Annotated in this window: 114 protein-coding genes, 1 tRNA gene and 1 riboswitch (1 of these 116 only partly in view); of the genes, 42 read left to right on the forward strand and 73 right to left on the reverse strand. The window is 68.5% G+C overall.

Going from position 1 to position 111,456, the window contains the following annotated elements; all coding sequences use genetic code 11:
* Positions 1–146: 146 nt before the first annotated feature.
* Positions 147–1,022 carry a PHP domain-containing protein gene (locus AB0N61_RS08585; protein ID WP_363363192.1) on the reverse strand — a complete coding sequence of 292 codons (876 nt, stop codon included), beginning with the start codon at positions 1,020–1,022 and terminating at the stop codon, positions 147–149.
* Between the two features lie 88 nt (positions 1,023–1,110).
* Here AB0N61_RS08585 and AB0N61_RS08590 point away from each other — a divergent pair, with 88 nt between their 5' ends.
* Complete coding sequence (locus AB0N61_RS08590) at positions 1,111–2,130, forward strand: endonuclease/exonuclease/phosphatase family protein (RefSeq protein ID WP_363363194.1); 1,020 nt, start codon at positions 1,111–1,113, stop codon at positions 2,128–2,130.
* Between the two features lie 37 nt (positions 2,131–2,167).
* The gene (locus tag AB0N61_RS08595; protein ID WP_363363196.1) at positions 2,168–3,589 is read left to right on the forward strand and encodes an aminopeptidase P family protein; all 1,422 of its coding nucleotides are present in this window, start codon (positions 2,168–2,170) and stop codon (positions 3,587–3,589) included.
* 68 nt (positions 3,590–3,657) lie between these two features.
* Here the strand turns inward: AB0N61_RS08595 and AB0N61_RS08600 are convergent, their stop codons facing one another.
* From AB0N61_RS08600 to AB0N61_RS08615, 4 genes are all read right to left on the reverse strand, one after another.
* Positions 3,658–4,083 (reverse strand): VOC family protein, encoded by a 426-nt coding sequence (locus AB0N61_RS08600; RefSeq protein WP_363363198.1) that lies wholly within the window; start codon positions 4,081–4,083, stop codon positions 3,658–3,660.
* 68 nt (positions 4,084–4,151) lie between these two features.
* Entirely contained in the window at positions 4,152–4,802 is a 651-nt protein-coding gene (locus AB0N61_RS08605) for an alpha/beta family hydrolase (RefSeq protein ID WP_363363201.1), read from the reverse strand.
* Positions 4,802–5,473: a DUF4870 domain-containing protein gene (locus AB0N61_RS08610; protein WP_363363202.1), complete on the reverse strand. Its 672-nt coding sequence runs from the start codon at positions 5,471–5,473 to the stop codon at positions 4,802–4,804. Before AB0N61_RS08610 ends, AB0N61_RS08605 begins: the two co-directional genes overlap by 1 nt.
* Before the next feature lie 44 nt (positions 5,474–5,517).
* A complete protein-coding gene (locus AB0N61_RS08615) occupies positions 5,518–6,309 on the reverse strand; it encodes a general stress protein (protein WP_363363205.1) in 792 nt (263 codons plus the stop codon).
* Between the two features lie 100 nt (positions 6,310–6,409).
* On the opposite strand from AB0N61_RS08615, the gene AB0N61_RS08620 reads away from it, so the two are divergent.
* Genes AB0N61_RS08620 through AB0N61_RS08635 form a run of 4 tightly spaced genes read left to right on the forward strand, consistent with a single transcriptional unit; the run spans position 6,410 to position 9,818 of the window.
* Positions 6,410–7,675 carry a CBS domain-containing protein gene (locus tag AB0N61_RS08620; RefSeq protein ID WP_167946626.1) on the forward strand — a complete coding sequence of 422 codons (1,266 nt, stop codon included), beginning with the start codon at positions 6,410–6,412 and terminating at the stop codon, positions 7,673–7,675.
* Entirely contained in the window at positions 7,675–8,220 is a 546-nt protein-coding gene (locus AB0N61_RS08625; RefSeq protein ID WP_167946625.1) for a DUF1003 domain-containing protein, read from the forward strand. The genes AB0N61_RS08620 and AB0N61_RS08625 overlap by 1 nt, the downstream gene beginning before the upstream one ends.
* Positions 8,217–9,335 carry an Mrp/NBP35 family ATP-binding protein gene (locus AB0N61_RS08630; protein ID WP_363363208.1) on the forward strand — a complete coding sequence of 373 codons (1,119 nt, stop codon included), beginning with the start codon at positions 8,217–8,219 and terminating at the stop codon, positions 9,333–9,335. Before AB0N61_RS08625 ends, AB0N61_RS08630 begins: the two co-directional genes overlap by 4 nt.
* A gap of 9 nt (positions 9,336–9,344) precedes the next feature.
* Positions 9,345–9,818, forward strand: a complete 474-nt coding sequence (locus AB0N61_RS08635) for a YcxB family protein (RefSeq protein ID WP_363363210.1) — start codon at positions 9,345–9,347, stop codon at positions 9,816–9,818.
* A gap of 40 nt (positions 9,819–9,858) precedes the next feature.
* On the opposite strand, the gene AB0N61_RS08640 is transcribed toward AB0N61_RS08635, so the two are convergent.
* Positions 9,859–10,245, reverse strand: coding sequence for a Sec-independent protein translocase TatB (locus AB0N61_RS08640; protein ID WP_363363212.1), 387 nt, complete (start codon positions 10,243–10,245; stop codon positions 9,859–9,861).
* 89 nt (positions 10,246–10,334) lie between these two features.
* Between AB0N61_RS08640 and AB0N61_RS08645 the strand changes: the two genes are divergently transcribed.
* Entirely contained in the window at positions 10,335–10,970 is a 636-nt protein-coding gene (locus tag AB0N61_RS08645; protein WP_167946621.1) for a class I SAM-dependent methyltransferase, read from the forward strand.
* A gap of 91 nt (positions 10,971–11,061) precedes the next feature.
* Here the strand turns inward: AB0N61_RS08645 and AB0N61_RS08650 are convergent, their stop codons facing one another.
* The 3 genes from AB0N61_RS08650 to dapE all read right to left on the reverse strand — a co-directional run bounded on the left by AB0N61_RS08650 (position 11,062) and on the right by dapE (position 13,603).
* The gene (locus AB0N61_RS08650) at positions 11,062–11,235 is read right to left on the reverse strand and encodes a DUF3117 domain-containing protein (protein WP_017203323.1); all 174 of its coding nucleotides are present in this window, start codon (positions 11,233–11,235) and stop codon (positions 11,062–11,064) included.
* Between the two features lie 95 nt (positions 11,236–11,330).
* Complete coding sequence (locus AB0N61_RS08655; RefSeq protein ID WP_363363214.1) at positions 11,331–12,548, reverse strand: hypothetical protein; 1,218 nt, start codon at positions 12,546–12,548, stop codon at positions 11,331–11,333.
* Positions 12,530–13,603, reverse strand: a complete 1,074-nt coding sequence (dapE, locus tag AB0N61_RS08660; protein WP_363363215.1) for a succinyl-diaminopimelate desuccinylase — start codon at positions 13,601–13,603, stop codon at positions 12,530–12,532. Before dapE ends, AB0N61_RS08655 begins: the two co-directional genes overlap by 19 nt.
* Positions 13,604–13,668: 65 nt before the next feature.
* Here dapE and dapD point away from each other — a divergent pair, with 65 nt between their 5' ends.
* Entirely contained in the window at positions 13,669–14,622 is a 954-nt protein-coding gene (gene dapD / locus AB0N61_RS08665; protein ID WP_363363216.1) for a 2,3,4,5-tetrahydropyridine-2,6-dicarboxylate N-succinyltransferase, read from the forward strand.
* A gap of 227 nt (positions 14,623–14,849) precedes the next feature.
* A complete protein-coding gene (locus tag AB0N61_RS08670) occupies positions 14,850–16,247 on the forward strand; it encodes a DEAD/DEAH box helicase (RefSeq protein WP_363363217.1) in 1,398 nt (465 codons plus the stop codon).
* A 101-nt stretch (positions 16,248–16,348) separates the two neighbouring features.
* On the opposite strand, the gene AB0N61_RS08675 is transcribed toward AB0N61_RS08670, so the two are convergent.
* From AB0N61_RS08675 to AB0N61_RS08705, 7 genes are all read right to left on the reverse strand, one after another.
* Positions 16,349–16,819 (reverse strand): SRPBCC family protein, encoded by a 471-nt coding sequence (locus tag AB0N61_RS08675; protein ID WP_363363220.1) that lies wholly within the window; start codon positions 16,817–16,819, stop codon positions 16,349–16,351.
* Between the two features lie 12 nt (positions 16,820–16,831).
* Positions 16,832–18,127, reverse strand: a complete 1,296-nt coding sequence (locus tag AB0N61_RS08680) for a citrate synthase (protein ID WP_167946610.1) — start codon at positions 18,125–18,127, stop codon at positions 16,832–16,834.
* Positions 18,128–18,295: 168 nt separating this feature from the next.
* Positions 18,296–19,408: a succinyldiaminopimelate transaminase gene (gene dapC / locus AB0N61_RS08685; protein WP_363363222.1), complete on the reverse strand. Its 1,113-nt coding sequence runs from the start codon at positions 19,406–19,408 to the stop codon at positions 18,296–18,298.
* A 3-nt stretch (positions 19,409–19,411) separates the two neighbouring features.
* On the reverse strand, positions 19,412–19,732 hold the full coding sequence (fdxA, locus tag AB0N61_RS08690) for a ferredoxin (protein ID WP_042542002.1): 321 nt from the start codon (positions 19,730–19,732) through the stop codon (positions 19,412–19,414).
* Between the two features lie 9 nt (positions 19,733–19,741).
* Positions 19,742–20,212, reverse strand: a complete 471-nt coding sequence (locus AB0N61_RS08695) for a histidinol dehydrogenase (RefSeq protein ID WP_363363224.1) — start codon at positions 20,210–20,212, stop codon at positions 19,742–19,744.
* A gap of 35 nt (positions 20,213–20,247) precedes the next feature.
* The gene (locus AB0N61_RS08700) at positions 20,248–20,562 is read right to left on the reverse strand and encodes an AzlD domain-containing protein (RefSeq protein WP_167946606.1); all 315 of its coding nucleotides are present in this window, start codon (positions 20,560–20,562) and stop codon (positions 20,248–20,250) included.
* Positions 20,559–21,269 carry an AzlC family ABC transporter permease gene (locus AB0N61_RS08705; RefSeq protein WP_363364216.1) on the reverse strand — a complete coding sequence of 237 codons (711 nt, stop codon included), beginning with the start codon at positions 21,267–21,269 and terminating at the stop codon, positions 20,559–20,561. Before AB0N61_RS08705 ends, AB0N61_RS08700 begins: the two co-directional genes overlap by 4 nt.
* Before the next feature lie 111 nt (positions 21,270–21,380).
* On the opposite strand from AB0N61_RS08705, the gene AB0N61_RS08710 reads away from it, so the two are divergent.
* Positions 21,381–21,929, forward strand: a complete 549-nt coding sequence (locus AB0N61_RS08710; protein ID WP_363363226.1) for a helix-turn-helix domain-containing protein — start codon at positions 21,381–21,383, stop codon at positions 21,927–21,929.
* Between the two features lie 3 nt (positions 21,930–21,932).
* Here the strand turns inward: AB0N61_RS08710 and AB0N61_RS08715 are convergent, their stop codons facing one another.
* From AB0N61_RS08715 to typA, 4 genes are all read right to left on the reverse strand, one after another.
* Entirely contained in the window at positions 21,933–23,564 is a 1,632-nt protein-coding gene (locus AB0N61_RS08715) for an MFS transporter (protein ID WP_167946602.1), read from the reverse strand.
* 29 nt (positions 23,565–23,593) lie between these two features.
* Positions 23,594–24,601, reverse strand: a complete 1,008-nt coding sequence (gene glsA, locus AB0N61_RS08720) for a glutaminase A (RefSeq protein WP_363363229.1) — start codon at positions 24,599–24,601, stop codon at positions 23,594–23,596.
* 173 nt (positions 24,602–24,774) lie between these two features.
* On the reverse strand, positions 24,775–25,659 hold the full coding sequence (locus tag AB0N61_RS08725; RefSeq protein ID WP_167946598.1) for a phospholipase: 885 nt from the start codon (positions 25,657–25,659) through the stop codon (positions 24,775–24,777).
* A gap of 164 nt (positions 25,660–25,823) precedes the next feature.
* Positions 25,824–27,737, reverse strand: coding sequence for a translational GTPase TypA (gene typA / locus AB0N61_RS08730; RefSeq protein WP_363363231.1), 1,914 nt, complete (start codon positions 27,735–27,737; stop codon positions 25,824–25,826).
* Positions 27,738–27,837: 100 nt separating this feature from the next.
* Between typA and AB0N61_RS08735 the strand changes: the two genes are divergently transcribed.
* Entirely contained in the window at positions 27,838–28,623 is a 786-nt protein-coding gene (locus tag AB0N61_RS08735) for a CPBP family intramembrane glutamic endopeptidase (RefSeq protein WP_363363233.1), read from the forward strand.
* A gap of 12 nt (positions 28,624–28,635) precedes the next feature.
* Here AB0N61_RS08735 and AB0N61_RS08740 read toward each other — a convergent pair whose 3' ends face one another.
* From AB0N61_RS08740 to AB0N61_RS08800, 13 genes are all read right to left on the reverse strand, one after another.
* A complete protein-coding gene (locus AB0N61_RS08740) occupies positions 28,636–29,196 on the reverse strand; it encodes a PH domain-containing protein (RefSeq protein ID WP_363363235.1) in 561 nt (186 codons plus the stop codon).
* A 2-nt stretch (positions 29,197–29,198) separates the two neighbouring features.
* Positions 29,199–30,872, reverse strand: coding sequence for an ABC transporter ATP-binding protein (locus tag AB0N61_RS08745; RefSeq protein WP_363363237.1), 1,674 nt, complete (start codon positions 30,870–30,872; stop codon positions 29,199–29,201).
* A complete protein-coding gene (locus AB0N61_RS08750) occupies positions 30,869–31,813 on the reverse strand; it encodes an ABC transporter permease (RefSeq protein ID WP_167946590.1) in 945 nt (314 codons plus the stop codon). The genes AB0N61_RS08745 and AB0N61_RS08750 overlap by 4 nt, the downstream gene beginning before the upstream one ends.
* The gene (locus AB0N61_RS08755; RefSeq protein WP_167946588.1) at positions 31,806–32,732 is read right to left on the reverse strand and encodes an ABC transporter permease; all 927 of its coding nucleotides are present in this window, start codon (positions 32,730–32,732) and stop codon (positions 31,806–31,808) included. Before AB0N61_RS08755 ends, AB0N61_RS08750 begins: the two co-directional genes overlap by 8 nt.
* Before the next feature lie 101 nt (positions 32,733–32,833).
* Positions 32,834–34,471, reverse strand: a complete 1,638-nt coding sequence (locus AB0N61_RS08760; protein ID WP_185274875.1) for an ABC transporter substrate-binding protein — start codon at positions 34,469–34,471, stop codon at positions 32,834–32,836.
* 225 nt (positions 34,472–34,696) lie between these two features.
* Positions 34,697–37,582: an aminomethyl-transferring glycine dehydrogenase gene (gene gcvP / locus AB0N61_RS08765; RefSeq protein WP_363363239.1), complete on the reverse strand. Its 2,886-nt coding sequence runs from the start codon at positions 37,580–37,582 to the stop codon at positions 34,697–34,699.
* A 7-nt stretch (positions 37,583–37,589) separates the two neighbouring features.
* Positions 37,590–37,967 carry a glycine cleavage system protein GcvH gene (gene gcvH, locus AB0N61_RS08770; protein WP_363363241.1) on the reverse strand — a complete coding sequence of 126 codons (378 nt, stop codon included), beginning with the start codon at positions 37,965–37,967 and terminating at the stop codon, positions 37,590–37,592.
* Positions 37,964–39,148: a glycine cleavage system aminomethyltransferase GcvT gene (locus AB0N61_RS08775; protein ID WP_363363243.1), complete on the reverse strand. Its 1,185-nt coding sequence runs from the start codon at positions 39,146–39,148 to the stop codon at positions 37,964–37,966. The genes gcvH and AB0N61_RS08775 overlap by 4 nt, the downstream gene beginning before the upstream one ends.
* A gap of 155 nt (positions 39,149–39,303) precedes the next feature.
* A riboswitch (glycine riboswitch) is annotated at positions 39,304–39,398 on the reverse strand.
* Positions 39,399–39,559: 161 nt separating this feature from the next.
* A complete protein-coding gene (locus AB0N61_RS08780; RefSeq protein ID WP_363363245.1) occupies positions 39,560–40,396 on the reverse strand; it encodes an ATP-binding cassette domain-containing protein in 837 nt (278 codons plus the stop codon).
* Positions 40,393–41,253 carry an ABC transporter ATP-binding protein gene (locus tag AB0N61_RS08785; protein ID WP_363363246.1) on the reverse strand — a complete coding sequence of 287 codons (861 nt, stop codon included), beginning with the start codon at positions 41,251–41,253 and terminating at the stop codon, positions 40,393–40,395. The genes AB0N61_RS08780 and AB0N61_RS08785 overlap by 4 nt, the downstream gene beginning before the upstream one ends.
* Positions 41,250–42,185 carry an ABC transporter permease gene (locus AB0N61_RS08790; protein WP_363363248.1) on the reverse strand — a complete coding sequence of 312 codons (936 nt, stop codon included), beginning with the start codon at positions 42,183–42,185 and terminating at the stop codon, positions 41,250–41,252. The genes AB0N61_RS08785 and AB0N61_RS08790 overlap by 4 nt, the downstream gene beginning before the upstream one ends.
* Before the next feature lie 37 nt (positions 42,186–42,222).
* Positions 42,223–43,218, reverse strand: coding sequence for an ABC transporter permease (locus AB0N61_RS08795; protein ID WP_167946573.1), 996 nt, complete (start codon positions 43,216–43,218; stop codon positions 42,223–42,225).
* A gap of 38 nt (positions 43,219–43,256) precedes the next feature.
* Complete coding sequence (locus AB0N61_RS08800) at positions 43,257–44,948, reverse strand: ABC transporter substrate-binding protein (protein WP_363363250.1); 1,692 nt, start codon at positions 44,946–44,948, stop codon at positions 43,257–43,259.
* Positions 44,949–45,194: 246 nt separating this feature from the next.
* Between AB0N61_RS08800 and AB0N61_RS08805 the strand changes: the two genes are divergently transcribed.
* From AB0N61_RS08805 to AB0N61_RS08835, 7 genes are read left to right on the forward strand one after another with little or no spacing between them, the layout of a single operon-like run.
* On the forward strand, positions 45,195–45,911 hold the full coding sequence (locus AB0N61_RS08805; protein WP_363363252.1) for an NUDIX domain-containing protein: 717 nt from the start codon (positions 45,195–45,197) through the stop codon (positions 45,909–45,911).
* Positions 45,908–47,245, forward strand: a complete 1,338-nt coding sequence (gene nadA / locus AB0N61_RS08810; RefSeq protein ID WP_363363254.1) for a quinolinate synthase NadA — start codon at positions 45,908–45,910, stop codon at positions 47,243–47,245. The genes AB0N61_RS08805 and nadA overlap by 4 nt, the downstream gene beginning before the upstream one ends.
* Positions 47,242–48,753, forward strand: a complete 1,512-nt coding sequence (nadB, locus tag AB0N61_RS08815; RefSeq protein WP_363363256.1) for an L-aspartate oxidase — start codon at positions 47,242–47,244, stop codon at positions 48,751–48,753. The genes nadA and nadB overlap by 4 nt, the downstream gene beginning before the upstream one ends.
* Positions 48,753–49,604: a carboxylating nicotinate-nucleotide diphosphorylase gene (gene nadC / locus AB0N61_RS08820; protein ID WP_363363258.1), complete on the forward strand. Its 852-nt coding sequence runs from the start codon at positions 48,753–48,755 to the stop codon at positions 49,602–49,604. Before nadB ends, nadC begins: the two co-directional genes overlap by 1 nt.
* A 5-nt stretch (positions 49,605–49,609) precedes the next feature.
* Entirely contained in the window at positions 49,610–50,749 is a 1,140-nt protein-coding gene (locus AB0N61_RS08825) for a cysteine desulfurase family protein (protein WP_363363260.1), read from the forward strand.
* A 37-nt stretch (positions 50,750–50,786) separates the two neighbouring features.
* Positions 50,787–51,734: a glycosyltransferase family 2 protein gene (locus AB0N61_RS08830; protein WP_363363262.1), complete on the forward strand. Its 948-nt coding sequence runs from the start codon at positions 50,787–50,789 to the stop codon at positions 51,732–51,734.
* A gap of 20 nt (positions 51,735–51,754) precedes the next feature.
* Positions 51,755–52,528 (forward strand): SDR family oxidoreductase, encoded by a 774-nt coding sequence (locus tag AB0N61_RS08835; protein WP_363363264.1) that lies wholly within the window; start codon positions 51,755–51,757, stop codon positions 52,526–52,528.
* A gap of 7 nt (positions 52,529–52,535) precedes the next feature.
* On the opposite strand, the gene AB0N61_RS08840 is transcribed toward AB0N61_RS08835, so the two are convergent.
* The gene (locus AB0N61_RS08840; protein ID WP_363363265.1) at positions 52,536–54,584 is read right to left on the reverse strand and encodes an ABC transporter ATP-binding protein; all 2,049 of its coding nucleotides are present in this window, start codon (positions 54,582–54,584) and stop codon (positions 52,536–52,538) included.
* Between the two features lie 172 nt (positions 54,585–54,756).
* On the opposite strand from AB0N61_RS08840, the gene AB0N61_RS08845 reads away from it, so the two are divergent.
* The gene (locus tag AB0N61_RS08845) at positions 54,757–56,235 is read left to right on the forward strand and encodes a DHA2 family efflux MFS transporter permease subunit (RefSeq protein ID WP_167946553.1); all 1,479 of its coding nucleotides are present in this window, start codon (positions 54,757–54,759) and stop codon (positions 56,233–56,235) included.
* 28 nt (positions 56,236–56,263) lie between these two features.
* On the opposite strand, the gene AB0N61_RS08850 is transcribed toward AB0N61_RS08845, so the two are convergent.
* On the reverse strand, positions 56,264–56,407 hold the full coding sequence (locus AB0N61_RS08850) for a hypothetical protein (protein ID WP_363363268.1): 144 nt from the start codon (positions 56,405–56,407) through the stop codon (positions 56,264–56,266).
* Between the two features lie 94 nt (positions 56,408–56,501).
* On the opposite strand from AB0N61_RS08850, the gene AB0N61_RS08855 reads away from it, so the two are divergent.
* A complete protein-coding gene (locus tag AB0N61_RS08855; RefSeq protein ID WP_363363269.1) occupies positions 56,502–57,083 on the forward strand; it encodes a 1-acyl-sn-glycerol-3-phosphate acyltransferase in 582 nt (193 codons plus the stop codon).
* A 10-nt stretch (positions 57,084–57,093) separates the two neighbouring features.
* Here AB0N61_RS08855 and AB0N61_RS08860 read toward each other — a convergent pair whose 3' ends face one another.
* Positions 57,094–57,315: a hypothetical protein gene (locus AB0N61_RS08860; RefSeq protein WP_363363271.1), complete on the reverse strand. Its 222-nt coding sequence runs from the start codon at positions 57,313–57,315 to the stop codon at positions 57,094–57,096.
* A 69-nt stretch (positions 57,316–57,384) separates the two neighbouring features.
* Here AB0N61_RS08860 and AB0N61_RS08865 point away from each other — a divergent pair, with 69 nt between their 5' ends.
* Positions 57,385–57,918 (forward strand): DUF6328 family protein, encoded by a 534-nt coding sequence (locus tag AB0N61_RS08865; protein ID WP_167946545.1) that lies wholly within the window; start codon positions 57,385–57,387, stop codon positions 57,916–57,918.
* Positions 57,919–57,927: 9 nt separating this feature from the next.
* Here the strand turns inward: AB0N61_RS08865 and AB0N61_RS08870 are convergent, their stop codons facing one another.
* The gene (locus tag AB0N61_RS08870) at positions 57,928–58,482 is read right to left on the reverse strand and encodes a DNA starvation/stationary phase protection protein (protein WP_363363273.1); all 555 of its coding nucleotides are present in this window, start codon (positions 58,480–58,482) and stop codon (positions 57,928–57,930) included.
* 97 nt (positions 58,483–58,579) lie between these two features.
* On the opposite strand from AB0N61_RS08870, the gene AB0N61_RS08875 reads away from it, so the two are divergent.
* The 3 genes from AB0N61_RS08875 to AB0N61_RS08885 all read left to right on the forward strand — a co-directional run bounded on the left by AB0N61_RS08875 (position 58,580) and on the right by AB0N61_RS08885 (position 59,969).
* Positions 58,580–59,089, forward strand: a complete 510-nt coding sequence (locus tag AB0N61_RS08875; protein WP_363363275.1) for a GNAT family N-acetyltransferase — start codon at positions 58,580–58,582, stop codon at positions 59,087–59,089.
* A gap of 104 nt (positions 59,090–59,193) precedes the next feature.
* A complete protein-coding gene (locus AB0N61_RS08880; RefSeq protein WP_363363276.1) occupies positions 59,194–59,493 on the forward strand; it encodes a Fe-S cluster assembly protein HesB in 300 nt (99 codons plus the stop codon).
* A gap of 131 nt (positions 59,494–59,624) precedes the next feature.
* Positions 59,625–59,969, forward strand: a complete 345-nt coding sequence (locus AB0N61_RS08885) for a LysR family transcriptional regulator (RefSeq protein ID WP_363363277.1) — start codon at positions 59,625–59,627, stop codon at positions 59,967–59,969.
* A gap of 3 nt (positions 59,970–59,972) precedes the next feature.
* Here the strand turns inward: AB0N61_RS08885 and AB0N61_RS08890 are convergent, their stop codons facing one another.
* The 5 genes from AB0N61_RS08890 to AB0N61_RS08910 all read right to left on the reverse strand — a co-directional run bounded on the left by AB0N61_RS08890 (position 59,973) and on the right by AB0N61_RS08910 (position 64,868).
* Complete coding sequence (locus tag AB0N61_RS08890) at positions 59,973–61,637, reverse strand: ABC-F family ATP-binding cassette domain-containing protein (RefSeq protein ID WP_363363279.1); 1,665 nt, start codon at positions 61,635–61,637, stop codon at positions 59,973–59,975.
* A gap of 116 nt (positions 61,638–61,753) precedes the next feature.
* On the reverse strand, positions 61,754–62,290 hold the full coding sequence (locus AB0N61_RS08895) for an isochorismatase family protein (RefSeq protein WP_363363281.1): 537 nt from the start codon (positions 62,288–62,290) through the stop codon (positions 61,754–61,756).
* Positions 62,291–62,295: 5 nt separating this feature from the next.
* Positions 62,296–62,859: an alpha/beta hydrolase gene (locus tag AB0N61_RS08900; protein ID WP_167946533.1), complete on the reverse strand. Its 564-nt coding sequence runs from the start codon at positions 62,857–62,859 to the stop codon at positions 62,296–62,298.
* Positions 62,860–62,994: 135 nt separating this feature from the next.
* Positions 62,995–64,068, reverse strand: a complete 1,074-nt coding sequence (gene ychF, locus AB0N61_RS08905) for a redox-regulated ATPase YchF (protein WP_363363283.1) — start codon at positions 64,066–64,068, stop codon at positions 62,995–62,997.
* Positions 64,069–64,118: 50 nt separating this feature from the next.
* A complete protein-coding gene (locus tag AB0N61_RS08910) occupies positions 64,119–64,868 on the reverse strand; it encodes a class I SAM-dependent methyltransferase (RefSeq protein WP_363363285.1) in 750 nt (249 codons plus the stop codon).
* A gap of 59 nt (positions 64,869–64,927) precedes the next feature.
* Between AB0N61_RS08910 and AB0N61_RS08915 the strand changes: the two genes are divergently transcribed.
* Together AB0N61_RS08915 and AB0N61_RS08920 are read left to right on the forward strand one after the other, a co-directional pair.
* A complete protein-coding gene (locus AB0N61_RS08915) occupies positions 64,928–65,521 on the forward strand; it encodes an exonuclease domain-containing protein (protein WP_167946527.1) in 594 nt (197 codons plus the stop codon).
* A gap of 44 nt (positions 65,522–65,565) precedes the next feature.
* Positions 65,566–66,930 carry a DNA recombination protein RmuC gene (locus AB0N61_RS08920; protein ID WP_363364218.1) on the forward strand — a complete coding sequence of 455 codons (1,365 nt, stop codon included), beginning with the start codon at positions 65,566–65,568 and terminating at the stop codon, positions 66,928–66,930.
* Between the two features lie 2 nt (positions 66,931–66,932).
* Here the strand turns inward: AB0N61_RS08920 and AB0N61_RS08925 are convergent, their stop codons facing one another.
* Positions 66,933–67,229 (reverse strand): hypothetical protein, encoded by a 297-nt coding sequence (locus tag AB0N61_RS08925; RefSeq protein ID WP_167946523.1) that lies wholly within the window; start codon positions 67,227–67,229, stop codon positions 66,933–66,935.
* Positions 67,230–67,400: 171 nt separating this feature from the next.
* Positions 67,401–68,387, reverse strand: coding sequence for a class II fructose-bisphosphatase (gene glpX, locus AB0N61_RS08930; protein WP_363363288.1), 987 nt, complete (start codon positions 68,385–68,387; stop codon positions 67,401–67,403).
* Positions 68,388–68,570: 183 nt separating this feature from the next.
* On the opposite strand from glpX, the gene fbaA reads away from it, so the two are divergent.
* Entirely contained in the window at positions 68,571–69,599 is a 1,029-nt protein-coding gene (fbaA, locus tag AB0N61_RS08935) for a class II fructose-bisphosphate aldolase (protein ID WP_363363291.1), read from the forward strand.
* A 62-nt stretch (positions 69,600–69,661) separates the two neighbouring features.
* Here the strand turns inward: fbaA and AB0N61_RS08940 are convergent, their stop codons facing one another.
* From AB0N61_RS08940 to AB0N61_RS08950, 3 genes are all read right to left on the reverse strand, one after another.
* Positions 69,662–70,201, reverse strand: coding sequence for a DUF6264 family protein (locus AB0N61_RS08940; RefSeq protein ID WP_363363293.1), 540 nt, complete (start codon positions 70,199–70,201; stop codon positions 69,662–69,664).
* Between the two features lie 278 nt (positions 70,202–70,479).
* On the reverse strand, positions 70,480–71,271 hold the full coding sequence (locus AB0N61_RS08945) for an IclR family transcriptional regulator (protein WP_363363295.1): 792 nt from the start codon (positions 71,269–71,271) through the stop codon (positions 70,480–70,482).
* Between the two features lie 2 nt (positions 71,272–71,273).
* The gene (locus AB0N61_RS08950) at positions 71,274–72,353 is read right to left on the reverse strand and encodes a 4-hydroxy-3-methylbut-2-enyl diphosphate reductase (RefSeq protein ID WP_363363296.1); all 1,080 of its coding nucleotides are present in this window, start codon (positions 72,351–72,353) and stop codon (positions 71,274–71,276) included.
* Between the two features lie 54 nt (positions 72,354–72,407).
* Here AB0N61_RS08950 and xseA point away from each other — a divergent pair, with 54 nt between their 5' ends.
* Genes xseA through AB0N61_RS08975 form a run of 5 tightly spaced genes read left to right on the forward strand, consistent with a single transcriptional unit; the run spans position 72,408 to position 76,713 of the window.
* Positions 72,408–73,700, forward strand: coding sequence for an exodeoxyribonuclease VII large subunit (gene xseA, locus AB0N61_RS08955; protein ID WP_363363298.1), 1,293 nt, complete (start codon positions 72,408–72,410; stop codon positions 73,698–73,700).
* A 31-nt stretch (positions 73,701–73,731) separates the two neighbouring features.
* Entirely contained in the window at positions 73,732–73,971 is a 240-nt protein-coding gene (locus AB0N61_RS08960; protein ID WP_363363300.1) for an exodeoxyribonuclease VII small subunit, read from the forward strand.
* A complete protein-coding gene (locus tag AB0N61_RS08965) occupies positions 73,968–74,606 on the forward strand; it encodes a DUF4245 family protein (protein ID WP_363363302.1) in 639 nt (212 codons plus the stop codon). The genes AB0N61_RS08960 and AB0N61_RS08965 overlap by 4 nt, the downstream gene beginning before the upstream one ends.
* Before the next feature lie 5 nt (positions 74,607–74,611).
* Positions 74,612–75,301: a carbonic anhydrase gene (locus tag AB0N61_RS08970; RefSeq protein WP_167946509.1), complete on the forward strand. Its 690-nt coding sequence runs from the start codon at positions 74,612–74,614 to the stop codon at positions 75,299–75,301.
* Positions 75,298–76,713: a class II fumarate hydratase gene (locus AB0N61_RS08975; RefSeq protein ID WP_167946507.1), complete on the forward strand. Its 1,416-nt coding sequence runs from the start codon at positions 75,298–75,300 to the stop codon at positions 76,711–76,713. The genes AB0N61_RS08970 and AB0N61_RS08975 overlap by 4 nt, the downstream gene beginning before the upstream one ends.
* Before the next feature lie 69 nt (positions 76,714–76,782).
* Here AB0N61_RS08975 and AB0N61_RS08980 read toward each other — a convergent pair whose 3' ends face one another.
* The 4 genes from AB0N61_RS08980 to AB0N61_RS08995 form a co-directional block, all read right to left on the reverse strand.
* Positions 76,783–76,989 (reverse strand): YbdD/YjiX family protein, encoded by a 207-nt coding sequence (locus AB0N61_RS08980; protein ID WP_363363304.1) that lies wholly within the window; start codon positions 76,987–76,989, stop codon positions 76,783–76,785.
* The gene (locus AB0N61_RS08985) at positions 76,989–79,220 is read right to left on the reverse strand and encodes a carbon starvation CstA family protein (RefSeq protein WP_363363306.1); all 2,232 of its coding nucleotides are present in this window, start codon (positions 79,218–79,220) and stop codon (positions 76,989–76,991) included. The genes AB0N61_RS08980 and AB0N61_RS08985 overlap by 1 nt, the downstream gene beginning before the upstream one ends.
* A gap of 144 nt (positions 79,221–79,364) precedes the next feature.
* A complete protein-coding gene (locus AB0N61_RS08990) occupies positions 79,365–80,639 on the reverse strand; it encodes a PhoH family protein (RefSeq protein WP_363364221.1) in 1,275 nt (424 codons plus the stop codon).
* Positions 80,640–80,932: 293 nt separating this feature from the next.
* Positions 80,933–81,712 carry an isoprenyl transferase gene (locus AB0N61_RS08995; protein ID WP_363364223.1) on the reverse strand — a complete coding sequence of 260 codons (780 nt, stop codon included), beginning with the start codon at positions 81,710–81,712 and terminating at the stop codon, positions 80,933–80,935.
* Positions 81,713–81,808: 96 nt separating this feature from the next.
* Between AB0N61_RS08995 and AB0N61_RS09000 the strand changes: the two genes are divergently transcribed.
* The gene (locus AB0N61_RS09000; RefSeq protein WP_363363309.1) at positions 81,809–82,537 is read left to right on the forward strand and encodes a hemolysin III family protein; all 729 of its coding nucleotides are present in this window, start codon (positions 81,809–81,811) and stop codon (positions 82,535–82,537) included.
* A 15-nt stretch (positions 82,538–82,552) separates the two neighbouring features.
* On the opposite strand, the gene AB0N61_RS09005 is transcribed toward AB0N61_RS09000, so the two are convergent.
* Positions 82,553–82,837 (reverse strand): hypothetical protein, encoded by a 285-nt coding sequence (locus AB0N61_RS09005; protein WP_167946497.1) that lies wholly within the window; start codon positions 82,835–82,837, stop codon positions 82,553–82,555.
* Positions 82,838–82,906: 69 nt separating this feature from the next.
* Here AB0N61_RS09005 and AB0N61_RS09010 point away from each other — a divergent pair, with 69 nt between their 5' ends.
* Both AB0N61_RS09010 and greA read left to right on the forward strand, forming a co-directional pair.
* Positions 82,907–83,293, forward strand: coding sequence for a DUF4307 domain-containing protein (locus AB0N61_RS09010; RefSeq protein WP_167946495.1), 387 nt, complete (start codon positions 82,907–82,909; stop codon positions 83,291–83,293).
* Positions 83,294–83,389: 96 nt separating this feature from the next.
* Positions 83,390–83,878: a transcription elongation factor GreA gene (greA, locus tag AB0N61_RS09015; RefSeq protein ID WP_167946493.1), complete on the forward strand. Its 489-nt coding sequence runs from the start codon at positions 83,390–83,392 to the stop codon at positions 83,876–83,878.
* A gap of 82 nt (positions 83,879–83,960) precedes the next feature.
* On the opposite strand, the gene ilvA is transcribed toward greA, so the two are convergent.
* Together ilvA and AB0N61_RS09025 are read right to left on the reverse strand one after the other, a co-directional pair.
* On the reverse strand, positions 83,961–85,190 hold the full coding sequence (gene ilvA / locus AB0N61_RS09020; RefSeq protein ID WP_363363311.1) for a threonine ammonia-lyase: 1,230 nt from the start codon (positions 85,188–85,190) through the stop codon (positions 83,961–83,963).
* Positions 85,187–86,383, reverse strand: coding sequence for an AI-2E family transporter (locus AB0N61_RS09025; protein WP_363363312.1), 1,197 nt, complete (start codon positions 86,381–86,383; stop codon positions 85,187–85,189). Before AB0N61_RS09025 ends, ilvA begins: the two co-directional genes overlap by 4 nt.
* A 79-nt stretch (positions 86,384–86,462) precedes the next feature.
* Here AB0N61_RS09025 and AB0N61_RS09030 point away from each other — a divergent pair, with 79 nt between their 5' ends.
* Together AB0N61_RS09030 and AB0N61_RS09035 are read left to right on the forward strand one after the other, a co-directional pair.
* Positions 86,463–87,725 carry a crosslink repair DNA glycosylase YcaQ family protein gene (locus tag AB0N61_RS09030; protein ID WP_363363314.1) on the forward strand — a complete coding sequence of 421 codons (1,263 nt, stop codon included), beginning with the start codon at positions 86,463–86,465 and terminating at the stop codon, positions 87,723–87,725.
* The gene (locus AB0N61_RS09035; RefSeq protein WP_363363316.1) at positions 87,722–88,216 is read left to right on the forward strand and encodes a hypothetical protein; all 495 of its coding nucleotides are present in this window, start codon (positions 87,722–87,724) and stop codon (positions 88,214–88,216) included. The genes AB0N61_RS09030 and AB0N61_RS09035 overlap by 4 nt, the downstream gene beginning before the upstream one ends.
* A 91-nt stretch (positions 88,217–88,307) precedes the next feature.
* On the opposite strand, the gene AB0N61_RS09040 is transcribed toward AB0N61_RS09035, so the two are convergent.
* The 3 genes from AB0N61_RS09040 to AB0N61_RS09050 form a co-directional block, all read right to left on the reverse strand.
* Positions 88,308–88,874, reverse strand: coding sequence for a LemA family protein (locus AB0N61_RS09040; protein ID WP_363363318.1), 567 nt, complete (start codon positions 88,872–88,874; stop codon positions 88,308–88,310).
* An 87-nt stretch (positions 88,875–88,961) separates the two neighbouring features.
* Positions 88,962–90,275 (reverse strand): D-arabinono-1,4-lactone oxidase, encoded by a 1,314-nt coding sequence (locus tag AB0N61_RS09045; protein WP_363363320.1) that lies wholly within the window; start codon positions 90,273–90,275, stop codon positions 88,962–88,964.
* Positions 90,272–91,519, reverse strand: a complete 1,248-nt coding sequence (locus AB0N61_RS09050) for an amino acid deaminase/aldolase (protein WP_363363322.1) — start codon at positions 91,517–91,519, stop codon at positions 90,272–90,274. The genes AB0N61_RS09045 and AB0N61_RS09050 overlap by 4 nt, the downstream gene beginning before the upstream one ends.
* A gap of 330 nt (positions 91,520–91,849) precedes the next feature.
* Here AB0N61_RS09050 and AB0N61_RS09055 point away from each other — a divergent pair.
* Positions 91,850–91,922, forward strand: a tRNA-Leu gene (locus tag AB0N61_RS09055).
* A 13-nt stretch (positions 91,923–91,935) separates the two neighbouring features.
* On the opposite strand, the gene AB0N61_RS09060 is transcribed toward AB0N61_RS09055, so the two are convergent.
* The 11 genes from AB0N61_RS09060 to AB0N61_RS09110 all read right to left on the reverse strand — a co-directional run bounded on the left by AB0N61_RS09060 (position 91,936) and on the right by AB0N61_RS09110 (position 102,142).
* Complete coding sequence (locus AB0N61_RS09060) at positions 91,936–92,643, reverse strand: DedA family protein (RefSeq protein WP_363363324.1); 708 nt, start codon at positions 92,641–92,643, stop codon at positions 91,936–91,938.
* Positions 92,640–93,401 carry a cation-transporting ATPase gene (locus AB0N61_RS09065; RefSeq protein WP_363363326.1) on the reverse strand — a complete coding sequence of 254 codons (762 nt, stop codon included), beginning with the start codon at positions 93,399–93,401 and terminating at the stop codon, positions 92,640–92,642. Before AB0N61_RS09065 ends, AB0N61_RS09060 begins: the two co-directional genes overlap by 4 nt.
* A 285-nt stretch (positions 93,402–93,686) precedes the next feature.
* Positions 93,687–95,156 (reverse strand): FAD-dependent oxidoreductase, encoded by a 1,470-nt coding sequence (locus AB0N61_RS09070; protein WP_363363327.1) that lies wholly within the window; start codon positions 95,154–95,156, stop codon positions 93,687–93,689.
* A 39-nt stretch (positions 95,157–95,195) separates the two neighbouring features.
* Positions 95,196–96,473: a S8 family serine peptidase gene (locus AB0N61_RS09075; RefSeq protein WP_363363329.1), complete on the reverse strand. Its 1,278-nt coding sequence runs from the start codon at positions 96,471–96,473 to the stop codon at positions 95,196–95,198.
* Positions 96,474–96,484: 11 nt separating this feature from the next.
* Positions 96,485–97,027 (reverse strand): DUF501 domain-containing protein, encoded by a 543-nt coding sequence (locus AB0N61_RS09080; RefSeq protein WP_363363330.1) that lies wholly within the window; start codon positions 97,025–97,027, stop codon positions 96,485–96,487.
* Positions 97,028–97,095: 68 nt separating this feature from the next.
* Positions 97,096–97,653, reverse strand: coding sequence for a septum formation initiator family protein (locus tag AB0N61_RS09085; protein ID WP_363363331.1), 558 nt, complete (start codon positions 97,651–97,653; stop codon positions 97,096–97,098).
* 53 nt (positions 97,654–97,706) lie between these two features.
* Complete coding sequence (gene eno / locus AB0N61_RS09090; RefSeq protein WP_363363332.1) at positions 97,707–98,987, reverse strand: phosphopyruvate hydratase; 1,281 nt, start codon at positions 98,985–98,987, stop codon at positions 97,707–97,709.
* A 100-nt stretch (positions 98,988–99,087) separates the two neighbouring features.
* The gene (locus tag AB0N61_RS09095; RefSeq protein WP_363363334.1) at positions 99,088–99,747 is read right to left on the reverse strand and encodes an O-methyltransferase; all 660 of its coding nucleotides are present in this window, start codon (positions 99,745–99,747) and stop codon (positions 99,088–99,090) included.
* A 31-nt stretch (positions 99,748–99,778) separates the two neighbouring features.
* Positions 99,779–100,729, reverse strand: a complete 951-nt coding sequence (locus tag AB0N61_RS09100) for a CPBP family intramembrane glutamic endopeptidase (protein ID WP_363363336.1) — start codon at positions 100,727–100,729, stop codon at positions 99,779–99,781.
* Between the two features lie 46 nt (positions 100,730–100,775).
* The gene (locus tag AB0N61_RS09105; protein ID WP_363363337.1) at positions 100,776–101,795 is read right to left on the reverse strand and encodes a DUF1648 domain-containing protein; all 1,020 of its coding nucleotides are present in this window, start codon (positions 101,793–101,795) and stop codon (positions 100,776–100,778) included.
* A complete protein-coding gene (locus tag AB0N61_RS09110; protein ID WP_363363339.1) occupies positions 101,792–102,142 on the reverse strand; it encodes a GntR family transcriptional regulator in 351 nt (116 codons plus the stop codon). The genes AB0N61_RS09105 and AB0N61_RS09110 overlap by 4 nt, the downstream gene beginning before the upstream one ends.
* A 99-nt stretch (positions 102,143–102,241) precedes the next feature.
* Here AB0N61_RS09110 and AB0N61_RS09115 point away from each other — a divergent pair, with 99 nt between their 5' ends.
* Positions 102,242–102,712: a DUF4442 domain-containing protein gene (locus AB0N61_RS09115; RefSeq protein ID WP_363363341.1), complete on the forward strand. Its 471-nt coding sequence runs from the start codon at positions 102,242–102,244 to the stop codon at positions 102,710–102,712.
* Positions 102,713–102,760: 48 nt separating this feature from the next.
* Positions 102,761–103,987 (forward strand): amino acid permease, encoded by a 1,227-nt coding sequence (locus tag AB0N61_RS09120; protein WP_363363343.1) that lies wholly within the window; start codon positions 102,761–102,763, stop codon positions 103,985–103,987.
* On the opposite strand, the gene AB0N61_RS09125 is transcribed toward AB0N61_RS09120, so the two are convergent.
* The gene (locus AB0N61_RS09125) at positions 103,988–104,770 is read right to left on the reverse strand and encodes a helix-turn-helix domain-containing protein (protein ID WP_363363345.1); all 783 of its coding nucleotides are present in this window, start codon (positions 104,768–104,770) and stop codon (positions 103,988–103,990) included. It lies immediately after the preceding gene.
* 153 nt (positions 104,771–104,923) lie between these two features.
* On the opposite strand from AB0N61_RS09125, the gene AB0N61_RS09130 reads away from it, so the two are divergent.
* A complete protein-coding gene (locus tag AB0N61_RS09130) occupies positions 104,924–105,448 on the forward strand; it encodes a VOC family protein (RefSeq protein ID WP_363363346.1) in 525 nt (174 codons plus the stop codon).
* On the opposite strand, the gene AB0N61_RS09135 is transcribed toward AB0N61_RS09130, so the two are convergent.
* The 4 genes from AB0N61_RS09135 to nhaA all read right to left on the reverse strand — a co-directional run bounded on the left by AB0N61_RS09135 (position 105,417) and on the right by nhaA (position 109,484).
* Positions 105,417–106,229 carry an SGNH/GDSL hydrolase family protein gene (locus AB0N61_RS09135; RefSeq protein ID WP_363363348.1) on the reverse strand — a complete coding sequence of 271 codons (813 nt, stop codon included), beginning with the start codon at positions 106,227–106,229 and terminating at the stop codon, positions 105,417–105,419. The two genes, AB0N61_RS09130 and AB0N61_RS09135, sit on opposite strands and share 32 nt — an antisense overlap.
* 54 nt (positions 106,230–106,283) lie before the next feature.
* Positions 106,284–107,534: an ATP phosphoribosyltransferase regulatory subunit gene (locus AB0N61_RS09140; protein WP_363364225.1), complete on the reverse strand. Its 1,251-nt coding sequence runs from the start codon at positions 107,532–107,534 to the stop codon at positions 106,284–106,286.
* A 65-nt stretch (positions 107,535–107,599) separates the two neighbouring features.
* Positions 107,600–108,280 (reverse strand): MazG family protein, encoded by a 681-nt coding sequence (locus AB0N61_RS09145; RefSeq protein ID WP_363363349.1) that lies wholly within the window; start codon positions 108,278–108,280, stop codon positions 107,600–107,602.
* 37 nt (positions 108,281–108,317) lie between these two features.
* On the reverse strand, positions 108,318–109,484 hold the full coding sequence (nhaA, locus tag AB0N61_RS09150) for a Na+/H+ antiporter NhaA (protein WP_167946739.1): 1,167 nt from the start codon (positions 109,482–109,484) through the stop codon (positions 108,318–108,320).
* An 87-nt stretch (positions 109,485–109,571) separates the two neighbouring features.
* Here nhaA and AB0N61_RS09155 point away from each other — a divergent pair, with 87 nt between their 5' ends.
* Positions 109,572–111,456 carry the 5' portion of a phosphoenolpyruvate carboxylase gene (locus AB0N61_RS09155; RefSeq protein WP_167946449.1) on the forward strand. The gene runs 803 nt beyond the window's last position, so only the first 1,885 of its 2,688 coding nucleotides appear in the window; its start codon is at positions 109,572–109,574; its stop codon lies off the right edge, out of view.

The following is a 111,456-nucleotide window of genomic DNA, read 5'->3' on the forward strand; positions in this document are numbered from 1 at the left end:
CGGGGGGGGGCGCCGCCGCGCCCCGCGCCGACCTCACCCCACAGCTACTAACCACCCACTACCACGTCGGCCTGGTGGGCTATCCCCAACCCCCCGCCCCTCTGCTGTCGCCCACCGCGAGACTCTCCGGCGCTCGAGTCCCGATGTCAGGCGTAGCGCGGCGGAACACCGCTCGCGCGCTCGATGAGCCGCTCCACCATGTCGTCGGATGTCGTGTTCTCTCCCGGCAGGTTGGGCTTTCCGGTTCCGTGGTAGTCGCTCGATCCGGTGACGATCAGATCGTGCTTCGCGGCGATGGCGTGCAGTGTCTTCTTGCCCGCCGCGGTGTTCTCCCGGTGGTCGATCTCGAATCCGCCAAGGCCCGCAGCGATGAGCTGCTCGATGAACGGCACCGGCATCATCTGATCGCGCCCGATCGTCGCGGGGTGCGCGATGATCGCCACCCCTCCGGCGTCGGTGATGAGACGCACCGCCGTCAAGGGGTCAGGCGCGTAGTGGGGCTCGTAATAGCCCTCCCTCGGGTGCAGGATCCCGTCGAATGCCTCGGTGCGGTCGCGGACGATCCCCCGCGCGACGAGGGCATCGGCGATATGCGGACGACCGACTGTCGCATCGACGGTGGTCTGGGCGAGGACGTCATCCCAATCGAGGTCGTAGTCGCGACCGATGCTGCGCACGATCCTCTCGGCACGGCCGATCCGATCGCCCCTGATGCGATCGGTCTCGGCGCCGAGTGCGTCGTCGGACGGATCGAAGAGGTATCCGAGCACGTGGACGCTGCGCCATTGGTGCTTCGCCGAGAGCTCCATGCCGGGGATGAAGGTCATCCCGAGCTCGGCCGTCGCCGCGGCGGCCTCGTCCCATCCCGTGGTCCGGTCGTGATCGGTCAGCGCCATCGTGCGCACTCCGAACCGATGCGCCTGGCGCACGACCTCGCCGGGTGACTCCGTTCCGTCCGAGTGATTCGAGTGCATGTGCAGGTCGGACGGACCGACGAGACGGCGGGAACGAGCGGTGGCCATCCTCCGAGCGTACCGACGACCGTGGACGTCGGTCGCGCGCGCCTGTCGCTCTAGGGACTTCACAGAGAGGACTTCTAGGCTGAAGGGGATGTTTCGACTACTGGGGATCCTCGTCACCGTGCTGCTCGCGATCACGACGGCCGTCGTCGTGTGGCCGCAGTTCTTCCGTCTCGAGCAGACCTATCCGTTCGCGCAGATCGTGGCCGCCCGCGGCGTGGTCCTCGCGGCGTTCCTCGTCATCGCGGCTGTGTCGCTGCTGCTCCTGCTCGCGAAGCCGTTGCGCGGCTTCGCGGCATCCGTGCTGATCATCGCGTTGCTCGGCGCCGGCGCGACGGGAGCGATCGGCGTCGTGCGGGGGTTCGGGGCGGACACGCTCCCCGCCGCCACGGATTCGAGCGTCCGGGTGCTCACCTGGAACACAGCGGGCGACGCGGTGTCCGCTGAGGAGATCGCATCGCAGATCCTCGAGCGCGGCGCTGACATCGTCGCGCTGCCTGAGACCACGGAAGAGGTGGGCGAGCAGATCGCCGTGCTGCTGCGCGATCAGGAGCACCCGATGTGGGTGCACCACGTCCAGTTCAAGCCCGACGTGGTCGACGGCCCGAAGTCGTGGCACACGACCGTCCTCGTCTCCCCCGACCTCGGCGAGTACTCCGTGATCGAGTCGTCCGAGGACGGCTCGAACAACACCGGCTCGGTGCCCAGCGCGGTGCTGATGCCGGTCGACGGCGAGGGGCCGACGATCGTCGCCGTGCACGCCGTCGCACCCCGCATGGATGACATGGCCCAGTGGCAGAGCGACCTGCGCTGGATCGCCGACCAGTGTCCCGAGGGCAACTTCATCCTCGCCGGTGACTTCAACGCGACGGTGGATCATATGGCGGGGCTGGGCGTCGACGGCGGCGACATGGGCTACTGCCGAGATGCCGCGACTCGATCGGGCAACGGCTACAGCGGCACGTGGCCGAGCTCGCTGCCCGCCCTGCTCAGCACACCGATCGACCACGTGATGGCGTCGCCGAGTTGGTCACCGACGGGGTCCGTCGTGATCGGGGGCGCGGGAAGCGACCACCGCGGTCTCGTGGTGCAGCTCGAACCCGCAGGCTGACATGCCGTGACTGTCGCTCAGGTGACAGACTGGAGTGATGAGCACCGCTGAGCGCGACACGATCGCAGAGCCCACCACCGAGACTCCCGCCGAGACCACCACGACGAACCGGAAGCAGCCCTTCCCCCGCGGGTTCCTCGACACGATCTCGACCGGATGGGCGGAGCGCCCGGAGTCGATCCCCGCACCGCGAGCTCAGGCGCCGTTCGCTGCCGTGCGCCGCGCCGCCGTGTCCGCCGCCTTCCCCGGCAAGCGCCTCGTCATCCCCGCCGGCTCCCTCAAGCAGCGCAGCAATGACACGGACTACCCCTACCGGGCGCACTCGGCCTTCGCTCATCTCACGGGGTGGGCCTCGGATGCCGAGCCCGACTCGATCCTCGTGTTCGAGCCCACCGACGGCGGACATGACGTCACACTGTACTTCCGCGAGCGCGCCGACCGCACGACGACCGAGTTCTACGCGGACGCGACCGTGGGAGAGTTCTGGATCGGTCCTCGCCCGTCGCTCGCCGGCGTCGCCGCCGACCTCGGCATCGCGACCGATCACCTCGAGAGGTTCTCGACCGCCGAGGACGCGCTCGTGCTCGATGAGGACGACGATCTCACCCGGTTCGTCTCGGAGCTGCGGCTCGTCAAGGACGAGTACGAGATCGCCGAGATGCGCCGTGCGGTGGACATCACCGCGCAGGGATTCGACGACGTCATCCGTTCGCTGCCGGCTGCGATCGCCCACGCTCGCGGCGAGCGCGTCGTCGAGGGCGTCTTCCACCGCCGCGCGCGGGAGGACGGCAACGGCGAAGGCTACGACACCATCGCTGCATCCGGTCCCCATGCCTGCTACCTGCACTGGACCCGCAACGACGGCACCGTGGTTCCCGGAGATCTGATCCTCGTCGATGCCGGCGTCGAAGCGGACAGCCTCTACACGGCGGACATCACGCGCACGCTCCCCGTCTCGGGCACGTTCACCGAAGTCCAGCGCCGCGTCTACGAGACCGTGCGCGAGGCCGCGGATGCCGCGTTCGCCGCGGCTCGCGTCGGCGTGCGCTTCCGCGAGGTCCACGAGGCGGCCATGCGTGTGATCGCCGCCCGGGTCGCCGAGTGGGGTCTGCTCCCCGTGACCGCACAGGAGGCGCTCGACGCGGATGCCGGAGGACAGCACCGTCGCTACATGGTGCACGGGACCTCGCACCACCTGGGCATCGACGTGCACGACTGCGCCCAGGCGCGTCGGGAGATGTACTACGACGGCATCCTCGCGCCGGGAATGGTCTTCACGATCGAACCGGGGCTCTACTTCCAGATCGATGACCTGACGGTTCCCGAGGAGTACCGGGGCATCGGCGTGCGGATCGAAGACGACATCCTCATGACCGAGGACGGCCCCGTGAACCTCTCGGCGGACATCCCGCGCACCGCGGACGAGGTCGAGGCCTGGATCGCTCGAGTACAGGGCTGAACCCGCTGCATGCATGAGGGCGAGCTCGCACTCGCCCTCATGCATGTGGCGACGCGCGCGTCCGCCCTTCAGCTATCAGCTCTCAGATCCGCGGACGCCGGGGCAGACGGATCCGCGACGATCTCGACTTTGAACCCCTGCGCGTTCTCCACCCATCCCGCGTAGTGGTCGGGCCCGCCGGCGAACGGATACCGCTCCTGGTACAGCGGGTGCCATCCGTGTGCGTCCGCGTCAGCGAGCAGGGAGTCGACCTCGGCGCGCGTCCCACCCCAGAACGCGAGATGGTTGATGCCCGCGCGACGCCGATCGTGTGCGGTGGCGGACAGGTTCGGCGAGGTCGTGAGCGTCACGTAGGCGCTCCCGGAATCCCACGTGCGGCCGTCCGGCCACTCGCCCGTGAGGTCGAGGCCCAATCGCGTCAGCAGCCAGCCCCAGCTGCGCACCGCCTCATCGAGGTCGGGCACCCAGATCTCGACGTGGTGCAGTCCCTTCACGACTGACGGCCCCGGTAGACGGCGGTACGGAGCTCGACCGACCAGACTTCACTCATGCTGCCATGCTGTCAGGGTCCGACGAACTCTGCGACGATCGGCGCGAGCGACGCGCCGACCTCCGATGCCGGTCGCTTGCGCCCCTTCACCTCGAACGTGTGACCGCCGCCCTCGATCCAGACGACGCGGGCGTTCTGGCACGTGGACACGACGTCCTCGAATTGCTCGAGCGGCTGGATGAAGGGATCGTTCGTGCCCTCGATGAAGAGCTGCGCGACCGAGACGTCGGGCAGGTGCTCGGCCCTCGGCTTCTCCGGTCTGCCCGGAGCGTGCAGTGGGTACCCCAGATAGACGAGACCGTCGACCGCCAACCCCTCGGCCACGGCCATCGAGGCCATCCGACCACCGTAGGACTTGCCGGTGGCCCAGATGGTCGCTCGCGGATCCTGTCGGCGTGCGAAAGCCACCACTGCATTCCATGTCGCGATCGCATGCGACGCCGGCCCCGGCATCCTGCGACCCTGCTCGATGTAGGGGAAGTTGAATCGCAGCGTGGAGAACCCCCGCTCCACGAGCGCATCCGAGAATCCGGTGAGGAACGGATGATCCTTGCCTGCCCCCGCACCATGCGCGATGACGACCGTCGCACCTTTCTTCCCGGGTGCCCAGTCCGCTGAGACCACGGTCTGCCCGGACGGCAGCTCGACAGGGACCTCGATCATCAGGCGCGCAGATAAGGGATCGCGAACGGCACCCGCACGACCTTGCCGCTCGATGCACGCACCATGCCGACGACCACAAGGACGAGGTGCAGCACCGAGAGGGCGAAATAGAGCGTGATGGGGATGCCGAGCGGATAGAAGCCGGAGGCCGGCGAATCGGAGGTCAGCGCGAACAGCAGCACGAAGTGCGTGATCAGGAGAACGGTCGAGACCAGCAGGTAGGTGAGCCCCCAGTTCAGCGCCGCTCGGGCGTTCTCCCGCGCGACCCCTCCGTATCGGCGAGAGGTCCCGCCGCTGAGAGCCATGGCGAGCCCTGACGCGAGTCCGCCGACGAACGGGAACGGGATCAGGATCAGGAGGCCCAAGGCCCACGGAAGCAGACCGCGCGGTGGCACGGCGACCGGGTAGGCGCCGACGGGGTACCCCTGCGCGGGATACGCCGGTGGCGCATAGCCCGCAGGCTGCTGCGGTGCGTAGCCGGGCGCCTGCGGCGACGCGTAGCCGGGTGCCTGCGGCGGAGCATAGCCGGGTGCCTGCGGCGGAGCATAGCCGGGTGCCTGCGGCGGAGCGTAGGCGTCCGGCTCGGAGCCGCGTGCCGCAGGCGGGGGCGCGTAGGAGGTCGGCGGCGGAGCCGGTGCCGGGGACTCCTGTGCGTCCGGGAGAGGCGGCACGGGGGGCAGGGGCGGTGTGTACGGATCCCGCGGCGCGTCGGACATCACGCGGGCTCCACCGACTTCGGCGGAAGGCCTCCACCGGCGCCGGGACCGTCGGTCGACGGCGGCTCCGGATCCGCCGGTCGGGACGGCGGCTCGGGATCGGCGGGCCGCGGCGGCACCACAGGCTCTGCCGGCGGGGCCTCCCCGCCCCCGAGAGGCGGCGTCGGCTCGTTCCCCGGGGTCGGCTCTGCGCCGGGAGTCGGCTCCTCGGGGGTCGGCTGGGTCGTGGTGGTCGGCTGTCCGGTCGGCACGGGGGCTCCGGGCGCGATGCGCTCGCCGTACCTCGGCGGCTCGTCGAGGTCGACCGGCGCACGCGCCGGGGCGGGCTTGGCCGCACCCAGAGCGAGGCGCGCCTTCGCGAGTGAAGCGGCCTGGACTCGGACCTCGTAGTGGTCGGCGGCGAACTGCGTGACGCTCGCGAAGTCGCGGCGTCGGCGCACGATCGCATATGTGACAAGACTCAGGAGCATCCCGAGGGCGACGCCGATGAAGACGAACCCGACGAACAACTGCATCGGCACCTCGGGGTTGCCGATCACGAGGATCGCGGAGAGGAAGAGGCCGATGAGCACCCCGTTGATCGCTCCGGATCGCGCGGCGGCGGCGTAACCGAGGCGACCCGTGATGCGCTCGACCGTTCGGACGCTCTGTCCGATGATCGCGATGTCGCGGGCAGGCACCTCCTGCGCGATCAGTTTCGACACCGTCTTCTGGGCGCCTTCGTAATCGCGGGTGGAAGCGACGATCTCGCCCTCATCGCGGCTGTCAGCTGGACGGTTCAGCATGCTCATCCCGCCATTGTTCCATGTCGTGTGATGACAGGGCGGGGAGTGTGTCGTGCCGCGGTGCCGCCGGGGGCCGGCGACTGACCCCGGCGACTACGCTGGACGAGTGAGCACACAACGGGTATTCGCCGCGCGCCTTGCTGGCTGCGCCGTCTTCGACCCCGTGGGCGACCGGCTCGGCAAAGTCCGTGATGTCGTCATCGTGTACCGAAGTACGGGTGCTCCCCGTGTCATCGGCCTCGTCGTCGAGATCCCCGGACGCAGACAGGTCTTCCTCTCCATCGGACGCGTGACATCGATTCGCGCCGGCCAGGTGATCAGCACAGGCCTCATCAATGTGCGCCGATTCTCGCCCAGAGCGGGCGAGGTGCGCATCCTCGCCGAACTCCTCGGCCGTCGGGTGAGCCTCGTCGACGGCAGCGGCACCGCCGTGATCGAAGACGTCGCCATCGAGCCGAACCGCATCGGCGAATGGGCGATCAGTCAGCTCTTCCTCCGGCGGCCCAAGACCAGCGCCTCTCCCTTCGCGAAGGGACCGACCACATTCGCGGCCTGGAGCGAAGTCACCGAGCAGCACTCGCCCGGCGAGTCGCAGTCGGCCGAGCAGCTGGTCGCGTCATATTCGGAGCTCCACGCCGCCGACCTCGCGAACACGCTGCTCGACCTGCCTCAGCAGCGCATGATCGAGGTCGCCGAGGAGCTCTCGGACGATCGTCTCGCCGATGCTCTGGAAGAGATGCCCGAGGACGAGCAGGTGCACATCCTCGATCGCCTCGGCGACGAGCGCGCCGCCGACATCCTCGATCAGATGGAGCCGGATGACGCTGCGGACCTCCTCGCGCAGCTTCCGCCGAATCGACTCGAGCAGCTGCTCGAGCTGATGGAGCCGGAGGAGGCCGAAGACGTCAGGATGCTGCTCCGCTATGGGGCCGACACGGCCGGCGGGCTCATGACGCCGGAACCGATCATCCTGTCAGCCGATGCGACGGTGGCTGAAGCCCTGGCCCTCATCCGGCGCCACGAGCTGCACCCCGCGCTCGCGGCTGCGGTGTTCGTCACCCTGCCGCCGTTCGAGACGCCGACCGGACGACTGCTCGGCATGGTGCACTTCCAACGGATGCTGCGCTACCCGCCTCACGAGCGTCTCGGCGCGATCATGGATGACAGCCTCGACCCCGTGCGCGTCACCGCATCCGCCGCCGAGGTGGCCAGGATGCTGGCGAGCTACGACCTCGTCTCACTTCCGGTGATCGATTCGGCCCATCGTCTGGTCGGCGCGATCAGCATCGACGACGTCCTCGACTATCTGCTGCCCGACGACTGGCGCACGCACGACAGCGACGAGCCGACGGTCTCCAAGGAGGTGCGCTGATGCCCCGCTCCCGCTCCCGCTCGCCCCGGCTCGACGCCCCCTTGGGCCGCGGCACCTCTCGCCAGCGCTCGACATCGCGTGACCGGTTCGGCCGGTTCACCGAGTGGGTCGCGCGTGCCATGGGCACCCCCGCGTTCCTGCTCATCCTCACGCTGTTCTGCGTGCTCTGGATCTGCTGGAACACGCTGCTGCCCGAGCATCTGCGCTTCGACGACGCGGCGCTCGGCTTCACGGCTCTCACACTGATGCTCTCGCTGCAGGCGTCGTATGCGGCCCCCCTGATCCTTCTCGCGCAGAACCGTCAGGATGACCGCGACCGCGTGCAGATCGAGCAGGATCGCCAGCGGGCCGAGCGCAACCTCGCAGACACGGAGTACCTCGCCCGCGAGATCGTCGCGCTGCGGATGTCTCTCGAGGAGCGCAACAACCAGGTCGTGACTCGCGACGTTCTTCGGCAGGAGCTGAAGTCGCTGCTCGCGGAGCTCGGTGAGCACGACGACGACCAGGCCGAACGACGCGCTCGCGGCCGCACCGCGTCGTCATGAGCTCGACCGATTCCGTGCGCGCGGCCGTCGCGGCGGTCACAGATCCCGAGCTGCGCCGCCCGATCGGTGATCTCGACATGGTCAAGGAGATCGACGTCGAGGGATCACGCGCGCATGTCGGCATCGTCCTCACGATCGTCGGCTGTCCTGCGGCCGCTCGCATCGAGTCCGATGTCCGCGCCGCCGCCGCTTCGGTGCCGGGGATCACAGAGGTGGATGTGGAGGTCGGCGTCATGACGCCGACCGAGCGCAGAGCGCTCACCGAGAAGCTGCGCGATGGCCGACCGCCGCGTCAGATGCCCTTCGGTCCGGAGTCACTCACCCGGGTGATCCTCGTCTCCAGCGGCAAGGGCGGGGTCGGAAAGTCCACCGTGACGGCGAACCTCGCGGTCGCGCTCGCCTCCCAGGGGCTCGCCGTGGGCCTCGTCGACGCAGACGTGCACGGCTTCTCGATCCCCGGGCTCCTCGGCATCCCCGCAGGAACGCAGCCCACGCGCATCGACGACCTCATGCTCCCGCCCGTCGCCCACGGCGTGAAGGCCGTCTCGATCGGCATGTTCCTGCGCGACGGCGAGGCCGTGGTGGCCTGGCGAGGACCGATGCTGCACCGCACAGTGCAGCAGTTCCTGACCGACGTGTTCTTCGGCGACCTCGACATCCTGCTGATCGACATGCCTCCCGGCACCGGCGACATCGCGATCTCCATCGGGCAGCTGCTGCCGCACGCCGAGGTGCTGGTCGTCACGACGCCGCAGGCGGCCGCATCCGACGTGGCGATCCGCAGCGGGCTGGTGGCCCGGCAGACCGGGCAGCGGGTGATCGGCGTGATCGAGAACATGGGCGCGTTCACCCTGCCGGACGGCACCGTGATCGACCTGTTCGGCTCAGGCGGAGGCGCGGCGGTCGCACAGGCGCTGTCCGAGACGCAGTCCGTCCCTCTGCTCGCCTCGATTCCACTCAGTCCTGCCCTGCGCACCGGAGGCGACGAGGGTGTCCCGATCGTCCTCAGCGACGGCGCTGATCCCGCAGCGGCGGCGATTCGCGACCTCGCCCGCGCCCTCGCCGGCCAGGGACGCGGACTCGCCGGCCGTTCGCTCCCCATGACGCTCGGATAGGACGCCCTGATGACCGTCACCGTCGATGAGCGGCTGCTGCGAGGGATGGCCCGTGACGCAGCGGTCTATGCGCTCACCCGTCCTGCGGCGATCGTGATGTGGATCGCCCTCGTCGCCGCGCTCGCGTTGAGCATCCTGAACCTGAGCGCAGACAGGGGCGATCCGGGGCTGTCGGGACTGCTCCCCGTCGCGAGCATCGGTCTGATGGTCTATGCCGTGGTCATGACCATCGTCGGAGCACGACGCGCGGTGCGCTCGGCGACTCCGCCCGGAACCCTCGTCTGGGTGCGGCTCGGAGAGAGCGCCCTGCACATCGGCGCCGGGAGCCGCTCGTCGGACATCGACTACAGCACCTTCCAGAGCCTCCGTGTGGGCGCTGACGCCGTACTGCTGAAGCTGACCGGCACGTCAGCGATCACAGCGATCCCGCGGACGCTGTTGACAGACGACGATCTCGCGACCCTGCGCGCACGAATCGGCTGAGCCCGTCGACTCCCGTAGATCCGAGGTCGGGGCGTCGGTATCACGTCGCTTCGGGATCGTACGGTGGAGGGCTCGCGACCGAGAACTCGGGCCGCACCCTCGGCGTCCGCACCGGTTTCACTGCCGGCTCGGCCACGACTGCCTCCGCGCGGGCGGTGGCCGGCGCGGTGTCGTCTTCGAAGAGCGCGTCGCGGATGATGCGCCGGGGGTCGTACTGCCGTGGATCGAGCTTGCGCCAGTCGACATCGTCGATCTCGGGGCCCATCTCGTCGCGGACGCGCGATTTAGTGTCGCGAAGGAACTCGCCGGCACGCCGAGCGAGCTTGGCGACGCTCTCGGCGTAGCGGGGCAGCCGCTCCGGTCCGACGAGCAGCACAGCGATCAGACCGATGAGCAGCAGCTTCTCGAAGGTGATCCCGAACTGCATCTGTCCAGGCTACCGCCGCGCCTGCCGTTGTGCCGCGCGCCGAGCACATACCCTGGGAGAACACATATGTCAGTCGGGAGAATCAGGCAATGAGCGAGAACGATGCGAATGCACGTTTCATCCGCGAGTCCATCGCGGAGCCGTCGCCGATCGCCCGCGCTCGTGCGCACGCCATCGAGCTCGGCGCGTCGCCGATCAGCGCGGCCGTCGGCTCGCAGATCGCCGTCTTGGCGGCGGCGACCGGCGCCAAGTCGATCGTCGAGATCGGGACGGGCGCGGGAGTCTCGGGCCTCTGGCTGCTTCGGGGGGCGCCGCAGGCGGTGCTGACCTCGATCGACAACGAGCCCGAGCACCTCGCCGCCGCGCGCCAGGCGTTCCACGACGCACGCGTCCCCGCGACCAAGGCTCGTTTCATCACAGGTCGGGCAGCCGATGTGCTGCCGCGTATGAACGAGGCGTCGTATGACATCGTGCTGGTCGACGCCGATCCCGAGAACGTGATCGCCTACGTCGAACACGGGCTGCGCCTCGTGCGCAGAGGGGGAATGGTTCTCGTACCCCGCATCCTGGGGGGCGGCCGGGTCGCTGATCCGGTGCAGCGCGATGAGGTCACCGCCGCCTATCGCTCGCTCGTGCAGGAGACGCAGGAGTCATCCGCGGTGCTCGCGACCGTCTCGGCCTCCGGCGAAGGCCTGCTGCAGCTGATCAGCGTCGGCGAGATCTGACCCGGTCGCCGTCGCAGACACACGGAAGAGGGCGACGGATCGATGATCCGTCGCCCTCTTCGTGAATCCGCGTGCGCGGATCCGAGTTCGATCAGGCGGGCGCCACGACGGCTGCCAGCACGTCGTGAAGCTCCTTGGCCTCTGCGTCGTTCACGGAGACGACCAAACGGCCGCCGCCTTCGAGCGGGACGCGCACGATGATGAGTCGCCCTTCTTTCACGGCCTCCATGGGTCCGTCTCCGGTCCTCGGCTTCATCGCTGCCATCGTGGGCTCCTTTTCCTCCGGTGGTATGCGATCAGTTTATCGGGTGTTACCGGAACCTGGATGTCCCCTATGAAAAATGCATCAAGCCTTAACATTCACGGAACCTGCCAGAAGGTGTTGCCCAGGGCGTAGATGTTGTGGATCCAGAGCCACTGACCGATCAGGCACACAGCCAGCACGCCGGTCCGCCAGACGCGCGAGCGAGGTACGGCCAGCGCTCCCCACACCGGGCTCAACGGCAGCAGCAGCCGGAAGGTGCTCGACTGAGGGAAGAACACGGCGAGCAGATAGAGGAGATAGCTCGCGCTCCAGAGTCGAAGGTCAGGACCCAGCGCACGCACCTGCGGCACGTAGAGCAGGGCCGCGCCCGCCGCGACGACCAGGAGCGCGAGTGCGACCGGCCCCCATCCGCCGGGCAGACCCCACTGTCCGAACCAGAACTGGGATGCCTGGACCCATCCTTCGAACGGCACGAATCCGTCGACGCCACCGACGAGCCAGTTGCGACGCCACGACAGCTCGGTCGCCAGATACGCGCCGGGATCGCCGGTGACGATCCCCGCGATGACCTGCCACGAGAAGCCCGCGACCGTCGCGAGCGCGCCGAGCGCCACGATGTGCACGATCTCCCGCGGCATGAGCGGGTCCTCTTTGCGATACCACCACCGAAGGATGCCGTGCAGACCGAGATAGAGGGCGAACGCGAGTATGCCCGGCCTCGTGAACGCCATGACGGGGATGAGCAGATACAGCCATACGTAGTTCCGCCGCACCGTGGCATCGAGCGCCAGGAAGAGCAGCAGAAGGAACAGCGTCTCGGCGTATCCGACCTGGAACATCGCCGCGATCGGGCCGGAGGCGAAGAACACCACCGACCACATCGCGGCGCCCGCCCCGATTCGATCGCGGAGGAGTCGGTGCAGCGCGAGACACGCCAGATATCCGGCCACGAACGACAGCAGGAAGGCGCCCATCCCCCATGACCCGAACACGAACCCGATCGTCTTGGCGGCGAAGGCGAACACCGGCATGAACGCCCAGGCGTTCTCTGCGACCTCGCCGGAATCGGTCAGCGGCAGATCCGAGGGGTACCCCTCTTCGGCGACGAGCCAGTACCACTGCGCATCCCACCCGACGATGAAGTCGGCGAGGCTCGGCTCCGCGCCGAATCTCGACAGAGACGTCGACTGCGTCGCCGCCACGATCATCATCGCCGTCGTCACGGCCCGGGCGGCGAGGTAGATCAGTGCCACCCGCAGCGCCAGCGGAGCTGCCGCCCACCGACGAGTGGCGGTCAGCGCGAGCTGAGCCATGCGCGCAGCCCTCGCTCCACGGCGTCGATCTGCGCGAGCGGGACTCGCTCCTCGTCATGGTGCGCGAGGTGCGGATCTCCCGGTCCGTAGTTCACGGCGGGGATGCCGAGTGCGGAGAACCGCGCGACGTCGGTCCAGCCGTACTTCGGGCGCGGCTCGGCACCGACTGCAGCCACGAAGTCACGAGCGATCGGTGCGTCGAGGCCGGGCCGCGCACCTTCGGCAGCGTCCGTGATCTCGACGTCGAAGCCGGCGAGGAGGTTGCGGATATGCGCTTCCGCGTCCGCTGCGGACTTGCTCGGAGCGAACCGGTAGTTCACCTCGACCTCGCACGCATCGGGAATCACGTTGCCCGCGACGCCTCCGGTGATGCGCACGGCGCTCATGCTCTCCCGATAGAGCAGCCCGTCGACGGCTATCTCTCGTGCGCGGTACTCGGCAAGACGAGCAAGGATCGGCGCAGCCCGATGGATGGCGTTCTCACCGATCCAGGCCCGTGCCGCATGCGCGCGCACGCCGGTGGTGCGCACGATCGCGCGCATCGTGCCGTTGCAGCCCCCCTCGACCTCCCCGTTGGACGGCTCGCCGAGGATCGCGAAGTCCGCCTGGAAGAGATCGGGCCGCACCGCGGCGAGAAGGCCGAGTCCGTTCTTCGAGGCCTCCACCTCTTCGTTGTCGTACCACATCCACGTGATGTCGACCGAGGGCTCTGCCAGCTCGGCGGCGAGCTTCAGCTGCACCGCGGCGCCGCTCTTCATGTCCACTGTGCCTCGACCCCACAGATACGCGGCACCATCGATCTCGATGTCCCTGGTCGGCACGTTCTCATTGATCGGCACGGTGTCGATGTGTCCGGCGATCGCCACCCGCTGCGCTCGCCCGAGGTCGGTGCGCGCGACGATCGTGTTGCCATGGCGGATCACCTCGAGGTGCGGATACGCCGAGATCGCGTGCTCGATGGCATCCGCGAGTGCCGTCTCGTCGCCGGAGACGCTCGGGATGTCGCAGATCGCACGGGTCAGTTCGACGGAGGACGCGGTCAGATCGAGCATCATCCCCCCAGCCTACTTACCCTGACATCTGGACCATCCCCGGTCTTCGGTCGCGATAGCGTGGGGGTATGACTGAGGCGCGCACCGTGTGGGGTACTGGACTGTCGACGATCGCCGGCGACGGCACCGTGCTGGATGCCTGGTTCCCCGAGGTGACGGCCGTCGAGCCGAGCGAGGCCGACGCAGCAGCGGCAGCCTCCGCGCTCGAAGGCTTCGCCGTCGCCGACGAGCGCCGCAACGTCACGATCGAGGTCGTGCATCTGCACATCGATCTCGACGATGCGCCGACCTCGACCCCCGACGCCTATCTGCGACTGCACGCGCTGTCGCACCTCCTGGTGCGACCGAACGAGCTCAACCTCGACGGCATCTTCGCCCACCTGCCGAACGTGGCGTGGACGAACGCAGGTCCGATGCACCCCGGCGATGCCGAGCGGCTGCGCCCGGCGCTCCAGCGTGCAGGGATCCAGGTCCAGGGACTCGACAAGTTCCCCCGGCTCACCGACTACGTCCAGCCCGCCGGCGTGCGCATCGCAGATGCCTCCCGCGTTCGCCTCGGTGCGCACCTCTCCCCCGGCACGACGGTCATGCACGAGGGCTTCGTGAACTTCAACGCCGGCACGCTGGGCGCCTCGATGGTGGAGGGACGCATCTCTCAGGGCGTCGTCGTGGGCGACGGCAGCGACATCGGCGGCGGCTCGTCGATCATGGGCACGCTCTCCGGCGGCGGCTCCCACCGCGTCTCCATCGGAGCCCGCACCCTGCTGGGAGCCAATGCAGGCATCGGCATCTCACTCGGGGACGACTGCGTCGTCGAGGCCGGGCTCTATGTGACCGCCGGCACGAAGATCGTCCTCGCCGACGGCCCGGCGACCGCCGACGGCGGCAGGAAGACCGTCAAGGGTGCCGAGCTGTCGGGACGCGACGGACTGCTGATCCGCCGCAACTCTCTCAGCGGCGCGGTCGAAGCCGTGGAGCGCGCCGGTGTCGGCGTGACGCTCAACGACGCGCTCCACGCCTGACCCCGCGACTCGCGGAAGGCGCGCGCTCCCAGCCTCGTCCCGAACCCGCGTGATAGTGTCGACGTGACGCCACCCGCACAGCGAGACGTCTGCGTCGTCGACACACTCCCGCGCCACTTGCCTGGTTCTGGCCATTTCGAACGGCGAAACGATGCGCGATCCCGCGCCGTCGCCCACCTTCTGCACCCGGCCCCTGGGCTCGAGCGTGCATTTCCCGGAGATACCTCATGACTTCCTTCCTCGATCTCGGCGTGCCCGCCGACCTCGCCGCCGTCCTCGCGAAGGACGGCAAGACCGAGGCGTTCGCGATTCAGCGCGACACGCTTCCCGACTCCCTCGGCGGACGCGACCTCCTCGGCCGCGGCCGCACCGGCAGCGGCAAGACGATCGCGTTCGCGCTCCCCCTCGTCGCCCGCCTCGCCGCCTCGACGCGCAAGAGCCGCCCCGGACACCCCCGCGGACTCGTCCTCGCCCCGACCCGTGAGCTCGCGACCCAGATCGCCGCGACCATCGCTCCCCTGGCCGAGGCGACGGGCCTGCGCGTCACCACCGTGTTCGGCGGCGTCAGCCAGCGCCCCCAGGAGCAGGCCATGCGCAGCGGCGTCGACATCGTCGTCGCGTGCCCCGGCCGCCTCGAAGACCTGATGAAGCAGCGGGTCGTCCAGCTCGACTCCATCGAGGTGACCGTGCTCGACGAGGCCGATCACATGGCTGATCTCGGCTTCCTGCCCGGCGTCACCCGCATCCTCACCGCCACGCCGGCCGGCGGACAGCGCCTGCTGTTCAGCGCCACGCTGGACCGCGGCATCGACACCCTGGCCCGCCGCTTCCTCTCGAACGCCGTGAGCCATGAGGTCGACGAAGAGAGCGTGCCCGTCGGCGAGATGACGCACCGCGTGCTCGTCGTCGATTCGACCGACAACAAGACCACGCTCGTGCGCGACCTCGCGTCGGGAACCGGTCGCCGCATCCTCTTCACCCGCACCAAGCATCAGGCGAAGAAGCTCGCGAAGCAGCTGACGGCGGCGGGCATCCCTGCTGTCGATCTGCACGGGAACCTCTCGCAGAACGCGCGCGAGCGCAACCTCAGCGCATTCTCGTCCGACCCCGCCGACGGAGGCGTGCGCGTCCTCGTCGCGACCGACGTCGCGGCTCGTGGCGTGCACGTCGACAGCGTCGACCTCGTCGTGCATGTCGACCCGCCCATGGAGCACAAGGCATATCTTCACCGCTCCGGCCGTACCGCTCGCGCAGGAGCCGCCGGCACGGTCGTCACGGTCGTCCTCCCCGAGCAGCGGCGTGATGTGAAGGACCTCCTGCGCAAGGCGTCGATCACCGCCGCGCTCGAGCCGGTCACCTCGGACGCCGTGAGCGAGCTCGTGCCCGAGCGTGCACCGCACGTTCGTCCGGCTCCGGTTCAGCCGCAGCAGCAGCGTCAGCCGTCGAAGCAGCGCCCCGCCGGTGGCGAGCGCAACTCGGCCACCACCCCGCCCTCGCGGCGCAGCCGTCGTCCCCGCTCAGGCCAGGGTGGCCAGGGCGCGGCGGCCGGCAGCCGACAGGGCGGCCAGGGCGGATCTCGCTCCGGTGGACAGGGCGGCCGAGGTCGCGGGTCACAGGGCCGCTGACGTCATTCTGACAGGCGGGTGCGCCGATGCTCAGGCATCGGGCACCCGCCTCTGTCGTCCCGAGACCTAGCGGTCCGATCGAGGGGCGAATACGCGCGTCGTCACCGACGAACGGCTGCCAGCACCTGCGGGTCGGAGCACCCGCGCGCGAAGCCGGAGATCCGACGACGGATCTCGAATCCGAGAACCCGCACACCGACCCACTCGGCGATCGGTGCGAGCCAGGCCGGCCGGCACGAGAAGTTGTACTTCCACACAGCGAGGGTTCCCTCAGGCGCCTCGGTGAACCGCCATCCACCGCCGAGTTTGGTGAAGAACCATGGGCCGGTCTCCATGACCATGCCGACGTTGCGCGGCGGAGCGTACGACACGTAGCGGCTCACCATCGAGAACCCGAAGCGCTGGCGCGTGAACGTCCGCACGTCCTTCGCGGCGACGGCGGCGCCGTCAAGGAAATGCTGTTCGCTGATGAAGGGATCCCAGCGGCGTCGGATCGCTCCCGTCGTCTGCGAGACCGCGAATGCCGTCGCCGGATCGACCGGCACGATGGCCTCCGCACTCACGACAGGCATCGCGAGTCCGGCTCAGCGGGTCTGGAAGGTTCGCTCAGGAGATCCTGTGTAGAGCTGCTGCGGGCGACCGATCTTGGTCTGCGGGTCGAGCTGCAGCTCGCGCCACTGCGCGAGCCACCCCGGCAGACGGCCGATCGCGAACAGCACGGTGAACATGCGCGTGGGGAAGCCCATCGCCTTGTAGATCACGCCGGTGTAGAAGTCGACGTTCGGGTAGAGACGACGCTCCTTGAAGTAGTCGTCGGCGAGAGCGATCTCTTCGAGTTCCTGGGCGAGGTCGAGCAGCGGATCGGTGACGCCCAGCTCGGCGAGCACCTCGCCGGCCGCCTCCTTGACGAGCTTTGCACGGGGGTCGTAGTTCTTGTAGACCCGGTGCCCGAAGCCCATCAGCTTCACGCCCTCTTCCTTGTTCTTCACCCGCTCGACGAAGCGCGACACGCTCTGACCCGAATCACGGATCTGCCCGAGCATGGTGAGCACGGCCTCGTTCGCACCACCGTGCAGCGGGCCCGAGAGCGCCTGGATGCCCGCCGAGATCGAGGCGAACTGATTCGCGCCGGTCGAGCCGACCAGACGCACGGTCGACGTGGACGCGTTCTGCTCGTGGTCCTCGTGGAGGATCAGCAGCAGCTCGAGAGCCTTCGACATGACCGGATTGACCTCGTACTCCTCGGAGTGCACACCGAAGTTGAGCTTGAGGAAGTTCTCGACGAAGCCGAGGGAGTTGTCGGGGTAGAGGAACGCCTGGCCGATGCTCTTCTTGTGCGCGTATGCGGCGATGACCGGCAGCTTGGCGAGCATCCGGATCATGTTGAGCTCGACGTGCTCAGGGTTGTGCGGGTCGGTCTGGCCCTCGTAATACGTCGAGAGTGCCGCAACCGCAGACGACAGCACCGACATGGGGTGCGCGGTGTGCGGAAGAGCGGAGAAGAAGCGCTTGAGGTCTTCGTGCAGCAGGGTGTGACGACGGATCTTCTCGTCGAACTCGGCGAGCTCCGCGGCGGAGGGAAGCTCTCCGTAGATGAGGAGCCAGGCGACCTCGAGATAGCTCGTCGACCCGGCCAGCTGCTCGATCGGATACCCGCGGTAGCGCAGAATGCCCTTGTCGCCGTCGATGAACGTGATCGCGGACTTCGTCGACGCGGTGTTGACGAAGCCGTAGTCGAGCCCCGTGTAGCCCGTCTGACGCGTCAGCGTCGAGAAGTCGATGCTGTCGGCACCGGCCGTGCCGCGGACGAGTGGGAACTCAGCGGTCGTCTCGCCGATCGTCAGCTTCGCCGTCGGCTGCTGCTCTGCCGCTGCACTCACGCGGGCCTCCTCATGGATCTTCATCAAGTCGGATGTGGCGATGTCACGGCGCTGTGCACCAGGTCTGTTCGAGATCATCGATACACGACCGAATCGCCTTTACAGCCTAGTAGGCGCACAGGCCTACTGTGACAACCGACAAAAGAACTACCGATCTGAGGCCAGAACCTACACAGCCTGGTCGAGCAGGCGTCGCGCGCCCTCGGCGATCCTCTCGGAGGGCGCCGTCAGAGCCAGCCTCACGTGCTGCGTCGAGAAGTCGCCGTAGAACGGGCCGGGGCCTGCGAGGATGCCGAGGTCGGCGAGACGCTCGATGCTCGCCCAGGCATCCTGCCCCTCTGTCGCCCACAGGTAGAGCCCCGCTTCCGAGCCGTGGATCCGGAAACCCGCCGCCTCGAGCGCAGGCCGCAGCATCTCGCGCCGCGCGCGATAGAGCTCCTTCTGCGCGGCGACGTGCTCGTCGTCGCCCAGCGCCACGGCCATCGCGTGCTGCACAGGCTCGGGCGGCATCAGCCCCAGGTGCTTGCGGGCGGTGAGCAGCTCACCGACGATGCGCGCGCATCCCGCGACGAAGGCCGCGCGGTAGCCGGCGAGATTCGACTGCTTGCTCAGCGAGTACACGCTGAGCAGGTTCGCCCTGCTGCCGCCGGTCACTCGCGGGTCGAGGATCGAGGGGATCGGCTCAGTGGCCCAGCGTCCGTCCCAGCCCAGCTCGGCGTAGCACTCGTCGCTGGCGAGCACCGCCCCCAGCTCTCGAGCGCGCACGACCGCAGCCGCCAGTTCCTCGACCGTCCAGGTGCGGCCGTCCGGGTTCCCCGGCGTGTTGATCCAGATGAGCTTGGTGCCTTCCGGCCACTCCGCCGGATCATCGGCCGGCAGCGGGGTCGCGCCGACGACACGGGCGCCCACTTCATAGGTCGGATAGGCGATCCGGGGATGGACGACGATGTCGCCCTCGCCCAGACCGAGCAGCGTCGGCAGCAGGGCGACGAGCTCCTTCGAGCCGATCGTGGGCAGGACGTTGTCGACGGTCAGGTCGGCCACTCCCCTGCGGCGCGCGTACCAGGCCACGATCGCCTCGCGGAGGGCGGGAGTGCCGACGGTCTGCGGGTAGGCGTGCGCATCCGTCGCCTCCGACAGGGCTCGCCGGATCAGCTCGGGTGTCGGGTCGACGGGTGATCCGACCGACAGGTCGACGATCCCCTCTGGATGACGCGCGGCACGCTGGCGGTAGGGGAAGACCGCATCCCACGGATAGTCGGCGAGATCCCGAACACTCACGGGCTACTCGCCCTGGGGCGGGAGCGCGGCGATGATGGGGTGATCGTGAGCGATGACGCCGACCTTGGCCGCACCGCCCGGGGAGCCCACCTCGTCGAAGAACTCGACGTTGGCCTTGTAGTAGTCCTGCCACTCGTCGGGCAGGTCGTCTTCGTAGTAGATCGCCTCGACGGGGCACACCGGCTCGCAGGCACCGCAGTCGACGCACTCGTCGGGGTGGATGTACAGCGAGCGTTCGCCCTCGTAGATACAGTCAACGGGGCACTCGTCGATGCAGGCGCGATCCTTGACATCGACGCACGGGAGGGCGATCACATACGTCACCCCTCCAGTCTACGACTCGCGGCCGGTCCGCTCGCCCAGGACGGTCTCACGACGGGAGGACGACTCGTCGGCGACCGGTACCGCGCTCGGCGCATCCGACGACTTCGCCTCGGTGCGAGCAGGAACGCGCGAGAAGGACGGCCAGGCGACGACGAGGAGCACGAGTCCTGCGACGAGGTAGGTCCAGATACGACCACTGAGCGTGTCCTCCACCACCACTGAGCCGCCGGGCCCGACGCCGGAGATCAAGACCAGCATCCCGAGCATGCCCAGCCCCGCGGCGAGAGTGGCGCCGCGATCGTGGGTGAGTGCGCGGATCGCGACGAGGATCGCGCCGCACGCGATCCCTCCCACGATGAGCCCCACGGGCACCGGCCCCCACATCAGGCTGTGACCGATCGTCCCCGCGACGCCGAACACGCCGCCGACGAGGGCCGCGGCGATCCAGGAGAGCACCCGGGAGATCCATCCGATACGCACGAGTCGATCCTACGCGTGCCCCTGCGCCGGCGCGCTCAGGATGCGAGTCCGGACAGGCGCAGGAGCGCTGCGACGACGGCGGCCGCGACCACCACGACGAGGAACGACTGACGCAGCCAGAGGAGCCCCGCCGCGACGAGCAGCGCAGGAACCCGCGCATCGACGACCACGGCTTGCCCGTCTCCGAGAGCCTGCACGGCGACGAGCGCGGCGAGCAGCGCCACGGTGAGCAGGTCGGAGATGCGCGCAGGGCGCGGCGCCTCGAGCACCGCCGGCGGCACGAGGTATCCCGCGGCCTTCAACGCCAGACAGATCACCGCGGCGAGCAGGATCGCGCTCCAGATGCTCATCGCGCGCCCTCCCCACCGCCGGGAACGGAGTCATCGACCCGCCCGAGCCAGTTGAACCAGCCCACGAGGATCGCGACGAGGGCCGCCACCAGTACGGGCAGTCCCGGCATGATGAACGGCGTGAGTGCAGCCGCCACCACCGCAGCAGCCACACCGACCACTATCGCCTGACGCTCCTTCAGACGCGGCCACAGCAGCGCGAGGAACGCCGCCGCGGCCGCAGCGTCCAGCCCCCACGCCTTCGGGTCGCCGAGCACGTCGCCGACGAGCGCTCCGATCAGTGTCGTGATGTTCCAGCCGATGAAGATGCCGATCCCGGTGACCCAGAAGCCGACCCGCCTCAGGCGCGGATCCCGCTGCGAGATGGCCACGGCGGTCGACTCGTCGATCGTGAAGTGCGCTGCCGCGACCCGACGTCCGATGGTCGTTCCGACGACAGGCGACATGCGCATGCCGTACGCGACGTTGCGCACGCCCAGGAGCGCGGCCGACGCGATCGCCGACGGCAGTGCCGCCACTCCCCCAGCGGCGAACACGCCGACGAAGGCGAACTGGGACCCGCCCGTGAACATCAGAAGGCTCAGCACGCAGGTCTGCCAGACGTCGAGTCCGGATGCCACGGCGAGAGCGCCGAACGACACGCCGTAGGCGCTCGTCGCGAGGACGACCCCGAGTGCTTCCCGCCAGACCTCGCGCTCAGCGCTCACCTCGCGCTCAGCGCTCACCTCGCGCTCGTTCGCTGCAATGAACACATGATCATCATTCTGAACACGACCGGGAGGATAGTCAAGCGAACGATCGTTTGACATGATGAACACATGGAGGATCTCAAGACCCGCATCGCCCGCACCCTGCGCAAGGAGCGGGAACGTGTCGGCGTGTCCGTGTCGGAGCTCGCGCGTCAGGCGGGGATCTCGAAGGCGACGGTCTCTCAGCTCGAATCCGGGTCAGGGAACCCCAGCGTCGAGACCCTCTGGGCGCTCGGAGTCGCTCTCGGGGTGCCGTTCGCCGTCCTGGTCGATCAGCAGAGCAACGCACCGACCCTCATCCGCGCTGATGACCTCGCCGGAGTACCGTCGTCGGCGGCGGTATACAACGCCACCCTGCTGTCTGCCAGTCCGCCGGGCGCCCGTCGCGATGTCTACCTGATCCAGGCGGAACCCGGCGATCCTCGACGCTCGGACCCTCACCACACGGGGACCACCGAGCACGTGATCCTCATCTCCGGTCAGGCTCGGATCGGCCCGAACGACGCCCCCGTGCTGCTGAACCCCGGCGACTACCTGTCGTATGCGGGAGACGCGCCCCACGTGTTCGAGGCAACCGTCCCGGGGACCAGCGCCGTTCTCATATCCGAACTGCGCTGAGTCTCACTCCGGCGCGGACCCCGAGACCGGCGACGGGTCGGGAATCTCCTCCGGCTTGTACTTCGGCAGGCGGGACGCGGGCAGGATCGCCACGGCGCTGAGTCCCGCGAGCAGCAGCAGACCGAGCCGCAACGTTCCCAGGCGCGATTCCTCGTTGAGGGCTACGGCCGCGTCGATCTGCTCGGGGGTCGCATCCGTCTGCTCGAGGGCCGCGCGCAGGTCGTCGTTGCTGATGAAGTTCAGGTTGTCCATGTCGACCTGTGCGACGAGCGACGGCGGGAGCTCGGGGTGCTCGACGACCGCGCGGCCGATATTGAGCCCGAGGAGCGAGACGAGAAGGGCGCCGGCCAGAGCCGTCCCGACCGCGGAGGCGAGGTTCTGCGTGGTGCCGCGCAGCGAACCGACATCGCCGGCGAGCTCGGCGGGCGCCGCGGTGACGAGCACGTTGAACACAAGGGTCACGAGGGCGCCCTGGCCGATGCCGAACACGACCAGCCCGAGGATCGTCGGAAGCGTCTCCCAGTTGTTGTTGACGACGAAGGACAGCCAGACCAGCGCGACCGTGGTCAGGATGAATCCGAAGACTCCGATGACGCGGGGCGGATACCGCTTGTAGAACCGCACCACGAGTGTCGCGGTGATGAAGACCGTCAGGTTGAACGGCATCATCGCAAGCGACGTATCGAACGGTGTTCTCCCCTGAACGATCTGGATGTAGAGCGGGATCGTGAAGTTCACGCACGCCTCGAGCGCGACGACGATGAACATCGCATACACGGCCGCGCGCTCTTTCGACGAGTCCACGATGCGGAGATCGATCAGGGGCACCTTGCCCTCGGACATCCGCCGCCGGGTCCAGACGAAGAAGCACTGGCCGAGCACGATCCCGACGACGACGAAGACGGGCGCCGGTGAGAGCCCGAGGATGTTGAAGGGAGCGGCATCGGTCGCAGCCACCGCACCCCACCCGTTGAGGTTGTTGAAGCCGAGGGTGAGAAGCACGATGGCCGCGCCGATGAGGAGGGACGCCACGAGGTCGATACGGATCGACGCGTCACCACGATCACCACGCAGCGTGAAGCTGAACGCGAAGACGACCACGGCGATGCCGAACACGATGAAGAACATCGGCCGCCAGCCGACCAGGGTTCCCAGGGTGCCCCCGATGAGGAACGCCGTGACTCCCGAGATGGCTCGGGCGGAACCGATCGCCCCGATCGCCGTCGCTTGCTGGGCACCTCGATAGTTCTCGGCGATCAGCGCCACGATCGAGGGGACGATGATCGCCGCGGCCGCGCCGGCGACCGCCTGTCCCGCGATGGCCCAGCCCACGCTCGGGGAGACGATCATCAGCACCGACGACGCCGCGAACAGGCCGATCACGATCCGGAAGATGAGCACCCAGCCGATGCGCTGACCGAGCTTCGCGCCGGTCATCACGAGCGCGGCCACGGCGAGCCCGTACATCACGATGGTGGTGCTGGCCACCGTCGGCGGCACGCCGAAGTCGCTCACCATGCCACCGAGGGAGATCGGCAGAGCGGCCACGTTGAACGACATGAGCACCTGCGCGAGGAAGAGACTGACGAGCGGCATCCAGGAGGTCTTCGTGGACGCCGGGGCGGTGTGTGTCATGGCAGTGTCCTCTGAGCGGGGTGGGCGGGTCATTCCGTCGGTCGAGCGGCGGGGGCGGACGCGAACAGGTTCAGGCCGAGTGCACGCGAGAGGTGTCCGATCGCGAGCTGGGAGCGCACCGAGTTGCCCGCGGGGTCGAGACGCGGGGAGAATCCCGCGACGGCGCCCTTGCCGGGAGCGACCGCGACGATCCCGCCGGCCACGCCCGACTTCGCGGGCAGACCGATCTCGAACAGCCACTCCCCCGACGCCTCGTACAGGCCGGTCGACGCCACCACGGCGAGGGTGTCGCGGCAGACGTCCGCCGAGACGACACGCTCGCCCGTGATCGGATTGACACCGCCGTCGGCGAGCGTGGCTCCCATCACCGCCAGGTCGTGGGCTGTGACGCTGAGGGCGCACTGCCGGGTGTACACGTCCACGATCTCATCGGGGTCGCCGATCAGCCGTCCGTAGCTGCGGAGCAGCCAGCCCATCGCGCGGTTGCGCTCGTTCGTCGCGGCTTCGGAGGCGTACACCACGCCGTCGAGGCTCAGCGGGCGGCCGGCGAAGGCCGACAGCCCCTCGCGGACGCGCTCCCACTGCTCGACGGCCGTCTGGCCCGGCATCAGGGCCGTCGTCGCGATCGCACCGGCGTTGACCATCGGATTCATCGGGTGCCCGGCGTTCAGTTCGAGCGCCATCAGCGAGTTGAACGCGAGGCCGGTGTTGTTGACGCCGACGATGTCGCGCACCCGCTCGTGACCGTGCTCCTGGATCGCCAAGGCGTAGACGAACATCTTCGAGATCGATTGGATCGAGAACGGATGCTGCGCATCACCGGCGTCGTGCAGGCCGCCGTCGACCTCGATGACGGCGAGACCGAACAGCTCGGGGTCGACCTCGGCGAGCACCGGGATGTAGTCGGCGACCGCTCCGCTGCGGTCCTGCGCGTACAGGCGATGAGCGTCACGCACGAGCTGCTCGACCCGGTCCCAACCCGGCAGCCTTCCCGTCGAAACCTGCTGGGGTATGCCTGCAAGCGCCGCGACGTCCATGCGTTCTCCTCCGAGTCCACGACCCCCCAGCCGTCTTCGCTCACCGTAGTGCCAAGACGCACCCGGTGCCTAGAGCGTCCAGTGCCTGTTTCTGCACGCGTCTGACACACCGAGACCCACCCCCGCACGGTGCGGGGGTGGGTCTCGGGTGGGTGGCTCTGGAGTGCGCCGGCTCAGTACCAGTTCACCGACTGGGAGTGTCCCCACGCGCTGCAGGGCGTGCCGTACACCGATGAGATGTATCCGAGGCCCCAGCGGATCTGCGTCGCGGCGTTGGTCTGCCAGTCGGAGCCGGCCGACGCCATCTTGCTGCCGGGCAGTGCCTGCGGGATCCCCGTCGCGCCACCCGAGGCGTTGTACGCCTTGTAGTTCCACCCGGATTCCTTGGTCCACAGCGAGTTCAGGCAGGAGAACTGGTCCTCACCCCAGCCGTACTCGCTCGAGGCGATGTCGCGAGCCGCGGCCTTCGCCCCGTCCACGGTGTTCGTCTGAGCGAGCGCCGCGGCCTCTGCCGCCGCCTGCGCCGCAGCCGCGTCCGCCGCCGCCTTCGCCTCCTGGGCCGCAGCATAGGATGCCTGCAGCGCCGCCGTCTCTTCGACGATCTCGTCCGTTCCGGTGACGGCGTAGGCCGTCAGGCTCGTGAGCTCCCTGTTCGAGAAGTCGTCACGGTCGGCGAGCTGCCCCACCCACGCTGTCACGTCAGCGGTGTTCACCGCAGCGGGCGCGGGGCCGAGATCGAGGCCCGATGCCGCGACCTCTGCGTTCAGAGTCTCTGCCGCCGCTACGGCATCCTGCGCGGCGACCATCGTGAGTGCCGAATCGTCCGCGATCTTCGCCGGGGCATCGTTCTCGCCGGTGGCGAACGAGGTGACGCCTGCGACGGCGTCGGGCAGCTCGGCTCCGGCTGCAGGGGCAGACACGATGCCGGCGGTCAGGGCGAGGCCGAGCACGCCTCCGGTGATCGTTCCGAGAATCAGTTTCGGGCGGCGGGCGGTGATCGCGTTGCGTGCCGACGCCGCCGCGTGGGCGCGCCGAAGCGCACGGGTGGTGTGAAGCATGGGTTTCGACTTTCGGGTCGTCGTACGCCCGTATCGGGACACTCATCGGGAGATCGCCCCAGGCGCAAGGTAACGATTCTGCAACGGGTCGCCTGTGCGCTTCATGAGAAAAGGGCCCTGCACCGGCCATTTCGGCGGTGCAGGGCCCTTCTTTCAGTCGATTCTCAGGCGTTGGCGTCCTGGCGCTTCATGCGCGCGGTCTCGCGAGCCCGGGTGTTCGCATCGAGATTGACCTTGCGGATGCGGACGGCCTCGGGCGTGACCTCGACACATTCGTCGTCACGCGCGAACTCGAGGCTCTCCTCGAGGGTCAGCTGGCGCGGCGGCGTCATCGACTCGAAGGAATCGGAGCTCGCGGCACGCATGTTGGTGAGCTTCTTCTCCTTCGTGATGTTGACGTCCATGTCGTCGGCGCGCGAATTCTCGCCGATCACCATGCCCTCGTAGACCTCGGCGGTCGGCTGCACGAAGAACGACATGCGCTCCTGCAGGGCGATCATGGCGAACGGAGTCACCACACCCTGGCGGTCCGCGACGATCGAGCCGTTCTGGCGGGTGGTGATGGAACCTGCCCACGGCTCGTAGCCGTGGGAGATCGCGTTGGCGATCCCGGTGCCGCGGGTGGTCGTGAGGAATTCGCTGCGGAAGCCGATGAGACCGCGCGACGGGACGACGAACTCCATGCGCACCCAGCCGGTGCCGTGGTTCGTCATGTTCTCCATGCGGCCCTTGCGATTCGCAAGAAGCTGCGTGATCGCGCCGAGGTGCTCCTCCGGCGTGTCGATCGTCAGGTGCTCGAACGGCTCGTAGGTCTTGCCGTCGATCTTCTTGGTGACCACCTGCGGCTTGCCGACCGTGAGCTCGAAGCCTTCACGACGCATGTTCTCGACGAGGATCGCGAGAGCGAGCTCGCCGCGACCCTGCACCTCCCACGCATCCGGGCGTCCGATGTCGACGACCTTGAGCGAGACGTTTCCGATCAGCTCCTTGTCGAGACGGTCCTTGACCATGCGGGCCGTGAGCTTGTGACCCTTGACCTTGCCCATCAGCGGCGAGGTGTTCGTCCCGATCGTCATCGAGATGGCGGGGTCGTCGACCGTGATCGCGGGGAGCGGGCGAACGTCCTCGGGGTCGGCGATGGTCTCGCCGATCGTGATGTTCTCGAATCCGGCGATGGCGACGATGTCGCCGGGGCCCGCGGACTCGGCCGGGTAGCGCTCGAGAGCGCGTGTCTTGAGCAGCTCCGTGATGCGGGCGTTGCTGGTGGTGCCGTCGGCGCGCACCCAGGCGACCGTCTGCCCCTTCTTCAGCGTGCCGTTGAAGACGCGAAGCAGGGCGAGACGGCCGAGGAACGGGCTGGAGTCGAGGTTCGTGACCCAGGCCTGCAGCGGAGCCTCGTCGTCGTATGCCGGAGCCGGAACGTGCTCGAGGATCGCTCCGAAGAGCGGCTCGAGGTCGTCGTTGTCGGGCAGTGAGCCGTCGGCCGGACGGTTCAGCGATGCGGCGCCGGCGCGGCCGGACGCGTAGACGACGGGCACGTCGAGCAGCGCGTCGACGTCGAGGTCGGGCACGTCGTCGACGAGGTCGGACGCGAGTCCGAGCAGCAGGTCGTGCGCCTCTTCCTCGACCTCGGCGATACGAGCGTCGGGGCGATCGGTCTTGTTGACCAGGAGGATGACGGGGAGCTTGGCCTCGAGCGCCTTGCGCAGCACGAAGCGGGTCTGCGGGAGCGGACCCTCGCTCGCGTCGACGAGCAGCACGACGCCGTCGACCATCGACAGGCCACGCTCGACCTCGCCGCCGAAGTCGGCGTGACCGGGGGTGTCGATCACGTTGATCGTGATCTCCTGCCCCTGGGCGTGCTCACCCTTGTAGGTGATCGCCGTGTTCTTGGCGAGGATCGTGATGCCCTTCTCACGCTCGAGGTCGTTCGAGTCCATCGCGCGCTCATCGACGTGGGCGTGTTCGCCGAACGAGCCCGTCTGACGCAGCATGGCGTCGACGAGAGTGGTCTTGCCGTGGTCGACGTGCGCGACGATTGCGACGTTGCGGAGGTCAGAGCGAAGGGCGTGCGCCATGCAGATGTCCTAAAGAGTGTGGGGTTTTGCCGAGAAGCCGACGTTCCAGACTATCGTATTCGGGCGAGTCGTTCCTGAGCGCCGAAGTAGCATCGTGATCGTGACCGTTGCCGACCTGTCCCCCACTCCCTCGCGCAGTCGTCTCTGGTGGGAGATCGCGATCGTCCTCGCCCTCGGCCTCGGCCAGTCCGCGGTGTACGCGATCGTGCAGTTGGCCTACCGCCTCACGGATGAGACGCCCCTCGCCGATCAGACCGCGACCCTGAACCCCTCCCGCAGTGATCGCGAGATCTTCGACCTGATCTACCAGATCCTGTCGATCGGCTTCTCCCTCGTTCCCGTGCTGCTCGTGTGCTTCCTGCTCTGGCAGTCGTCGAAGCCGCACCTCGCGAGACTGGGTCTCGACGGCACCAGGGTCGGCCCGGACGTCGGTCGCGGGATCCTCCTGGTGGCGACCATCGGGATCCCGGGTATCGGTCTGTATCTCGCCGGGCGCGCACTCGGCCTCTTCGTCGCGGTCAATCCTGCGGGGCTCGATGCGCACTGGTGGACGATCCCGATCCTCCTCCTCGCAGCGGCGCGGGCATCGATCCAGGAGGAGTTCGTCGTGCTCGGATACCTCTTCGCCCGGCTGCGGCAGCTGGGCTGGGGGCCGTGGGCCATCATCATCGCCACGTCAGTGCTGCGGGCGAGCTACCACCTCTACCAGGGCCCCGGGGCGTTCGTCGGGAACCTGGCGATGGGACTGCTCTTCGGGTGGCTGTTCCAGCGGAGCGGACGGCTCATGCCGTTCCTCGTCGCGCACTTCCTGATCGATGCGACGGTGTTCGTGGGATACCCGTGGGTTGCGGCGACCTGGCCGGCTCTCTTTGGGCTGCCTGGCTGAGAGCGCGCGGGATCAGCCGTTCGCGACCAGGATCGAGACGACCGCCCAGAGCGCGATGACGCCGAGGGCGATGAGCGCGCTGGTGTCCCAGGTGCGCCGGATAGGCGCATCCGCGCCCGCGGGAGCGGCCTGCCAGCGGTCGCGGACGTCGGTGAGGTCGCGGAGCGCGACAGGGGCTTTGGCCTCGTCGTCGCCGGTCGGTCGTCGAACCGGTCGCGCTCGCGCCGGCCCTCCGTAGCTCGACAGATCCGTGCCGTCGTCGAGCGAGAACACCAGCTGCCAGCGCAGGTCGATGTCGCGCACGCGGCTCCAGCCGAACGAGGTGCGGCGCAGCATGTTCTGCACCATCGCTCCCGCGTGATCGATGCGCACCACCGATACGAAGGCGATCTCGTAGACGACCCAGAGACCGAGCAGCACCCACGGCGCGAGCAGGAGCATCTGTCCCCACCCCGCGCGCACGACGGCATCGCCGAGCAGGAAGAGCGCCAGCAGCGAGCACAGCACGAGGGAGACAGGCCCGGAGGCCGCACGGAATGTCCGTGCGGCCTCCGGTCGAGGTTCGATGCTCACTCTCAGTGACCGCCGAGGGTGATCGTCGCCCCGGGGATCGCCTTGAGCAGACGGTCGGTGTACTCCTGCTGCGGGTTGGCGAAGATCTCGTCGACAGTGCCCTGCTCGACGATCTTGCCCTTCTCCATCACGCACACGAGGTCGCTCGAGACTCGGACGACCGCAAGGTCGTGAGTGATGAACAGATACGTGAGCCCGAGCTCCGACTGGAGCTCGGCCAGCAGCTGCAGCACCTGGTCCTGCACCAGCACGTCGAGTGCCGACACCGCCTCGTCGAGGACGATGATGTCGGGCTTGAGCGCGAGAGCGCGAGCGATCGCGACACGCTGACGCTGACCGCCCGAGAGCTCGTTCGGGTAGCGGCTCGCGAGGACGCGCGGCAGCGAGACCTGGTCGAGCAGCTCCTCGACCCGTTCGCGCTGCGAGGCGCGGTCGCCCACGCCGTGGATCTGCATCGGCTCGGCGATCGTGTTGCCGATGTTGCGCAGCGGATCGAGCGAGCCGTACGGGTCCTGGAACACCGGCTGCATACGCCGACGAAGACCGAACGCCTGCGCGCTCGACAGTCTCGACACATCCTGCCCGTCGATCTCGATGGTTCCGCTGGTGGGCTCTTCGAGCTTCAGCACCATCTTGGCGACGGTGGACTTGCCGGAACCCGACTCGCCCACGAGTGCGAGCGTCTTTCCGCGCGGGATCTCGAACGACACGTCGTCGACCGCCCGGAACGCTTCGCTGCGGAAGTTCCCCTGACGGATGCGGTAGTCCTTCGTGAGCCCGGCCACACGCACCGTCGGCGGGATCGCGGCGAGGTCCTCGATCGTCTCGATCCCTCGGTCCTCCACGACCGCCTGGATGCGCTGGGACGCGACGCTCGGCGCCGCGGCGACCAGGCGCTTCGTGTACGGATGCTGCGGATTCTCGAGGATCTCGCGGCTGGGACCCGATTCGACGATGTTGCCGCCGTTCATGACGATGATCTTGTCCGCGCGCTCGGCTGCGAGGCCGAGGTCGTGGGTGATCAGCAGCACCGAGGTGCCCTTGTCACGAGTCAGCGACGCCATGTGGTCGAGGATCACACGCTGCACCGTCACATCGAGAGCCGAGGTCGGCTCGTCGGCGATGAGCAGCTTCGGGTCGGCCGCGAGGCCCATCCCGATCAGCGCACGCTGACGCATGCCCCCCGAGAACTGGTGCGGGAACTGGTGCAGACGCTTCTCGGCGTCGGAGAGCCCCGCCTGCTGGAGCACCTCCACGGTGCGTGCCTTGGCGGCGTCGCGCCCCTGAGCGATGCCGTTCGCACGGATCGCCTCCTTCACCTGGAAGCCGATGCTCCAGACGGGGTTGAGGTTCGACATCGGGTCCTGCGGCACGAAGCCGATGTCCCGACCGCGCACGGCCTCGATCTCGCGACGGTTGAGCGTCGTGAGCTCGCGCCCCTCCAGGGTGATGGATCCCCCGGTCACCTGACCGGTGCCGGGCAGCAGGTTCACGATGGCGGTCGCCGTGGTGGACTTGCCCGACCCGGACTCGCCCACGATCGCGACGGTCTCTCCGGGCATGACGTCGAAGCTCACGCCGTGGAGCACTTCGCGCAGGCCCTCCTGCGTCTTGAACGCGACGCGGAGGTCGCGGATGCTCAGCAGCGGGACCTGTTCGGTGATTCGCTCGCTCATCGGCGTGCCCTCGCCTTCGGGTCGAGGGCGTCTCTGATGAGCTCGCCCAGGGAGACGAACGCCAGCACCGCGAGGGTGAGGGCGATCGACGGATAGATGAGCGCCATCGGCGCGACGCGCAGTGACGCCTGAGCCTTCGCGATGTCATTGCCCCACGACATCACGTCGCTGCCGAGACCCACCCCGAGGAACGAGAGGGTCGCTTCGGCGACGATCGCGGCCGCGAGTCCGAGCGTCGACACCACGAGCAGCGGAGCGATGGCGTTCGGGACCACGTGGTTCAGGAGGATCTTGAACTTGGACTGACCGAGCGCCTGAGACGCCATGACGAAGTCCGCCTGGCGCACTCGGAGCACCTCGGCGCGCACGACGCGAGCGGTGGACGCCCACGCGAACGCGCCGATGGCGAACGCGAGCGTCCACACCGAACGGGAGTCCCGGAACACGGTCATCACGACGACGGCCGCGAGGATGTACGGGATGGCGAAGAAGATGTCACCGATGCGCGAGAGCACCGAATCGAGCCATCCGCCGTAGAAGCCGGCGAGGGCTCCCATGATCAGGCCGAGGATCGACGAGATCAGGGTCGCGATGAGGCCGACCGCCAACGAGGTCTGCGCTCCCCAGACGATGCGCGCATAGATGTCGCAGCCCTGGAAGGTGAATCCGAGCGGATGTCCTTCGGTGGGGCCGCCGTTGCTGTTCGCCAGCTGGCAGTCGTTGTTCGGCGGTGTCGAGGTGAACAGCGTCGGCCACAGTGCCATCACGAGGAAGAACAGCGCGAGGACGATCGAGAACCAGAACAACGGACGACGACGCAGGTCGAACCAGGCATCCCGCCAGAGGTTGCTGGGCTTGTCCGAGATCCGGACGGCGTCGACCGCGATCGACTCCGTCTCGATCGGAGCGACGTAGTGCTTCTGAGAGGTGGGATCAGGCATAGCGAATCCTCGGGTCGAGCAGACCGTAGAGCAGGTCGATGAAGAGGTTCACCAACACGTACAGGATGACGAACACGGTCACGAACGAGACGACCGTCGGTCCCTCGCCGCGCTGGATCGCCTGGAAGAGCGTGTTTCCCACGCCGGGGACGTTGAAGATGCCCTCGGTGACGGTGGCACCCACGAGCAGCACGCCGAAGTTGGTGGCGGAGTTCGTGATCACCGGGATGAGCGAGTTGCGCAGCACGTGCACGGGCAGCACGCGGTTGCGCGAGAGGCCCTTGCTGTACGCCGTGCGCACCCAGTCCTGGTTCACCGTCTCGATGACCGAGCTGCGCATCAGTCGCATGCTCACGGCATACAGGCTGAAGCCGAGCACGATGGCCGGGAGCCACAGTCCGCCCCAGTCGTTGTCCGCACCCACCGTGGGTTTGAACCAGCCGAGCTGGATCGCGAGGAAGTACTGGGCCAGGAACGCCACCACGAAGATCGGGATCGCGATCGCGATGAGCGCCACGACCAGGGAGACGTTGTCGAACAGCTTGCCCTTGCGCAGCGCCGAGATGGTGCCGATGACGATGGCGAGCGTGAACTCGATGCCGATCGCCATCACCGCGAGGCGGCCGGTGACCGGGAGCGTGGCGGCGAGGACGTCGGAGACCGGCCGTCCGGAATAGGTCGTGCCCAGGTCGCCCTGGAAGACGCCGGTGATGTAGTACCAGTACTGCACGAGGAACGGCTGATCCAGGTGGTACTCCGCGCGCAGCTGCTCGACGACCGCCGGGTTAGGGGTCTTGTCGCCGAACAGGGCGAGGATCGGATCGCCGGGCATGGCGAACACGAGGAAGTAAATGAGCAGGGTGGCTCCGAAGAAGACCGGGATCACCTGCAGAAGACGTCTCAGAATGTAACCGAGCATCCGCTTGTCCCTTCTTGAGGGGAAAGAAAGCTACGTGAACACAAGCCTGTGAGGCGGTGACGAAGAATCGTCACCGCCTCACAGGTGAAGTGCCGTCAGACTTACTCGCCGGCCTTCGTGATCTCGTAGTACAGCGGAACCGAGTTCCAGCCGAACGTGACGTTGTCGACGTTCTCGCTGAAGCCGCCGGTCACGTTGGAGTACCACAGCGGGATCGCGGGCAGGTCCTGGAACAGAACCTCCTGCGCCTTGGTGAAGTCCTCGATCTGCGCCTCGGCGTCGGGGTTGCTGATGCCGGCCGAGATGAGCTCGTCGAACTCGGGGTTCGTGTAGTCACCGTCGTTCGAGCCAGCGCCCGTGGCGTAGAGCGGTCCGAGGAAGTTGTACAGACCCGGGTAGTCGGCCTGCCAGCCCGAGCGCGCAGCCGTGGTGATGGTGCGGTCGTTGATCTTCGTGCGAAGGTCCTGGAAGGTCGGGTACGGGTCACCCGATGCCTCGATGCCGAGCGTGTTCTTGATGCTGTTGCTCACCGCGTCGACCCAGGCGTCGTGACCGCCGTCCGAGTTGTACGCGATCTTGAACTCGCCGTCCCAAGGCGCGATGGCGTCGGCCTCAGCCCACAGCTCCTTCGCCTTCTCAGGGTCGAAGTCGAGCACCTCGCTGCCCGGGACCGAGTCGGACCAGCCGTCGATGACCGGAGAGGTGAAGTCGGATGCCGGGGTGCGCGTGCCCGAGAAGATCGTCTCGGTGATCTCCTCGCGGTTGATCGCCATCGACAGCGCCTGACGACGCAGCTGGCCCTCTTCGCCGCTGAAGTGCGGGAGGAACTGGCCGATGGTGAACGACTGGAACACAGCGGAGGGCTGGTTCACGGCGCGGTCGCCGAGCTCGTCGGTGAAGACCGGGAGCGAGTTCGTCGGGATCGCGTCGATGACGTCGACCTCGTTCGACAGCAGGTCGGCGTACGCCGCTTCCTGCGTGGCGTAGAACTTGATGGTCAGACCGCCGTTGGCCGCCTTGCGACCACCGTCGTAGTCGTCATTGCGGACGAGGTCGATCTGCACGTCGTGCTGCCACGCGTCGTCGCCGTCGATCATGTACGGACCGTTGCCGATCGGGTTCTGACCGAAGGCGTCCATGTCCTCGAACGCGACGTCGGGGAGCGGGTAGAACGCCGAGTAGCCGAGACGCAGAGCGAAGTCGGAGGCCGGCTTGTTCAGCGCGATCGTGAAGGTGTAGTCGTCGACCTGCTTCAGACCGGTGAGCTCGGAGTCGGTCTCGTAGCTGAAGCCCTCGATGTCCTCGAAGAAGTAGCTCGACAGGTGACCGTTGGAGAGCTTCGCGCCCTCGTTCCATGCCTTGATGAAGTTGTCGGCGGTGACTTCTTCACCGTCGGTGAAGGTCAGGCCTTCCTTGATCTTGACGGTGATGTTCTGCGGGTCCTCGGTGGTGATCTCCTCAGCCACGTCGTTGACCGGCTTGCCGTCGGCGTCGTAATAGATCAGACCCGCGAAGATCTCGTCGAGGATCTTTCCGCCGCCCACCTCGTTGGTGTTGGTGGGGATCAGCGGGTTCTCGGGCTCCGAGCCGTTCGTGGTGATGATGGCATCGGCGTCGGCGCTCGCACCGGAACCGCCGTCGCCGTCATTGCCGTTTCCACCGCTCGCGCAGCCCGCGAGCGCCAGGGCGCCGATCGCGAACAGCGCAGTGCCCGCAAGGGCGATCTTGTTGCGCTTCACTTTGTGTCCTCCTGTGGACGGGTATTCATCAGACTGCGCGCTCATCGTCGAACGCGTAGGGATAGTCGACTGTAACCCGCGGTTTCGTGGACACCGCTCTCGGCTAATGAACCGTTACTGAGTGGTGATCAACCGAAACATCGCCGAAACACGCGGAAATGCACGGAAACGAGCGACGGCGTCGCGTCCGGATGGACACGACGCCGTCGCTCGGCAGGATTCGGTTCAGGCGAACGCCTCGATGGGCGGACACGCGCAGACGAGGTTGCGGTCGCCGTAGGCCTGATCGATCCGTCGCACGGGCGGCCAGTACTTGCCTGCCACCAGAGCATGCACCGGGTAGGCGGCGTCCTCTCGGCTGTAGGCGTGCTCCCACTCCCCCGCGATCAGCGAGACAGCGGTGTGCGGAGCATTCACCAGCGGGTTGTCATCCGCAGGCCAGCGTCCGGCGGCGACGGCATCCGCTTCGGCCTTGATCATGATCATCGCCTCGATGAACCGCTCGATCTCGCCGAGGTCCTCGGACTCCGTGGGCTCGACCATGAGCGTCCCGGCGACCGGGAACGACATGGTCGGCGCGTGGAAGCCGAAGTCGATGAGCCGCTTGGCCACATCGTCGACCGTGATTCCGGTCTCCTCGCGGAGCGGCCGCAGGTCGAGGATGCACTCGTGCGCCACCCGGCCGTCCTCGCCCGCGTACAGCACGGGGAAGTGCTCGCCCAGGCGAGCGGCGATGTAGTTCGCCGACAGCACCGCCGCCGCTGTCGCATGACGGAGGCCGTCGGCACCCATCATCCGCACGTACGACCAGGAGATCGGCAGGATGCCTGCCGATCCGTACGGCGCGGCGGACACGGCTCCCCCCTCGAAGACGAACCCGCCCGCGTGCTCGGCGCGCTGCGCCAGCGGGTGCGACGGAAGGTACGGCGCAAGATGCGCCTTCGCCGCAACGGGGCCGACACCGGGGCCGCCGCCGCCGTGCGGGATGGCGAATGTCTTGTGCAGGTTGAGGTGCGAGACGTCGCCGCCGAGATCGCCGAAGCGCGCATAGCCGAGCAGTGCATTGAGGTTCGCGCCGTCGACGTACACCTGGCCGCCGGCCTCGTGCACCGCGGTGGTGATCTCGACCACGTCCTGTTCGTAGACGCCGTGGGTCGACGGGTAGGTGATCATCAGCGCCGAGAGCTCGTCGGCGTGCGTCGCGATCTTCGCCCTCAGGTCGTCGAGGTCGACGTTGCCGAGCTCGTCGCACGCGACGACGACGACCTTCATACCGGCGAGCACGGCGGATGCCGCGTTGGTGCCGTGCGCGGACGACGGGATCAGGCACACGGTGCGCTGCGTGTCGCCGTTCGCGAGGTGGTATCCGCGGATGGCGAGGAGACCGGCCAGCTCGCCCTGCGAGCCGGCGTTCGGCTGCAGCGAGACGGCGTCGTACCCGGTGACCTCGGCGAGCCACGCCTCGAGCTGCGTGATCATGTCGAGGTAGCCGGCGACGTCGGAGGCCGGCGCGAACGGGTGGATGCCCGCGAACTCGGGCCACGTGATCGATGCCATCTCGGTCGCCGCGTTCAGCTTCATGGTGCAGGACCCGAGAGGGATCATGCCGCGGTCGAGGGCGTAGTCACGATCGGCCAGGCTCTTGAGGTACCGCATCATCGCCGTCTCGCTGCGGTGCGCATGGAAGACGGGGTGGGTGAGGTACTCGTCCTGACGGAGGAGCTCGGCGGGAAGACCGCCCTGAGAACCGGTGCCGTAGAAGCCGAAGGCGCGCTCCCGTGCGCCACCGAAGATCTGAGCGACCTGGTGGAGTTCGGCGACCGTGGTGGTCTCATCGATCGAGATGCCGATCGTGTCGGCGTCCGCGAGGTGCAGCAGGATGCCGGGACCCTGATGAGCCTGTTCCACGATGTCGGCGGCGCGTCCTGGGACCCGCACCTGGAGCGTGTCGAAGAACGAGTCGTGCACGACGTCCGCGCCGGCGTCGGCGAGCCAGTCGCGCAGCATCGCGGTCTTCGCCGCGACCTCGCGGGCGATCGCCTTCAGGCCGTCGGGCCCGTGGTAGACCGCGTACATCGATGCCATGACCGCGAGCAGCACCTGGGCTGTGCAGATGTTGCTCGTCGCCTTCTCGCGGCGGATGTGCTGCTCACGAGTCTGCAGCGACAGCCGATACGCGGGCTTGCCGTCGGCATCGACCGAGACGCCGACGAGGCGTCCCGGCAGCTGACGTTCGAGCCCCGCGCGCACAGCCATGTAGCCCGCGTGCGGGCCGCCGAAACCGATCGGCACGCCGAAGCGCTGGGTGGTGCCGACCGCGACGTCGGCGCCGAGCGAGCCCGGGGACGCGATGAGGGTGAGCGCGAGCAGATCGGCCGCGACGACGGCGAGCCCGCCCGCCAGATGCGCCGCGTCGATCACGGCTGCCGGGTCCCACACTCGCCCGGAGGCACCCGGATACTGCACGAAGACGCCGAACAGCTCGGAGGGCAGCTCCTCACCGGCCGCGAAATCGACGGACACGAGCTCGATGCCCACGGCCTCTGCCCTGGTCTCGAGCAGCGCCTTCGTCTGCGGGAATGCGTCCGCATCGACGGCGAACACATTCGACGCCTTCTTCGAGGCGCGGCGCGCCAGCAGCATCCCCTCGACCACGGCGGTCGACTCGTCGAGCATCGACGCGTTCGCGGTGGTCAAGCCGGTCAGTTCGGCGACCATCGTCTGGAAGTTGATCAGGGCTTCGAGGCGCCCCTGCGAGATCTCAGGCTGGTACGGCGTGTATGCCGTGTACCAGGACGGGTTCTCGAGCACGTTGCGCTGGATCACCTGAGGGGTGACCGTGCCGTAGTACCCGAGGCCGATCATCGGCCGGTTCACCGTGTTGCGCGACGCGAGCGCACGCAGTTCGGCGAGCGCTTCGGTCTCGGTCGCCGCGCGCGGGATCACGGATTCCGTGGATGCGGGGGTGAAGATCGACGCGGGCACGGCCTGACGCATCAGCGCCTCGACAGGGCTCCAGTCCTCGAGCTTCGACTCGACGCCCAGCGCGTCGAGCATCTGACGCTGGGCGGCGGCGGTGGTTCCGATGTGACGATCGGCGAAAGAGACCACTGGTCGATCAGCCCTCCGTGAGTGCGACGTAGGCGTCGCGGTCCATCAGCCCGTCGAGCGCACCCGCCGCGACCGAGACCTTGATGAGCCATCCGCCGGCGAACGGCTCGGCGTTGACCAGCGAGGGGTCGTCGACCACGGTGTCGTTGATCTCGACGACCGTGCCGCTGACGGGCGCGTAGAGCTCGCCGACCGACTTGGTCGACTCGATCTCGCCCACTACGGAGCCTGCCGTGAGCTCGGTGCCCACGGCGGGCAGCTCGACGAAGACGACATCGCCGAGCTTGTCGGCCGCGTAGTCGGTGATGCCGATGGTCACGGTGTCGCCGTCAGCGGCGATCCACTCGTGCTCATCGGTGTAGCTGAGGGCTTTGAGGTCGGTCATTTGGTCCTCCGGTAGAAAGGCAGAGCGGTCACGGTCGCGGGGATCCTGGTCCCCCGCACATCAAGGAATACTGCGGTTCCCTCCACAGCGGAAGACGGCGCGATGTAGGCCATCGCGATCGGGTGGCCGAGGGTCGGGCTCAGCGCGCCGCTCGTGATCTCGCCGAGCACGGCGCCGTCCTCGTCGACCACGGCGTAACCGGCGCGGCCGGCACGCTTGCCGTCGGCGACGAGCCCCACGAGCACGGGCGCATCTGCTGCGGCCTCCACCGCGCCCTTGCCGACGAAGCTCTCCTTGTCGGACACGACGACGCGGCCGAGCCCGGCCTGCGACGGCTTCGTCTCGGGCGAGAGCTCATGGCCGTAGAGAGGCATGCCCGCCTCGAGTCGGAGCGTGTCGCGCGCGGCGAGGCCGGCGGAGACGAGGCCGTGCGGCTGACCCGCCTCGATGAGCGCGTCCCAGAGCGCAGCGGCATCGGCGGCCCGCACGAGGAGCTCGAATCCGTCTTCCCCGGTGTATCCGGTGCGAGCGAGGAGCAGAGGACGTCCTCGGAACGACGCGTCGGCCCAGGCGTAGTACTTCTGCTCCGACCACGGAGCGCTGAGATCCGTGATGCCCGGGGTCGACGAGAGGATCGCCTCGGATGCGGGGCCCTGCACGGCGAGCAGTGCGTACTCGTCGGAGACGTCCTCGACATCGACGCCCCGGTCTCCGAGGAAGCCCTCGAAGGTGCGCACCTCGGCCTCGGCGAGGTCGGGCCGTTCCCGCTCGATCCGAGACGGGAAGGACCGGACGCGCGAGGCGAATGCCGCATCCACGAAGCCCCGGTTCCCCGCGTTCGCGATCACCAGGAAGCGGTCGTCGGCGAGCCGGTAGACGATGACGTCGTCGATGATCCCGCCGTCCTCCGCCAGCATCAGCGAGTACTTCGCCTTGCCCACCGGCATGGCGGAGAGCCGACCGGCGAGCGAGTAGTCGAGGAAGTCCGCCGCGAACTCTCCGGTGACCATGAACTCCGCCATGTGCGAGATGTCGAAGATGCCGGCAGCTTCACGCACGGCGCGGTGCTCGGCGAGATCCGAGGTGTATCGCACCGGCATCTGCCAGCCGCCGAAGTCGGTGAACGAGGCGCCGAGCGCCTCATGGCGATCGCGCAGCGGGGTGTAGCGAGGGTCGGACATGGAGTTCTCCCGGGCTGGGTCGGGCGGAGCAGCGACGCTGCTCCTGGGAACTCCCCCTCTGTCATGGGCCTGAGAGCTTCACCCAGAGTCTGGGCTTTCACCGTCGGCGGATCCGAGCAGACGCGTGGTCGCTCGGGATCGCTTTTCAGAGTGGCCGGAACCGCGCGGTACGCGTACCTGAGAGATTGGCGGGGAGGCTTGCTCCTTCGGTGCCCGGCTGCATTCGCCGGGGCTCTCCCGCGTGGGTCATTCGGCCTGTCTTCACTTGTGGCCTCAGTCTAGCGGGTCGATGTCGTCGGCACAGGCCGCCGAGCACTGCGCTCCCCCGACGCCGACACAAACGCCGACGCCGACACGGACGACGACGCGGACAGGTGTTGGCGTCGGGAGAGCCCGAGGTGCGGACGCGGGTCAGCGACCCGCCAGCTCGGCTCGGACCTCGTCACGCAGGCGCCCCAGGTTCTCGGGCTCGGGCGCGGCACCAAGCAGCGTCTTGGTGTACTCGTGCTGGGGATGCAGGATGACCTGGTCGGCGGGCCCGCGCTCGACGACATCGCCCTTGTAGAGCACCATGATCTCGTCGCTGAAGTGGCGTGCGGTGGCGAGATCGTGCGTGATGTACAGCACGCCGAGGTTCTCCTCCCTCTGCAGATCGGCCAGCAGGTTGAGCACCCCCAGCCGGATCGAGACGTCGAGCATCGACACAGGCTCATCCGCGACGATGAATCGCGCACCCGGGGCGAGCGCCCGGGCGATCGCCACGCGCTGTCGCTGGCCGCCGGACAGCTCATGCGGGCGACGATCGGCGAAGCTCTCGCCGGGCGACAGCCGCACACGCTCGAGCAGCTCGACCGCACGCGCACGCACCTCGGTGTTCGAGAGTCTCGGGTGGTGAAGCCGGATCGGCCGCTCGAGGTGATGGATGATCGTATGGAACGGGTTCAGTGAGGCGAACGGATCCTGGAAGACCATCTGCACCTGCGAGCGGTACTCCTCCACGGCGCGGCCGCGCATCCCCGCATCCTTGCCGTCGAGCAGGATCTGTCCGCTGGTCGGCGTCTCGAGCTTCATCAGCATCCGGGCGATGGTCGACTTGCCCGACCCGGACTCGCCGACCAGGGCGACCGTCTTGCCCGCCTCGATCGTGAACGAGACGTCCTTGACGGCGTGCAGGATCGACGTCTTGAGACCGGACCGCAGCGTGAAGTCCTTCACCAGGTTGCGGGCTTCGAGGGTGGGAGCACTCATCGGATCTCCTGACTGGGCTGGTTGCCGGTGCGGACGAAGTCTCCGCGCTCGCCGGTCAGACTCGGGAAGCTCGACAGCAGCCTCTTCGTGTACTCGTGCTGGGGCGAGCGGTAGATCTCCTCGGCGGTCCCCTCTTCGACGATCTGCCCCTGCAGCATGACGGCGATGCGGTCGCTGATCTCGATCAGCATCGGCAGGTCGTGGGTGATGAAGATCACCGCGAAACCGAGCCGCTCGCGCAGTCGCATGATCTCGCGGATGATCCCGCGCTGCACGACGACGTCGAGCGCCGTGGTCGGCTCGTCCATGATCATCACCTGCGGATCCAGCGCGAGCGCCATGGCGATCATCATGCGCTGGCGCATGCCACCGGACAGCTCGTGCGGAAAGCTCGTCAGCCTCGACGGATCGACCCCGACGAGTGTGAGCAGCTCCTCGGCCCTCGCCTGCTTGTCCTGTCGGGACATGCCGGGTCGGTGGGTGTCGAAGATGTCGAAGATCTGCGCCTTGACGCTGATGACCGGGTTGAGCGAGTTCATCGCCCCCTGGAACACCATCGAGATCTTGTCCCAGCGGAACGCCCGCAGCCCGTCGCCGTCGAGTGCGACGATGTCGATGTCGTGACCGTCGCGATCGTGGAACACGATCTCTCCGCTGGTCATGAGCGCCGGAGCTTTGAGCAGCCGGTTCATGCCGTAGGCGAGCGTCGTCTTGCCGCACCCCGACTCCCCCGCGAGGCCGAGGATCTCGCCCCGGTGGAGAGTGAGCGAGACGTCGCGGACCGCCTTGACGGGCGGGTCCACCTCATATTCGATCGACACGTTGCGTGCGGTCAGCACGGCATCCGGAGCGCTCATGCGGCGACCCCTTTCGTCTTTGCCGCCTTGCGCAGGCGCCGAGCGGCGTCGGGCGCGTTGCGCAGCTTGGGGTTGATGACCTCGTCGATCGCGAAGTTGATGAGCGAGAGGCCCGCGCCGAGCAGAGCGATCATCACTCCCGGCGGAACGAACCACCACCAGGCCCCTCGTCCCAGCGCCTGACCCGACTGCGCGTCGTTGAGGATCGTTCCCCAGGTGATGGACGAGTTCGGACCCAGGCCGAGGTACGACAGCCCCGCCTCGCCGAGGATCGCGAAGATGATCGCGAAGAGGAACTGCGCGGTGAGCAGCGGCAGCAGGTTCGGCATGATCTCGACCAGGATGACGCGGAAGGATCGCTCCCCGGCGACCTTCGACGCGTAGACGTAGTCGCGGGTGCGCAGGGACCTGGTCTGCAGACGGAGCACGTAGGCCGCTCCGGCCCACGACGTGATGCCGAGCACGAACGCGACGAGCTGCCAGCTGCGCTGCGGGACGAACGAGGAGATCACCATCACCAGCGGCAGGCCGGGGATCACGATCATCACGTTCGTCAACAGCGCCAGGGTGTCCTCGCGCCAGCCGCCGAGGTATCCCGCGAGGACTCCGAACAGAAGCGACAGGATGATGGCGATGCCGCCCGCGACGACACCGACCAGGAGCGAGCCCTGTGCACCCGTCGCGAGTTGGGCGAACATGTCGTTGCCCAGCTTCGTCGTGCCCAGCCAGTGTTCCGGCGACGGGGGAAGCAGTGCCGGGTTGTCGGTGCTCCGGGGGTCCTGCGCGAAGATCGGCGCGATGATCGCGAAGAGCACGATCGCGAGCACGATGCTCGCGCCGACGATGAACTTCGACGAGGAGGTCGGCAGCACGCGGCGACGCTTGCGGCCGCGCTGCGTCGCGAGCGAGATCGTGCTGGCGGGCTGGGTCATGGGCTGATCCTTCGTGATCAGCACTGCGTTCTCGGTGTCAGACATTCTGGCGAGCCCTCGGGTCGATGAAGCCATAGACGAGGTCCATGATGAAGTTGGCGGCGAGCACCGTGATGGTGATGACGAGGAACAGCCCCTGCATCAGCGCGTAATCGTTGTTCGTCACGGCCTGGAACATCAGCTTGCCGATGCCCGGGTAGGTGAACACCTGCTCCATCACGATCGACCCGGCGACCACGAATCCCAGGGTGATCGAGAAGCCCGCGATCGAGGGGATCGCCGCGTTGCGGGCGGCGTACGTGGTCATGATGCGACGCGGACGGAGCCCCTTGGCCTCGGCCGTGAGCACGTAGTCCTCCGACATGGTCTGCACCATCATGTTGCGCATGCCGAACATCCAGCCGCCCACCGACGAGATCACGATGGTCACGGCGGGAAGGATGGCGTGGTAGAGCGCGTCCATGAAGAACGCCCACGTCGGCTCCGGGCCGTCGGGGAATTCGAAGACGTCGTAGCCCCCGAAGATCGGGAACCAGCCGAGTCCGACCGCGAAGACCGAGACGAGCAGGAGCGCCATCCAGAAATACGGGATGGACTGCAGCACGGTGGTCGCGGGGATCAAGTGGTCGACCCAGGTGCCGCGCTTCCATCCGGCCCAGGCTCCGAGCACGACGCCGAGGATGAACGAGATCACGGTCACCGTGCCGACGAGGATCAGCGTCCAGGGAAGAGCCTGGCCGATGAGCTCGCTCACCGGTGTGGGGAACTTGGTGACGGACACTCCGAGGTCGCCCTGCAGCATGCGACCCCAGTACGCGATGTACTGCTCCCAGAGGGACGAGTCATCGCCGCCGAGCAGCAGCTTGATGTTGCGGATCGTGGTCTCGGAGACCTCGCCGCCCGCTCGCTGCATCTTGGCGATCATGATGTCCGCCGGGTTCCCCGGCATGAGCCGGGGAAGCAGGAAGTTGAGTGAGATCGCGGCCCACAGCGTAAACGCGTAGAACCCGATTCTTCGTGCATAGAACTTCATGTCACTGACCGTGCTTCCTGCTCCCCCGACTCCTGTGGTTACTTCGCCGGCTCGAGCTGCGTCAGGATGTAGCCTGCCGCGATCGCGCCCCAGGACGGCGGGAAGGCGTAGAGGTCCTCCTCCGTCGGCCAGCCCGTGAAGTCCTTCGTGTTGTAGAAGGTCTGGGTCGCGTTGATCACGAGCGGGATGTACGGCAGGTCACGAACGATCTCGGTCTGGATCGTGCCGTACAGCTCCTTCTTCTCCGCCTCGTCGTTCGTGCTGATCGCGGCCTGGACGGCCGTGTCGACGACGGGGTTGCTGTAGCGGCTGAAGTTCCAGCGACCGGCCGGCACCTCTGTGCCCACGGCCGCGGTCGACCCGACGGTCGTGCCGCCGAACCAGTCGCGGTAGATCTGGAACGGGTCGGCCACCGAGGTGCCGATGACGCCACCGACGATCAGCTGGAATTCTCCGCCCTGGCGGGCGTCCGAGAACTCCTGCCACTGCACGGTCGACGCCGTCACCTTGATGCCGGCCGCCTCGGCCTGCTCGGCGATCAGCTTGGCCGCATCGTTGTAGTCGGTCCAGCCGTCGACCGAGATCAGGCTGAGCTCGAGCGGCACGCCGTCCTTCGCGTAGTAGTCGCCGTCCTTCGCGTAGCCGGCTGCCTCGAGGATCTCGCCCGCTTCGGCGGCGTTCGCCTCCTGCGGGCTGACCTCGTTGGCCGGGTCCGCGACCCACTTCTCGTCACGAGGCAGCAGCGCGAACGTCGGAGAGATGTCGCCGGTCAGACCGACGAACGCCTTGTCCTTGATGGCGGCACGGTCGATCGCGACGTTGAGCGCCTGACGCACGGCGACATCCGTCTGCGGACCGGAGCAGCCGAGCTCGGCGTTCGAGCAGGTGTACAGCACGGTCGGGTCCTGCGGGGTGTTGATCCAGTCGATCGCTCCGTTGCCCGTGACGTCGTCCGGATTCGGGATGAACATGCCCGTCCAGTCGAGCTTGCCGGCGGCGAGCAGATCCTGTGCGGTCTGGTTGTTGTCGACGGCGATGTACTGGACCTTCTTGACTCCGAGCTCGTCCGCATCGCGGAAGTTCTCGTTGGCGACGAGCGTGTACGACTCGCTCGTCGTCTTGTCGACCACGTACGCGCCGGAGCCGACCGGCTCTTCGTTGGCGAAGTTCGCGAAGTCGGTGACGTCCGCCCACACGTGCTCGGGGAGGATGTAGGTGGAGCCGAGACGCTGGAACTCGGTCGTGTACTGCGCGGTCGTGTAGGTGAGGACGACGGTGGTGTCGTCGGTCGCCTCGGCCGAGACGAGACCGTTGCCCTCGGGGTTGTTCGCCTCATAGGTGAAGGAGAACGCGACATCGGCGGCGGTGAGGGGTTCGCCATCGCTCCATTTGAGGTCGGGCTTGATGGTGACCGTGATCACGGTGCCGTCCTCGTTGTACTCGTACGAGTCTCCGATCAGGCCGACGGGCTCGGAGTCCGCCGTCTTGTTGAAGAAGAACAGCGGTTCGTAGATCGGCCCGAGTGCGCCGTGGAGCACGGTCGGAGCGAACGGGTTGTAGTTCGCGGTGATGGGGGTCTGGCTGCCGGCCCAGACACGAAGAGCACGGTCGCCGTCGCCACCGCTCCCCTCATTGCCTCCGCCTGCGCCACATGCCGTCAGGCCCAGGGCGAGGACGGACGCCCCCGCCACAGCGGTGAGCGCGATCTTGCGCCTTCCGTTACGGATCATTCTGTATTTCCTCTCGGTGCTGCACTGCAGGAGGGATCTCCGGTGGGAGCCGAGCCCCGGGCGGGACTCGTGACAGATCCCCGCGAAAGGGATTTGTTAGGACAGTAACCTAACAAATAGCCAACGGGGCGACAAGACTCCGGAACGCTGGTATATAACGTTTCGGCCTCAGGGCCGGATGGCCGTCATAGTGCTGCACTAAGGGTCGCGGGGACACTATGATCGATCGCGGAGGTTAAGGTACAGATGACTCAAACACGTGGCATCGACGTCGCCGTGTCGACGGTGATCCTCACTCTGCGCCGCACAGAGGAAGGTCGGGCTGTGCTCGCGCTGCCACTCGTGCTGCGCACGCGCGAGCCGTTCGAGGGGCAGTGGGCGCTGCCGGGCGGCTGGCTCACCTCGGCCGAATCCCCGGTGGACGCGGCGGCGCGCACTCTGGCGGAGACCACCGGCCTCACCCCCAGCTACCTCGAGCAGCTCTACGCCTTCGGCGCCGTCGACCGCTCCCCCACCCGCGTCGTGTCGATCGTCTATTGGGCGCTGCTGCGGCAGGACGACGTCGACGCGCAGAGCGCCGCCCATCGCGCGTCCGGTCGGGCTCCCGAGAACGTGCGATGGGTCGACCTCGACGACCTGCCGACACTGGCCTTCGATCACACGAAGATCGTCGAGTACGCCCTGTGGCGTCTGCGCAGCAAGGTCGGCTACAGCCGCGTCGCCCACGGCTTCCTCCCCGCCGAGTTCACCCTGGCCGATCTCCGCGAGGCGTACGAGGCCATCCTCGGGAAGCACCTCGATCCGGCGAACTTCCGCCGTCAGGTCGAATCCGCCGGCAACCTCCTCCCCACCGACCGGTTCCGCACCGGAAACCACCGCCCCGCGCGCCTGTACCGCTACAACACCGATGTCGAGCTGGCCGATCGCGGTCCTCTCGGCCCCGAGGAGACGAGCACCCGATGAGCATCACCTTCGTGCCCACACCCGTCGTTCCGCCGATCGACCCGTCGGTCGCTCACGCGATCCAGTCGATCGTGTCCGGCGCATCGACCGATCCGACGTGCGCGACCGACCTCGCCGCCGGCCCCTGGGACTTCGATGCGAGACCCGGCTACGGGCCCGGGTCGTCCATGGGCGACGTCATCCCCACCGGCGCCCCGCGGCAGGGCGAGCTGCCCGCCGAATACCGCGAGGCGAGTGAGGCAGATCTCGACGAGCGCATCCGCGCCGCCAAGGCGACCCTCGGCGACCGCGCCGTCGTGCTCGGACACTTCTATCAGCGCGAAGAGGTGGTGCGGCACGCCGACTACGTCGGCGACTCGTTCCAGCTCGCGACTGCCGCGAAGGAGCGCGCGGATGCCGAGGCCATCGTGTTCTGCGGCGTGCACTTCATGGCGGAGACCGCCGACCTGCTCTCGGGCCCCGACCAGGCCGTGATCCTTCCCAACCTGGCAGCCGGGTGCTCGATGGCCGACATGGCCGACATCGATCAGGTCGAGGACTGCTGGGAGCAGCTCGCAGACGTGCTCGGCGATCTCGACGCGCCGGACGCGGACGGACGCGTGCCCGTGATTCCCGTCACGTACATGAACTCCTCCGCCGCGATCAAGGGCTTCGTCGGACGCCACGGAGGGATCGTGTGCACCTCCTCGAACGCGCAGACCGTGCTCGAGTGGGCGTTCGCGCGCGGTCAGCGAGTGCTCTTCTTCCCCGACCAGCACCTCGGCCGAAACACGGCGAAGGCGATGGGAGTGCCTCTCGACCGGATGCCGATGTGGAATCCGCGCCAGGCGCTCGGCGGCTCCTCCGCCGCGGAACTCGTCGACGCGCGAGTGATCCTCTGGCACGGATTCTGCTCCGTGCACCGCCGGTTCACGGTGGATCAGATCGACCAGGCGCGTGCCGAGCACCCGGGCGTCCGGGTGATCGTGCACCCGGAGTGCCCGATGGCGGTCGTGGACGCGGCGGACGACGCGGGCTCGACCGACTACATCCGTCGAGCGATCGCCGCCGCGACCGCGCCGACCACCTTCGCGATCGGCACCGAGATCAACCTCGTCCGCCGCCTCGCAGCGCAGTTCCCCCAGCATGAGATCTTCTGCCTGGACCCGGTGGTGTGCCCGTGTTCGACGATGTACCGCATCCACCCCGGCTACCTGGCCTGGGTGCTGGAAGAGCTCGTCGCAGGCCACACACCGAATCGGATAACGGTGACGGCGGACGTGGCCGACCCCGCTCGCGTCGCCCTCGAGCGGATGCTGGCGGCGAAGCCGCCCGTGGTGGCGAGCGCACGATGAACGTCGTCGTCGTCGGCTCGGGCATCGCCGGACTCACGACCGCCCTGCACGCGCACGAGGTCGGCCACGCGGTCACGATCGTGACGAAGGGCGCCGTGGGCGACGGGTGCACGGGCTACGCGCAGGGCGGTGTCGCAGGGATCTACGGCGTCGGAGATTCGGCGGCGCACCACGCCGCCGACACGATGGATGCGGGAGCGGGCCTCTCGGATGCTGCCGCCGTCGACGTTCTCGTGCGCGACGGTGCGACCAGGATCGCCGAGCTGATCTCTCGCGGCGTCGCGTTCGACCGCTCCCCCGACGGGGAGCTGCTGCTCGGACGAGAGGCCGCACATCGGCACGCGCGCATCGTCCATGCCGGCGGGGATGCCACGGGAGCGGCGATCGCCCGCGCTCTGGTGGCCGCCGTCCGCGACGTCGACATCACCGTCGTTGATCGCGCCTTCCTCGCCGACCTGATCGTCGAGAACGGCATCGTGCGCGGCATCCGTGTGGTCGTCGACGGTGTGACCTCGGAACTGTCCGCCGACGCCGTGGTGCTCGCCACGGGCGGTGCCGGGCACCTGTATGCGCACACGACCAACCCGCTGGGCACGACCGGCGACGGCATCGCCGCGGCTCTGCGGATCGGGGCAGCGGTCGCCGACCTCGAGTTCGTGCAGTTCCATCCGACGGTCCTGGCCGACGGCTCTGCATTCCTCGTCTCCGAGGCCGTCCGCGGCGAGGGCGCGACACTGATCGACGCCGACGGCCGACGATTCGTCTTCGACAGCCATCCGGACGGCGAGCTCGCCCCCCGCGATGTCGTCGCCCGGGCGATCGCCCGCCAGTCCGCGCGACAGGGCTCTTCCGTGCGTCTCGACGCGACCGCGATCGGGGAGAGCAGGCTCGCGGAGCGGTTCCCGACGATCGATCGCGTGACGCGGGAACGCGGGCTCGACTGGGCAGCGGAACCGGTGCCCGTGACACCCGCCGCCCACTATCTGATGGGAGGCATCGTCACCGACCTCGACGGGCGCACCTCGGTTCCCGGGCTGTTCGCCGTCGGTGAGGTGGCGCGCACCGGTGTGCACGGCGCGAACCGTCTCGCCTCCAATTCACTGCTCGAAGGGGCGGTCTTCGGCGCGCGCGCTGCAGCCGCGCTCGGCTCGCCGTGGCCGCAGTCCGGGGTGACCCTTCCCGCCCCTGCGCCTCTCGCGCCTCCGCTCGGTGAGTCGGATGCCGCCGGCGGAGGCGCTCTCGGCGCCGACTTCAGTCGGGCAGCTCTGCAGCGCCTGATGTGGGACCACGTCGGCCTGCTGCGCTCGGATGAGGGCCTGCGGCACGCCGCAGCCACGGTCGACCGCTGGCTCGCCGTGGCTCCCGAGCCCGCCACCGTCGCCGAGCGCGAAGACGCGAACCTCCTGCTGCTCGCCCGCGCGGCGGCCTCTGCCGCGCTCGCCCGCACCGATTCGGTCGGCGCACACTTCCGCGAAGCCGTCGCCTCACCACTCCTGGAGATCGTCTGATGCTCACCGCCGCCCACATCGCCCGCGTCGTCAGCGCGACCCTCGAGGAGGACGCCCCCTGGGGCGACCTGACGAGCGCGACCCTGCTTCCCGCGGACGCCACCGCCACTGCCGACCTGGTCGCTCGCGAGCCGGGCACCTTCAGCGGCGGCGAGGTGTTCACGGCCGCCTTCCGCCTGACCGATCCGTCGATCGAGGTCGACGTGCACGTGGGCGACGGGGACGCCTTCGAGGCCGGCGATGTGCTCGCCTCGGTATCGGGCTCCGCCCGCGGCATCCTCACCGCCGAGCGCATCGCTCTGAACTTCACTCAGCGGATGAGCGGTATCGCGACGGCCACCGCTGCGTATGTGCGCGCGATCGAGGGAACCTCGGCACGGATCGCCGACACGAGGAAGACGACCCCCGGCCTGCGTGCGGTCGAGCGGCACGCGGTGCTCTCGGGCGGCGGGCACAACCATCGGTTCTCGCTGTCCGATGCCGTGATGGCGAAGGACAACCATCTGGCGGTTCTGAAGCGCTCGGGCCTCGATCTCGCCTCGGCCCTGCGCGATGCTCTCGCTCGACTGCCGCATACGACGCACGTGGTCGTCGAGGTCGACCGGCTCGATCAGATCCCGGCCGTTCTCGACGGCGGGGCGCACACGGTGCTGCTCGACAACTTCTCACTCGACGACCTGCGCGCCGGAGTGGCCCTGATCGGCGATCGTGCGCAGGTCGAGGCGTCGGGCGGGGTCACTCTCGACACAGTCGGGGCGATCGCAGCGACCGGGGTGGATGTCATCTCGGTCGGCGCGCTGACGCACTCTGCACGAGCCCTCGATCTCGGTCTCGACGTGCGGATCGACTGACGGGGATGCTCTATCTCGATCACGCCGCGACAGCTCCGGTGCGCCCGGAGGTCGTCGAGGCCATGCGCCCGTTCCTGACCGGAGTCTTCGGCAACCCGTCGAGCCACCACACGTTCGGCGAGGCTGCGGCGAGCGCACTCGACGACGCGCGATCACGGGTCGCCCGCGCGCTCGGTATGCGTGCGAGCGATGTGATCTTCACGTCCGGCGGAACGGAATCGAACAACCTCGCGGTCAAGGGCATCGTGCTCGCCGCGCTCGCACGCGGACGCCGGCACCTGCTCGTCTCCCCGATCGAGCACGAGTCCATCCTCGAGTCAGCCGACCACCTGCGGCGCTTCCACGACGTCGAGGTGACACCGCTCCCTGTCGATGGCCTCGGCAGGATCGCCGTCTCGGCTCTCACGCAGGAGCTGCGCGATGACACCGCCCTGGTCGCTGTGGGGCACGCGAACAACGAGATCGGCACGGTGCAGGATGTGGCCGGCCTCGCGGCAGCGGCCAGAGAGGCGGGCGTTCCGCTGCATGTCGACGCCGTGCAGTCTGCCGGGTGGCTGCCGCTCAACGGCCTGGGAGCGGATGCGGTCGCGATCGCCGGGCACAAGATCGGGGCCCCGAAGGGGATCGGCGCCCTCGCCGTGCGGGGGCGCATCCCGCTCGAGCCGCTTCTGCACGGTGGCGGCCAAGAGCGAGGACGCCGGTCGGGCACCGAGAACGTCGTCGGCGCCGTGGCCCTTGCCACAGCGCTCGAGCTCGCCGAGGCCGATCGCGAGGAGGCGAGCTCCCGGGTCGCTGAAGCGACGGGCCGATTCATCGACGCGGTGCGCGCATTCGTGCCGCAGGCGGCGCTCACCGGCGACCCCCTGGCGCGGCTGCCCGGCACGGCCAGTTTCACCTTCGCCGGTGTCAGCGGCGAGGCGGTTCTGCTCGAGCTCGAGCGGCGGGGGGTCGTGTCGTCGAGCGGTTCGGCCTGCGCCGCCGGCAGCGACGAGCCCTCGCACGTGCTTCTCGCGTGCGGCGTGTCGCCGTCGGTCGCGCAGACCTCGGTGCGCTTCACCTTCGGGCGCGAGCCGCTCCCGCACGATCTGCCTGAACGTCTCGCCGAGCTGGTCGCCGAATCGGTGCGCGCGGTCGCCCGCTCCTGAGGGGCGAGCGCGACCAGACCGGCCATAGACTCGGCTCGTGACCGCCTCCGCCCCGATCGTGACCCTGATCGTCCCCGGCCGCGACATCGGCGCGCTCGCGCCGGCCGCAATCGAGTCCCTGCGCTCGCAGACCGAGACGCGATGGAACGCGATCCTCATCGACGACGGCTCTCAAGACGACACGGCGGAGATCTTCGCCGCTGCCGCCGCGGGGGATCCGCGGTTCCGGGCGGTGCGGCACGAGGCGTCCCGTGGCCTGGGCGCCGCGCGGAACGTCGGCATCGACCTCGTCGACACTCCCCTGATCGGCTTCCTCGACGGCGACGACGAACTCACCCCCTCGGCTCTCGAACGACTCATCGGAACGCTCACCGAGACCGGCAGCGACTTCGTCGCCGGCGCCTACGTGCGGTCGCGTTTCGACGGCGAACGCTACGTCGCGGGCCGCGTGCAGCCCTGGGTGTCGGCAGCGACGTCGCCTGTGCGGCTCCGCACGACGATCATGGACCACCCTCGCGCGAGTGGGAACATCGTGGCGTGGTCCAAGGTCAGCCGCACCGAGTTCTGGACCGACCTGAGGTTCCCCGAGGGCGTCGCCTACGAGGATCAGGTGGTGGCGCAGCTGATGTACACCCGGGCGCGCAGTTTCGACGTCATCCCCGACACCGTGGTGCGCTGGCGTCTGCGGGCGGACGGCACCTCGATCACGCAGGGGCGCGCGAGGCTCCCCGTGCTTCGCGACTATCTCTCGGCGCTGCGCGGAGGAATCCGCGTGCTGCACGAGGCCGGAGCACGCGCCGCCGTCACTGCCCGGCTCGAGCTGATCCTGGCCATGGATCTGCCCCCGCTGATCGAGATCGCGCGCACGCACTCGGACCCCGAGTACTCGGCCGAGGTCGACGCGTTCCTCGCCGAGATCGAAGCACTCCCGGAGTACTCCGCCGCGCGCCCCGATCCCGCACTCACCGCCGCGCTGGCGTGGTGACCCTCGCACCCTGGAGACCGATGAACCAGTATCTCGCCGACCTCTTCTCGCTCGAGGGGCGCACAGCGATCGTCACCGGAGGCAGTTCGGGCATCGGACGCGGCATTGCGACCGCACTCGCGAACGCGGGCGCCTCGACCGTGATCGTGGCGCGCGGCGAGGCACGAATCGCCGAGACCGTGGCAGAACTCACCCGCACCGGATGCCGGGCGGCCGGGGTCGTGGGAGACCTCGGCACGCGGGAAGGGATCCGAGCCGTCGCCGAAGCGGCCGTCGAGCCGTTCGGCGAGCCGGACATCCTGGTCAACTCCGCGGGGATCAACATCCGCCCGCCGTTCGCCCAGATCACCGAGGAGGACTGGGACGCGACCATGACCGTCAATGCGCTCGCCCCGTTCCTGCTCGGGCAGCGCTACGCCAGCGGCATGGCCGAACGGGGCTACGGGCGCCTGATCCACATCAGCTCCCAGCAGGCGCATCGCGCCTTCGTCGGCAGCGGCGTCTACGGCGCCTCGAAGGGGGCGGTGGAGTCGCTGATGCGCTCGGAGGCCGAAGCATGGGGAGGCACGGGAGTCACGAGCAACACCCTCGTTCCCGGGTTCGTGCTCACCCCGCTGAACGCTCGGCTGCAGGAGGACCCCGACCAGATCGCCGCGCTCGCCGCACGGACCATGATCGGACGCAACGGGCTGCCGTCGGATTTCGCAGCGGCAGCCGTGTTCCTCGCCGGTGCCGGCTCGAGCTATGTCACCGGGCAGTCGCTGTTCATCGACGGCGGCCTCTCGGTGCACTGAGCACGCCTCAGCCCTCGGCCGGGTAGACCCTCTGATCGGCGCGGGACACGTCGAGCAGCGGAACCGGAGCGGTGAGCGCGTCGACCGCATCCGCGCCGGCGGAATCCTCCGGCGCTCTGTCCGCCCGACGGTCGGCGAGAGCGGCGCGCACGCCGCCCGAGACAGCCGTCTCGACCGCCCTCTCCGTGTCGAGCACACGAGATGCCGCCACCTGCTGCGCGGCGAGCTCGGCATACAGACCGCCCCGCGCGAGGAGCTCAGCGTGGGTGCCGGACTCCACGATCAGACCGGCTTCGACGACGTGGATGACGTCGGCCCCCATGATCGTCGAGAGTCGGTGGGCGATCGTCAGCGTCGTGCGTCCCTTCGCCGCTTCGTCCAGCGCCTCCTGCACGACACGTTCCGACACCGTGTCGAGAGCGGAGGTCGCCTCGTCGAGCAGCAGCACCGGCGGGTCCTTCAGCAGCACCCGCGCGATCGCGATGCGCTGCTTCTCGCCGCCCGAGAGCCGGTATCCCCGCTCCCCGACCACGGTGTCATAGCCGTCTTCGAAGCCGCTGATGATGTGATGGATGTTCGCCGCGGTGCAGGCCGCCACCATCTCGTCTTCGGTCGCGTCGGGTCGGGCGTACAGCAGGTTCTCGCGGATCGTGGCGTGGAACAGGTACGTCTCCTGCGACACGATGCCGACCTGGTCGATGATCGACTCCTGCGTGAGGGTCTTCACGTCCGCTCCCGCGAACAGCACGGCGCCACCGTGCGCCTCATACAGTCGCGGCGCCAGATACAGCACCGTCGTCTTGCCCGCACCCGACGGACCGACGAATGCCACGTGCTGACCGGGCTCAGCCACGAACGAGACGCCCTGGAGGGTGGGACGAGCGTCGGGCGCAGCATCCGGGTAGCGGAAGACGACATCGGCGAACTCGATCCGGCCTCGCGGCCCCGGCGCGTCATCGACCCTGATCGCGTTCGGCGCGTCCTGGATCTCGGGCACCAGATCGAGGTATTCAAAGATGCGCGCGAACAGCGCCGACGACGTCTGCAGGTCGAGCGACACCCGCATGAGGCCCATGAGCGGCTGCAGCAGACGCGCCTGAACGGTGGTGAAAGCGACGACGGTTCCGGCGGTGATCGCACCGGTGCCGCCGGCGATCAGGTATCCCGACACGAGGTAGATGACCGCCGGCACGCTCGCCATCAGCACCTGGACGACGGCGAAGAACCCCTGCCCGCTCATCGCCCGGCGCACCTGCAGCCGCACCTGATTACGGTTCTCGGCCTGGTACCGCTGGGACTCGGTGCGCTGCCGGTTGAACGCCTTCGACAGGAGCATGCCCGAGACGCTCAGAGTCTCCTGCGTGATCGAGGTGAGCTCCGACAGCGACTCCTGGGTCTCGCCGGCGATGCGGGCCCGCACCTGCCCGACGCGACGCTGCACGATGACGAGGAACGGCATGAGCACGACCGCGATGAGCGTCAGCCGCCAATCGATGAGGATCATCGCGACGAGAGAGGCGATGACCGTCACGACATTGCCGAGGATGCTGGTGACGGTGTTGGTCAGGACGCCCGAGACGCCGCCGACGTCGTTCTGCAGTCGCGATTGGATCACGCCGGTCTTCGTCCGAGTGAAGAATCCGAGCTCCATGGCCTGCAGATGCTCGAAGAGACGCACCCGCAGATCCCCCGTGACGCTGTTGCCGACGGTCGAGGTGAGCCAGGTCTGAGCCACGCCGAGGACGGCGGACAGGAGGAAGAGCCCGACCATCGCCGAGACCAGCCAGATCAGGAGCTGCAGCTGGGGCCCGCCACCGTCGACCGGGAACAGCGCATCGTCGAAGATGCGCTGCACGATCAACGGCGGGACCACCGCGATCGCTGCGCCGATCACGACCAGAACGCCGGTCCAGAAGATGCGCCAGCGATAGGGACGGAACAGCGCGATGACACGGGATCCGAGCCCGCTGATGCGCGGCGCCTCGGCATTGAGCCGACGCTGTGCGCTCTCGTCCATGCCGCGGAATCCGCCGCGTCCTCCGCCACCCATGCTCATGTCGCCAGCGTAGTCAGCGCTCAGGACGCCCGGACGCGCTGCGCGTCCGGACGCATCCGCTGAGAGCGGATTCGGACGGATGCGGAATGAAATGTCCGAACCTGTGGTTACGCTGAATGGTCGCCGCGCACTTGCGCGATCTCCCCCGTTTCTTCAGTGCCTAGGAGGCCGTATGTCTGCCGTCGACACCGGGTCGATAACCACGCCCCCTACCGCGCCCAGCGGCGAGATCGCCCGCAGCGACATGCGCGTGATCTGGCTCCTGCTCGTCGCCGCGTTCGTCGCGATCCTCAACGAGACGACCATGGGCATCGCGATCCCGCATCTGAACGCCGACCTGGGCATCCCGCCCGAGCTGGGTCAGTGGCTGACGAGCGCGTTCATGCTGACGATGGCGGTCGTCATCCCGACCACGGGGTTCATCCTGCAGCGGTTCACGACCCGCCAGGTCTTCATCGCCGCCATGATCTCCTTCTCGCTCGGAACCCTGGTCGCCCTCGTGGCACCGGGCTTCGGGGTCCTCCTCACCGGCCGCGTCATCCAGGCCGCCGGCACGGGAATCATGATGCCTCTCCTCATGACGACGATCATGAACGTGGTCCCCGCTCAGTCGCGCGGACGCATGATGGGGCGCGTCGGCCTCGTCATCTCGCTGGCACCCGCCATCGGCCCGACCCTCGCCGGTGCGGTCCTCGAGACGCTCCACTGGCGCGCGCTGTTCGCGATCATCCTCCCCATCGCGCTGGTGTCGCTGCTCATCGGCGTCAAGTGGATGACGAACCTCGGCGAGACCCGCAAGGTCCCGCTCGACGTGCTGTCCATCCCGCTCGCGGCGCTCGGGTTCGGCGGCATCGTGTTCGGTCTCAGCCAGTTCGGCGGCGAAGGCGGCTCGGGCGAGACCGCCGGTGTCATCGCACTCGTCGTGGGAGCCGTCGCACTCGCGCTGTTCGTCTGGCGCCAGCTGGTGCTGCAGCGCGTCGACGACGCACTGCTCGATCTGCGCGTGTTCCGCTCGGTGAACTTCACCTTCTCGGTGATCATCATGACCATCCTCGCGCTGTCGATGTTCGGCACGCTGACCCTGCTGCCGCAGTACCTGCAGAACGTCGCAGGCCTCAACGCGCTCGAGTCGGGTCTCATCCTGCTTCCGGGCTCGGTGCTGATGGGACTGCTCGGCCCTGTCATGGGTCGCGTGTACGACGCACGCGGCACCCGCCCGCTGCTGATCCCGGGCACGATTCTCGTGTCGGCGGCGCTGTTCTACTACTCGACCGTCGGCGAGCACACGGTGTGGTGGGTCCTCATCATCGTGCAGGCGGCGATGTCGGTCGGACTCGCGATGTCGTTCACGCCGCTGTTCTCCGCCTCGCTCGGATCGCTGCAGCGCTCCCTGTACTCGCACGGCTCCGCAGTGCTGAACACTCTCCAGCAGGTCGGCGGCGCGGCAGGCGTGGCGGTGCTGACGGTGACCTACTCCGCCATCCTGCACGCCGGCGAGGCCGAGGGACTGCCCACCGCGGTCGCCGGTGCACCCGGTGCGCGCATGGCGTTCCTCATCGCCGCGATCATCTCGCTGGCGGCCGTGGCCCTGAGTCCGTTCGTACGCAAGCCCGCAGACGATGTCTCCGGCGGAGCGCACGGCGGGCACTGATCGACGCGCCCGCGGCGGCGTCCAACTGCTACTGCGTCTTCGGCGCGGGGGAGTGGCAGACGCCGCCGCTGCAGTACCCGGCCGCGTCGTCATCAAGCAGGTTCGGAGTTCCGGTCAGCGGCTGAAGCACGGTCGGTGCGTCCTGCTGTGCGGAGTCCTGTGTCTTGGCCATCCCTCGATCGTACGCCTGTGGCGACGGCATGGCGCGGAAAAGCCACTCGGTCGAGGGCGCGGGATCACCGGAGGTTCTGTCCTACGGTTGACGAGTGCTCAAACGACTCATCGCCCGCCTGTACTGGGCAGTCAGCCGCTGGACCCTGATCGCCGAGACGACACCTCAGCGACCCACCATCCTCATCGGTGCACCGCACACGTCGAACTGGGACTTCGTGCTCATGCTGGCGATCGCCTGGAGGCTGGGCATCGAAGTGCACTGGCTGGGCAAGAGCAGCCTGTTCCGGGGGTGGCGGGGACCGATCATGCGGCGTCTCGGCGGCATCCCCGTCGATCGCGCCGACCCCGCGCGCGTCGTCAACGACGTCGTGCGGCAGGTGCATTCAGGAAGCGTCTTCGGCCTCGTGATCACGCCCGACGGCACGCGCGGCGGAAACGCGTACTGGAAGTCCGGGTTCTATCGTATCGCGAGAGAGACCGGGATGCCGGTGACGCTCGGGTTCGTCGACCGCACCACGATGACCACGGGGCTGGGACCCACGATCGAGCTCACGGGCGACGTCGCCGCTGACATGGACAGAATCCGCGATTTCTACGCTGACAAGGCGGGTCTCCGTCCCGAACGCCGGACCGTTCCGCGTCTGCGCGAGGAGAGCAGCGACGGGCAGGCCTGACCGCGCCGTCTCAGGATGAGTCGTCCGCCGCGATCTCCGACCGCGCTTCCGACCGGGCGTACTCGAGATCGTCGTCGGACAGCGTCTCCGCCATGCCGACGACGGCCCCGGTGATCGTCCTGATCTCCTCGCGCGTCCGCTCGCCGAGGTGCGGTGCGGTGTCTCCGAGCACTTCGACGCGCGCCTCGAGCGACAACTCGGACCACCATTCGCGGAGCGGCGGAAGCGTCATTCGGTGCTCCCCGAGTGCGTTCGCGCAAGAGTCTGGACAGATTCCGAAGGCTGACGAGAAACTGACTCCATGGAACCCGAGCACCGAGGCGCGCCGTCTACCGAGCTGGACGATCGACGAGACGGACGCGACGAGACCAGGAACGAGCGCGCCGACCGCAACTGGGAGGAGCTCCTGCAGGAGCTGCGCGTGATGCAGACCGGAACGCAGATCCTGACCGGGTTCCTGCTGGCCGTCGCATTCACCCCCCGCTTCGAGGACATGGACGAGCTCCAGAGGGATCTGTACGTGGTGCTGGTGGCACTCGCCGCCCTCGCCACGATCCTCGCTCTGGCGCCGGTCGGCATGCACCGGGCGCTGTTCGGTCGTCGCCGCAAGCCCGAGCTCGTCCGCGTGGCAGCGCGGATCGTGAAGATCGACCTCGTCGCCATCTCCGCTCTGACCATCGGCGTCACGACGCTCATCATCGACTTCACGGTGGATCGCGCTGCCGGACTCATCGCGCTCGTCTCCTCACTGGTCGGCGTCCTCCTCCTCTGGCTCGTCCTCCCGCGCCTCGTCCGACGAGAGGCCGGCCGCACACGGGAGGACGAGCGAGAGTGAGACGACGGGTCAGCTGCCCGCGGGGGTACGGTTCTCGGCGCTGACCATCCACGCGAACTGCTCGAGGCTCTCGAGCACGGCGTGCAGGATGTCGGCCGACGTGGGGTCCTCTTCGTCGACCGCATCATGCACATCGCGGATCGTGCCGATCGTCGCCTCCAGACGCGCGGTGATGAGGTCGATCGTGTCAGTCGTCGAGACTTCGCCCATCGGGAAAGCCGGAAGCGATGTCGTTTCGGCGATCGTGTCGGTACGCCCATCCGGCACTGCATGCAGCGCCCGCATGCGCTCCGCGACCGTGTCGCTGAACGTGCGCGCGGCATCGATGATCTCGTCGAGCTGACGGTGGGTGTCCCGGAAGTTGCGTCCGACGACGTTCCAATGAGCCTGCTTGCCCTGCAGCGACAGTTCGATCAGGTCCACCAGCACGAGCTGCAGGTTCGCGGCGAGGGTGGGCGACGCCGAGAATCCCTTCTCGGCGTTCTGCCTTCTCGTCGTCTTCGCTCCGCGCTTGGGTGCGGTGCCCGCCTTGGACGCGCTCTTGGACGTGTTCTTCTCAGCCATGGAGTCCTCCTGGGGTTGGAAACTGCGACGTTAGCGCCGCTCGAGGCCCGTATCGAGGGGGTTGACAGTCCCCCCGGTCTCATCAGATCGTGGCGCAGTGACGAAATCAGAGAGAGCAGAATCCGAGATCGACGACCGCGCATCGGACGTGGTGATCGAACCGATCTCCGATACGGATGCCGGCGAGGTGCTCACCCTGCAGCGCGCGGCGTTCGTGTCGGAGGCGCAGATCTACGGCAGCGCCGACATGCCCCCGCTGACCCAGACGCTGTCCGAGGTGGAGGCCGAGTTGCGGTCCAGTGACGGACTCACGGCGCGGAAGGACGGGCGGCTCGTCGGCGTTATCCGATTCGTGGAGGACGACGGCGTGCTGCTGATCGGCAGGATCGCGATCGCGCCCGACGTGCAGGGAGAGGGCATCGGACGCACCCTGCTGGACGCCGCCGAACGCGCGTCGAGCGCGACCGTGGCCGAGCTCTTCACCGGCAGTCTGAGCGAGGCCAACATCCGGCTGTACGAGTCATGCGGATACGAGGAGGCCGAGCGCGTGCCCCAGGGCGACGGGACCGCGCAGGTGTTCCTGAGAAAACCTCTGCATCAGGTGTGAGACCCCTCTGAACGCGCGCGTCGGGTTGAATCGTCCCGCCGAGTGCGGAATCGTGGCCCGTCACGCCGCACCCGCGTCGTGACCGCAACCGGAAGGAGAGTCTCGTGCTCACCCTCACCGATAACGCCACCGCGATCGTGAACACCCTCGTCAGCCGTCAGACCGACGCCAGCGACGCGGGCCTTCGCATCCACTCCACGCCCTCTCCCGGACCGGACGGAGGCGCGCGGCTCGCTGTCCTCGTCACGCCGGATCCGGAGCCCGACGACCAGGTCGTCGAAGTGTCCGGAACCCGACTCTTCCTCGACGAGACCGCTGCAGCTGCGCTCGACGACAAGGTGCTCGACGCCGGCGTCGACGACGAAGGCTCGGTGTCCTTCGCCGTGCTCTCGCAGGTCGCCTGACGAGAACAACCACCGGATGCCGCGGCTCACCGAGCCGCGGCATCCGTGCGTCTCAGGGCTGCCGGGCATCCGCCTCGCGTAGGTTAGACGGAGATCCGTGATCGTCGCGGATCCAGAAGGATCTCCCCCGCATGAAGCTGGCATTGCTCCGTCGCTACGTCGTCCTCGCTGAGACGCTGCACTTCCCGCGGGCAGCCGCGCAGCTGGGCATTCCTCTGGCCTCTCTGTACACCTCTCTCGACAAGCTCGAGGAGGAGGTCGGGCACACCCTGATCAACCGCGAGGGCACGCCGCGATTGACGAGCGTGGGACAGCTGTTCCTCGCCGAAGCTCAGGCGACTGTGGCGGCAGCTCCCCCGCCCGCGCCGAAGACGCCCGGCCCGGCGGGCGGCAAAGCCAAGGCATCCAAGGGAAAGGGTCGCGCGCCGATCGTGAAGGGGCAGCCGAAGCCCTACAAGAAGCGCCAGGGACGCTGAACCTCAGCGTTCGGTCACCAGTCCGCTCTCGACGGCCCAGCGCCGGTTCGTCTGCACGGCTTCCAGCATCCGTCGGTCGTGCGTGACCAGCAGCAGAGTTCCGGTGTAGGAGTCCAACGCCTGCTCGAGCTGTTCGATCGCCGGAAGGTCGAGGTGGTTGGTCGGCTCATCGAGCACAAGCAGGTTGACACCGCGTGCCTGCAGCAGCGCCAACGCCGCTCGCGTGCGTTCGCCCGGCGACAGAGCGCCGACGGGGCGGGTGACATGGTCCGCCCGCAGACCGAACTTCGCCAGCAGCGTGCGGACCTCGGCCGATGACATCTCGGGCACGAGAGCCTCGAAGGCGTCTGCGAGTGGCGAATCGCCGATCAGCAGCGAGCGCGCCTGGTCGATCTCGCCGATCTGCACGCTGCTTCCGAGTGCGGCCACACCCTCAACAGGTGCCTGCCGTCCGAGGAGAGCGCGGAGCAGCGTCGATTTTCCGGCGCCGTTCGGACCGGTGATCCCGATGCGGTCGCCCACGTCGACCTGCAGAGAGAGCGGCCCCAAGGTGAACGCGCCCTGCCCGAACACCGCGCCGTTGAGGGTCGAGACCACGGTGCTCGATCGGGGTGCCGAGCCGATCGAGAACTCCAGCTGCCATTCCTTGCGCGGCTCCTCGACTTCCTCGAGTCTGGCGATCCGGCTCTCCATCTGTCGCACCTTCTGCGCCTGCTTCTCGCTCGACTCCATCGAGGCCTTGCGCTTGATCTTGTCGTTGTCCGGCGACTTCTTCATCGCGTTGCGAACGCCCTGGCTCGACCATTCACGCTGCGTGCGCGCCCGCGCCACGAGGTCGGCTTTCTTGTCTGCGAACTCGTCGTACCTCTCGCGCAGGTGCCGCCGCACGACGGCGCGTTCCTCGATGTAAGCGTCATACCCGCCTCCGTAGATGCGATGCGAGTTCTGCGCGAGGTCGAGTTCGAGCACACGGGTGACGCTGCGGGCCAGGAACTCGCGGTCATGGCTGACGAGCACGACGCCGCCACGAAGGCCGCCCACGAAAGCCTCGAGGCGATCCAGCCCATCGAGGTCGAGGTCGTTGGTCGGCTCATCGAGGAAGACGATGTCGAAACGCGAGAGCAACAGCGCCGCGAGTCCGACGCGAGCCGCCTGACCGCCCGACAGCCCGGTCATGAGTGCGTCTCCGGCGACGCCACTCGCACTCGGGAGTCCGAGATCCGCGAGCACCACAGGAATGCGCTCCTCGAGATCGGCGGCGCCGCTCGCGAGCCATCGATCCAGCGCCACAGAGTACGTGTCGGCGGGGTCAGTGCCCGCCGGTGCGAGTGACGGGTCGCCGAGCGCCGCCGCCGCGGCATCCATGTCCTTCGTCGCGGTCGCGCAGCCGGTGCGGCGTGCGATGTATCCGGCGACCGTCTCGCCGTCGACGCGCTCGTGCTCCTGTGGCAGCCAGCCGACGAACGCGTCAGTGGGGGCGAGCGAGATCGACCCGCCCATCGGCGCATCCACCCCGGCAAGCAGCCGGAGCAGAGTCGACTTTCCTGCGCCGTTCGCTCCCACGACGCCGATCACGTCGCCCGGAGCGACGGTCAGGTCCAGGCCCTCGAAGAGGATGCGATGACCGTAGCCACCGGTCAGATTCTGGGCGACGAGGGTGGCGGTCATCAGACCAGTCTGACAGGCTCGCGTCTGGTCGATGCTCGCCGCCGCGATGCCCGGCGCCCGTCAGGCCATCCCAGCGGCGTACCGGGTCACGAGATCAGGATAGGACGCGCCTTCCGTCAGAGCGCAACCTGATCATGCGTCCCGATCGCGAACTCCTGCCCCGGGTACCGAAGTCCCGAGAAGTACATGTTCGTGTGCGCGACGATCTGCTCGCCCGAGATCGGCACGCCGTCCCACTGCGCGTCGACGGTGGTGTGCGCGTCGCTCACGAGGGTGACGTCGTAGCCCTCCGCCGCCGCGCGCTGCGTCGTGGTGCGCACGCAGAAGTCGGACTGCGCGCCGGTGATCACCAGACGCGTCGCGCCGAGGTGGTCCAGAGTCTCGCGCAGCGTCGTGTCGGCGAACGAGTCGCGATAGCTCTTGCGCACCAGGGGCTCCCCCTCGTCGCGCCGCAGCGGTGCGGCGAGCTCCCACTCCGGTGTGCCGACTCCGACGGGGTCGTGATGCACCCAGACCACGGGCACCCCACCGTCTCGAGCGCGCTCGATGAGAGCCGCGGCACGCGCGAGGACCCCATGCTCGTCGAAGCATCCGGGCATCACGCCGGCCTGCATGTCTATCGCTACGACGACGGTGCGACCGGGCGACGGCATCCCGGTCAGTCCCAGTCCAGGTATTCCTCGATGATCACGCCGGTCTCGATCGGGTGATGCATCGGGAAGAGGTGGTCTCCGGCGATCGTCTTGATGCTGGAACGGTCGGGCATCGTCGCTTGCAGCGCCTCGGCGTTCGCCGCGGGGGTGTCGGTGTCTTCGGTTCCCTGCACGATGAGCACGGGGATCGCGGGAGCGACGTCGATGTCGACATCCTCGACGCCGAGCAGCAGCAGGCCGTTCGCGCGATCACTGTGAGCCGCGACCAGCGCACGAGCGATCGTCCCTCCGAAACCGTGACCGCCGACCCAGGTGTCTTCGATGCCGACATGGTCGATCACGGCGACGACGTCCTCCACGCGCTCGTCGAGCGTGGCCTCGGATCCTGCCCGGTGGCCGATTCGCAGCACGTGGAAGCCCGCCTCCTCGGCGAGGTAGTGCGCGGCGACGCCCAGAACGTCGGCAGCGAGCCCCTGCTCCTGGATCAGCACGAGCTTCACCGGGCCGTCGCCCTCATCCACGAACGGGATGGCGCGGCCCTCGGGCTCGAAGATCTGGGTGTCGGTCATGCGCGCGCGGCTCCTCGTTCAAGTGTCAGGGATCGACATCCACATTAGTCGAGCGCTTCCGCAGTGCTTCCGCACACGGCGCCGGGTGCCCGTCGCGACGACGCCGTTTCGGCACCATCGCCACATCGTCCCACCTCAGTTGTTGAAGCGGAACTCCACCACGTCGCCGTCCTGCATGACGTAGTCCTTGCCCTCGAGACGGGCCTTGCCCTTAGCGCGGGCTTCGACGACCGACCCGGTCTCGACGAGGTCGTCGAACGACACGATCTCGGCCTTGATGAAGCCCTTCTCGAAGTCGGTGTGGATGACGCCGGCGGCCTGAGGCGCCTTGGATCCCTTGGGGATCGTCCACGCCCGGGCCTCCTTGGGGCCCGCAGTGAGGTAGGTCTGCAAGCCCAGGGTGTCGAAGCCGATGCGGGCGAGCTGGTCGAGACCCGACTCGTCCTGCCCGGTCGACGCGAGCAGCTCTGCCGCGTCCTCCGGGTCGAGGTCGATCAACTCGGACTCGATCTTGGCGTCGAGGAAGATCGCTTTCGCCGGGGCGACCAGCGCGGCCAGCTCCGCCTTGCGGGCGTCGTCCGTGAGCACGCCCTCGTCGACGTTGAAGACGAAGATGACCGGCTTGGCCGTGAGGAGTCCGAGCTCGCGGATCGGCGTCAGATCGATGCCGGCGACCGACAGCAGCACACCGCGCTCGAGCGCGTCCTTCGCGGCGTTCGCGGTCTCGAGCACGACGGGCTCGATCTTCTTGCCGCGCACTTCCTTCTCGTACCGCGCGATGGCCCGATCGACCGTCTCGAGGTCGGCGAGCATCAGCTCGGCGTTGATGGTCTCCATGTCGGATGCCGGGTTGACGGCCCCGTCGACGTGCACCACGTCGTCGTCGGCGAAACCGCGGACGACCTGCGCGATGGCATCCGCCTCGCGGATGTTCGCGAGGAACTTGTTGCCGAGGCCTTCACCCTCGCTCGCGCCGCGCACGATACCAGCGATGTCGACGAACGACACCGCGGCCGGGAGGATGCGCTCACTGCCGAACATCTCGGCGAGCTTGTCGAGACGAGGGTCGGGCAGGTTCACCACCCCGACGTTCGGCTCGATCGTCGCGAACGGGTAGTTCGCCGCGAGCACGTCGTTCTTGGTCAGAGCATTGAAGAGGGTGGACTTGCCGACATTGGGCAGGCCGACGATTCCGATAGTGAGAGCCACGGGGGTCGAGTCTACCGGTCGCGGATGCGCGACCCCTGCGGATGTCGGTGTCAGGCGCGCACAGCGCGGAAGGCGTGCGTCACGTAGGGCAGATCGATGGTCGACTCCCCGACGAGACCGAGCTCGTCGAAGAGCTCATCCATCTGACGCATGATCTCCTCGCGTTCGTCGGCGGGGGCGGTGATCAGATAGCTGCGCGACAGCGCCATCTGGTGCAGCTGCATCCGACTCATCGCCCGAGTCCAGTCCCACTGGTGCTTCTCGATGCGGGTGAAAGGCGCGTCGATGCGGGGGCCGTCGGAGCCTGGTCCGTTGACCATTCTCTCCGCGGGGCTGCTGTGCATGATGTCGGTGAGGCGCCGCACCCATTCCGTGCGCTCGTCGCGGATGTTCCAGATCAGGCCGAGCACTCCCCCGGTGCGGACGACGCGTCCGAGCTCAAGGGACGCCGCCGCGGGATCCACCCAATGCCACGCCTGACCCAGCACGACGGCGTCGAGGCTGGCGTCGGGCAGCGGCATGCGCTCAGCTGTTCCCTGGAACGTGGGAACACCGGGGACGCTTTGCCGTAGGGTCGCGAGCATCGCGACATCCGGATCCACGGCGACGACCTCGGCATCGGGCGCCTGAGCGAGCACACGCGTGAGCTTTCCGGTGCCTGCTCCGACATCGGCGATGCGACGAGAGCCGTGCGGCATCGACTCGAGCATCCACGACACGGCCTCGAAGGGATAGTCCGGTCGCCCAGCCTCGTAGTTCGCCGCCTCGACGCCGAAGGATGTCGCTCTGTCGGTGCTCATGTCGCCAGCCTACGGCGAGTCATCCCGGAGCGCCTGGGATGCCGGGAGAGAGTGGGCATGTGCCACTGGACTTCACCGCCATCGACTTCGAGACGGCGAATTCCAGCCCCGCCTCCGCGTGCTCCGTCGGCCTCGTGCGGGTGCGTGACGGTCGGATCGTCGCGACCGCCGGATGGCTCATCCGCCCGCCCGCCGGTCACGACGAGTTCCAGGAGTGGAACACGAAGATCCACGGCATCCGTGCCCGCGACGTGATCGACGCAGCCACCTGGGCAGACCAGTTCGACCGTCTGTGCTCTTTCGCCGGCGCCGACGTGCTCGTGGCGCACAACGCGGGTTTCGATCTCAACGTGCTTCGCCGGGCGTCGGAGGCCACCGGGGGCGACTGCCCGCCGTACCGCTCGCTGTGCAGCCTGCAGGTGGCGCGCAAGACCTACGAGCTCGAGTCCTACCGCCTCCCGAAGGCCGCCGAGGCCGCGGGCTTCACGGGCTTCTCCCACCACGACGCGCTGGCCGACGCGCTGGCCTGCGCCCACATCATCATCGACGCCGCCCGCAGGAACGGCGCGTCCGACGTCTTCTCCCTGGCGGATGCGCTGTCGCTGCGGGTGACCGAGCCGGTCGCCGCCACTCCGGAGCGCGCCGTCGCCTGAGTCGCACCGGACGAATGTCCGTGGCCGAGCGCATGATGGAGCGCATGGATGCTCTCACCCTCGTTCTCCTCCTGGTCGCCCTCGCGGCCGGCGCCGCCGTGGGATGGCTCCTCCGCGGATCACGCGGAGCCGCAGACCTCGCTCGCGCCGAGGCAGAGCTCGCCGCGGCTCGAGACGATCGCGACCGACAGTACGACCTGTATCGGGATGCCGTCGAGCACGCGCGACTCGAGCAGCGCGCCGAGGCGCAGCGGGTGCAGCAGCAGAACGCCGTGCTCACCGCTCTCGCTCCGGTTCGCGAGAGCCTCCAGCAGATGCAGCAGAAGGTCTCGGCGATCGAGCAGGAGCGGCACGCGCAGTTCGGATCCCTCGCCGAGCAGCTCCGGCGCGCCCAGGAGTCCGACGAGGCTCTGCGATCGACGACCGAATCCCTCGCGGGAGCTCTGCGCTCGACCGCCACACGGGGTGTCTGGGGCGAGACGCAGCTGCGGCGCGTCGTCGAAGCCGCGGGGCTGATCCGTCACGTCGACTTCGACCTGCAGTCCACCATCTCGTCGGACAGAGGCCGGGGCCGCCCTGACATGGTGATCCGTCTGGCCGGGGGCACATCGATCGCGGTCGACGCCAAGGTCCCGCTCGACGCCTATCTCGAAGCGTCAGCGCTGCCGATCGGAGACGCGCACGAGACCCAGCGCCGCTCCCATATGCAGAAGCACGTCAGAGCCGTTCGCGCTCACGTCGACGCACTCGCGAAGAAGGCGTACTGGTCGGGTCTCGACGCGAGTCCCGAGTTCGTCATCTGCTTCCTGCCGAGCGAATCGCTTCTCGCCTCGGCGATCGACGAAGACCCGACGCTGCTGGACTACGCCTTCACCCAGAAGGTGGCGCTGGCGTCGCCCGTCAATCTGTGGGCCGTGCTCAAGACCGTCGCGTACAGCTGGACGCAGCAGGAGGTGTCGACCGAGGCGCGCACGCTCTTGACTCTCGGCACCCAGCTCTACGATCGACTCGGCGTGCTCGCCGGTCACGCGGATGATCTGCGTCGCTCGCTCGAGCGCACGGTCGACAGCTACAACAGATTCGCCGGTTCGCTCGAGAGTCGGGTGCTCGTGACGGCCAGACAGTTCCCCGGAATCAGCGCGTCGACGCTCGACTCCGCACCGCCGGCGATCACGGCGCAGACTCGACGCTTCACCTCAGCCGAGCTCATGAGCGACTCGGCGAACGCGAGCGAGAACGAGAACGAGGACGACTCCGAACCCGGCGTCCATGCCTTCGACGCATCCACTGCGCCGGTTGCGCCGATTCAGGCTGATGTCGGAGACCTCCGCGCCCGGGTGATCGCCACGGACTCGGCGAACTCGGATGCAGCATCCCTGCCGATCGATTCGGAGGAGACCCGCCGCTGAGGTCAGGCGACGCCCGGGACGCCGCTGAGCAGGAGGATGACGAGGCCGCTGGTCACGACGAAAGCGCCGATCATCCACCACGAGCTCAGTTCATGACCCTCATCGCGGCGCTTGCGGAACAGCACGTCCGCGCGTCGAGCGGGATCCGAGACAGTCGTCTTGACGACGGGTGCGGCTGGCACGCCCGTCGGGAGAGGCACTCCGGCCTCGTCGACGTTGATCCGCATGATCCGGCCGGTGGGCGTCGTCACGATCTTGGTCGACGCGGCGTGGGAACCACTCGTGTGCTGCGTTGTCATCGGTCTTGCCCTCCTGTGCCTGCGGTGCCTGGCGGCTCCGTCGACGGCGACAAATCCAGTGTCAATTGTCACACGAACGCACGAGAAAGCTCGGCTCGGCACCGCACAGGGCGGTACCGGGTCGGTAACGATGAGCGACCGGCGCGGATCCGGGAGCTCAGGATTCCGCGCTCAGAGCCACTTCGAGACGAGGTGCTCCGAGTTGATCCGGCGAAGGGTTCCCGAGGCACCGCGCAGCACGACGCTCTCGGTGTAGATGTACCCGCCCTCGCGTCGGACACCAGCCACGAGCTGTCCGTCCGTGACGCCGGTGGCGACGAAGATCGTGTTGTCGCCGCGCACCAGATCGTCGGCCTCATAGACCTTGTCCATGTCGAGGCCGGCGTCGATGCCGCGCTGGCGCTCATCGTCGTCGCGGGGCCAGAGCCGACCCTGGATGTGTCCGCCGAGCGCCTTGATCGCGCACGCCGTCACGATCCCCTCGGGGCTGCCCCCGATGCCGACGCACATGTCGGTGCGAGCGGCGTGACGCGCAGCGTTGATCCCACCGGCGACGTCGCCGTCGCTCATCAGTCGTGTTCCTGCACCGGCGTCCCGGATCTCCTGGATCAGCTTCTCGTGACGCGGGCGGTTCAACACCGAGACGACGATCTCGTCCACGGGCTTCTCGAGAGCCCCCGCGAGCTTGCGGATGTTCTCCCCGATGGGCAGGCGGATGTCGACCACGCCGACGCCGGCGGGGCCCGTCACGAGCTTGTCCATGTAGAAGACGCTCGACGCGTCGAGCATCGACCCGCGATCCGACACCGCGATGACGGAGAGCGCGTTCTGGCGTCCCGCCGCAGTCAGTGACGTGCCGTCGATCGGGTCGACCGCGATGTCGCATTCCGGCCCACTGCCGGTGCCGACCTCCTCGCCGTTGAAGAGCATCGGAGCGTTGTCCTTCTCTCCCTCTCCGATGACGACACGGCCCTGGAAGGCCACGGTCCCGAGGAAGGCTCGCATCGCATCGACGGCAGCGCCGTCCGCCGCCTCCTTCGCACCGCGACCGATGAAGGGAACAGCGCGGATGGCGGCTGCCTCAGTGGCCCGCACCAGCTCCATCGCGAGGTTCCGGTCGGGACGAAGAGGGCTGAGACCCGCTGTAAGACTAACCATGCGGTCAGCCTAGCCAGCATGGTCACGTGAAGCGGCGGTTTTCGGCCGTCCAGCCACGAAGGAATCCGCATTCTTAACACAGCAGCAGGAGGCCAGGGGTGACCGGCCGGCTCCGACAGCATCCGGCAGTCAGCCCCGATAGAGTGACTGCTGTCCCGGCTTCCCACAATCGCAGGAGTTCTCATGCCCGTCGCCACCCCGGATCAGTACGCCGACATGCTCGACCGCGCGAAGGCCGGCGGCTTCGCGTACCCGGCTTTCAACGTCTCGAGCTCGCAGACCATCAACTCGGTGCTCCAGGGCCTGACCGAGGCGGGTTCCGACGGAATCATCCAGGTCACCACCGGTGGCGCCGACTACTTCGCGGGCCACACGGTCAAGGCGCGTGCGACCGGCGCACTCGCCTTCGCCCGCTTCGCGACCGAAGTCGCGAAGAACTACCCCATCACCGTCGCGCTGCACACCGATCACTGCCCGAAGGATGCACTCGCGGGCTTCGTCGAGCCGCTGATCTCAGCCTCCGAGGACGAGGTCAAGGCAGGTCGCAACCCGATCTTCCAGTCGCACATGTGGGATGGCTCTGCCGTTCCCCTCGACGAGAACATCGAGATCGCGAAGGATCTCCTCCCCCGCATGAAGAACATCAACGCCATCCTCGAGGTCGAGATCGGCGTCGTCGGCGGCGAGGAAGACGGCGTCGCGCATGAGGGCTCGAACGATGCCCTGTACACCACCTTCGCCGACGTCGACCAGGCCGTGCAGGCTCTCGGTCTCGGCGAGCAGGGCCGCTACATCGCCGCCCTCACGTTCGGCAACGTCCACGGCGTCTACAAGCCGGGCGGAGTGAAGCTGCGTCCCGAGCTCCTCGGCGAGATCCAGCAGCAGGTCGCCGCGAAGTACAACACCGGCGCGAAGCCCCTCGACCTCGTCTTCCACGGCGGCTCTGGCTCGACCGACGAGGAGATCGCCCTCGCGGTGGCCAACGGCGTCATCAAGATGAACATCGACACCGACACGCAGTACGCGTACACGCGCGCGATCGCGGACTACATGTTCAAGAACTACGACGGCGTCCTCAAGGTCGACGGCGAGGTCGGCAACAAGAAGCAGTACGACCCGCGCGCCTGGGGCAAGATCGCGGAGACGGCCATGGCCGCTCGCGTCGTCGAGTCCACGCGCCAGCTCGGCTCGTACGGTCAGTCCCAGAGCTGATCCAGTCTGAGAACGACGATGCCCCCGGCCTGACGGCCGGGGGCATCTTTCATATCAGGCAGTCACTGTCCGGCCGTCTTGGCGACGAAGTCGATGAATGCCGGGTCGTTCATCAGCGGGATCGCGGCGCAGACGGAGGCGATGAGCAGCGTGACGGCGGCACCCGCCAGCGGCACCCACCACGAGACCTTGCCGGCTCGCAGGCGACGGATCGACAGGACAGCGGTGAGCGACCAGCCGATGGCGAGCACGATCGCCGCGATGGTGCCCCAGATCCTCCCCTCGGCGAAGTTGGTGAACTCCCCCTCCACGCCGAGAACACTCATCATCTGGTTCATCGCCGTGGAGAAGTCGAGATACGACAGCCCCGTCATCACGACGTTGATCAACCCATAGGCGAGCAGCGCGATCGTCACGAACCGATCGACGGGCCGCGGACGTGCGACGGCCGATGCGGACGGCGCTCCGGCACTCTGAGCGGGGCGACCCTCGGTCGGGGTCGCGAACGCAGCCGGCGCCTCGCCCAGCGGTGGAAGGCCTGCTGCCCTCCGCTGCTCTTCGAGGGTCGCGATTTCGCCGTACTGGGGCCGCTGATCGGTCATCCCGCCATGGTAGTCGCCGAGCATCTGGGCGGCTCCCAGTGTCCGGTCGCACAAAGAACGGCGGCCCCGAAGGAGTGGGGACTCCTCGGGGCCGCGGACTCGGAACGCTGGGGACGCTCGTCATCCAAGTGGGTGTGAGGAACGCTGGGGACGTGCCACCACCAGTAGCGCCGATTGCACAGACGACTACATCTCACATGTTAGGAAAGCGCGTGCCCGAGCACCAGAGGCAGTTCTTCAGATAGTGAAGTCGCGTCGGATCTGACATTCCGGTCGACTCAGACCGACGTCGCCAGACGGGCGGTCCCGCCTCCCAGAGCATCCGCCCCCAGCTGCACCGACAGCCGCCTCGCCACCGGCTTCAGCTTCTCGACGAGGCCGCGATCGAAGCACGGATGCCCCACGGGAAGCGAGACGGCGAGCGAGGCTGTGACGTTCGGGGCGATCACCGGAACGGCGACGCAGGTGGTGCCGACGGCGTACTCCTCGCGATCGACGGCGAATCCTCGCGGGTGGTCGAGCTCCGCGAGCAGAGCCCGCCGGTCACGGATCGTGCGAGACGTGAGTTCCTCCAGCGGATGCCGCGAGAGATAGTCGGCCCGCTCTTCACGGGTCAGGCCGCTGAGGATCTGCTTGCCGAGCGCTGTGGCGTGGGCGCTGGAGTCCGGACCGACCCGCAGATCGAGCCGAGGGCCGGCAGCCGCGTCGACGATGTCGACGAGGCGCACCTCACCGTCCTGAAAGCGGGACAGGTACGCGGAGGCGCCCACCACATCCGCTGTCTGACGCAGCGCCGCTCGAACATGGGCGAGAAACACGCCCCCGGCATCGGGCCGCATGCGGAATGCGGGGAAGTTCTCCCCGAGGACCAGGCCGTCGGGCTCGCTCACGAGGTAGCCTTCGTGGACCAGCGTCCGCACGAGGTTGTAGGTCGTGCCCGGCGTCAGGCCGGTACGGAGAGCGAGAGCCTTGACCGCGACAGGACGCGGGGAGTCGGCGACGATGTCGACCAGGCGGAGCGCACGCTGGACCGAACCGATCAGCGTCGGCGCCGCCTCCGCGGCGGCCACTGTCAGGCGTTCCCGCTGGAGGAACGACCTCCCAGTGCACGCGCGTCGCGCTGACCGGCGGCATCCTGACGCAGCTCCTTGGGCAGCGAGAACATGAGGTCCTCCTCCGCCGTCTTCACCTCTTCGACGTCGCGGTACCCGGCTCCGTCGAGCGCGTCGAGGACCTCGCGGACGAGCACCTCGGGCACAGAGGCGCCGCTGGTGACGCCGACGGTGGCCACACCGTCGAGCCACTCCTGCTTGACCTCTTCGGCGTAGTCCACGCGGTAGGCGGCCTTCGCGCCGTACTCGAGCGCCACCTCGACGAGGCGCACCGAGTTGGACGAGTTGGACGAACCGACGACGATCACGAGGTCGGCGTTCGCCGCGACCTTCTTGATGGCCACCTGGCGGTTCTGCGTCGCGTAGCAGATGTCGTCGGAGGGCGGATTGTGCATCTCAGGGAACCGGGCACGCAGTCGGTTCACCGTCTCCATGGTCTCGTCGACCGAGAGCGTGGTCTGCGAGAGCCAGACGACCTTCGACGGGTCCTTCACCTGCACGGTGTCGGCCTCGGCCGGCGAGTTCACGATGGTCACGTGCTCGGGAGCCTCACCCGCGGTGCCCTCGACCTCCTCGTGCCCCTCGTGGCCGATCAGCAAAATCTCGAAGTCGTCGCGTGCGAATCGGACGGCTTCGCGGTGCACCTTCGTGACGAGGGGGCAGGTCGCGTCGATCGCGTGCAGTCCTCGATCCGATGCCGCCTCGACGACGGCGGGCGAGACGCCGTGGGCGCTGAAGACGACATGAGCGCCCTCGGGAACCTCGTCGACCTCCTCGACGAAGATCGCACCCTTCTGCTCGAGCTCGGTCACGACGTGGATGTTGTGCACGATCTGCTTGCGCACGTAGACCGGTGCGCCGTAGCGCTCGAGCGCCTTCTCGACGGCGACGACGGCACGGTCGACGCCGGCGCAGTATCCGCGCGGAGCCGCGAGCAGAACGCGCTTGTTCCCGGCGACCGGGTTATCCTGAAGCCGCCCAGCCGCCCCACGTACTCGGGGGACGCGCGGCAGAGGCAGATGAACGGCAGTCGAGGTCACCCTTGAATTCTACCGTCGAGAACCTGAGCAGGAGCGGGAAGAGGCACTGAGCGAATGACGGTCTTCGAAGCGTCGACGCGTCCCGGCGAAACTCCGCCGGCGGATGCGGTCGCCCCGCGCGACTCCTCGGCAGACGCACCGACCTCGGTCGCGCGTCTGAATGCCACGATCCGCGACTTCGTGGCGCGCTGGAACACCGTATGGGTCGAGGGTGAGATCACCTCCTGGAACGTGCGCGGAGGGAACATCTTCGCTCGACTCAAGGACACCCGATCCGACGCGCAGATCTCCATCCGCATCTGGTCGAGCGTGCGGCCGCGGATTCCCGGAGATCTGGCCGTCGGCGACCATGTCGTCGCCGCAGTGAAAGCCGACTACTTCGTGAAGGCCGGCGATTTCAGCTTCGCGGTCTCGGCGATGAAGCACGTCGGCCTGGGCGACCAGCTCGAGAAGCTCGAGAAGCTGCGCCTGCAGCTGCGCCAGGAGGGCCTGTTCGACGCCTCCCGCAAGAAGCGCCTCCCCTTCCTCCCTCATGTGATCGGTCTGATCACGGGCGAGAAGTCCGATGCCGAGAAGGATGTGCACCGCAACGCGGAGCTGCGCTGGCCCCAGGTGCGCTTCCGCACGGACTACGCGGCGGTCCAGGGCGACCGGTGCGTGCCCGAGACCCTCGCGGCGCTGGCCCGCCTGGACGCCGACCCCGATGTCGACGTGATCGTCATCGCCCGAGGCGGCGGCGATCCGCAGACGCTCCTCGGGTTCAGCGACGAGCGTCTCATCCGAGCAGTGGCGGCGGCATCCACTCCCATCGTCAGCGCGATCGGCCACGAGAACGATCACCCGCTGCTCGACGACGTGGCCGACCTGCGGGCCTCGACTCCGACGGATGCGGCGAAGCGCGTCGTGCCCGACGTCAGCGAGCAGCGGGCGCTGATCGCGCAGCTGCGCTCCCGGGCCACGACTCGCCTGACGCAGCGCCTGTCGCACGACATCGCGCAGCTCGAGCAGCTGCGCTCACGCCCCTCGCTGCGCTCCCCCGACCCGATCATCGAATCGCGTTCTCAGGAAGTGTGGCTGCTGCTCTCACGCGGGCGCGACGCGATCACCCGTCAGCACGATGCGGCCTCCCGTGCGACCAGCGAACTGCGGGCCTCGCTGCGGGCGCTCTCGCCGGCCGCCACGCTGTCGCGCGGGTATGCGATCGCTCACCTCGACGGCGGAGTGATCCTTCGGGACGCCGCCGATGCTCCCGCCGGCAGCAGCCTGACCATCACCGTCGACCGTGGCTCCGTCGCGGCCCGTTCGGAAGGCGAGATCTCGGAGTCACCGGCACCCCGCTCCGGATGAGCGTGTCGTGGGCACCGCGTAGGATGGAGGGGTGAGTGCGCCGAACGACACCCCTGTGGACACGCTGTCATTCGAGGCCGCTCGCGATGAACTTGTGAGGGTCGTCTCGGAGCTCGAACAGGGCGCTCCGACTCTCGAGCAGTCGCTCGCCCTGTGGGAGCGCGGCGAGGCTCTGGCCGCCCGCTGCGAGGAATGGCTGCTGGGCGCCAAGCGTCGCCTCGAGGCTGCCCGCGCGACCTCGGCCGGCGCTGCCGATGGAGACGACTCATGAGCAAGCCCGCCCCGATCGTCGCCGAACTCGGACGCCCGGAGACCCCCGAAGAGACGGCCGCGCGCAAGGCCGCGTCGAGCAAGGCCTACCGCTCGAGCCAGACGGTGCGCAGCCTGGTCGCCGCTCTGATCGTCACACTGGCCATCGTCACGGTGATCGTGCTGGCGGTTCCCCGCGGCGAACCGGCGACAGCACAGAAGATCGATGTGGTCGGCGTCGCCGCTGACGTCGAGTCCACCATGGATCGCCCGGTGATCGTGCCCGACCTCGCCGACTTCTGGCGAGTGAACACGGCCGAGCTCACCAGTGGCGCGACGACGGTCTGGGACATCACCCTGGCTCCGTCGGCCGAGGATGAGCGCGGATTCATCAAGCTGGCGCAGGCGTTCGACGCAGAGGCGTCCTGGGCCCCACAGCGCCTCAACGGCACCGCGCCGACCGACACGACATCGATCGGCGGGCTCGAGTGGGACGTCTACGACCTCGGCGATGCGGGCGCCAAGCAGAACGTCACCTATGCGATCGGCACCCAGGCGGGAGATGACTACGTGCTGCTCTACGGCTCACGCACCGCCGACTCCACCGCCGAGCTCGCCGAGTCCCTCGTTCCCCAGATCCGCGACCTCTCGGAGTAGCCCTCATGACAGACACGCTCACGCCCGCCGCCGCCTGGAAGCAGATGCAGGAGGGCAACCGCCGATTCGTCGATGACGCCCCTCGGCACCCGAATCAGGACGTCGCTCGACGCAAGCACCTGGCCGAGGCGCAGCATCCTGTCGCCACCCTCTTCGGATGCTCCGACTCCCGGCTCGCCGCAGAGATCATCTTCGATCTCGGGCTCGGTGACCTCTTCGTCGTCCGCAATGCCGGTCAGGTGATCGGCGAGTCGATCGTCGCGAGCCTCGAGTACGCGGTGGCCGTGCTGAACGTCCCGCTCATCGTCGTGCTCGCCCACGACTCCTGTGGCGCCGTGCGCGCCGCCATCGACGGGACCGCCATCGATGCCGAGCCGCTCCCGCCGCACATCTGGAAGCTCATCGCGCCGATCGTGCCCGCTGCCCGCAAGGTGCTCGTCGAGAACGGCGGCACGACCGTCGACGAGATCGACGCCGACCTCGTCGGCCAGGAGCACCTGCGCAACACGGTCAGCGACCTGCTGCAGTCGTCCGAGGTGATCTCCAACGCCGTCGCCGAGGGCCGCCTGGGCATCGTCGGCGCCAACTACCGTCTGGCCGAGGGAACCGCGATTCCCGTCATCACGGTCGGACTCGACACAGACGGAAACGACACCGAGGGGCACAGCCCCGCAACCAAGGAGGGTTCGGAATGACCGACCAGCACAGCGGCGCGGACGCGCAGGGCTACCGCATCGAGCACGACACGATGGGCGAGGTGCGGGTTCCCGTGAACGCGCTCTACGGCGCGCAGACTCAGCGCGCCGTCGAGAACTTCCCGATCTCGGGCAAGGGCCTCGAGTCGACGCAGATCGCCGCTCTCGCACGCATCAAGAAGGCCGCCGCGCTCGCGAACAAGGAGCTGGGAACCCTGGACGGCGCGATCGCCGACGCGATCGCTCAGGCCGCCGACCAGGTCGCTTCGGGCATCCACGACGGCGAGTTCCCCGTCGACACCTACCAGACGGGTTCCGGCACGTCGTCGAACATGAACATGAACGAGGTGCTCGCGACCCTTGCGACGCGCATCCTCGGCGCCGACGTGCACCCCAACGACCACGTGAACGCCTCGCAGTCGTCGAACGACGTGTTCCCGACCTCCGTGCACATCGCCGTCACGCAGGCGCTCATCGACACCCTCATCCCCGCGCTCGACCACCTCGCCGTCGCCTTCGAGGCGAAGGCCGAGCTCTGGAAGGACGCGGTGAAATCGGGTCGGACGCACCTCATGGACGCGACGCCCGTCACGCTGGGCCAGGAGTTCGGCGGCTACGCACGCCAGATGCGCCTCGGCATCGAGCGCGTGCAGTCGGCGCTCCCCCGCGTCGCGGAGGTGCCGCTCGGCGGTACCGCCACCGGCACGGGTATCAACACCCCCCTCGGATTCCCGCAGAAGGTCATCGAGCTGCTCGCGGCAGAGACCGAGCTGCCGATCACCGAGGCGAAGGACCACTTCGAGGCTCAGGCCAACCGCGACGGTCTCGTCGAGGCGTCAGGAGCCCTGCGCACGATCGCCGTCTCGCTGACCAAGATCAACAACGACCTGCGCTGGATGGGCTCGGGCCCGAACACCGGACTCGGTGAACTGCACATCCCCGACCTCCAGCCGGGATCGTCGATCATGCCCGGAAAAGTCAACCCCGTCGTCCCCGAGGCCGTGCTCATGGTGTGCGCACGAGTGATCGGCAACGACGCGACGGTCGCCTGGGCCGGCGCCTCCGGCTCGTTCGAGCTCAACGTCGCGATCCCGGTGATGGGCACCGCGGTCCTCGAGTCCATCCGACTGCTGGCGAATGCGTCTCGCGTGCTCGCCGACAAGACCGTCGACGGACTGCAGGCGAACCTCGACCGTGCGGCGGCCTTCGCGGGCATGAGCCCGTCGATCGTCACCCCGCTCAACAAGCTCATCGGCTACGAGGCCGCGGCGAAGATCGCCAAGCACTCGGTCGCGAAGGGCATCACGGTGCGCGACGCCGTGATCGACCTCGGTTATGTCGAACGCGGAGACCTGACGCTCGAGCAGCTCGACGAGAAGCTCGACCTGCTGTCGATGACCCACCCGGGTTGATCCTCCGACGCTGATACAGCGGATGCCGCAGGGGCTCGTTCCCTGCGGCATCCGTCGTATCCGGCTCGCTCAGCAGCAGCGGGCTCCCGGATCGGCATCCTGCTGGGCGTAGTGCGCCCGCCAGAACTCCCGTTCGCGCAGCGGCTCGCGGTCGGGATGGCGCTCTCGCTCGTGCTCCACGTAGGCCTCATACCGCGACTGCCCCGTCACCCCGTTCATGTACCAGGCGACGGCATGCCAGACGCGGCGCGCCGCGTCGGCGACGGCGACCGTCATCAGTGCCCCCTCGTCGGCTGAGCGGACGCGGGCAGCGCGTTCCACTCCTTCTCGACGGCACGCTCCTCCGGTGAGGCGATGAGCCCTGCGGGAGCGAAACGACGCGACGGAACCTCGGGGTCCTCGTGATCGATGACGGGCCCGGGGCGCAGGGCCTGAACGACCTTGACGATCGAGATCGTGATGACGATCACCGACAGCACCAGGAAGGTCACCGACAGGATTCCCTGGATCATCGTGTTGCGCACGACCGCCTCCATCGCTGCGACACTGGTCGCCGTGCCGAACGAGGTCTCCCCCGCCGCGAGCGCGTCGCGGAAGGCGATGTGGTTGGCGAAGTAGCCGACCTGCGGCACGGTCGAGAAGATCTTCTGCAGCGACGCCGTCACGGTCACGACCGTGACGAAGGCCAACGGCAGCGCGACCACCCAGAGGACCGTGAAGGTGCGGCGACGGGCGACGATGGTGAGCACCACGGCGAGCGCGATGGCCGCCAGCAGCTGATTGGCGATGCCGAACAGCGGGAACAGGGTGTTGATGCCGCCGAGCGGGTCGGTGACCCCCATGATGAGCACGGCACCCCAGCCCGCGACCATCACCGCCGTGCAGATCCATGCACCGACCCTCCACGATGTGTCCTTGAAGCGCGGGATGACGTTGCCCACCGAGTCCTGCAGCATGAAGCGAGCGACACGGGTGCCCGCGTCCACGGCGGTCAGGATGAACAGCGCCTCGAACATGATCGCGAAGTGGTACCAGAACGCCATCATCCCGGTGCCGCCGATCCACTGCTGCATGATGTGCGCGAGGCCCAGGGCCAGAGTCGGAGCGCCGCCAGTGCGGGAGACGATCGACTCCTCTCCCACCGCCTCGGCCGTGCTCGTGAGCATCTCCGGCGTGAGATTCACCCCGGTGAGACCGAGGCTGTTGACGAACTGCACCGCCCCCTCGACGGTACCGAGGGTCGCGGCCGGCGAGGAGTTCATCGCGAAGTACAGTCCGCGGTCGATCGAGATCGCGGCGACGAGCGCCATGATGGCCACGAACGACTCCATGAGCATGCCGCCGTAGCCGATGAAACGAGTCTGCTTCTCCTTCTCGATCATCTTCGGCGTGGTGCCCGACGCGATGAGCGCATGGAAACCGCTCAGCGCGCCGCAGGCGATCGTCACGAAGAGGAAGGGGAAGAGGGATCCGGCCCAGACCGGCCCTGTCTCGCCCGCGGCGAACTCGCTGAAGGCCGGGACGGTGATCTCGGGTCGCACGAAGAGGATGGCGACGGCGAGTGCCACGATCACGCCGATCTTCATGAAGGTCGAGAGATAGTCGCGCGGAGCGAGCAGCATCCACACCGGCAGCACCGCGGCGATGAAGCCGTAGATGATGATGCCCCATGCGATCGTCGTCCGGTCGAGGGTGAAGATCGCCTGGCCCCAGTCGGTCTCGGCGACCATCCCGCCGCCGATGATCGCCGCCATGAGCAGCACGAAGCCGATCAGCGACACCTCGGTGATCTTGCCGGGGCGGATCCATCGGAGGTACGCACCCATGAACAGGGCGATCGGGATCGTCATCGCGACGGAGAACACGCCCCAGGGACTCTCGCCGAGGGCGTTCACGACCACGAGGGCGAGGATCGCCGTGATGATGATCATGATGAGGAGCGTGGCGATGATGGCCGCCGTGCCCCCGAACCGACCGAGCTCGTCGCGGGCCATCTGGCCGAGCGACCGCCCGCCCCGGCGCATCGAGAAGAACATCACGAGGTAGTCCTGCACGGCTCCCGCCAGCACGACGCCGACGATGATCCAGATGGTCCCCGGCAGATATCCCATCTGCGCGGCGAGCACGGGTCCCACGAGGGGTCCGGCGCCGGCGATCGCGGCGAAGTGGTGACCGAACAGCACTCGGCGGTCGGTCGCGACGTAGTCCTTGCCGTCGGCCTTGTACTCGGCGGGAGTCGCTCGCCGGTCGTTCGGCTTGACGAGGTTCCGCTCGATGAACTTCGAGTAGAAGCGGTAGAACACCAGGTAGGTGCACACGGCCGCGAACACGAACCAGATCGCGTTCACCGTCTCTCCCCTGACGATGGCGAGCATCGTCCACGCGATGCCGCCCAGCAGGGCGATCGCCACCCAGAGCACGATCTTCAGCGGTGTCCACCGCGGCTTCTCATCGACCGCCACCGGGGGAAGCGAGTGGTCTTCGACAGTCTTCGTTGTGTCACTCATGGCGCATCACTCCATCGTCTGCGTTCAGTGCCACGAGCGTAATCCGACGGCGACGCCGACCGAAAGCGAATCGCCGACGCGCATCCCGGAACATGCGACAGCGGATGCCGTGAATCCACGGCATCCGCTGTCAGACCGGTCAGATCAGCTGAGCTCGCCTCCCTCGAGGAGCTCTGTCACCAGGGCGGCGATCGCCGAGCGCTCGGAGCGCATCAGCGTCACGTGCGCGAACAGGTCGTGCCCCTTGAGCGTCTCGATCACGCTGGCGATGCCGTCGTGGCGGCCGACGCGGAGGTTGTCGCGCTGGCCGACGTCGTGCGTCAGGATGACCCGGGAGTTCTGCCCCATGCGGCTGAGGACCGTGAGCAGCACGTTGCGCTCGAGCGACTGCGCCTCGTCGACGATCACGAAGGCGTCGTGCAGAGACCGACCGCGGATGTGCGTGAGCGGGAGCACCTCGAGGATGCCCCGTTCGACGACCTCCTCCATGACATTGCCCGAGACGACCGACCCGAGAGTGTCGAACACCGCCTGTCCCCACGGACCCATCTTCTCGCCCTGGTCGCCGGGCAGGTAGCCGAGCTCCTGACCGCCGACGGCGAACAGCGGACGGAAGACGATGATCTTCTTCTGCTGCTGACGTTCGAGAACCGCCTCGAGACCGGCGCACAGCGCGAGAGCGGACTTTCCGGTGCCCGCCCGGCCGCCGAGCGAGACGATGCCCACGTCGGGGTCGGTGAGCAGGTCGATCGCGATCCGCTGTTCGGCGGACCGGCCGTGCATGCCGAAGATGTCCCGGTCGCCGCGCACGAGCTTGTACTCGCCGTCTCCCGTGACCCTGCCGAGCGCGGAGCCGCGCTCGGAGTGGATGATGAGCCCCGTGTTCACCGGCAGGCCGCGTGCCTCTTCGCTGATGCCCACCTCGCTCTCGTACAGGTCGCTGATCTCGTCACCCGAGAGGTCGAGCGTGGTGATGCCGGTCCACCCCGAGTCGACGGCCTGCTCGGCGAGGTATTCCTCGGCGCGAAGACCGAGCGAGGCCGCCTTGACCCGCATCGGCAGGTCCTTCGAGACGATGGTGACGTCCTGGCCGTCCTGCGCGAGGTTCATGGCGACCGAGAGGATGCGGGTGTCGTTGTCGCTCAGCCGGATCCCCGCCGGGAGCACCGAGGAGTCCGTGTTGGCCAGCTCGACGCGGAGCGTGCCGCCCTCGCCGACCTCCACCGGGAAGTCCAGGCGTCCGTGCTCGACGCGCAGGTCGTCGAGGTGACGCAGCGCCTGACGGGCGAAGTATCCGATCTCGGGGTCGTGCCGCTTGCCTTCGAGTTCGGTGATGACCACCACCGGGAGGACGACCGAGTGCTCGGCGAACCGGAAGAACGCCTGCGGATCGCTCAGCAGGACCGACGTGTCGAGCACATAGGTCCGGAGATCCTGATCAGGACCGTCCGAACCCGCTCGCGTCGTCGTCTTACGGGTGGACTGCTGCGCGGTGCTGGTGGACTGCTGCGCTGTACGTGAGGTCACGACCCACTCCCGACCCGGGGAATCCCGGTTTGTTCGAACGAGTCGACCAGGGGGTCACGAGTCGTCATCCTGAGGCCGACCCGACGGGCGCCTTGCCCGATGCCTAGAACGTACGGCCAGCCGCCGACATCCGCGCGATTCGACACGCCAGCATTTCGTTACGTCTTCGTGAACGGGAGATCTCGTCAGCGGCCGAAGCGCCGGTCGCGGTCGGCGAAGTCTCGGATCGCGCGGAGGAAGTCGACCTGACGCAGGTCGGGTCCGAGCGCCTCCACGAAGTAGAACTCGCTGTGGGCGCTCTGCCAGAGCAGGAAGTCGCTCAGTCGCTGCTCTCCGCTGGTGCGGATCACGAGGTCGGGATCCGGCTGGCCGCCGGTGTAGAGGTGCTCACCGATCATCTCGGGCGTGAGGTGTGCGGCGAGGTCCTCGATCGTGCCGCCAGACGCCTGATGCGCCGTCACGATGCTGCGCACCGCATCGACGATCTCATTGCGTCCGCCATAGCCGACCGCGAGGTTGACGTGCAGACCGGTGTGGTCGCGCGTGCGCTCCTGTGCATCCTGGAGCACCTTCGCGAGCTCTGCGGGGAGGATGTCCGAGCGGCCGACGTGCTTCACACGCCAGTTGCCCTCGCGCGACAACGCCTCGGCGAGCTCTGCGATGATCTCGATCAGGTCCGCGAGCTCGGCGGAGTCGCGCTTGCGCAGGTTGTCGCTCGACAGGAGATACAGCGACACGACCCGGACGCCGAGTTCATCGCACCAGCCGAGGAACTCGCGCATCTTCGCGGCACCCGCCCGGTGGCCCTCCGCCGGCGTCTCGTAACCGAGCTGCCTGGCCCACCGCCGGTTGCCGTCGATCATCATGGCGACGTGATGGGGCACCGAGGCCGGATCGAGATGGCGGCGCAGCCGGCTGGTGTAGAGGCGGTACAGCGGCCCCCGCCCCTGACCATCGCGTGTCATCACCTCCCTACGCTATCGTGTCGGCGGTCGGCAGACCCAGGTCGACGCTCAGGATATGTACCCTCACCTGCATGGGCGCCCGCATAGAGTGAGGACGTGAGCACTCCCGACTCCTCGGTACCTGACGTCCCCCAGCTGCCCCTCCTGGAGGAGGCGGCGCACGACGCCGCCGTGGAGATCAAGCCGACGTGGCGCGGATGGATCCACGCGGCCACGTTCCCCGTCGCGATCGTCGCCGGGGTGGTGCTCATCGCCGTCGCCCAGGGAGGCGCCGCCAAGTGGGCCGCCGCCGTGTTCATGGCCACCTCCCTGCTCCTCTTCGGCAACTCCGCTCTCTATCACCGGATCGACTGGAGCCCGAAGGTCAAGGTGATCCTCAAGCGGATCGACCACGCGAACATCCTGCTGCTGATCGCCGGCACGTACACGCCCCTCGCCGTGCTCGCGCTGCCGCCGCAGAAGGGCGCGCTGCTGCTCGTGTTCGTGTGGAGCGGCGCGCTGCTCGGCATCCTCTTCCGGGTGTTCTGGATCAACGCTCCGCGGTGGCTCTACGTCGCGCTCTACCTGCTCCTGGGCTGGGCCGCCGTGATGTATCTCGCCGACCTGTTCGTCGCGAACGCCACGATGATGGTGCTGGTGATCGTCGGCGGGCTGCTGTACACGGCCGGGGCGGTCGTCTACGCGCTCAAGAAGCCGAACCCGTGGCCCGGCCATTTCGGGTTCCACGAGATCTTCCACGTGTGCACGGTGCTCGCGTTCCTGTGCCACTGGGTCGCGTGTCTGCTCATCGCGCTCGCGCCGCTGTCCCCGTCGCTCGGGGCCTGACCGCCGAACCCTCGGTCAGCGCTTGTCGGGATCGTCGTCGCCCTCGCGGACGATCGGAAGGTCGGCATCCGTCTCGGTCGCCTCGTCCGCCGCACGCGCGGCCTCTTCGGCGTCGAGCTCCTCCCGGACCTCCTCGCGGTAGCGGACGCGACGGATCCGACGGTTCATGTCGAGGATCAGCAGGATCACTGCGATCAGGATGATCACGACGGCGGCGAAGCCGACGAATCCGGGCGTGACCAGCTCCGGTGCCACCGTCATCGAGGGCGTCGGCATCGGGGTCTCGGTCAGAGCGAGCATGGAGTCTGCCTTTCCTGCGCAGGTCGCATAACCTGGAGTTACCAGCCTAACGACCGGAAGACCCACCCCGTGACGACCGCACAACAGCTCGACGACCGCTATGGCCGCACCCGCACCCGACGCGGACCGTGGATCGTCATCATCGCCATCGCCGCACTTCTCGTCGGCGCATTCGGCTGGATGATCGTCACGGAGCAGATGAATGCGGTCGACTCCGACGATCTCGGCTTCGATCTGGTCGATGAGCACAGCGTCACGGTGCGCTTCCAGGTCACCGGCGTGCAGGGCAAGGACGTGGCCTGCATCGTCGAGGCGCTGGACGAGGAGTTCGGAGTCGTCGGCTGGAAGGTCGTCGAGATCCCCGCCGGAGACACCCATTCGCAGGCGGTCTCGGCGACGGTTCCGACCGTCTCCGACGCGACGACAGGTTTGGTGAACAGCTGCTGGGTCGCCTAGACTCGAGCCAGACAGATGACGCCCTGGCACCGTGCCGGGGCGTCTTGGCATATCCCCCGCGGAACGTCGCCGGGTTACTAACGAAGGAGCTTCGTCATGTCTACTGACGCTCAGGTTCCCTTCCTCACGCAGGAAGCGTATGACCGGCTCGTCGCCGAGCTCGAGCACCTCTCCACCACCGGTCGTGATGAGATCGCCAAGCGCATCGAAGCGGCTCGCGAAGAGGGCGACCTCAAGGAGAACGGCGGATACCACGCCGCCAAGGACGAGCAGGGCAAGCAGGAGGCGCGGATCCGCACTCTCGAGAACCTCCTCAAGACCGCGAAGGTCGGCGAGGCGCCCGCGAGCCGCGGCATCGTGGAACCCGGCACGGTGGTGACCGCGGTGGTCGCCGGCGGCGAAGAGGTCTTCCTCCTCGGCAGCCGTGAGATCGCCGTGGGCAGCGACCTCGACGTCTACAGCGAGGCCAGCCCGCTCGGGCAGGCGATCCTCGGGCTCAAGGTCGGGGAGAAGTCCTCGTACGAGGCTCCGAACGGCCGGGCGATCTCGGTCGAGATCGTGAACGTCGAGACGTACACCGGCTGACCCGCAACCGTCCCCTGCGCGCTCCCGCCGCAGCACGAAGGCCCCGTCCGCATGGACGGGGCCTTCGTGCGTGCTCCCCGGGTCAGTCCGGAACGATCATCGGCTGGAAGCCGGCTCGGCGGAGGGTGTCGAGGGTGTGCTCGGAATGCTCAGCGCCCCGCGTCTCGACGCTCAGCTCGAGGAAGACCTCGCTGATCTGCAGCCCATGCCCGTGACGTGTGTGCATGGCTTCGATCACGTTGGCCCCGGCCTCGGCGATCAGCTCGGACACGCGAGCCAGTTGACCCGGGCGATCGGGCAGCGGGATGCGGATGGTGAGGTAGCGGCCGGACGCCGCCAGACCGTGCGAGACGACGCGCTGCAGCAGCAGCGGGTCGATGTTGCCGCCGGAGACCACGGCCATGGTCTTGCCGCCGGGCTTCACCTTGCCCGCGAGGATCGCGGCGACGCCCACGGCACCCGCGGGCTCTGCGATCACCTTGGACTGCTCGAGCAGCACGAGGATGGCGCGCGCGAGGTCGTCGTCCGTCACGGTGACCACCTCGTCGACGAGATCCTTGATGATCTCGAACGGGACGGCACCGGGGCGTGCGACCAGGATGCCGTCTGCGATCGTCGGCTTGGTCTCGATGTCGACCGGGTGTCCGGCTTCGAGCGACGGGAGCATCGCCGCGGCGTTCTCGGCCTGGACGCCGATGATGCGGACCGACCTGCCCAGCTCCGCCGCCTTGGCCTTCGCCGCGGCCGCGACCCCGGCGATGAGGCCTCCCCCGCCGATTCCCAGCACGATGGTGTCGACGTCGGGAGCGTCCTCGAGCAGCTCGAGTCCGAGTGTGCCCTGTCCGATGACGACATCGCGATGGTCGAACGGATGGATGATCACCGCTCCCGTGCGCTCGGCGAACTCCTCGGCCAACCGCAGCGAGGTCGCGACGGTCTCCCCCTCGAGCACCACCTCGGCGCCGTAGCTCCTCGTGGCCAGCAGCTTGGGCACCGGGATTCCGATCGGCACGAAGATCGTGGCCGGGATTCCGAGGGTCTGAGCGGCGAGGGCGACGCCCTGCGCGTGGTTTCCGGCGGACGCCGCGACCACGCCGCGCGCGCGCTCTTCGGCGCTGAGCTGCGAGAGCCGATAGGCGGATCCCCTGATCTTGAAGGATCCCGTGCGCTGCAGGTTCTCCATCTTCAGCACCACGGGGACGCCCAGCTCATCAGAGAGGGCGCGCGAGGGCAGTGTCGGCGTTCGCGTGATCACCTCAGCCAGACTCTGAGCTGCCTTCTCGAACTCGTCCAGGCTGGGGACTGCGCTCATCGATTCCTCCGTCTCCGCTCGCGCGGAACTGTGCTCCAGATCAGGTCTGCGTTCGGCACGTCGCCCGTTCTCCACGAGCCCGTGCTGACGGTGACCGCCGCGACGTTGACGAACGCCGCCAGAGGCACCGCGAACAGGGCTCCGGGGATGCCGCCGACCATCGAGCCGCCGGCGACGACGAGCACGACGGCGAGCGGATGCACCTTCACCGCGGAGCCCATCAGGATGGGCTGCAGGATGTGGCCCTCGAGCTGCTGCACACCGAGCACGACGGCCAGCATCGCGAGCGCGATCCACGGCCCGTTGTAGACCAGGGCGAGCAGAACCGCGATCGCGCCGGTCACGACCGCACCGACGATCGGGATGAACGAGCCGAGGAAGACCAGCACGGCGACCGGGATCGCCAGCGGCACACCGAGCAGCGCGGCGCCGACGCCGATGCCGACCGCGTCGATGGCCGCCACCAGCAGCTGCGTGCGCGCGTAGTTGACGATCGTGGCGAAGCCGTTGCTGGCGGCCGCGTCGGCGGCCGGACGTGCTGCGCGCGGGAACAGACGCAGCGTCCAGCGCCAGATTCCCCGACCGTCGGCGAGCAGGCAGATCAGGATGAACAGTGAGAGCACCGCTCCGGTGACCACATGCGCAGCGGTCGTGCCGACCGCGAGGGCCCCGTTGAGGAGCGTCTGCGTCTGCTCGTTGATGATTCCGAGACCCTGATCGATATAGCCCTGGATCTGCGTCTCGCTCAGGTGCAGCGGCCCGTGGAGCAGGAACTGCCGGAACTCCTCGATCGCCTGAGAACTGCGCTCCTGCACATCGGGCAGCTGGGCGCGGACCTGCCAGATGACCAGCCACATGAGCAGGGAGACGATCGCGAGCGTGCCGATGATCGAGAGCGCCACTGCCAGCCATCGCGGGAACCTGTGTCGCAGCATCCATTGGAATGCCGGCCACAGCAGGGCCGTGATGAGGATGCCGACCATGAGCGGAATCACGAGCAGCTTCAACTCGATCACGAGCCAGATGAATCCGGCGACAACCGCGGCGATCAGCAGGATGCGCCAGGAATACGCCGCCGTGACACGCAGTCCTCGGGGGACGGCTTCGTCGGCCTCGGTGGTCACCGTGCGATCCGGCGACACCGGGCGCGGACGGAAGAGATCTCTCAGCCGTGGACGCTGCTCTTCGCTCATCGCCCAAGTCTACGGCGCAGGCGCAGCCCGTCCTGACGCGCGAGGCGTGGATGTCGGCGCTCGGCGATACCCTGACGTGGTGACCGAGACCCTCAGCCCCGCCCAGGCGCGTCGCATCGCGCTGGCCGCACAGGGGTTCTCCCGTGCGCGCCCCGCGTCGGTGTCCGCCCGGCACATCCACCGGGTCATGGATCGGCTGGGCGTCCTGCAGATCGACTCGGTCAACGTCTTCGCGAGATCGCACTACATGCCGCTGTTCTCGCGCCTGGGCGCCTACGATCCGGCACTGTTCGAACGCGTCTTCCACTCCCGCACCACGCACTACGTCGAGTACATGGCTCACGAGGCGACGTTCATCCCGCTGGAGGACTGGCCGCTCTGGCGATTCCGGATGGAGGACTTCCGCGCCAGATGGGCGGCGCCTGATTCCTGGATGAGCACGAACACCCGGACGCTGCGCTGGGTGCAGGACGAGCTCCGCGCACGGGGCCCGCTGCGACCCGCGGATCTCCGAGACGACGCGCCCCGCGAACGAGGAACCTGGTGGGACTGGGATGACGTCAAACTCGCGCTCGAGCACCTGTGGCGCACCGGCGATGTCGCGATCAGCGGCCGGAAGGGCTTCGAGCGCAGCTACGCCCTGGCCGAGCAGGTGATCCCCGACGCCATCCTGTCGCGCCACGTGTCGCGAGACGATGCGATCCGCGAGCTCACGCGTCGAGCCGCGCGATCGTCGGGAGTCGCGACGCAGTCGGATCTCGCCGATTACCACCGCATCCGCGATCGCGCGGCCGTCTCGCAGTCGATCGCCGATCTGGTCGACGCGGGTGAGCTGCTCCCGGTGTCCGTGCGGGGCTGGGATCGCGGCGGCCGCCCGCTCCCGAGCTGGCGACATCGGGATGCCGTGCTCCCACGTCGGATCGACGCGGCCGCGCTGTTGACGCCCTTCGATCCTGTCGTCTGGTTCCGCGACAGGGCGCTGCGTGCCTTCGAGCTCGACTACCGGATCGAGATCTACGTCCCCGCCGACAAGAGGCGATACGGCTATTACTCACTGCCCGTGCTCGTCGGCGACCGGGTCGTGGCTCGCGTCGATCTGAAGGCCGACCGCGCAGCGTCCACGCTGCAGGTGCAATCGGCCTGGTGGGAGCCTCAGGCCAGGCCAGACGCCGACGCCGAGCGGATCGCCGCAGAGCTGGCGCTCGCGACGGAATGGCAGGGCCTCGAGCATCTCTCGGTCTCGCGATGGGGCACAGCCGCTGAGGCGCTTCACGCCGCGCTCTCGGCTCGCCCCGACGTGTCGGTGCGTCGCCATGTTCACGCGAGGGAGGTGCCGTCGTGAACCGCCGCCTCGCATGGGCGATCGGCGGCGCCGCTGCCGCTCTCGTGATCGCGGGAGCGGCGCTCTGGCTGTGGCAGTCGTCGAGCGACGTCTCTCCCGAAGCCGGTCCGACGACGACGACGACGACGAGCAGTGCACCGACTCCCGACACCGATGTGCAGGCGGTCGCGCAGAGGGAACTGGACGACCACCTCGAGGACTGCACCTCGCAGGACGTCGACGGTGACGCGGTGCCCGATAGATGCGGGATCAGGATCCCGTGGGGCACGGAGTTCGCCGCGGTCGACGAGGTCCGCTTCCGTATCGAGCGACTGCCCGTGCTCGTGTTGGCGGACGGCGGATTCGTCGCCGACGACGGCATCCTCGTCGCGACGGTCTCCGGCACCGGGCAGGACGGGGCTCCGCGGACCGAGACCTATCGCACCGTCTCCTGGACGCTTCGCGGCGACGTGACCGTCGATGGGAGCGAGGTCGAGCTCGACATCTGGTGAGCGGCGCTCGGGCCGGCGATCGGCTCCCCCACGGCGGCGACTGACATGCAGAAGGCCCGATACGCGAGTGCGCATCGGGCCTTCTGGCAGATCAGAACTGCACGCGTGGGGGCTCGGAGATCGCACCGCTGTCGGCGACCTCGAAGAACTCGCGCTCGGTGAATCCGAGTCCCTTGGCGAAGAGGTTGTTCGGGAAGACCTTGATCTTGGTGTTCAGTTCGCGCACCCCGCCGTTGTAGAAGCGGCGCGCGGCCTGGATCTTGTCCTCGGTGTCGACGAGCGACTGCTGCACCTGGAGGAAGTTCTGGCTCGCCTGCAGTTGCGGATACGCCTCGGCGACGGCGAACAGGCTGCGCAGCGCCTGCTGGAGGTGGCCTTCTGCGATGCCCGCCTCGCCGGGGCTGCCGGCAGACAGCGTCTCGGCTCGCGCACGCGTGACGTTCTCGAACACCGCCTTCTCGTGCGAGGCGTAGCCCTTCACCGTCTCGATGAGGTTGGGTATCAGATCCGCCCTCCGTTTGAGCTGCACCGTGATGCCGCTCCAGGCCTCGTCGACGCGGACGTTGAGCTGCACCAGCGAGTTGTAGGTCGCCCAGAGGTAGATTCCGATGAGCAGAATCACACCGACGACGATCAGTACCGGCACGAGCCATTCCATCAGAGGCCCACCCTTCCTCGTGTTTGTCTCATCCTATCGGCGCAGCCTGCGCGTCGACTGGGTGCGGGGCGGTCGGCGGCGGCCGTCTCATGCTCCGAGAACGCGGTCCAGGTACCGGTTGGCGAACCGACGGTCGGGGTCCAGCCGGTCTCGCACCGCGGCGAAGTCGTCGAATCGGGGATAGCGCTCCCGCAGCTGCTCGGCTGTCAGCGTGTGCAGCTTGCCCCAGTGCGGGCGTCCCCCGTGTTCGAGCATGATCTGCTCGACGGCCTCGAAGTAGGCAGTGGGGTCGGCGCGCCAGTAGCGGTGGACCGCGATGTACCCGCTCGCTCTGCCGTACGCCGTCGACAGCCACCTGTCGTCCGCCGCCGCGAAGCGCACCTCGATCGGGAACTCTATGCGCCACCCGCGTCGTTCGATGAGCTCGCGCACCGCGACGAAAGCCGGCACGACGTTCTCGACCGGCAGCGCGTACTCCATCTCGCGGAACCTCACCGTGCGACTCTGCGTCAGCACACGATGCGACAGCTCGGTGTACCGCCGGTCGCCCGTGAGCTTCACCGCGAGTCGGTTGAACGGCGGAGTGATCGCCGGTGCCACCTGACCGGCGGCGCACACCGCCCGGTACACGCCGTTGGAAAGCAGCGTCTCGTCGATCCACCGCCCCATGACAGGAAGAGGCTGCCGCCTCGTCGACTCCGGCACTCTCGTCTGCCTCTTCGTCAGAGCGATCTCCGTGTGCGGAAACCAGTAGAACTCGAAGTGATCCGATTCGTCGACCCGACGAGGCAGACTCTCGAGCACGTCTTCGAGAGGCGCGGGTTCGTCGACCGCCTCCATCACGAAGCGCGGCACGCACTGCAGCGTGACGTCGACCAGGATGCCGAGTGCGCCGAGTCCCAGCGCGATCGCCGGAAGCAATTCAGCATTCTGCTCGTCGTCCACTCGAAGGAAATCCCCCGACGACGTGACCACGGTCGCCGCGACGACCTGCGTGGCGAGTCCCCCGAAGCCGGACCCTGTCCCGTGCGTTCCCGTCGAGATCGCACCGGAGATGGACTGCCGGTCGATGTCGCCGAGGTTCTCCATGGCGAGGCCGAACGGTGCCAGGAGCGCGGGGATGCGGTGCAGTCGCGTTCCCGCGAGCAGGGTCGCTCGTCCGGTGGCCGCGTCGGCGGACACGAGTCCCTGCATGTCATCCAGTTCGAGGAGCACGCCCGGTGCGACGGCGATGCCGGTGAAGCTGTGGCCCGCTCCGACCGCCTTCACCGTGAGCCCCTGACCAACAGCCGCCCGAACGGCGCGCTGCACTCCTTCCGGGGTGCGCGGGCGCTCGACGCGGAGCGGCTTCACCTGCGCCGACCGGCCCCAGTTCTGCCAGGTTCCACCGATCCGAGTCACAGGAAGGCCTTTCCCTCGCCGCGATAGGTGGGAAGCTCGTCGATGATCTCATCGCCGGAGACGAGCTGATAGCTGTCGATGCGCTCGGCAGGCTCCCCGCTCTTGGCATGACGGAACCAGACGCGGTCGCCCACTCCGAGGCGCGCGGCCTCAGTTCCCTGCAGCGGTGTCTGCACCTCGCCCGCGGCCTCGCGCGGCAGCGTGCGCAATCCCCTCGGCCAGACGGGCTCCGGCTGGCGCGATGCCACGGCGGGCCCCGAGGCGATCCATCCTCCACCGAGCACGGTGGCGATGTCGGCGGCCGGCCGCCGCACCACATCGAACGCGAACGCCGACGCCGGCGCCGGACGGAACGACCGGTATCCGTCGAAGAGATGTCCGCCGAGCAGCCCGCTGCCCGCACTCGCCTCGGTCAACGACTCGTCGCTGCCGGTGAACTCGAGGGAGCCGGTGCCGCCGCCGTTGAGGAACTCGAGAGGTGCGATCTGCGAGAGCGCGCCGACGATCGCGGCCCGACGATCGCGCAGCTCTGACCGGGAGCGCGCCTGCATGAGACGGATCACCGGCGCATCCGGTCCGGCATTGTCGCCCTGGCCGGCGATCTGGGCCTCGTACATCTGCAGCCCGACGAGCGTGAACCCGGGGCGTCGGACGATCGTCCGAGCGAAGGACGCGACCTCGCCCGGGGTGAACAGAGCCGACCTCCGCACTCCGATATGACCGAGCGCTGCCGAACGCAGCGAGGCGTCGGCGTCGATCGCGACGCGGATGTCGGGGCGAGCACCGGCAGGCGCGACACTGTCGATGATGTCGAGGTGCGCCGGGTCGTCGACCATCAGCGTGATCCGACGCGCCGCCTCGTCCGACTCGAAGAGCTGCAAGAGCCCCGCGCGGTCGACCGTCGGGTAGCCGATGACGATGTCGTCGTGGGTCTCTGCGAGCCAGAGCGCTTCGGCCAGGGTGAAGGCGAGGATCCCTCGATATCCGGGAAGCTGCAACACGGCGTCGAGCACCGAGCGGACGCGCACCGACTTGGACGCGACGCGTATCGGCAGTCCCCCCGCGCGGACGAGCATGTCGAGCGCGTTGTGCCGCAGCGCTTCTCGATCGATCACCGCCACGGGAGCAGCGAGGTGGCCCGTTGCCGCAGACAAGCGCGGCCAGTAGCGTGACGGGTCGTGCCACTCGGGGGAGACTGCGTTTCGTCCCTGATCGGGGCTCAGATCGGCGGTGAGGTCGAGCACTCCCCCACCTTATGACCACAACGGACTCGGATTCACGTTTTCTGAGATCGAGTCGCAGGGCGGCCGCGCGGCCATCGTCTGAAATCCCAGTACTTTAGCCACGCGGATCGTAATGAACCTCGTCCGTCGCCGTCTCTCTCACTGAGGCCGTCATTCGTGGTGGACTCACCGGCCGCGTCCGGCCGGTCGCCGGGGGGTAGCGATGCTGTCGCGGCAGCATCACAGGGAGACGGGCGATTGGGGCGCCCGTCTCCCTTCGCCCCGTCCGTGCCGGAGGCGGAACCTGCTCCGTCGATATACCCGTGTACTCTGAGCCAGTCACGGCATGGAGCCCCCGTAGCCCAATGGCAGAGGCAGGCGACTTAAAATCGCTTCAGTCTGGGTTCGAGTCCCAGCGGGGGCACATCGTGATCTCCTCAGCCATCCGAGAGCCGATCAACGGCGCCGCCTCGCCGTCGGTTCGTGGCAGCCGGCCCACGGGCCTCACGGATGCGACGGACGACCAGCACGCCGACGGCGATCGCCAACGCGGAGTACACGGCGTAGTCGAGGTAGCCGAGCACGTGCTCGAGCTGCTCATGCTGGGTTCCGAGCAGCGCACCGACGCCGATCAGCAGTGTGTTCCACAGGCCGCTGCCCAGGATGGTGTAGACGCTGAATCGCACGAGTTTCATCCGCGTGGCGCCTGCGGGGATGGAGATCAGGCTGCGGACGCCGGGGACCATCCGACCGACGAGCACCGTCCACCCTCCGCTGCGCCGGAACCAGGCCACCCCGCGGTCCAGGTCGCCGCGGCTGACCAGTTTCGTGGCCGCGAGAAGCCGCACTGCGCGTTCGATGCCGATGGCCGCGCCGAGCCAGTAGAGCAGAAGCGCCCCGACCCATGAGGCGAAGGTGCTCCACACGATCAACCATCCGAAGGTGAGGTCGCCGCTCTGACTCAGGTACCCCGCGAACGGCAGGATCACCTCGCTCGGAATGGGAGGGATGAGCACCTCGAGGAACACCAGCACACCGACGCCGATGTCGCCGAGCTGCGTGAGGACATCGGCGGCGAACCCGGTGAGGCCGGAGAATCCGTGATCCGACGCCGACTCGGCGGGCGCCATGCTCGCGCTGCTCATCGGCCGAACAGATCGCCGATTCCGGGGATGCCGAGGTCACCGAGTCGCTGCCCCCAGTCGCCCGCCGCGTCGCCGAGACCTGACACGGTCTCACCGGCCGACCCGAGGATGCCCTCCGCGGCTCCCGCCAGCTCCTCGCCGCCGAGTCCGTTCGCGATCGCTTCGATGTCCACGCCCTGCGCGAGCGCATCGAAGTCGACGCCGAGGCCGGCCGCCTGCTCGAGAAGAGGAGCAGCGACCGCACTGCCGACGGCGCCGACCGCGACGATGCCCAGTGCCCCGACAGCGGCTCCCCCGACGGCACCGGCGGCGCCGAACCCGCGTACCCGCGAAAGGATGCCGCGCATCCGGCCCGGGTGCGCGGCCTCGGAGCGCCCGGCCGCGCGGGCGAGGTCCTCGGGCGACGACGATCCCGGACGCTCACCGGGGGCGAGTTCCGTGTTCATCCGGTCCTGCACCTGGGCGCGCTGGGTGGGAGTCAGTCGCTCGAACGCGTCGCGGTGGATCTGCTCGACGCGGTGCGGATCGGCGGTCTCGAGCAGGTAGTCATAGCGGGCGATCGCAGCCCGGTCGGCATCTGACACCGGTTCGGACGGACGAACGGCACCGGCGGCAGGCGGGGAATACGGGTCTTGGGATGTGGGACGCGACGCGGGAGGCGTCATCCCTCGTGAGCCGTTGCGATCCGTGCGGGATCCGCTCTCGTCGAGATCGAGGGCACGAGCGGCCATCCCGAGCAGTCGGTTGAGTTTTCCCATGATGACGATTCCTTCGTGGTGTGAACGACCACGGGTCTCGACAGCGATGCGGTGAGGGGTCCTTGGCCGTCCGCGGATACGGACGCCAGGTCTCTTCCACCCTCACGGGCCGGTGGGCCGGGACACGACCTCGTATCCGTAATGACGACACCACCGCAGACGGGAATACTCCCCTTGCTCTGCCGACGGTAGCAAGCATGCCTGTGAACCGGGTGCACGGCGCGCCCACGGCCCGAGACGACGAACGCCCCGACTCCGGAGGAATCGGGGCGTTCGAGAAGAGGACTACTTGACGGCAGCCGTCTCGGCGGTCTTCTTCGCAGCCGGCTTCTTGGCGGCGGTCTTCTTGCCGGCGGGCTTCTCGTCTGCGGCCTTATCGGCGGCGGTCGCCTGCGCGGCCGGGGCCGTGGTGGCGGGAACCGGTGCGTCGGCGGCCGGACGCGGGCGTGCGGCGAACTCCTCGAAGACGTAGCGCGGGTTCTGCACCGTCTCGAGGTTCACCAGGTCGCGGCCGAGCCACAGGTTGTTCCACCAGCCCCAGATCACGCGGAACTTGCGCTCCCACGTCGGCATCGCGAGACCGTGGTATCCGCGGTGCGCGACCCAGGCGACGAAGCCCTTGAGGGCGATCTTGCCGGACTGGAAGACACCGTTGTAGAGGCCGAGGCCGGCGACGGCGCCGAGGTTCTTGTGGAAGTACTCCTTCGGATCCTCACCGCGCAGCACGGCGACGAGGTTCTTCGCGAGGAGCTTCGCCTGACGGACGGCGTGCTGGGCGTTCGGCACGCAGAAGCCGCCGACGCCACCACCCGACAGGTCGGGGACGGCAGAGACATCGCCGGCAGCCCAGGCCCCGGGAACGAAGGCCTCGGGGGTGCCGACCCGGAGGTCTGCACGGGTCTGGATGCGGCCGCGCTCTTCGACCGGGAGGTCGCCACCGCGCACCACCGTCGGGTTCGCCATGACACCGGCGGTCCAGACGATCAGGTCGGTGGGGATGACCTCGCCCGTGGACAGCTCGACATTGCCGTCGACCGCGCTGGTGAGCTGCGTGTCGAGGTGGACGTTGGCACCGCGCTTCGCGAGGTCCTTGAGGACCCACTCGCTCGTCTGCAGCGAGACCTCGGGCATGATGCGCCCCATCGCCTCGATGAGGTGGAAGTGCGTGTCGTCGAAGGTCAGCTGCGGGTACTTGCCCACGAGCGACGAGGCGAGCGAGCGAAGCTCGGCGAACACCTCGATGCCGGCGAAGCCACCGCCGACGACGACGACGGAGAGCAGGCGGTCACGCTCGGGTCCCGCAGGAAGCGAGGCGGCCTTGTCGAAGTTCGACATCAGGCGGTCGCGGATCGCGACGGCCTCCTCGATCGTCTTCAGGCCGATCGCGTTGTCTGCGATCCCCGGGATCGGGAAGGTGCGCGACACGGCACCGGCGGTGACGACGATCTGGTCGTACGCGAACTCGTAGGGCTCGCCCAGCGGCGGGGTGATCGTCGCGACCTTCTCGGCGTGGTTGATGCCGGTCACCTTGGCGGTGAGCACGTTGGTCCGCTTGAGGTGACGACGATGTGCGACCACCGAGTGGCGGGCTTCGATCGAGCCGGCGGCGACCTCGGGGAGGAACGGCTGGTACGTCATGTACGGCAGCGGGTCGACCATGGTGACGTCTGCTTCACCCTTGCGAAGGTGCTTCTCCAGCTTCCACGCCGTGTAGAAGCCTGCATAGCCTCCACCGACGATCAGAATCTTGGGCACAGTGCTGTTCTGAGGCACAGGGGGACAACTCCTCGGGAGTCAGGAATGTGGCGTGCGTGCGCGCGCCGATCGGATGCGCCGGGCAGCTGCGGTGACGCCAAGCGCTATCAGGATACCAGGGACTGTGAGGGCGATGAGCGGCAGGGTACCGTAGCGCAGCGAATCAGCGCTGGGAAGCAGCGGTGAACCCGGCTCTGTCGGCGCATCCGCATCGGGCAGAGGGGGCACCTCGACCGGCGCGGCGGTGGGATCCGGCTGCGGGACGGTCTCCGCCCGGCGGAACAGGCGGACCCACTCGGCGAGATCGCCCATCGGGTTCTGGGAGACCCTGGGCACGTCCGTGGAGATCGCGGCCTCGGCATCCACGAGACCGTAGCCGTAGAGCGGGTCGGGGAGGTCGGCCATTCCGGGGACCTTGATCGCGGTCTTGATGATGCGGTTGATGACGTTGGCGGCATCGAGGTCGGGATGCGCGGACCTCACGAGGGCCGCGATGCCCGCGACGATCGGCGCCGCCCCGCTCGTGCCGCTCCACGGCACCACCGTGCCGTCCGCCGAGACGCCGCGCAGACCCTCGCTGGGTGCCGCGATGCCGATGGTGATCCCCTGCGTCGACGCCTCGATGCTCGCCGTGCCGGTCTGGTCGACTCCGCCGACCGTCAGCACGCCGGGAATCGTCGCGGGAGCACCGATGATGTTCGTGCCGCTCCCCCGGTTGCCCGCGGCGACCACCACGACGACATCGTGCTCGAAGGCGTAGAGGAACGCGTCATCCCAGCTCTTGTCCCAGTCCAGTGTGTTGGTGGTGAACGAGAGGTTGATGATGTCGGCCCCGTGATCGACCGCCCAGCGCATCGCCGTCGCCACCTGCTCGGTGAACGGCACCGCAGCCGCGGCGCCGAAACCCACCGATATCGAGAGCAGATCCGCCTCGGGCGCGACGCCGATCATGCCCTTGCCGTCGGCTGCGCCGCGTCCGGCGGCGAGGGATGCCACCCATGAACCGTGATTGCCGTCGATGGCGCCGACCGGGGTGCGCCCATCGGGGGCTCCGGTGCCGGACACGTCGGTGCCGCCGACGACGGCCTCATCGAACACCCCGGGGACCTTGCCGATCCCGGTGTCGATCACGGCGATGGTCACCCCGTCGCCACGGGTGGTCTGCCAGGCGTCGCGGACACCGGCACCGTCGAGCCAGTACTCGGCGGCACGCACCGGATCCGCCGGGTCATCGGGCACGGGCGGCGGCGGCGTCGCCGCGCCGAGGAGCAGAACGGATGCCACGACCGTCGCCAGCGCGACGCCGTTGCGCAGCATCCGCGGCCGCCTCATTCGGGCGACGCCTCGGCGTCGCGCAGAGCTGCACCCGGGTCATCGCACCGGCACTGCTCGGGCGACCACGTCGAACGCTCCAGCGCCACGTCACCGATCGGGTTCACGCCGGGGCCGGCCGCGAGCGCGTGTCCGGCCAGTGCATGCAGGCACTTGACGCGGGTGGGCATGCCCCCGGCCGAGATCCCGTCGATCTCGGTGACATCGCCGAACTGCGCGCGGTCGGCGAGGTACGCCCGGTGCGCAGCGAGGTAGGCCGCGGCGACCCCCTCGTCGTCGGCGAGCAGCGCTGCGAGCTCGGGCATCACCTGCGTGGCCTCGAGAGTCGACATGGCAGCGGTTGCAGCCGGATGGGTCAGGTAGTAGAAGGTCGGGAACGGGGTCCCGTCGGGCAGTCGCGGAGTGGTGGCGACGACCGTGGGGTTGCCGCAGGCGCACCGGGCTGCGATGCCGACGACGCCGCGAGCGGTCCTTCCCAACTGGGCCGACACCACGGCGAGCTCGGCGGTCGTGGGGGCGGGGAAAGGCGGCGTGGTCACCCGTCCAGCGTACGGGAGCCGACCGAGAGGATGCTCGGAGCACGCGCCCCCACTGCCACGGGGTCGGGTCAGCGGACGACTGCGGCCGTGTCGCTCAGACCTGCCGACGTGAGGGTGCGCAGCAGCTGAGGCATCCAGTCGGAGGGAGTCTCCTCGAGCGTGTCGCTCACCGGCCCCTGCTGCTGTGGGAGCGCGGCAGGATCGAGGTCGTTGTCGATCAGGTACACGACCTCGCCGGGCTTGACGTAATACAGACGCTCGCGCGCCTGGGTCGTGATGTATGCCGGGTCGTTCCAGCGTTCGCGCTCTTTCTCGAGCGCGGCGATCTGATCCTCCGACACCTGGATCGATTCCTCGAGGGCCGAGATCTTCTGTCTCTGGTCGATGAAGGTGCCGAGCGTCGGCACCAGCACCCACGCGCCGAGCACGACGAGCGACAGCATGATGACGGAGAAGGCCGACAGGCGGATGCCGGAGGCCCACTCCCGCACATCGACCCTGCGGTCCTGCGCTCCGCGGTTCGCCGCGCCCCTGCTCGTCCGGCCCGTGGACCGCGGCCCGGTCGTCGCGGAGGACGCGCGCGATGCGCCCGAAGACGCCGAAGGAGGAGCCGGTCGTCGTGCCACGGCCCCTCCTTCGTACGCGCCGCTCAGGCGGCGTCTGTGTGTCTGTGCTGCGTTCAGCCCTGGTAGCGCGGGAACGCGGAGCGGCCGGCGAAGACCGCGGCGTCGCCCAGCTCTTCCTCGATGCGCAGAAGCTGATTGTACTTCGCGACGCGCTCGCTGCGAGCAGGCGCACCCGCCTTGATCTGACCCGCGTTCGTCGCGACGACGAGGTCGGCGATCGTGGTGTCCTCGGTCTCACCCGAACGGTGCGAGAGCATGGCGGTGTATCCCGAGCGCTGAGCCAGGCTGACCGCGTCGAACGTCTCGGTGAGCGTTCCGATCTGGTTGACCTTGACGAGCAGGGAGTTCGCGACGCCGCGCTTGATGCCGTCGGCGAGACGCGTCGGGTTCGTGACGAAGAGGTCGTCTCCGACGAGCTGCACCTTCGAGCCCAGAGCGTCGGTGAGGAGCTTCCAGTTGTCCCAGTCGTCCTCGGCGAGGGCGTCCTCGATCGTGACGATCGGGAAGTCGTTGACCAGTCCCTGGTAGTACTCGATCAGCTCGGGGCCGGTCCAGTCCTTGTTGTCGAGGCGGTAGACGCCGTCGCTGAAGAACTCGGTGGCTGCGACGTCGAGGCCGAGCGCGATCTCGGTGCCCGGCTTGAATCCGGCCTTCTCGATCGCCTTGACGAGGAAGTCGAGGCCCTCGCGGTTGCTGGGCAGGTCGGGGGCGAAGCCGCCCTCGTCGCCGAGGCCCGTCGCGTAGCCGGCGGCCTTCAGCTCGCCGCGCAGCACGTGGTAGGTCTCGACGCCCCAGCGGAGCGCCTCCGAGTAGGTCTCGGCGCCGATCGGAGCGAGGAAGAACTCCTGCATGTCGATGCCGTTGTCGGCGTGCTCGCCGCCGTTGATGACGTTGAACAGCGGAACGGGCAGCACATGCGCGTTGGGTCCGCCGAGGTAGCGGAACAGGGGCAGATCGGCCGAGTCGGCGGCGGCCTTCGCGACGGCGAGGCTGACGCCGAGGATGGCGTTGGCGCCGGTGCGCTGCTTGTTGTCGGTGCCGTCGGTCTCGATGAGGATCTCGTCGACGATGCGCTGCTCGCTCGCCTCCACGCCCTCGAGCGCCGGTCCGAGCTCGTCGATGACGGCGTCGACGGCCTTGAGCACGCCCTTGCCGCCGTACCGGCTCTTGTCGCCGTCGCGCAGCTCGTACGCCTCGAATGCGCCGGTGGATGCACCCGACGGGACGGCGGCCCGCTGGACTACGCCGTCGTCGAGGAGCACCTCCACCTCGACGGTCGGGTTTCCGCGCGAGTCGAGAATCTCGCGTGCGCCTACAGCCTCGATCAGTGCCACTGATGTGCTCCTTGCTCAGAGAAAAGGTGTGTGGAGCGTCGTCGATCCGCGCCCCAGTCTAGCCCGCCCGCTCCGCCGCCCCCGGGTCGGCGTCGGAGGGTCACACGACGACGGCGAGCGCGACGCCGTCCCAGCCCTTGACGCCGACCGTCTGCAGCGCTGTGGCGTCGAAGCGCGGGTCCTCGCCCAGCATCCGCAGTGCGTCCCTGGTGCCGACGACCTTGGGATCCGTCGCGTCGTCGCGGACGATCTCGCCCTCTCTTCCGATGTTGTCGAGCACTACCACCGTTCCCGGATGACCCAGCTTCGCCGCCCAGTCGAGATAGACCGTGTTCGACTCCTTGTCGGCGTCGATGAAGACGAGATCGAAGCCGCCGACCAGGGTGGGAAGCACATCGGCACCGCGGCCGATCCGGATGTCGACACGATCTCCGACCCCGGCGGCATCGATGCTCGCGCGAGCCACGGCGGCGTTGTCCGCCTCGGCCTCGACCGTGACGACCCGACCCTCCGGCCCCACCGCCCGTGCGAGCCAGATCGTCGAGTAGCCGCCGAGCGTTCCGATCTCCAGCACGCGGCGAGCGCCGCTGATACGGGCGAGGAGGTTGAGGAGCTTGCCTCCGACCGGTGCGACCTCGATCTCGGGGAGACCGGCATCGCGTTGGGCGGACAGCGCCGCCTCGAGCTGCGGATCATGACCGACGAGGAGATCGGCGAGATAGGTGTCGGCATCCGACCAGGCTGCGGGAGTGGGTTCCATGCCCTCAGCAAACCGCGACGCCTGAGGAGCGTCAAGAGGCGTGCTGCCCCCGTCCGGTCCCTGGAACGGAGAGCAGCTGCTCGGTCGCGCCGGCGAGCTCGGGTTGACGGCGGAACTGGCCGGCGAGGGCCAGCGCGGCGATCACGACCGCCGCGACGATCCATCCCGCGATGCCGAGCGGGCCGGCGAGTGCGAGATCGGGCTGCGCGGCGGCGAAGATCAGGACGAGTCCCGCCGCGGCGTTCAGCGAGCCGTGCGCGAGGACCGCCGGCCAGACCGAGGCCGAACGCAGGCGCAGCCATCCCAGCAGCACGCCCCAGGTCACGCAGCCGCCGATCATGAACAGCACCCCCGTGATGTCGGTGCGACCGAAGTTGTAGCCGAGCAGGATCAGCGGGCTGTGCCAGACGCCCCACACCGCCCCGCTGATGAGAAGGGTCGGCCACGTGCCGAGCGGGCGCAGCGCGGGAACCAGCCATCCGCGCCACCCGAGCTCTTCGCCGAACGCCAGCACGCTGTTCACGAGGGCGCCGACGGGGATCAGCAGGATCTGCGAGATCACGACGATCTCGACCGGGGGCATCGGCGCCCCGGCGGGCAGGGCCTTCGCGATCTCGGCGGAGAACGCCGGGAAGGTCGGGTCGAGCCGCACCCACCCGAGGGCCGCCGCCACCACGATGCCCAGGACGACGAGAAGCGGGGGAACGAGCCAGCCGGCCACCATGAGCCAGACGACCCGCCGGGCGGGGCGCAGCGGCCAGACGCCCAGGAAGCGGAGACGCTCCCCCGGAGCCGGCACGCGCAGGGCGAAGGTGACCACGAGCGCGGCGACCGCGGGGGTCATCATCATCGCGGGCAGGAGGAACCAGGCGCTGGGCTCGGCGAGGCCGTCGCCCAGCCACAGCGGCAGCGCGACCAACCACGCGAGTCCGCACGACAGCGCGACGAAGACGACGACGGATGCAGCTCTGACACGACTCATGGGTTGTCTCGCCTTCTCGCTCTCTCGGTCTCGATGCGGGGCTCGGTCATCGGGATGCCGCGGCGGCCAGAACGGATGCCGCGGTGGAGGCGTCGTCGACCGTGACGACGAACACACGACCGTCGGTGCGCGTGACCTCGATGGCCTCGCCGGCGCGCAGGACGAACCCTCGGCGGCCGTCGGTGCCGAAGCGATAGCCCCACCCTCCGAACTCGGCGAACGGGTCGACCTGAATCGCCCGAGCGCTGGCGATGTCGGCGGCGGGGATCTCGAGACGCGGCCACCCCGCGACGGATCGCACCCGGAGACCCGCGGAGCTCGCCCGGACCCGGAACGACAGCCCGGTCGCCACGAGGAGCGCGAGGACCAGCGCGATGACGGCGACGATCCACCCGGCGGCCACGCCGCGGGCGAGCAGCAGCACGCTCATCGCGATCGTGAGGAAGACGCCGATTCCGAGGACGACCTGCCCGCCGCGGGCCACGCTGACGCTCTTGATCCACACGGCACGCTCGTGATCGGCGAGAGTCAACGGCGCGGCCGGAGGCTCGGACGGGTCGGACTCGAACGGCACCTTCGGCTGCGCGAACCACCCGACGAGCCCGAGCCCGGCCGCGATCGCGAACATCGCCGGCACCCACGGAGTGATGTCCGCGGCCTCGGTCGCATCGGAGAGCCCTCGCTGGGCGGCGGTGGAGATCATGGCGAGCATCGACATCATGCCCGCCATCGCGAGGCCGGCCGCGCCGAGGAGCCGAGCCGTCGCCGACCACTGCGGCTGCGGGCTCGCAGCATCCGAGCCTCGCCGAGGCAGCCTGTGCGAGAACAGGGCGATGACCGCGAAGAGCGCGATGCTCCCCCCGCCCAGGACGATCAGCACGACCAGAGGCGTCCACCGGGGCCCGAAGCCGTCGGCGCCGTCAGGACCCCAGTGGATCGCCGCAGGGTCGGGGACCTCGGGCAGCCAGGCCAGGACGATGATGGCGGCGAGCGCGATCATCGCGATGGGCACGATCACCCCGACCCACCAGAAGGCGGTGCGGGCGCGGCGGATCTCAGGGGTCATGAATCGGTCTCCTTGATGAGGGCGGCCAGGGTCGAGGCCGAGAGCCCGAGGGACGCGGCGCGGGCGACCAGCGCGGCGATGTCCTGGGACAGCTCGGCGAGCGGAGACGCCGCGGCGGACACGACCGCTCCCCTGCCACGGCGCAGATCGATGAGCCCTTCGTCCCGCAGCTGCTGATAGGCGCGGAGGACGGTGTGCAGGTTGATCTCCAGCGCCTCGGCGAGTTCACGCGCAGCGGGGAGACGGTCGCCGGGCACGAGGCGGCCGGCGAGCACGTCGGACCGGACGGATGCAGCGACCTGGTCGAAGAGCGGCCGGGCACTGTCGGGGTCGATGCGGATCAGCATCCCGTCTCCAATCTTCTAGTAGTTCTACATAAACTATAACAACTGTCGGAACCCTCCAGCGAGCTTTGTCCGGATCGGCGCGTCGGCCACACTGGCCCCATGCGCATCACTCCCCGTCGTCTCGCCGCGGGCATGAGCCTGTGGATCCCCAATCTGTTCAGCGGCATCCGCGTCCGCCGCTTCAGCGAGGACTGGACGCACGCCTCCGTCGAGCTGCACGTCAACGTCTTCACCCGCAACTACGTGAAGACGGCGTTCGGCGGCTCGATGTCGGCGATGACGGACCCGTACTTCTTCATGCTCGTGATGCACCAGCTCGGTCGGGACTACGTCGTCTGGGACACACGGGGCGAGATCGAGTTCCTCAAGCCCGGCCGCGGAGTGCTGACCGCGGAGTTCGAGGTCAGCCGCGAGCGGGCCGAGGACATCCGCGAGCGGGCGCACGGCGGCGCGAAGGTGCTCGAGTGGTTCGAGACCGTCATCACCGACTGCGACGGAGACGTCGTCGCGAAGGTGCGTCGAGAGGTCTACATCCGCGAGAAGCAGCGCGTCACCGCCGCTCGGACCTGACCGCCACGGCGACACCGGTCGTTCACCCGGACATGACACGATGACGGGGTGCCCCTCGCCCGCCGTCTGACACTCGCCGACGCCGTCGCCATCGGCCTCGGTTCGATGATCGGCGCCGGCGTGTTCTCGGTGTGGGCTCCGGCGATCGGCGTCGCCGGCAGCGGCATCCTCATCGCCCTGGCGATCGCGGCGATCGTCGCCTACTGCAACGCGACCTCCTCGGCGCAGCTCGCCGCGGTGCACCCCGTGGCGGGCGGCACCTATGCGTACGCCAGGGCCGAGATCGGCCCGTGGTGGGGATTCGTCGCCGGCTGGAGCTTCGTGGTCGGCAAGATCGCGAGCTGCGCCGCGATGGCTCTCACCTTCGCGGCCTACGCCGCACCGCAGGGATGGCAGGTGCCGGTCGCGGTCGCTGCGGTGGTCGCTCTCGCGGCCCTCAACTGCTTCGGCGTCACGCGCACCGCGCTCGTCACCCGCGCCCTCGTGGTGTGCTCGCTGCTCGGACTCGCCATGGTGGTCTCGGTCGGTCTCGGCGGGTCGTCATCGGCCGAGCCCGCTCCCCTCGCGGATGCATCGGCATACGGCGTGCTGCAGGGCGCCGGTCTGCTCTTCTTCGCGTTCGCGGGGTACGCGCGCATCGCGACGATGGGCGAAGAGGTCGTCGATCCCGCCCGGACGATCCCGCGCGCGATCGCCCTCGCGCTCGGGGGCACGGTCGTCGTGTACACGCTCATCGCGATCACGGTCGTGGTCGTGCTCGGCGGCGACGCGGTCTCGAGCGGTGCTCCTCTGGCCGATGTCGTCGCAGCCTCCGGGTGGACCGCTCTCACCCCGGTCGTCCGCTTCGCCGCGGCCGCGGCCTCGCTCGGCGCGCTGCTCGCCCTCCTCACCGGCATCGGCCGCACGACACTGGCGATGGCTCGTGAGGCGGATCTGCCCCGCTTCCTCGCGAAGGTCGACGAGCGCTGGCACGTGCCCCGGCGTGCGGAGATCACGATCGCGCTCATCATCGTGGGGATCGTGCTCGTCGCCGATCTGCGTGACGCGATCGGATTCTCGTCGTTCGGCGTGCTCCTCTACTACCTGATCGCGAATGCTGCGGCGTTCCGCCAGACCGCCGCCGATCGCCGCTACCCGCGCGCGCTGCAGGTCGTCGGTGCGCTCGGCTGTCTCGTGCTGGTGAACACGCTGCCGGTGCTGGCGTCGGTGATCGGCACCGCGGTCGTGCTCATCGGCGTGCTGTACCGGGTGATCCGGCTGCGGCTCGCACGCTGATCAGGACTGCGCGCTGGAGGCGGCCCGGTACGTCCGCGGTGCGATGCCGAGCACGCGTCGGAAGTCGCGGCTGAGATGGGCGTGATCCGCGTACCCCAGGTCGGCGGCGAGCGCGGCGAGATCCGCCGCCGGGTCGATGCGAAGCTGCTCCGCGGCCTCCTGCAGCCTGCGGCGACGGATCATCGCCGCAGGCGACACACCGACGTGGCGATGGGCAATGCGCTGGAGCGTGCGCGTCGAGACCGCGAGTCGGGTCGCGGCCTCCTCGACCGAATCGGCCGCCCCCTCCCCCATCAGCACATCCACGAGTGCGTTCGCCTGCCTCGCGCCGTCATCGAGGGGTCCGACCCGACGCGCGAGCCACTCCGAGAACACCGCGACCCCGCGTTCACGATGTCCCTCCCCCGATGCCATCACCGCGCTCACCGCGTCGGCGAGCGCGGGCGCGTCGACGGGCTGTGCGGAATCGACGAGCGCGGCAGGCTCGTCGACGAGCGCAGCGACGGCCGCCGGTCGAAGCAGCGCACCCACCGCCCACCCCGTGCCGGTCAGGTCGCGGTGCGACCCTCGCGTCGTCGCACCCGACAGACTCACCTCACCGTTCTCCACGACGAGGTTCAGCGCCGGGTACCCGACGATCTCCTGGCGGGACGATCGCCCCGGCTCGATGCTCCACTCGGGGATCCAGAACCACACCGCGAGATCGCGCGCTGCGGCCGCTGGCGGCAGGCGATGGAACTCCGGCAGCCGCGCCGGGTACAGCACACCCCGCGTGTCACGCATGGCTGATCACCGGCGAGACCTCCACCGCGACCCAGACGGCGGACATGATCGCTCCGAGGCAGTCGACGTCCATGCCTCGACCCTAGGACCCGACGCGCGATCGTGTCGCGGATGTTCAAGCGCGCCGCGATGCGTGCTCCCTACGGTGGCTGCATGAGCACCGAGAACAGCGCCGGCGTGACCGGCGAGCACACGACAGACGGCCGACCGCACAGCGCGACCTCCCTCACCCCGTTCCTCGCCATCCCGCGGGCACGCGACGCGATCGACTTCTACCGTGACGTCTTCGGCGCTCGTGTCATCGACGTCACCGAGTTCGGCGGAGTCGTCGCCCACGCCGATCTCGACTTCGGGCTCGGCCGCCTGCAGCTGGGCGAGCCGAGCCCGGACTATCACCTCGTTCCTGCGCCGTCAGGAGACGATGACTGCTACTCGATGGGGCTGTACGTCTCCGACGTCGACACTGTCGTCGAGCGGTCCGTCGCCGCAGGCGCGACCGTGCGCGAGGCTCCGTCGGCATTCGTGTCGGGAGACCGCTTCGCCAGCATCCGGGATCCGTTCGGCGTGCGCTGGTCGCTGATGACCCGGGTCGAAGACCTCTCGGACGAGGAGAGCGCGCGGAGGGTCGCAGACTGGGCGGCGTCGTTCAGCGCCGCGTCGTCTGACGACGCGAGCTGAGCGCCCGCCCGGCCGCGAGGCACGCGGCAGGAAGCAGCGCCTCGGCGGTGCGTCGATAGCCGAGCGGACTCGGGTGGAAGCGATCGAGGCTGAACATCGCATCCGGGTCGTCCAAGAACATCGGGCCGACCGCGCGGCGGAGGTCGACGGGGTACGCCCCTTCGGCACGGGCGGCGTCGGTCTGCACCCGGGCGAGCCGACGCGACATGCTCGACATCAGGCGTCGCAGAGGCTGCGGCACCGGGCGGAGCGCGCCGAGATCCGGGCAGGTGCCGACCACGACCTCGGCGCCTCGGGCGCGCAGCCGCCGGACGGCATCGCGCAGGTGCTGCGCCGAGACGGCGATCGGGATGCGGTGGGTCACATCGTTCCCCCCGACGACGATCACGGCGAGGTGAGGCGAGTAACCGTCAGGCAGTGCGGCGAGCTGGGCGGCGAGGTCGGGCGATTCGGAGCCGACGACGGCGGCGGTGCGCAGTTGGACAGGTCGGCGCATCCGACGCGCCAGCCCTTTGGCGAGTCGACCGCCCAGCGTCTGCTTGCGGCGCTCGGCCCCGAGGCCTGCGGCCAGAGAGTCGCCGAGCACGAGCAGATCGATCGGGATGCCGTCGAGTGAACGTCGCCACACCCGATCGGCGTCGATCGATTCCTCACCGAGCGGCTTGCCGATGCGGCGACGCGCGATCGCCGCCTGACGGATGAGGACGACGCGGATTCCGGCGACGGCCGCCACTGAGGCAGCTCCCACCACCGCGAGGGCGACGAACGGCGGTCGGCTCATTCCCCGATTCGACCCGAAACCCGTGAACGCCGAGTGAACGGCATCCGCTCGCGATCAGGACAGGGGCTTGAGATCCAGATCCGAGGCGCCCGACGAGACGGTCGCGAACTCCGTGTAGCCGTCGGCGGCCGAGCGCTCGAGCAGAGCCTTCACGTTCTTGGTACGCCGTTCCAGTCGCACCCGCGCACCCGATCGCACCAGGCCGGCCTTGTGCGACACGAGTTCGGCGACGGGCACGTCGGCGTCGTGGATGAGCACGACCGCGCGTTCGCCGGCATCCGCCCCCGCCGTCACGAGGTCGACCAACCGCTCGAAGCCGAGCGAGAACCCGACGGCCGGGACCTGCTGGCCGAGGAAACGGCCGATCATGCCGTCATAGCGGCCGCCACCGCCGAGCGAATACGACACCGAGGGGTGCGCCAGCTCGAAGATCGTGCCCGTGTAGTAGCCCATGCCGCGCACGAGGAACGGGTCGAACACCAGCGGGATGTCGGTCGCACCTCGCCCGGCGGCCACGGCCTCGCCGATCGCGACCAGGTGCTCGACGATCTCGTCCGGGGCTCCGTCGGGAAGCGCCTTGCGGATCTGCCGTTCGCCGAAGGGGGTGTACTCCCTGGTCTGAGGGCGCAGGAGGAAGGCCTCGAAAGCGTCGACGGCCGACGGCGCAGAACCGCGCTCGCGCAGCTCGGCGGCGACGCCGTCCGGTCCGATCTTGTCGAGCTTGTCGATCGTGATCAGGACGCCGGGGCGCTCGTCGCCGGTGAACCCGAAGCTGTCGAGCATCCAGTCCAGCGCTCGGCGGTCGTTGATGCGCACGGTCGCACCCTCGAGCCCCAGCGCGTCGACCGCATCCAGCGAGGCGACCATGAGCTCGGCCTCGGCACGCGAGGAGTCATCGCCGATGATGTCGATGTCGCACTGCACGAACTGGCGGTAGCGCCCCTTCTGCGGACGCTCGGCACGCCAGACAGGACCGATCTGGATGGCGCGGAACACCCCGGGAAGCTGAGCGCGGTTGCTCGCGTAGAAGCGTGCGAGCGGCACCGTGAGGTCGTATCGCAGGCCCAGGTCTGCCAGCGCGCTCTGGTCGCCCGCCGCCTCGCGGACCGCCTCGGCATCCAGACCGCGGCGCAGCACGTTGTAGGCGAGCTTCTCGTTGTCGCCGCCGATGCCGGCGTGCAGTCGCGAGTACTCCTCCAGCGCCGGGGTCTCGATCTCGTCGAAGCCGTGCGAGCGGTAGCGATCACGGATCACGGAGAGGATGCGCTCACGGCGCGACTTGTCGGCGGGGAGGATGTCGCGCATTCCGCGCGGCGGATTCACAGTAGCCACGCCTCCATCTTTCCAGGTCGGCGGGGCAGGCCGTGGCCTCAGACCGCCGATTCCGCCGCGCGCACCTCGGCCTCCACCGCTCGGAGACGCTCTCGCAGCGCCCGCTCCGCATCCCAGCCCTCGGCGCGCGCGACCGAGACGAGCCGGAGCAGCGCGTCGCCGAGCTCGGCCTCCGACGACGGCGCAGGCGCGGTCCCGTCTGCATCGGTCGCGGCGACGACCACGCCCGCGCCCTCCGCACGACCGACGACCTTCTGCGCCAGGGCCAGCGCCGGCATCCCGCGCGGGATCCCCTCGAGGACGCTGCGCCTCGTGCGCTTCTCGGCAGCCTTGGCGGCGTTCCAGTGGACCAGGACCTCTTCGGGCGTCGTCGCGACCTCACCCGCGAAGACGTGAGGATGCCGGCGCACCATCTTCTCGGTGAGCGTGGCCGCCACGTCGTCGATGTCGAACGGATCGTCAGGGTCCTGCGCGGCGATCGCGGCGTGGAACAGCACCTGCCAGAGCAGGTCGCCGAGTTCTTCGCGCAGGTCGGCCCGCGTGCCGCCCTCGACCGCGTCGATCACCTCGTGCGACTCCTCGATGAGATACGGCACGAGATCGCGATGGGTGATCTGCTGCGACCAGACGCAGTGCTCGCGCACCTCGCGCATGGTCTCGGCTGCGGCGCGCAGCGGGTCGCGACTCGATCCACCGTCGAGGTCGGGCTCTGCACTCATCGGTCCTCCTTCGTGCGCCACGCGGCGCACCCTGTGATCACGACGCGACGACGCCCCGTCGTCGGTATGTCCGGGCACGGAGCGATACGACGACGCCCGACAGCACGAGAGCCGCCAGCGAGCCGACGAGCACACCGAGGATCGCCTGGTCGCGGGTGCCCGCGTCGGCGGCGAAGGCCAGGTTCGCGAGCAGCAGCGACACGGTGAATCCGATGCCCCCGAGTGCGCCGGCGGCGACGATGTCGGCGAACGGCAGCGCGGGCGCCGCGCCGCGGGGTCGGATCCGCATCGCCAGCCACCCGAACAGCGAGATGCCGATGATCTTGCCCACGGGCAGGGCGACCACGATGCCCCAGAAGGCGGGCGAGAGCTCCGTCGGTGCGAGCGCCGGGATCACCACGAACGCGGCGACGAAGGCGAAGATCGGCAGGATCGCGCCGTTCACCGTCGGCTCGAGCACGTGCCGGGTGCGCGCGGCCGGCACTGGCGCCATCACGAGGCCGAGCATCACGCCGGCGATCGTGGCGTGGATTCCCGACGAGGCGACGAGCCCCCAGGCGACGACGCCGACGACGATCATCGCGAGTGCGATGCCCGGATGCCCCTTCGCGTGCAGCAGCCGGCTCAGCGCCCAGAACACGGCGACCGCCACGACGGCGAGCGCGAGGAAGAGCCACTGCACGTCGTGGGCGAAGAGGACGGCGATGAAGATGATGCCGATGATGTCGTCGAGGATCGCGAGCGCGAGCAGGAACACGCGCACGTTCGAGGGGAGCCCTCGGCCGAACATCGCGAGCACGCCGAGCGCGAAGGCGATGTCGGTGGCGGTCGGGATCGGCCACCCGGTGGCGGTGGCGGAGTCGCCCGCGATGAGGAGGTAGACGGCGATGGGGACGAGCACACCGCCAGCTGCGGCGATGGCCGGCTGCACGGCTTTGCTCAGCGAGTCCAGCTCCCCATGGGTGAGCTCGTGTCGCAGCTCGATCGCCACGACGAGGAAGAAGATCGCGAGAAGGCCGTCGGAGACCCAGTGCTCGATCGACAGGTCGAGCATCGTGCCGGGGATCGCGATGTGGACGTCGAGCACCGCCGCGAGCGCGTCGTGCGTCGGGAGGTTGGCCAGAAGCAGTCCGAGCCCTGCCGCGACGAGCAGCAGGACAGCCGGAAACTGCTGACCGCGGAGGGGGTTCGCCGAGATGCGCATCCTCTCCATGCTAGTTCTCGGTGCTCTCGCTCGTCTCACATCGTCATGCGTTCCGAGCACGGCCCCGACCCGGGATACTCTCGAACCGTGACCCCCGAACACGCCTTCCCCGAGCCCACCGACACCTCGGCCATCCGCATCATCGGCCGTTTCGAAGCGGGCCGCGGCATTCCGGATGCCATGCGCACCGACGTCAGAATGCTCGGCGCCCTTCTCGGTCAGGTACTGCGCGAAGCAGGCGGCGACGACCTCTTCGAGGACGTCGAGCGCCTGCGGCTCGCGACGATCCAGGCCTACGACGAGGAGACCTCTGACGCCTTCGAGCGCGCCGCCGCGATCGCCGAGTCGTTCAGCATCGCGCGCGCCGATGAGGTCGCCCGGGCGTTCACGTGCTACTTCCACCTCGTCAACCTCGCCGAGGAGCACCAGCGCGTGCGTGTCCTCCGCGAGCGTGCGGGCCAGCCGGGACGCGAGGATGCGGCGGACACCGTCGCCACCGCCTATGCGCGCCTGAAGACCGAGGTCGGCGACGACGAGGCGCGCCGCCGCCTCGCGGGTCTGCGCTTCCATCCCGTGTTCACAGCCCACCCGACCGAGGCGCGCCGTCGCGCGGTGTCGTCGAGCATCCGCCGCCTCTCCGAGCTGCTCACCCAGCACGACGCCGCGAGCGAGGGCGGTTCCGAGCAGCACCGCGCCCGCCGGAGGATGCTGGAGGAGATCGACACCCTCTGGCGCACCGCACCGCTCCGCGCCGAGAAGCCCTCGCCGACCGACGAGGTCCGCACGGTCATGGGCGTGTTCGACGAGACGCTGTTCACCACCGTGCCCCACGTGTACCGGCGCATCGACGACGCGCTGCGCGGCGATGACTCCGGCGCGAGCGCCCCGGTCGTTCCCGCGTTCGTGCGCATCGGCTCATGGGTCGGTGGCGACCGCGACGGCAACCCCTTCGTCACGGCATCCGTGACCCGAGAGGCGTCGCAGATCGCCTCCGATCATGTGCTGCGAGGACTCGAGCGCGCGCTCGAGCGCATCGGACGCACGCTCACCCTCGACGGCGAGGACACCCCGGCGAGCGACGAGGTGTCGGCGCTGTGGGAGGCCTTCGCCGCGGCAGAGCCGCAGGTCGCCGACGAGCTCGGCGCTCGCTCCCCCGGCGAGCCGCACCGTCGCGCGCTGCTGGCTCTCGCGCATCGGGTCGGCGCGACACGGCGCGGCGACGAGCAGCGCTACGCGCGCCCCGAAGAGCTTCTCGACGATCTCCGGGCCGTGCAGTCGTCCCTGGCGGATGCGGGCGCGAAGCGTCACGCGTTCGGCGGCGTGCAGCACCTGATCTGGCAGGTCGAGACCTACGGGTTCCACCTGACCGAGCTCGAGGTCCGTCAGCACTCTCAGGTGCACGCCAAGGCCCTCGCCGAGCTCGAGGCCGGCGAGGCGATCAGCGCCCAGACCGAGGAGGTGCTCGAGGTCTTCCGCGCGATCGCAGACATCCAGCGTGACCGGGGTCTGCGTGCGGCCGGCCGCTATGTCGTGTCGTTCACCCAGGCGGCCTCGGACCTCGCCAACGTGCACCGTCTCGCGACGCACGCGCTCGGAGACGACGCTCCCGTGCTCGACGTGGTGCCCCTGTTCGAGACCTTCGCCGACCTGCAGGCGGCACCTGGCATCCTCGCCGAGGCCGTGACCTTCCCGGAGTTCCAGGCGCGTCTCGCCGCGACCGGGAACCGCCTCGAGGTCATGCTCGGGTACTCGGACTCGTCGAAGGACGTCGGCCCGGTCGCCGCGAACCTCGCTCTGTACGAGGCCCAGGAGAAGATCGCCCAGTGGGCGAAGGACGAAGAGATCGAACTGACCCTGTTCCACGGTCGCGGCGGCGCCCTGGGCCGAGGCGGCGGCCCCGCGAACTCGGCCATCCTCGCGCAGCCCCCGCACTCGGTCGACGGCCGTTTCAAGCTCACCGAGCAGGGCGAGG

This window comes from Microbacterium sp. NPDC089320 (assembly GCF_040684875.1).
GTDB lineage: Bacteria > Actinomycetota > Actinomycetes > Actinomycetales > Microbacteriaceae > Microbacterium.

Bases quoted from the DNA above. Each gene is read 5' to 3' on its own strand.
- AB0N61_RS08585 (WP_363363192.1), bottom strand. From the start codon at position 1,022: ATGGCCACCGCTCGTTCCCGCCGTCTCGTCGGTCCGTCCGACCTGCAC.
- AB0N61_RS08590 (WP_363363194.1), top strand. From the start codon at position 1,111: ATGTTTCGACTACTGGGGATCCTCGTCACCGTGCTGCTCGCGATCACG.
- AB0N61_RS08595 (WP_363363196.1), top strand. From the start codon at position 2,168: ATGAGCACCGCTGAGCGCGACACGATCGCAGAGCCCACCACCGAGACT.
- AB0N61_RS08605 (WP_363363201.1), bottom strand. From the start codon at position 4,802: ATGATCGAGGTCCCTGTCGAGCTGCCGTCCGGGCAGACCGTGGTCTCA.
- AB0N61_RS08615 (WP_363363205.1), bottom strand. From the start codon at position 6,309: ATGAGCATGCTGAACCGTCCAGCTGACAGCCGCGATGAGGGCGAGATC.
- AB0N61_RS08625 (WP_167946625.1), top strand. From the start codon at position 7,675: ATGCCCCGCTCCCGCTCCCGCTCGCCCCGGCTCGACGCCCCCTTGGGC.
- AB0N61_RS08630 (WP_363363208.1), top strand. From the start codon at position 8,217: ATGAGCTCGACCGATTCCGTGCGCGCGGCCGTCGCGGCGGTCACAGAT.
- AB0N61_RS08635 (WP_363363210.1), top strand. From the start codon at position 9,345: ATGACCGTCACCGTCGATGAGCGGCTGCTGCGAGGGATGGCCCGTGAC.
- AB0N61_RS08640 (WP_363363212.1), bottom strand. From the start codon at position 10,245: ATGCAGTTCGGGATCACCTTCGAGAAGCTGCTGCTCATCGGTCTGATC.
- AB0N61_RS08645 (WP_167946621.1), top strand. From the start codon at position 10,335: ATGAGCGAGAACGATGCGAATGCACGTTTCATCCGCGAGTCCATCGCG.
- AB0N61_RS08650 (WP_017203323.1), bottom strand. From the start codon at position 11,235: ATGGCAGCGATGAAGCCGAGGACCGGAGACGGACCCATGGAGGCCGTG.
- AB0N61_RS08655 (WP_363363214.1), bottom strand. From the start codon at position 12,548: ATGGCTCAGCTCGCGCTGACCGCCACTCGTCGGTGGGCGGCAGCTCCG.
- dapE (WP_363363215.1), bottom strand. From the start codon at position 13,603: ATGATGCTCGATCTGACCGCGTCCTCCGTCGAACTGACCCGTGCGATC.
- dapD (WP_363363216.1), top strand. From the start codon at position 13,669: ATGACTGAGGCGCGCACCGTGTGGGGTACTGGACTGTCGACGATCGCC.
- AB0N61_RS08670 (WP_363363217.1), top strand. From the start codon at position 14,850: ATGACTTCCTTCCTCGATCTCGGCGTGCCCGCCGACCTCGCCGCCGTC.
- AB0N61_RS08675 (WP_363363220.1), bottom strand. From the start codon at position 16,819: ATGCCTGTCGTGAGTGCGGAGGCCATCGTGCCGGTCGATCCGGCGACG.
- AB0N61_RS08700 (WP_167946606.1), bottom strand. From the start codon at position 20,562: ATGAGCATCTGGAGCGCGATCCTGCTCGCCGCGGTGATCTGTCTGGCG.
- AB0N61_RS08710 (WP_363363226.1), top strand. From the start codon at position 21,381: ATGGAGGATCTCAAGACCCGCATCGCCCGCACCCTGCGCAAGGAGCGG.
- AB0N61_RS08715 (WP_167946602.1), bottom strand. From the start codon at position 23,564: ATGACACACACCGCCCCGGCGTCCACGAAGACCTCCTGGATGCCGCTC.
- glsA (WP_363363229.1), bottom strand. From the start codon at position 24,601: ATGGACGTCGCGGCGCTTGCAGGCATACCCCAGCAGGTTTCGACGGGA.
- AB0N61_RS08725 (WP_167946598.1), bottom strand. From the start codon at position 25,659: ATGCTTCACACCACCCGTGCGCTTCGGCGCGCCCACGCGGCGGCGTCG.
- typA (WP_363363231.1), bottom strand. From the start codon at position 27,737: ATGGCGCACGCCCTTCGCTCTGACCTCCGCAACGTCGCAATCGTCGCG.
- AB0N61_RS08745 (WP_363363237.1), bottom strand. From the start codon at position 30,872: ATGAGCGAGCGAATCACCGAACAGGTCCCGCTGCTGAGCATCCGCGAC.
- AB0N61_RS08750 (WP_167946590.1), bottom strand. From the start codon at position 31,813: ATGCCTGATCCCACCTCTCAGAAGCACTACGTCGCTCCGATCGAGACG.
- AB0N61_RS08755 (WP_167946588.1), bottom strand. From the start codon at position 32,732: ATGCTCGGTTACATTCTGAGACGTCTTCTGCAGGTGATCCCGGTCTTC.
- gcvH (WP_363363241.1), bottom strand. From the start codon at position 37,967: ATGACCGACCTCAAAGCCCTCAGCTACACCGATGAGCACGAGTGGATC.
- AB0N61_RS08775 (WP_363363243.1), bottom strand. From the start codon at position 39,148: ATGTCCGACCCTCGCTACACCCCGCTGCGCGATCGCCATGAGGCGCTC.
- AB0N61_RS08780 (WP_363363245.1), bottom strand. From the start codon at position 40,396: ATGAGTGCTCCCACCCTCGAAGCCCGCAACCTGGTGAAGGACTTCACG.
- AB0N61_RS08785 (WP_363363246.1), bottom strand. From the start codon at position 41,253: ATGAGCGCTCCGGATGCCGTGCTGACCGCACGCAACGTGTCGATCGAA.
- AB0N61_RS08790 (WP_363363248.1), bottom strand. From the start codon at position 42,185: ATGACCCAGCCCGCCAGCACGATCTCGCTCGCGACGCAGCGCGGCCGC.
- AB0N61_RS08795 (WP_167946573.1), bottom strand. From the start codon at position 43,218: ATGAAGTTCTATGCACGAAGAATCGGGTTCTACGCGTTTACGCTGTGG.
- AB0N61_RS08800 (WP_363363250.1), bottom strand. From the start codon at position 44,948: ATGATCCGTAACGGAAGGCGCAAGATCGCGCTCACCGCTGTGGCGGGG.
- AB0N61_RS08805 (WP_363363252.1), top strand. From the start codon at position 45,195: ATGACTCAAACACGTGGCATCGACGTCGCCGTGTCGACGGTGATCCTC.
- nadA (WP_363363254.1), top strand. From the start codon at position 45,908: ATGAGCATCACCTTCGTGCCCACACCCGTCGTTCCGCCGATCGACCCG.
- nadB (WP_363363256.1), top strand. From the start codon at position 47,242: ATGAACGTCGTCGTCGTCGGCTCGGGCATCGCCGGACTCACGACCGCC.
- nadC (WP_363363258.1), top strand. From the start codon at position 48,753: ATGCTCACCGCCGCCCACATCGCCCGCGTCGTCAGCGCGACCCTCGAG.
- AB0N61_RS08825 (WP_363363260.1), top strand. From the start codon at position 49,610: ATGCTCTATCTCGATCACGCCGCGACAGCTCCGGTGCGCCCGGAGGTC.
- AB0N61_RS08835 (WP_363363264.1), top strand. From the start codon at position 51,755: ATGAACCAGTATCTCGCCGACCTCTTCTCGCTCGAGGGGCGCACAGCG.
- AB0N61_RS08840 (WP_363363265.1), bottom strand. From the start codon at position 54,584: ATGAGCATGGGTGGCGGAGGACGCGGCGGATTCCGCGGCATGGACGAG.
- AB0N61_RS08845 (WP_167946553.1), top strand. From the start codon at position 54,757: ATGTCTGCCGTCGACACCGGGTCGATAACCACGCCCCCTACCGCGCCC.
- AB0N61_RS08850 (WP_363363268.1), bottom strand. From the start codon at position 56,407: ATGGCCAAGACACAGGACTCCGCACAGCAGGACGCACCGACCGTGCTT.
- AB0N61_RS08860 (WP_363363271.1), bottom strand. From the start codon at position 57,315: ATGACGCTTCCGCCGCTCCGCGAATGGTGGTCCGAGTTGTCGCTCGAG.
- AB0N61_RS08865 (WP_167946545.1), top strand. From the start codon at position 57,385: ATGGAACCCGAGCACCGAGGCGCGCCGTCTACCGAGCTGGACGATCGA.
- AB0N61_RS08870 (WP_363363273.1), bottom strand. From the start codon at position 58,482: ATGGCTGAGAAGAACACGTCCAAGAGCGCGTCCAAGGCGGGCACCGCA.
- AB0N61_RS08885 (WP_363363277.1), top strand. From the start codon at position 59,625: ATGAAGCTGGCATTGCTCCGTCGCTACGTCGTCCTCGCTGAGACGCTG.
- AB0N61_RS08890 (WP_363363279.1), bottom strand. From the start codon at position 61,637: ATGACCGCCACCCTCGTCGCCCAGAATCTGACCGGTGGCTACGGTCAT.
- AB0N61_RS08895 (WP_363363281.1), bottom strand. From the start codon at position 62,290: ATGCCGTCGCCCGGTCGCACCGTCGTCGTAGCGATAGACATGCAGGCC.
- AB0N61_RS08900 (WP_167946533.1), bottom strand. From the start codon at position 62,859: ATGACCGACACCCAGATCTTCGAGCCCGAGGGCCGCGCCATCCCGTTC.
- AB0N61_RS08910 (WP_363363285.1), bottom strand. From the start codon at position 64,868: ATGAGCACCGACAGAGCGACATCCTTCGGCGTCGAGGCGGCGAACTAC.
- AB0N61_RS08920 (WP_363364218.1), top strand. From the start codon at position 65,566: ATGGATGCTCTCACCCTCGTTCTCCTCCTGGTCGCCCTCGCGGCCGGC.
- AB0N61_RS08925 (WP_167946523.1), bottom strand. From the start codon at position 67,229: ATGACAACGCAGCACACGAGTGGTTCCCACGCCGCGTCGACCAAGATC.
- glpX (WP_363363288.1), bottom strand. From the start codon at position 68,387: ATGGTTAGTCTTACAGCGGGTCTCAGCCCTCTTCGTCCCGACCGGAAC.
- fbaA (WP_363363291.1), top strand. From the start codon at position 68,571: ATGCCCGTCGCCACCCCGGATCAGTACGCCGACATGCTCGACCGCGCG.
- AB0N61_RS08940 (WP_363363293.1), bottom strand. From the start codon at position 70,201: ATGACCGATCAGCGGCCCCAGTACGGCGAAATCGCGACCCTCGAAGAG.
- xseA (WP_363363298.1), top strand. From the start codon at position 72,408: ATGACGGTCTTCGAAGCGTCGACGCGTCCCGGCGAAACTCCGCCGGCG.
- AB0N61_RS08965 (WP_363363302.1), top strand. From the start codon at position 73,968: ATGAGCAAGCCCGCCCCGATCGTCGCCGAACTCGGACGCCCGGAGACC.
- AB0N61_RS08970 (WP_167946509.1), top strand. From the start codon at position 74,612: ATGACAGACACGCTCACGCCCGCCGCCGCCTGGAAGCAGATGCAGGAG.
- AB0N61_RS08975 (WP_167946507.1), top strand. From the start codon at position 75,298: ATGACCGACCAGCACAGCGGCGCGGACGCGCAGGGCTACCGCATCGAG.
- AB0N61_RS08980 (WP_363363304.1), bottom strand. From the start codon at position 76,989: ATGACGGTCGCCGTCGCCGACGCGGCGCGCCGCGTCTGGCATGCCGTC.
- AB0N61_RS08985 (WP_363363306.1), bottom strand. From the start codon at position 79,220: ATGAGTGACACAACGAAGACTGTCGAAGACCACTCGCTTCCCCCGGTG.
- AB0N61_RS08995 (WP_363364223.1), bottom strand. From the start codon at position 81,712: ATGACACGCGATGGTCAGGGGCGGGGGCCGCTGTACCGCCTCTACACC.
- AB0N61_RS09005 (WP_167946497.1), bottom strand. From the start codon at position 82,837: ATGCTCGCTCTGACCGAGACCCCGATGCCGACGCCCTCGATGACGGTG.
- greA (WP_167946493.1), top strand. From the start codon at position 83,390: ATGTCTACTGACGCTCAGGTTCCCTTCCTCACGCAGGAAGCGTATGAC.
- ilvA (WP_363363311.1), bottom strand. From the start codon at position 85,190: ATGAGCGCAGTCCCCAGCCTGGACGAGTTCGAGAAGGCAGCTCAGAGT.
- AB0N61_RS09025 (WP_363363312.1), bottom strand. From the start codon at position 86,383: ATGAGCGAAGAGCAGCGTCCACGGCTGAGAGATCTCTTCCGTCCGCGC.
- AB0N61_RS09040 (WP_363363318.1), bottom strand. From the start codon at position 88,874: ATGGAATGGCTCGTGCCGGTACTGATCGTCGTCGGTGTGATTCTGCTC.
- AB0N61_RS09060 (WP_363363324.1), bottom strand. From the start codon at position 92,643: ATGAGCAGCGCGAGCATGGCGCCCGCCGAGTCGGCGTCGGATCACGGA.
- AB0N61_RS09065 (WP_363363326.1), bottom strand. From the start codon at position 93,401: ATGGGAAAACTCAACCGACTGCTCGGGATGGCCGCTCGTGCCCTCGAT.
- AB0N61_RS09075 (WP_363363329.1), bottom strand. From the start codon at position 96,473: ATGCTGCGCAACGGCGTCGCGCTGGCGACGGTCGTGGCATCCGTTCTG.
- AB0N61_RS09095 (WP_363363334.1), bottom strand. From the start codon at position 99,747: ATGGAACCCACTCCCGCAGCCTGGTCGGATGCCGACACCTATCTCGCC.
- AB0N61_RS09100 (WP_363363336.1), bottom strand. From the start codon at position 100,729: ATGAGTCGTGTCAGAGCTGCATCCGTCGTCGTCTTCGTCGCGCTGTCG.
- AB0N61_RS09105 (WP_363363337.1), bottom strand. From the start codon at position 101,795: ATGACCCCTGAGATCCGCCGCGCCCGCACCGCCTTCTGGTGGGTCGGG.
- AB0N61_RS09110 (WP_363363339.1), bottom strand. From the start codon at position 102,142: ATGCTGATCCGCATCGACCCCGACAGTGCCCGGCCGCTCTTCGACCAG.
- AB0N61_RS09115 (WP_363363341.1), top strand. From the start codon at position 102,242: ATGCGCATCACTCCCCGTCGTCTCGCCGCGGGCATGAGCCTGTGGATC.
- AB0N61_RS09125 (WP_363363345.1), bottom strand. From the start codon at position 104,770: ATGCGTGACACGCGGGGTGTGCTGTACCCGGCGCGGCTGCCGGAGTTC.
- AB0N61_RS09130 (WP_363363346.1), top strand. From the start codon at position 104,924: ATGAGCACCGAGAACAGCGCCGGCGTGACCGGCGAGCACACGACAGAC.
- AB0N61_RS09135 (WP_363363348.1), bottom strand. From the start codon at position 106,229: ATGAGCCGACCGCCGTTCGTCGCCCTCGCGGTGGTGGGAGCTGCCTCA.
- AB0N61_RS09140 (WP_363364225.1), bottom strand. From the start codon at position 107,534: ATGCGCGACATCCTCCCCGCCGACAAGTCGCGCCGTGAGCGCATCCTC.
- AB0N61_RS09145 (WP_363363349.1), bottom strand. From the start codon at position 108,280: ATGAGTGCAGAGCCCGACCTCGACGGTGGATCGAGTCGCGACCCGCTG.
- nhaA (WP_167946739.1), bottom strand. From the start codon at position 109,484: ATGCGCATCTCGGCGAACCCCCTCCGCGGTCAGCAGTTTCCGGCTGTC.